The following is a 105,577-nucleotide window of genomic DNA, read 5'->3' on the forward strand; positions in this document are numbered from 1 at the left end:
ACTCGCCCTTAACAGGTAGCGGGTGGGGTTCTGATAGAGGATGATGGCGGCGTAGCGGGTGGCGAAGGTCGCAGATTCGCTCCTTGAGTCGGACGAAATCCGGGAGCCCGTTCAGTGGCGGTTTGGTTGGCAGCATCCACGCGCGCGACCAACGGCGGACATGCTGCCCACGATCAATTCGGGTCAGGTTTCAGATTCATCGCGGTGAGATCTTCGGCTTGCTTAGCCCGACCCGGGCTCAGACATGTCGTTGTCCATGAAGCGGGTCGGCGACCACTTTGCCGATTGGGGCGAGTCCGACGAAGATCGCGGCCTTGTCCGGTTCCTCAAAGTCAACCGTTCGCCCCGATGTGACAAGGTCTTCGAAGCCTTTCTTCATGGACCCCATGTCGTTTGCCATTATTGTCACCGCATACAGTCGCTCAGTCTCTGAAGTGTTGCGGATGTGATGTACGGATCCGCTTGGAAGTATTAGTACGTCTCCCGACTTGATGGAGACCGTGTGCTCGTCGCTTACGGCTTCGCCTTCACCGTTGAGGATGATGAAGATTTCAACGGAATCCGGATGGGAATTGGCCGGCTGCACGCCCCGTGGTTCCCAGATTTCAAAGAAGGCGCTTGTCGGAGAGCCGTCGGACGGCCCGGTTAGCGGTACGAGCTTGACGGTGTCGCCTGGAGAAATCGCGTGTGCGATCAGGTCGTTTAGGTGCTTGAGGATTGGCGCATCGGCCATGGGGTCCTCCTTCAGGTCATCGAGTGCGTTCTGCAAGCACCGCGTCGGGTTCGGTGGTTAAGCCAGAGCACTGCCCGCATGCGCAGATCGTGGCATTAAAGGCAGCGGGCGTTGATGTGGTAGCTGCTTCATCGACGAGCGATGCTCACTTCAACGGCGCAGTTGGTCCGCTGGCCGACGGCCGGAAGGTCACGGAAGAATTGATCATGCGTCGCCCCCGGCCGGCCGGAAACGAGAGATTTCATCCAGCGCCGCGGCGGCTTGGGCGACCGCTGCCTCGAAGAGGGCAGCGCCGTCGGCTGCGTTGGCCCACCTCGGATCCCCCACCACCCCACTGGGACCGAAGTCGTTCGAGAGCCAGCCAAAGCTGACGGGTTTGGAATGGAATCCAATGTAATCCGCTTCGGCTATGTGGGCGGGTACATTCCGCTCCGCGAGCGACGTGTCCACCAGGTCGGGGCGGATGTGCATGATGAGCGAGGTTTCGGAGTGGCCGCCGTGGATGCCGAGCCCGCACTCTTCCTCTGGCGGCTCCACGCCGTCGGCCGATGCCCGGACTCCCATTAGAAAGGTGTTGAGGCCGAAGCGGCGGCGGATCTCCCGCAAGGCCACCTGCAAGAGCGCTACATTGCCGCCGTGCCCGTTCAGGAACACCAGCGTCCTGGCCGGGGTGGAGGCCACGGACCGGCCGATGTCGATCACGGTCTTCATCATCGCGTCCCAGCTGAGCCACACGGTTCCCGGTGCCCAGGCGTGTTCGTCCGATTTGGTGTAGGCCAGGGTCGGCAATATCCAGACGTCGACGCCGGCGGCAGCCGCGCGCTCTACGGCAGCGTTGCCCACCGAGTCGGCCAGGAGATAATCGGTTATCAGGGGCAGGTGCGGGCCGTGGTGTTCGATCGCGCCCGTGGGCACCACGATCACTGACGATGGTGAGAGGATCGAAGCGGCGGCGGGGCCGGAAAGTTCTGCGAGATTGCGAGTCATCGCTGGGCCTCAACCGACATGAGGCCGTGCGGCTGTTCTTCGTCGTTGATGAGCTTCCCGGGGTTGAGGAGCCGGAAGGGGTCGGTCACGGCGGCGAGATCCTTGGTTCTCTGGACCTCGAAATCGACGAACCATTGGTGCGGGTTGTGGACGCGCACCCCCAGGTTCTTGAGCCGCTCCAGGCCGGCCTCCACTTCGGCCTTGCTTTCGTAGCGCCCGGCGAGCTGGCCGATCGGGTAGTCGCGTTGTGCCTCGATGTGGAGCATTCCGCCGGGGTACACGGCGTGGACCTCGTCGATGCGTTCAATCAGGGCATCGCCTGCCACTTCGACGTGGAAATAGGTGTCAGGGTGCGCCTTCTGTAACCACTCGATCGGATGATTGTAGGAGATCATGCTGAGTTTGATGACCGCCTGAGGGCCTTCCCGGACGTCTTCCACGTGCCCGCCCGCCTGTTCGACGAGGGCGGTGGCAGCGGGCAGGGCGGCCACGTCCAGGATGGCGCGCAGGCTGGCCCGGCCAGCCGGGATGGCCGCATCGACGGGCAGCGCGGCGGCGAGCATCGGCAGGTCCGCCGAGACGAGGCGCGGGGTCGGCGCGACCTGCCCGAGCTCGCGGATGATGGAAAGCGCCCCCTCGAAGGCCGGGAAGCTCGCGTAGAACGCGCGCCATTCGCGCAGCGGTTCGAGTTTTACGGTGGTGCGGACGATGATGCCGGCGGTGCCGTAGTTGTGAAGGTAGCTTTGGGCTTCTGGGCCCTCGACGTGGATTAGCTCGGGATTGGGGACGGCGTGAACGACGTCCAGCGCGATCACGAAGTCCCCCTGGGCTATGACACCATGCTCGATGGAGCCGGTGCCTCCGGACCCGCCGGAGAGGAAGCCGCCGATGGTGCTTTGGGCGGTGGACGGGTACATGAGCAATTCCTGGCCAGCGGCGCGGGCTGCTGTTTCCAGCTGGATCATGGTGGCCCCGGCGTCGGCCGTGACATAGCCGTCCCCGACGTCGAGAATGCCCTTCGCCCGCGACACGTCGAGGACGAGCCCGCCTGGCATCGGAATTGCCTGGCCGTAGTTTCCCGTGCCCTTGCCCCGCGGGGTAATTGAGACACCGTGGCGCACCGCCGCCCCCACTGCCTGGACGATCTCATCGGCAGTAGCCGGGAAGGCGACAAGGTCCGCGAGGCCGAGCGGAAGCTGCTCCATGATGACAGGTGAGAGCTTGGCTCCGTCGATCGAGGCCTTCTCACGCATCGCAAGGTCGGTGGTGACCCCGCGCTCGCCCAGAATGCCGCGCAGCTCCCCGGCCAGCGCGTCGATCGTTGTTTGAGGGTAGGTGTAGTTCATGATTGCCACTTTCGTTATGGAGAGACCGCAGCAGGCGCCGGCCGCGCTGTCGAAGGCACGGCCGGCTACTGGTCCCGCGTTGCTGTTTTCGGGGCTATTTCAGGCCGATTGAGGTGTCGATGTACTTGTTGGTGTAGATGTCTTCGGCCGTGAGGCCAGGTTTGGGGGTGCTTCCCGGCTTGGTGAAGAGCGGGACGGATTGGTCGAGGATCGTCTTCACCCGATCGGCGTCGAAATCGCCTAGCGTGGAGTTGTTGCCGTTGCCCACGATCTTCTGTTCGATCATGGTCTTCACGGAGTAGTCGGCGACGCCCTGGGAGTAAGCCCACCCGGTGTTGTACTCCTTGACCAGGTCAAGGATGAGGCTCTCAACGGGCTTGGGGTCCTTGAAGAAGTCCACCTCGGCCTGCTGGAGCACGGGCACAAGTTTGGCGAGGCATCCGCCCAGCTTGGATTCGTCGGCGGACCGGACGGAGACTGCGGCTTGGTAGATCTTCCATCCGGCGTCGTTGATGAGCTGGTAGGCTACAGGCTTCTTCCACGCCGACACTTCGTTTTGGTAGATGTATGGTTCGGCGCTGGCGAAGCCCTGCTGGGCGTCTTTGCCTCCTCCGGCGACGAAGTTGGCCGGTGTTCCGTCATAGCTTCCGTCAAGTACCTTCTCGGAGAGGATGCCCTTCGCCGTCATGTATTTCATCCAGCTGGCGCTGCCGAAGTAGCGCACGACGCCGCCGTTTGCAGCAAGTTCGGGGCCGAGTTCAGCAATTGTCTTGGCCTTGTATGTATTGGGGTCCCACATGATCATTTGGGGGTTGATATCCATTGGAGCGAACACCGCCTTTGTGGGCATCGTCGCGGAGAGCTGGACTGCTGCGTCGGTGTTGATGTAGCCGAGGGTGATGGCCGGGTCCTGGTACATCTGGGCCGCCACGCTTTGGAAGCCGATGGCGGGACCGCCGGAACGGATCTCCACATTGACGCCGGTGGGCTTGCCGCCGGCGTAGAGGGGGCCGGAGACGGACTTGTTGCCAGCGTCGATCGTGGGGTTGGGACCAAGCAGCTGGTAGAGGTGGCCATGTTCGCTCTCCGGGTTCCAGTCGGTCTGGATCACGACGTTGGCCGGGCAGCCGGCGGCCTTCAGGTCAACCGAGCCGATGGTCTGGTCTGCCGCGCTTGCAGCAGGTGCCGTGGCGTTCGAGGCGCCGCAGGCGCTGAGCGTGAGCGCTGTGAGCGCCGCGACGCCGGACAGGAAAATGGCGCGGGTTGAGGTGCGGGATGTTGGGCGTTGCATGTGTCTCCTCAAGTGGGAAAAGTCCTGAATGGGTAAGCACGGGACGTGCACGGTGAAACATTTGTGGGGTGGGCGGGCGCGGTCTTTAGCGGGCGTCGACGTCGTACCAGGCGCCGACCACGAACTTGGTGATCAAGCCGAACAGCCAAAAAATCACGACGCCGAACAGTGAGGCGGCGATGATCGCGGCGAACAGTTCGGCGGATTCGACGCGTGATTGGTAGTTGCTGATGAGGGAGCCGATGCCGGGGGTGCCGCGGCGGAAGAAGAAGTCTCCGACGATGGCGCCGACGACGGCGAGGCCTGCGGAAATGCGCATGCCGGCGAAGACCGCCGGCAGGGCAGCTGGCAGTTGGAGCTTGGTCAGGACCGTCCAGCGGCTGGCTTTCTGCAGCCGGAAGAGTTCAAGCTGGGAGCGGTCTGCCGATTGGAGCCCGAACAGGGTGTTCGAGACGACGGGGAAGAGCGCGATCATGACACACACCACGGTCCGGGAGAAGAAATCGAAGCCGAACCAGAACCCGATCAGGGGCACCAAGGCGAGGATGGGGATGCACTGCAGGATCACGGCGTAGGGAAACAGCGAGCGTTCGATCCATTTGGCCTGTGACATTGCGATGCCCCATGCCATACCGATGACGATCGCCGCAGCGAGACCGGCGAGGGCGACGGCAGCGGTCTGTCCCAGGCTTGCCAGGATCTCGCCAAGGACTTCCGGGGCCAGGAAGCCTTTTCTGACCACCTGGTCCGGAGGCGGCATGAGGAACCGTCGCTTCTCGTCCAGCACCAGGTAGCTGACTGCGTACCAGAGCCCCAGGAGCACGAGGGAGACAAGCACGGGTGGAACCCATGTGGCCGTCTTGGGCCTGCGAACCCGAACATCGGGCGTCGTTCGCTTGATGGGGGAAGGCCCGGAGGCCATGGCTTTGGGGGACTTCTCGGGGTTGATCGTGGCTGACATCAGTGGTGCCCCTCTCGGAGTGCGTGGGAGACGTCGCCGACCAGGGCGGCGAACTCGGGGGTGAAACGGATGTCAGGGTCACGAGGCACAGGGAACGGCACCTCAAACGTGCGCACAATCGCTCCGGGCCGGCCCGACATGACCACCACCTTTGTGGAAAGGTACACGGCCTCGGAGACGGAGTGGGTGATGAACAAGCCCGCAAAGCGGCGCTCGGCGAAGAGCCGAAGAAGTTCATCGTTGAGCCGCTCGCGCGTAATCTCATCAAGGGCTCCGAACGGTTCGTCGAAGAGGAACAGTTCCGGGTCCAGGGTGAGTGAACGGGCCAGGGAGGCCCGCATCTTCATGCCGCCGGAGAGCTGCCGCGGAAGGTGCTCTTCGAAGCCTTTGAGCCCGACCAGTTCGATGGCCTCCCGGGCTTTCTGCGAGCGGATAGCCCGGGGCTCCTTCCTTAACTCGGCCAGCAGTTCGACGTTGGATTGGACGTCGCGCCACGGTAGCAGGGTGGCATCCTGGAAGACGTAACCGATCCGGGACGTGGCAATGTTGACGGTTCCGTGGGAGGAGCTTTCCAGCCCGGAGGCGATGCGCAGCAGCGTGCTCTTGCCGCAGCCGGAAGGTCCGACAACGGTTACGAACTCACCCTGGCGGACCGTGAGGTCCACGCCCGAGAGGGCGACGGTCCCGTTGGGGAAGGTCATTTCGACATCCTGGAAATCGAGGAGCGTCGTCCCCTCGTTCCGGGTTTCCGACAGCGCAGCTGCCTGTGTTTCGGTCATGCGGAGTACCTCGGTTCCATGGGGGCTGAAAGTTGACGCAGACTTGCGGGGGTGGCGATGCGGCGCGATATTTCGCTGTGTGCCACGAGGCGCCCCGCGTGGATGACATATCGGTCAGGTGAGGCATTTGCGACCACATCGCCGATACTGGTGCCGCGGATGGCCACTAGCTCGGCGTCCGCGCCCTCCACCGGGCCGGCCGCGGGCATGCCCATGACGGAGCGGGCGCCGCCGGAAACTGCCTGATAGGCCTCGGCAGGCGTCAGATGCGCGGCGACAACGAGCAGCCCTGCCGTTTCGAAGGCGTCGCTTCGCCCTACAGGGTTGAAGGGGTCGCGGACGTTGTCGGCCCCGGCACCCAGCCGGGCCCCCCGGTCAAGGAGCGTTCGGACTGCAGTGAGGCCGCGCGGCGTCGATGCCGGGTGGTCCCAGCCTTGAAGGTAGAGGTTGGTGATGGGGAGGGTGACTATGCCGAGGTCGCTCGCGAGAATCTCGTCAATCACACCGTGGAGGCCCTCCGGTTCGAGGGTTCCCAGTCTGACGCAATGCCCGGCCGTCCTCATCCGCCCCGCTGGCCATTCGCGGACAAGTCGGGCGAACTCGACGATCGTGAGCTCGCCATCCAGGCTCTCGTCCGTGTGAAGGTCGACGCCGACGCCGCGGCGTTCGGCGAGTGTGATCAGTCGGCGCAGATCTGCAAAGGGGTCTGCGCTGAGATGTGGTGATCCGCCTACGAGGTCGACTCCGAGATCGAGGGCTGCTTCGATGTCGGCGTCCGGGACCTCGGAACCTGCAAGGGCCACTAGTTCGAGGTCCATGAGCCCTTCGAGCTCCTGGCGGACAGCAACAAGGGCTTCGACGCCGCGGAGGGGTGTGTCTCCGAGCAGGACGTCGACGTGGCACCGCACCGACGTGGTGCCGTTGGCGAGCAGCGTGAGCGCCGCTTCAAGGGCCCGGCCGCGGATGTCGTCGACGGTCATTGTGGAGGCGTGGCGGCGCCACGCCTCGATCGCGTCTCGCAGATTTCCCAGGGGAGGCCGGATGGCCTCCGCGGAAAATGCCTTGTCAAAGTGAGCGTGCGGTTCGGCGGGGGCCGGGAGGAGCATGAAGCCGCTGAGGTCTATCTCCGCTCCGGAGCCGGACGGCCGGCCCTGCCCGGCGGCCACGACGCGGCCAACCCGGTTTCCGTTGATCTCTACGTCCCGGACGGTTCCGTCGGGAAGCGTAGCTGAACGAAGGAGCGAGATATGGAAAGGCAGCTGGTGCATCCGGTCCTCCGATTTCATTGCTCTCGATGTGTGGCAAAATGTTGATACACTCAACATGTTGATAGCTTCAACATACGGTGGTTGTGTTTCGCCCACGTAACAAGTCGGTTTCCCGACGGTGAATCAGCCGGGGTCCTGCACCACGGCTGGTGAAATTACAGTTCCATAGTCCTGAAGGACCGAAAGGAGTCACGGTGAAAAACCCGGTAGACGTTGCGCGATCCGGCGGCGAAGGCACCGGCCGGGCCCCCGCCATTGACAGGCAGATCGCACTGATGGGACGGCGCGTCCGTGTGCTGCGCAAGGACAAGGGACTCACGCTGGTCCAGCTCGCCGGAGCAACAGATCTTTCGCATTCCTTCCTGAGTCAACTGGAAAGGGGTCTTGCCCGCCCGAGCATGTCGTCGCTGGATCGGATCTCCCACGCATTGGGCATCAGCCAGATCGAGCTGATGCTCGCGGCGGAGTCCCGCGGCGCGTCCTCGGACGACCACGGCAGCGTCCACGTGGTCCGGGCCGACGAAGGCGTCCGCGGGCCGACGCGCAAGGGCGAGGCCCGTACCCTGGCCCGAGGGAACCGGGGAGTCATGACCTTGGAATGGCGCGACTCCAGTGTCGAACCGGGCAGGTTCTTTGTGCATGACGAGGACGAGTTCCTGTTCATCATTTCCGGCAGCGTGCTGGTGGACCTGGACGACCGCGGGTGCGAGCTGCTGCATGCGGGGGACTCGATCCACTACCCGGGTGGCACCCGGCATCGCTGGAGCTCACCGGATGGCAGCGTCTACCGTGCCATCGTCGTCAAGGAAGACCGGTCGTTGACCGGCGGGACCGGCGACGTCCACTTCGAGCGCGCGGACGCCGATCTGGACAGGAAATCATGAGCGCCGAAAACGTCGAGGTGTTCGAGGTCAGCGTCGCGGCACGCCGAGAGCTTGCGGCGGGGGTCGTGGCCTTCGAGCTGGCAAGAGCAGACGGCTCGGCCCTTGCCCCGTGGACGCCCGGTTCACATCTCGATGTCCTGTTACCTGGCGGGATAGAACGGCAGTACTCCCTGTGCGGCGGCACGAGTACCGGCTCGCCCTGGCGGATCGGAGTATTGCGCAAGCCCGGCGGCCGGGGCGGCTCCATCCAGTTGCACGACTCCGCCACAGTTGGGACCAAACTGCGCGTTCGGGGCCCCCGCAACCACTTCCCGTTCGCACCCGAAGCGGGGGCCCGAATCATCTTTGTCGCCGGCGGAATCGGCATCACGCCCATCCTTCCCATGGTCCGCGAGGCAGCTGCACGGGGCCTCGACTGGACCCTGCTCTATGCCGGGCGCTCCCGGCAGACCATGGCGTTCGTGGACGAACTGCTCGCCCACCATCCGGAACGGGTCCGGATCCACGCCGCAGATGAAGGTCAGCGGCTGGAACTAAGCGTTCTTGCGGCCGACAGCCGTCCAGGACCCGGTGCCCGGCTTGCCGTCTACGGCTGCGGACCCGCCCGGCTCCTCAACGGCGTCGAGGACGCCTTCGCCGGCCATCACGGCGTAAGCGTGCATCTGGAGCGTTTCACCCCGAAGGAGAACGGCGCTCCGGTCCATAACGGACCGTTCGAGGTGGAACTCCAGCAGACAGGTGTGACCGTCACAGTGACCGAGGGCCGCACGATCCTGGAGGCCGTGGAAGAAGTCGGGGCTTTTGTTCTTTCCTCCTGCCGCGAAGGTACCTGCGGCACTTGTGAGACCTCCATCGTCTCCGGAACGGCTGATCATCGAGACTCCGTTCTGACAGCGGCGGAACAAGCCGAGAACCGCGTGATGATGGTCTGCGTCTCGCGCGCGGCGTGCAGCCGCCTCGTGCTCGATCTCTGACCCCAGCCGCCACTTTCACCCAAACGACCACTATCCAGGGAGTCCCCGTGCTCACTATCACCAACGCCGAACGGATCTTCATCGACGGCAATGAGGAACGCACCGGCCCGCTGCATATCAGTGAAGGTACCGTGGTGGGCGCCGACCCCGCCCAAGACGACGGGGAGGTCCTTGACGCCACCGGTTGTGTAGTCACCCCCGGCCTGGTGAATGCGCATCACCACCTCCTCCAATCCGCCTTCCGTACCCTCCCGGGCACCCGAGGCGCGGCGATGAGCGAATGGCTGCCCACCATGGCAACCGCCTATGATGCGGCCAGTGTCGACCCCGAACTCGCGAGTTTTGCGGCCTCAGTGGGTGCCGCCGAGGGCTTGCTGTGCGGGGTGACCACCGTGGCCGACCACCACCTGAGTTGGCCCCGGGGCGCCGACACCGTGTCCATCGCCCGGGCAAGCGCCGAGGCCGTCCGCCGGATTGGCGCGCGTCTTGCCTTCGTACGGGGAACCGCAGGCGATGATCCCCAGGCCGCTGCTGCCTCCGCGGAGGATATCGTTTCGGCCTTGCTGCCCGGCACCACCAGCGGGGTGAGCGGCGATGGCATGCTCCAGCTCGCCGTCGGGCCCGCCGGAGTCCACAGCGACGGCCCCGAAACGTACAAGCTGCTCGGCGAGGTGGCCCGCCGGCACGGGCTGCGTCGCAGGACCCAATCGAACGAGCAGGTGGACGTCGGAATTGCCCAGGAGCGCTACGGCCGCCGCCCTCTGGAGCTTCTGGAGGACTGGGGCTGGCTTGAGGACGATGTAACCCTGGCCCACCTGTGCGGCGTCACGCCCTGGGAGATCTCCCGGATTGCCACATCTGGCGCAACCGCGACCCATGCCCCTGGCTGCGACCTCCCCATGGGCTGGGGAATCTCACCGGTCGCCGCACTGCTCGACGCCGGCGTGAAAGTGGGCCTCGGCACGAGCGGTGGCGGCTCGAACGACGCCGGCCACCTCCTCGCAGATGCACGGCTGGCCATGCAGATTGCGCCCCTTGTGGGCCGGGCCGTTTCCGCCCGCGAGGCACTCAGCATCGCCACGGAAGGCTCGGCACAAGGCCTTGGCCGCCCCGAACTCGGCCATTTGCGGTCCGGGGCCGCAGGGGACTTATGCGCGTGGGATGTCGCAGGCATCGCCGACGCCGGCGTCGCGGATCCCGTTGCAGGGATCTTGTGGGCATCGCCCGGGCGCCGGCCACGCCATGTGGTGGTCGCGGGCAGAGTGGTCGTCCGCGACTTTCAGCTGGTCAACACGGACGAACACGAACTCGTCACGGCCCTGCGCCGACGCGTGGGCCGATAATCCTGGCCCTAGTAGCCAGGGTCGGCCGCTCGGCGATGAGGAGCTCTCACGGGTTTCTTTCGCGCCGGCGGGACTGGATCCGCCAAGGCCTGCCGGACGGTGTCCCTGCCGACCTGATACCGCTTTGCCAACCCGCCGATCGACATGCCCTCCACACGGGCGTCTCGGCGGATCTTGGCAAGTGGTCGTCGCATCGAGGAGTGGACCCCGTGCACGATCTTTGAAGATGCATCCAGCAGCGAATGATGTTCTTGGCTACTCGAACCTCACCGACTTGCTGACAAATTGCGGCGTGCGCGGCGCAAGGGGTTCTAAGCGTGGAGCCCAGGCAAGGCAATGTGAAGCCCGGAGGTAGTACCTGGTCGGCCAAGTCAGTCCCGGAATGACTTGGGCAGGATCCGGTGCTATCAGCAGGACTGATCCCGCCCAGATGGGTTCTTGCAGCGCTTCCAGCCATGCGGTTTGGACATGACCGAAACGGTCCCAGTTGATGGTGATCCACGAACCGGTAGGTTCTCGGGCGTCAACGCTGAGGACGGTGATTTCCGCCGTCGTGCCGTGCGTTCGTCTGATGTTCCCAGCGGCATTCCAGCAGGCGCGCCATCGCGTGCTGTCCACAGGCAATACTAACGCTTCAACTGAGGCGGAAACGAATGACCTACTCACCGCCCCGGACGCAACAACGTGGAGGGGGCGACGAGACAGGACACTTTTGCTGATTGCCGTTGTCACCGGTCTGCGGGTCGGCGAATTGATCAACCTCACCGCCGCCGACCTGCACCTGGACGCCGGCGCCTATCTCTCGTGCCAGGGGAAGGGCCGCAAGGAACGCATCACCCCTCTGGACAAGAACGCCCGGGCCCAGCTGAAGGCCTGGATGAAAGAACAGCGACCGCAGAGGCAGGACCCACTCTTTCCCGGCATCAACGGCCGGAAACTGACCCCCGATGGAGTCACGAAACTCATTGCCCGACGCGTCAAGACAGCCACCATAACTTGCCCGTCGCTGGCGACGAAGACCGCATCACCTCACACGCTCAGGCACACCTGCGCCATGCGACTCCTGCAATCCGGCGTTGATATCGCCATCATCGCCCTCTGGCTCGGACATGAACATATCCGCACCACCCAGATCTACCTCCACGCGGACCTCGCCCTCAAACAACGTGCGCTCGACAAAACAGCCCCGCCACACACCCAGGGCGGGCGCTACCGCCCGCCCGATGATCTCCTCGCCTTCCTGGAAGGACTGTGATTATGGAGAAAACGCCCCGGCCACACGTCCGCCAGGACGGTGATCCGCGGCCGCACTCTGCATAATCACAGGCTCTGCATAATGGCTGCAGTATGACTTTGGCGACGGGCCACGCGTCGGCGGGGTGAAGACCATCCTGTTCGTGGCCTGGCTGGCGTTCTCCCGGGATTCTGGTCCTGGTCCCGGGGAAGTGCTCATCGATGATGCGGGGCTGCCGGGCGTGGCCCGGCCGTGGCGTGCGGCCTCGATCGGACCGGACGGGCCGTGGTGGACGATGACGATCTGTTCGTCGGGCCCGGTGCCGTTGCAGCGGACGAACGGGGTGATCGACGGCAGGCTCATCAGTTCCTTCTTTCAGATGGCGAGCATGATCCCAAGCGAGACCGTGCGCCGTTGGACGAGCATCTCAGATGATTGCAATTCTGCACCGTTTGAATATAATCATGATCATAGACTAATCACGGAGGTTGAGATCATGACAACGGCGTTGAATCCACCCGGCAGGGATCCCATCGTGGACTGTGACGTGCATCCGATGGCACGCACCACCGAAGACTTCTATCCGTATTTGACCGCGCATTGGCGTCGACACTTCGAGGAGCGTGGCGTACGTACCTACGCCCGGGCACGCGACCGGTACAACCATCCGGCCGACACGCAGCGGCTGGACGCCTATCCCGCCGACGGGGGTCCCGCGGGGTCAGACCCGGAACTCGTCATTGAACGGCATCTGGACCCGTATGGCATCACCACGGCGCTCCTGCTCCCGCAACAGCCGTACGGCACCACCGCGTGGGGTGACATTGATGCCGCGAACGCCTTTGTCAACGCCACCAATGACTACTTCGTTGAGACCTGGGTCGACCGTGACCCCCGCTTCGGCCTCGCCATCACTGTTTCACCTCACGATCCTGCCCAGGCCGCGGCGGAAATCCGCCGCCACGCTGGCACGCCTGGCGTAGTCGCCGTGCAGCTGCTCGTCATGGAGCGGATGCTGGGGGATTCCTGGTACAACCCGATTTACGAAGCGGCTGTCGAGACCGGGCTGCCCATCGCAGTCCACCAGAGCGGGTCCGAAGGCTGCTACACGTTCTCCCAGGGACCTGCCGGCGGCGTACCGCGTTCATATGGTGAGCGTCACTCGGTGCTCACCCAGGTTGGTGCGGCCAACGTTGCCGACCTCATTGTCAACGGAACATTCGAGGCGTTTCCCAGCCTCAAGGTGGTCTTTGTGGAATGGGGCTTCAGCTGGCTGCCTTCTTTGATGAACCGCCTCGACCTTTTTTGGGAGCGTGACCCGGGCGGCGCGCTGCGGATCAAGAAGAAGCCGAGCGAATACATTCGCGAACACATCACCTTCACCACCCAGCCTCTTGATGAGGTTGAGACGCAGGCTGAGCTGGATGCCCTCTTCTCGCCTGCCGGGGTCTCGGACGTGTTGCTTTTCAGCTCCGACTATCCCCATTACGACACCGACGACCCCTTCTTCGTATTGCACAACAAAATCCCCGAAAGGTTGCGTCGCGCCGTGTGCTACGAAAACGCACTCGGTGTGTTCGGCGACAAGATCTTCCGTACCCCGGTCACGCTCTGAGCTATGACATTGCAGGAAAGACAGTCAACCATGATCATCGACACCGACAGGCATGTCGCCGTCACCGACTATCGCGACGTGCTCGCGTACTTGGACAAGTCCTGGCAAAAGCACTTCGAGCGCAAAGAGTTCCTTGGCTCCGTGACCGAGGCGAGCAATCACATACGCGTGTCAAGCAGGTTCGGCGACGAACCCGTCTCTGCCGCCGCACTTCCCGAGGCGGACAAGGTGCTCCTGATGCCGCACCAGGCGCTCACCGTGAACGGGTGGGCTGACGGAGTGGCCGCCACCGAATTCTTGTCCGGTTTCAACTCATTAGCCCGCGACAAATGGTCGTCAGGCAACAACGTACCGGTCATCGTGGTTCAGCCAGGGGATCCGGGGTGGTCTGCGGCGGAAATCCGGCGCCGCGCCGCCGAGCACGTATTTGGTGCCATCGCTCTCCCTCTCGGGGCAGGCCTGCTTGGAACGAGTCACTACGACCCGATCTACGAGGCGGCTGCCGAGACGGGACTCGCCATCATCGTGCATTTCAGCGGTGTCGAGGGCCTGTACGCCGGCGCCCAGCCGCTTGGAGGCGGCGTCCATTACAGCGCACTCAGCCGTCAGGTGCTCATGTCGCAGCTCGCTGAATCCAATATCACCAGCCTTGCCTTCGAGGGCACCCTCGAGAAGTTCCCCGCGGTCCGGTTCCTCTTCTCAGGTTTCGGTTTCAGCTGGCTGCCATCGCTCCTGTGGCGGATCGACCGCGAATGGCGCACGTTCCGATATGACGTTCCATGGGTGAAACATGCGCCCAGCAAATATGTACTCCAACAGGTGTGGCTGAACACCTGGCCCCTGAAAGAAGCAACCATCGACGGCGACTGGGCGCGCCACTTCACGACCGACGCGCTCCGGAGCCGCATCGTGTTTGGCTCGCATAGTCCCTTCGACGGCGATGCTCCCGGGGACGTCATCAAGCAACTGGGCCCGGACGACGGCGCCCTCATTCTCTCCAACGGTGCCGCTTTGCTTCCCCGCGTTGAAGCGGTTACGCCATGAGCGAATCCCAGCCCAGCACACTCGCCGCCTTGCGTCGAACGGACCCGGTCGCCGGCCCCTCGACAGAGGACTTCGAGTATGTGTGCGAGTACGACGACATGGTCCTGGATGAGTTCCGGAGCGTCGAGATCGGCGGCCGCGAGGTGTGCGTGGTGCGCACCCTCGCCGGGGTCTTCGCGATCGGTTCGAAGTGCCCGCACCAGGCCGCCAACATGTGTGATGGCGCCATCAAAGGCACGATGGAGCCGTCGGAGCGCAACGAGTATCACTTCGCACAAGAAGGCGAGATCGTCACCTGCCCCTGGCATGGATACGAGTTCAGCCTGCGAACGGGTGCCAGCGTGGGCGGTGCGCTCAAAGGCCGGCTGGGCGCCTACCAGATTGAAGTCCGCGACGGCGCAGTTTATTGCAGTCCCCGCCGTGTACGCCCGGAAAGGCCCGCGCGCGCGGAGCGTCCAGCCCGAAAGGCGGGGGAGTAGCTCATGCAAGAGGGTCTGTGCACGCTGCTGTTCGTCCCTGCCGACGACGCACGCAAGGTGAACAACGCGCTCGGGAGCGGCGCCGATGCTGTCATCCTCGACCTCGAAGACGCGATCTCCCCTCAAGGGAAAGACAACGCCCGTCGTCGTGCCCGCGGGATTCTGGACGCCCGCATCGAAGGCGGTCCGGCGATGATCGTCCGGATCAACGCCCCCGACACGGGCTGGGGAGTCTCCGACCTGGAGGTGCTCAGCGGCGCAGCCCCGGACTCCATCATGGTCCCGAAAGCGACTCCCCGCATGCTGGGCCTCCTGCCTCTGACGTGCCCGCCCGTGATCGCGCTGGTGGAGACTGCCCAAGGGGTTGAGGAGGCCGCCGGTGTCGCCGCTGACCCTCGCGTCGTACGCCTCATGCTCGGTTCAGCCGATCTTGCGGCCGATGTCGGGAGCGAGTTGCGCGCCGACGAACTCGACCTGCTCTACCCCCGGTCGCGGGTGGCGATGGCCTCGGCTGCCGCCGGGATCGAGGGACCGATCGACGTCGTGCATCTGGACATCACCGACGACGACGGCCTTGTTGCCGCCTCGGGGCGGTCACGCAGCCTGGGTTTCACCGCGAAAGCCTGCATCCACCCGCGGCAACTCGGCCCCGTCAAGGCCACCTTCACCCCGGGTGAGGATGACATTGTGCGCGCCCTGGCCGTCGTCGAGGCCTACGAGCAGGCCCAGATAAACGGCCACGGGGTCGCGACGGTGGGAACGAAACTTGTCGACCTGCCAGTGCTGCGCAGGGCTCAACGCACCCTGACCATCTCGGGCATCTCCGCCCGTCCACTTATTAAGGAGAACCTATGAGCACCGATACCGTCATGGCACCCAAACAGTGGCGCGGCCGCTTCTTCGAAGACATGGAGGTGGGAGACGTCTACCGGAGCCGTCTGGGGCGCACCATCGAGCAAACAGACAACACGTGGTTCACCCTGCTCACCATGAACACCAACCAGGTGCATTTCAACAGTGAGTTCGCCGCGAAGACGGAGTTCAAGGCCCCGCTCGTCAACTCGTGCCTGACCCTGTCGATCGTGGTGGGGCTCTCCGTGTCAGACACGAGCGAGAACGCCATGGCGAACCTCGCCTGGGACAAGATCTCCATGCCCAACCCTGTCTTCGCCGGTGACACCCTGTGGGCCGAAAGCGAAGTGACCTCCAAACGCGAATCGAAGTCGCGCCCGAATCAGGGCATCATCGGGATCCGCACCCGGGGCATCAACCAGCACGGCCAGACCGTCGTCGAATACCAGCGCACGTTCATGATGTATCGCAAACATGCCCCCCAGGCGGTCGAACAGTTTCCCGAACCGACCTCGGAATGGAACGTCTAGCCACAACACCAAGGCCGGCGCACCGACGCGTCGGCCACAAGCAACAAGGAGCAGCATTCACCATGTATCACATTGATAAGCGAGCGCTCAGCGGCCTGAAAGTCGTAGAGTTCGCCCACGTCATCGCCGGCCCCCTCGCCGGAACACTTCTCGCCGACCTGGGCGCGGACATCGTGCACGTCGAGGATCCGGGGCGCGGGGACCCGCAGCGCAACGCCGGACCAGCCAAAGACGGAGTGCATTTGTGGTGGAAGGTGGCTGCCCGCAACAAGCGCTCCGTCACCCTCAACCTGCGCACCGAGGAAGGCCGCGACCTCGCACGCAAACTTGCAGTATGGGCGGACGTCGTGATCTGCAACTTCCGCGTGGAAACCCTGGAGAAATGGGAGCTTGACTTCACCTCGCTTAACAAGATCAACCCCAAGTTGATCATGCTGCAGGTCACTGGCTTCGGAAACTCGTCTTCCAAGCGGAACTCGCCCGGCTTTGGCAAAGTGGGCGAGGCGATGAGCGGGGTGGTCAACATCACCGGATTCCCCGACGGACCACCAGTGCACACAGGCTTCTCCCACGGCGACTCGGTCACCGGGTTGATGGGCGCGTACGCGATTCTGGCGGCCGCCTACCGCAAGAACAATGACCCGGACTTCCAGGGTGAGTGGATCGATCTCGCGCTCTACGACGGACTCTTCCGCCTGGTCGAATGGCAGGTCATCTTCTACGACCAGCTGGGCGAGAATCCGACCCGGGCCGGCAACCAGCTCGCGGCCGCCCCCGCCGCCGTCATCAACACCTACATGACAAAGGACGACCGCTGGATTACGGTCACCTCGGGCACGCCCCGATCGGTGCAGAACGTGGCCACCTTGGTGGGCGAACCCCTGGAGGACTACGCCACACCGGCCATGCAGGTGCAGCACCGTGAGCGGCTCGATGAGCTGGTGCGCCAGTGGATCAAGGCGCACACCCTCGATGAGTGCGTTGCCGAAATGGACCGTCTCGAAGTCGTCGCCTCCCCGATCTACACGGTCGAGGACATCCTCAAAGACGAAACGTACCGGGAACGCGAGAACGTGATTGAGATCGAGGATCCCGACCTGGGCCCCGTGCGCATGCAGAATGTTTTCCCACGCCTCACCAACCACACGGGCAAGGTATGGCGGACCGCCCCCTCGCTGGGTGAGCACAACGACAGTTTCTATGCCGAGGACCTCGGCATCAGCCCGGACGGCATCGCAGAACTACGCGCCGCCGGCACCATCTAACAAAGCGACAACTTCTGCGCCGCAGGTGGCTGCCTCCCGGGGGCGCAGATGCTTGCCCTTCGTATTGAAGTGTTGAACTCAAAGGAGAGCCCGAATGAACACCACAGGCCAGACACCGAACAGCGATAGCCTCGAGATTCCCGAATTGCCGGAGGACCGGCGACTAGAGGGACGGACAGCGATCGTCACTGGAGCGGGCTCGGCCGGAACCATGGGCGGCACCGGGTCGGACATCGCTCTGTTGTTGGCGTCGCAGGGGGCGAACGTCGTTGTACTGGACGTCTCGGAAGACCGTGCACGACACACGCTCGAAGCCATCGAGCGAATCGGTGGGCGCGCCTACGTCCATACTGCAGACATCACCGTCAAGGCGAACTGCGAAGCGGTGGCGGCCCGTGCCCTCGACGAGTTCGGCGGAATCGACATCCTGGTCAACAATGCAGCCATTGCGCCCGGTGAGCAGGAGAACCTCGAGTCGATGTGGGATGCCATCATCGCCCTCAACCTGAAGGCCCCCAAGCTCATGTCGGACGCCGTGCTTCCGCACATGAAGGCGGCCGGCGGTGGCTCCATCATCCACATTTCGTCAATCGCCGGCTTTCGCGCCGGGGGCGGCATCGGCTACTCGGCGGCGAAAGGCGGCCTGATTGCCATGGCCAAGGCGCAGGCATTCGAGTACGGCCAAAGCGCGATACGGGTCAACACCGTCGCACCCGGGCATGTCGCGATTCCCATGGGCCTGGGGTTCAAAGGCTGGGATGGAGGAGGCACGGACCGCATGCGATCCCGACGCGCGAAGGCCACCATGCTTGGCACAGAAGGCACAGGCTGGGACGTCGCTTTCGCGGTTCTCTATCTGGCCAGCGACGAGTCGCGCTATGTGACGGGGCACACGATCCCAGTCGACGGCGGCACGACTGCGACGATGCCGATCATGTTGGCCGCGCAAATCGAGTCCGCGTAGGTCACCGACAGTCGAGGAAATCGTTGATGAGTGCCGCCGAGCAAAAGTCGCCCGTGTCACTGTGCCCGGTGAGCGCCATCGGCCTCGTTCCTGACACGGACTGAGCTTGGCCAGACGGTCATCGAGGGACGATATCGACCGTCCCCTGATGCCTCGGAGCAATACATTCGGAGCAATACATTCAGGGGCTAAATCGATGCCGGACATGGAAGGCCCCGGAAGGTTCAGACCTTCCGGGGCCTTTTTGACGCCCATGAGGGGTTCTGCTTTGCACTATTGCAGGGCCGCGCTCGTCATATGTTGGGTGACTATTCGCCCTTGCTATCCCTGGCCGGTTTGAACGCCGTCTCAGCCGCGCAACGCGTTTGTGATAACTGCGGCGTCTGGGACTGAAGAGATGGAGCGGATGTCGCACAGTACGCGTTCGGCCAACTCTGCGTTGAGAACCCTTCCGGCTCGTTCGAGGAAGAGTTCATCAATGCGGTCCGAGCCTGGCTGGAGGATTTCGGGGCGCCGGCCCGCGATTCGCAGCTCCCGCCCGTCGTCGAGCCGGGCTACGATTTCGACGGCGTCCGCTTCGTTTTGACGCAGGCTCACCAAGGCTGCCAGGTCGGCCGCCCGGGCATCCGCGCCTGCCTCGTTGAAGTAGCGGGGATCGGTAACCGGTCGGCCAAGCAGCGCTGCGGCGAGCGTGAAACGTGCGGACATCTGACGTTGCAGCATGGTTTCGAAGGGTCCTTCTGCGCCTACCCCGGCACTACCGGTGCCGTTGGCCGGGGTGTTGGGCCGGGAAACCACCAACTCGCTGATCGTCGCACCTGTTAGCGCCGGGGCCAATTCGCCGGCCAGTTCAAGGGTTTCCTGATTCTGCAAGCAGACGGCAAACTTTTTGCTGCCCAGACGCGTGATGGCCGGCTCCTCGGAGCGGAGGCCCAGACCCGCGACGTTTGGCTGTTCACCCGCATACACTGCGAAGAAGCCGTATGGACCCTCCAGCGCATTCGGACTTGCCGCGGCGCCGGCCATCGCGAGCTTAGCTGCAAGCAAGCCGTTTCTCGCACCAAGACCGGCATGGGCAAGGGGCTCAATGGTGCCGCTGACAAAGCCCTGATTGCTGCCGGCCGCGGAGTTGCTGGCGATGCTCAAAGCCGTGGCAAGCTGATTGGCGCCTGCGCCGAAAATGTACGCCGCGGCCGCCGCTGCACCGAATGGACCCATGATCCCGCTGGGACGGTACTTCCGGGCGCTCAAGCCGCCCGGAACGATCTCCCCGAGGATACCGACGGCCTCGTAGCCCGCGATCACGCCGCGAGCGAAGCGCTCACCGCTTACGCCAGCCGCATCAACGGCCGCCAAGGCAGCCGGAATGATGTAGGTGCCGGGGTGGCTTCCCTCTACGTAACCGCCGGGACCGCAATCTTCCTGCAAGCACGAGTGCGCGGCGATGGCGTTGACGAAGGCCGCTGCGGCGGGGGAGAGCCGGTTGCGCCGACCCAATACCGTGGAGGCGCCCGATTCGGAGGAGACGGCTCGTAAACCTGCAGCAAAGGCCTCGAACTCGGTCCCGGTCAGCGCCACCCCGATACCGTGCAAAAGCCGGTCACTGACGGCGGTGGACAGGGAGGTGGCGAGGGGGCTGTCCGCGACGTCGAGGACCGCCTCTGCGACTTGGCCCGACAGACCGGTACGGGTGAGAGAGTGGGGCATGGTCATATTCGGCTCCTATGCATTTGCCAGCCGGCATCGATGTCGAGAATTTGGAATCAAAACCGTCTAATGATGACTATGAATATAATCAAGGGTAGCAGTTTGGGTGGCTGATGCCTATATTGGGAGCAAAAGACCGGCATGGAGAGGCAGGATCAATGACCTTCGAGCACCCACACTGGGAACGAATCAGCATCACTCACGACAATGGGGTCACCGAAATGCGGTTTCACACAAACGGCGGATCCTTCGTCTGGGATGCCCAGGCCCACACTGAGCTCACCGAGGCTTTCGATTGGGTCGGCAAGAACCATGCCACGAAGGTGCTCATCCTGACGGGCACTGGCGATGTGTACTGCACTGAGCTGGATGTGACGAGTTTTACCCGCCACAGCTGGGACTACATCTGGTGGGAGGGGCGCCGGATGTTGCGGAACCTGAACGACGTCGAAATCCCGATCATCGGGGCCGTCAACGGCCCGGCCCTCATCCATTCCGAGATCCCCGTGATGGGCGACATCGTCCTCGCTGCCGAGCACGCCGAGTTTGCCGACAAGGCACACTTTCCCCTGCGTGACACCATCCCGGGCGACGGGGTGAACCTCGTGTGGGGTGAACTGCTCGGGCCCACCCGCGTCAAGTACTGGCTGCTCACCGGGTCCGTCATTGGCGCCGAGGAGGGAAAGCAGATCGGGTTCATCAACGAGGTACTGCCCGCAGAGAAGCTCATGGACCGCGCCTGGGAGATTGCCAGGGATCTGGCGCGCCGAGACGTGGCGATGCTGCGCTACGCCAAGGCCGCGGCATCCATCGGGTTCCGGCGCAATTTCAACGAGGGCCTCAGCCATGGTCTCGGCGTCGAGGGCAGCGGTCACTGGTATATGGGTGGGCTGAAGGCTGGCCAGCTGTCGGGTCACGAAACGCCCCGTCCGTGACTGGCGACCTCGGTGTCGGAATTGTCGGTGCCAGCATCAGCGGCGGATGGGCCCAGGAATCGCACATTCCAGCCGTTCTGGCGACGCCGGGAGTGGCGCTTCGCGCGGTGTCAACAACGCGACGCGCTACTGCCGACGCCTCGGCCGAACAATTTGGTGCACGACGCGCCCATACGAGTGCCACCGCTCTCGCCACTGATACCGACGTTGACCTCGTTACGGTCGCGGTGAAAGTCACAGAGCACTTTGAGTCCGTCACGGCCGCCGTGTCAGCCCGGAAAGACGTCTACTGCGAGTGGCCTCTCGGGGTGAATACCCAGCAAGCCAAGATCCTGCGGGATCACGCGGTGCTGGCCGGCGTCCGCCACATCATCGGCCTGCAGGCGCGGCAGCAACCCGCAGTTCAGCTACTTCGCGAGTTGGTCGACGGCGGCCGGATCGGCCGGGTGCTGGCAGTGCATGTCTTGTCAGCCGGCATGGGTCTTGGCGCGCCGGTGCTGGCACGCGGCAAGGAATGGGTTGCCGACGAGCGAAACGGTCTGTCAGCCCTGACCGTGCGTACCGCCCATACCCTTGATGCCGTGCAGTTCGCAGTCGGGCGGCTCGCCGGGATATCGGCAACGGTTGGCGTGGCCACCCCGAAGGTGGCAATCGAGGGCGAGAATCGTTGGATAACCAAGACCGCGGCCGACCAAGTGGCAATCGAAGGAGCGCTCGCAGGCGGGGCGACATTGTCGGGACTGTTTGTTCTGGGAGTGCATGCGACCGGGATGCCCCTGATGACGGTCTATGGCTCGGAGGGCACGCTGGAGATTGTGCCGGACCGCCCTGACGGCCAGATACAGATGGCACGGTTGAGCCTGGTCGAGACGCGCAGTTCGGGGGAGCGGTCGGTCCTGCCGTCCCCCAAGGAACCGCCCGGCGCTGACGGCGAGCCGCTGGCCGGGCCAGCTGCCAGCGTGCGGCGGATGTACCGGGCGATAGCGGCCGGGACCGCAGACGGTGACGTCCCCGACTTTGACGACGCAGTGCGTTTGCACGAGCTGCTTGATGTCGTCCGGCGTGCTGCCGCTTCGGGGTGTTGGCAGGGTGTGGTCTGAAGGGGTGACAAATATCCGATTCATACATATAGTTAGGATGGAATTGCTGGTCTGCCGGGCGTGTTGAGCCCGGACTAACTCAAAGAGGAGCACTGTGACTGCGCACGAGTATCAAGAAGGCCGGGCCAGGGTCAACGGCCTGGACATCCATTACCTGGAATGGGGCAAGCGCGGGAACCAGCCGCTGGTGATGGTGCATGGTTTGAGCGTCACCGCCCACACCTGGGATCCGATCGCGCGCCGTCTTGCGGAGAAGTACCACGTCATTGCCCCGGACCTGCGCGGTCATGGGGAGAGCAGCTGGTCCCCGCAGGGCTACGCGGTGCGGGCGTTCGCCGGTGATGTCACCGGGCTGCTCGGGCAGATGGGCATCGGACCCTATTACCTTGTCGGGCACTCCAACGGGGTGCGTGTCTCGATCGCGATCGCGGGGGAGAACCCCGGGCAGGTGCGGCGGATGGCGTTATCGGATGCGGGGCCGGCGACCAGCGTGGAGGGTGCGCGGTTCATGCGGGACTTCATCGCGCGCAACACGAACCTGCGCGGCTTCCGTGACGAGAACGAGGTGCGCGAGTTCTACCTGGCGCAGCACCCGGAGTGGGTCGAGGAGTTCATCGACCTGCACGTGAAGTACCAGGTGCGCCGGAACTGGGCGGGCAAGCTGGTGCCCAAGGCCGACCCGGACCTGCAGTGGATCACCGGCTCGGTGAGCCTGCCCGACGTCGAGTACCTGTGGGAGATGTCGGCGAAGGCGGCCATGCCGACCCTGTACATGATCGGGCGCACCAGCAACGTCCTGGACCAGCCCATCATCGACCGTCTTCAGCAGGTCATGCCCGACGTGCGGGTCGAATGGTTCGAGACCGGCCATTACATCCCCCGCGAGCAACCCAAACAATTCACCGACTCCCTCCTGGACTTCTTCGCGGAAGGCGAGCAACGATGAGCACAACCTCCACAGACCTGACCGCGCGCACACCGCGCCAGGAATATGCCAGCATGATCAGCCTCATCGAGGTCCCGGTGCTCAACGAGAAGTATTGGTCCAAGGTTCCGGAGGTCGCGGCCGACGGAATCATGCTCGACCTCGAAGACTCTGCTACCCCCGAAAACAAGGAGCGCGTACGCGAACGGGTCATCGAAGTGCTCGCAGACATCGACTACTTCGGCGGGCGCCGCATCATAGTCCGCAGCAACAACATCGGCTCGCCCTGGGGGCGGGCTGACCTGGAGGCACTCGCCGCCGTCGACCCGGATATCGTCATCTCCTACCCGAAGGTCGAAACGGTCGAGGAGCTCGACGAGGTCGTTGCGATCATGCGTGGCGCAGGCAGGGTTCACCCACTTCATGTGATGATCGAAACCGCCCGCGCGCTTATTGAGCTCGACCGCATCGCGGCGCACCCGGCCGTCGTCGGCCTGCACTTCGGATACGTCGACCTCGCCGCCGACATCGGCTCACGGCCCTTCGGCGCCGACGGCATGCTCTCGTCGCTGACCAGCGGGTACGCACGCGCGAAGATCGCCGCCGCAGCTGCCGCCTACGGGCTGTGGGCAACCGGAGGCTCGCTGATCCCCGAGTACAAGGACCTTGAGAAGGTCCGCGCATTTATCCAAACGTGGTCCGATCTCGGCTTCACCGCCTGCATTGCGGTCTCGCCCGCCCACCTGCCCATCATCAATGAAGTCATGCGCCCCTCGGCCGCCGAGGTGGATCGGGCGCGCCAGGTGTGCGATGTGTACGAAGAGACCGCGGCTAGGGGTGAGCCGGCTGCTGTGCTCAACGGCCGGGTCATCACGTTGCCCGATTACAGGGTAGCCAGGCTCGTCCTCGAACGCGCATAAGCGGGGCGCGAAGCATGACGGAGAACTTCCAGGGCCGCGTAGCCGTAGTCACGGGTGCCGGCCGCGGGCTTGGTGAGGCAGTGGTTGGTCGCCTGGTCGGAGCGGGTGCGCGGGTCGTCGTCGTGGATCGTGAAGGCGACGACGCCGCCGCGGTCGCCGAGCGGTATGGTCGCCAGGCAATCAGCGTGCAGGCGGATGTGTCCACAGAGGCGGGCGTCGAGCACTACATCTCAGCCGGCCTTGATGCCTTCCACCGCATCGACATGTATCACCTGAACGTGGGCATCGTCGGCAGCCCGGCGCGCCTCGTCGACCTCAGCCTGGACGATTTCCGTCACGTCATGGACGTGAATGTCATCAGCACCTTCCTCGGTATTCGCGCCGCACTTCGCCAGTTCGAGTCGCAGGGAGGCGGCGGAACAGTCCTCGCTACATGTTCGATCGCCGGGACGCACGGTAGCCATGACATCATCCCTTACCAAGCGTCCAAGGGCGCCGTACTGTCGCTGCTGCGCGGTTCGGCGATGTACGGAGCACCGATGGGCGTCCGGGTTAACGGGCTCGCCCCCGGTCTCATCGCCACACAGCAGGCATTTGACGGCGTCCTCATCGATGCGGTGCAGGAAAACCTGCTCCGCCGGGGCGGCACCGTGCCCCTTCGCCGCGCGGGCCGGCCCGGCGAAATCGCCGATGCCGCCGCATTCCTGCTCTCCGACCGGTCCAGCTATATCACGGGACAGCTTCTCTACGTCGACGGCGGAGCCTCCCAGGTTTGCAGCGTCCGGGGCGCGGGCGGCGCGGGAATGTGGGATACCGCGCCGATCGATGATTACGTTCGTGGTCGATGACCGATGGCGGGACGCGTTGCCCTGTATGCGGACCGGGGGCGGGTGCGAAAGCATCCGCCCCCGTTCCTTTCGGGACGAGCTGCAAGGCATCCTGGCGATTCGGGGCCGGGGACGAGTCGAGGCGGGACCGGATCCGGTGCAGCTTGGTGGGCTCCCTCGATGTCCTCTGTTGGGCTGGCGGGCGCCGCCGCATCACGCATTTCCCGGTCCCTGTATCTGCTCACAAAAGGCCCGTGACGCAGCTCATATAAAACCCGTGACGAAGATCATATTCATGTGTATAGTTGTCACAGTAGGTATGAATGCGATGGTCTCAGGAGGCCACCGCTACGCCCAATCAACCATAAGGTCAACCCCGCTGTTGACGCCCGAACGATGGAGTTCGTAATGGACAAGGAACTGAAACGCGCATCCGGCTTCCCAGCCGACACCCGGGGTAGAAACAGCCCCGTCCGCAAGCTCACGTTGGGCATTGCGGTGACCGTGTCGGCACTGCTTATGGCCGGATGTGCAACGGGTGGCGGCGCGCCGGATGCAAAGGGCGCCACCACCGCCGAACTGGCGGCAGTCAAAGCGGTCGCCGACGCACATGTCGCGGCGCCCACGACCCTGAGCCAGAGTATTCCGCTCAAGGGAACGTTGCCTGCGCACGGGAAGATCATCTACCTCAATAGCGGCCTTCCGGCGACGACTCTTATGGTTGACGCCGCACACAAGGCCGTCGATGGCATCGGCTGGACCTTCGAAGAGCTCGCCTACCAGGGCTCGAACCCCGCCACCCTCCGCTCCGCGTTGCTGACCGCCCTCGCGAAGGGCCCCAACGCGGTCCTGATTAGCGGCGATCCCGTCTCCGCGTATGGTGAAGACGTCATCCAGCAGTACAAGGACGCCGGCATCCCCCTTATTGTCGGCTCGGTGTGCCCGCTCCAGCCCGTTGGCAGCATCATTCAGGGAGCGCTCGGCTGTGATGCAGAAGCAGCCGCAGGGAAGACGCTGGCCGATTGGTTCATAGCTGACTCCAAGGGCCTCGGACAGGTGCTGTTCGAGAACATCCCCGCCATCCCTTCCCTTGAGGCCTTCGTGAAGTCCTTCAAGCAGGAGGTCACTGACAAGTGCGCAGCGTGCGGCGTGCAGATTCTGGAGTCCACGCTGACCCAGGTAAGCGCAAACCAGGTCGTCCCGACGGTCGTGAACACCCTCCGTTCCAAGCCCGACATCAACTACGTCTTCTTCGACAACGCACAGTTCTCCAAGGGGATCACGGCGGCGCTCAAAGCCGCGGGACTGAACGGACAGGTCAAGATCGGGGGCCGTTCAATGGATCAGGGCGCCCAGGGCGGACTTACGGATGGATCCCAGGTCGCCTGGACCGCCTTTTCCTACCCCGTTGCCGGGTACTCCCAGGTTGATGCCGCCCTGCGCGCCATCACCCACAGCGACGGTCTCGACAAGGTCTCCTTGCTGCCGTTCCAGCTTGTCACCCAAGAAAGCGTCAAAGGCACCAGCGTGCCCTACAACTACCCCACGGGTGCTCTGGAGCAATACCTCAAACTGTGGGGCGTCAAGTAGCACCCGGCGCGCAAGCCAAGCCCAGAACATTTGACCGAAGGAAAAGAAGGGACTCTCCATGACAGCGCCAACAGCGGTGATGGCTCCTGCGATCTCGATCGCGCATGTGTCAAAGACTTTCGGACCAAGGACGGTGCTCCACCCCCTCGAACTGAACCTGGTTCCCGGAGAGATCCACGCGCTGCTGGGCCAGAACGGGTCGGGAAAATCGACGCTCATCAAGGTCCTCGGTGGCTATCATGCCCCCGACCCGGGTCGCGGGGAGGTCTTGATCGCCGGAAAGCCCCTGGACTTCGGCTCCACGAAGAGTGCGCACGAACTCGGGCTCCGAATCGTCCACCAGGACCTCGGGCTCGTCTCTGAAAGCACTGTGCTTGACAATCTGGCCATCGGGGCGGGCTTTCCGACGAGGTTCGGCACGATTCGTCGTTCGCAGGCGCGTCGGGAAGCGGCCCAGGCGCTTGCAGCGGTCGGGCTGGACATCAGTCCGGCCAAGCGGGTTGCGGAGCTCTCTGCCGCTCAACGCACGGGGGTCGCCGTCGCTCGCGCACTGAGCCGGCACGGCGGAAAGGTGACCGTCCTCATTCTCGATGAACCCACGGCGACCCTCCCGGCACGCGAGGTGGCTCACCTGCATGAGATGGTGAAGACGGCGGCCTCACAAGGTGTGGCAATCCTTTATGTGACCCACCATCTCGATGAGGTCTTCCGTCTCGCCGATCGGGTGAGCGTGTTGCGAGACGGTCACATTGTGCTCACCAGGGACGTCGTGGATGCACCACGTGAGGACATCATCCACGCACTTGTCGGCGGAGCTGTCGAGCCGGTACGGCGCGAGATCACCGACGTTCCTTCGGAAAACAGCCGGCCGGTCCTGACGGTATCGGGGCTGCAAGGAGACGCACTCGAAGGGGTGGATTTCGAAGTGCGCCCGGGCGAGATCGTCGGCATTTACGGTTTGACCGGCTCGGGGAGGGAATCGCTTCTTGGCACCATCTTCGGGGCGAGGGAACGCGAAGGCGGTGATGTTCGCGTCGATGGGGCCCAGCTTGCCGGCCGGCCGGCGTCGGCCATCAACAAGGGAGTCGCCTATCTCGCTCCCGATCGCAAGCGCGGCGGTGGCCTGATGGAAATGACGGCGTGCGAGAACCTGACGCTACCGGCAATGAAGAAGTTTTTCCGGGGCGGTCATCTGCGGATCAGGGCCGAACTCACCGAATCCAGCCAGTGGATGGACCGGCTCGCGGTCCGGCCAACGGGAGCCGTGAAGGCTCCGCTGGCAAGCTTCAGCGGTGGTAACCAGCAGAAGATCCTGATCGGCAAGTGGATGCGCATTTCGCCGCGTGTCATGCTCCTGGACGAACCGACCCAGGGAGTGGATGTTGGTGCCAAGGCCCAACTGCACCGTTACATCATGGATGCCAGCGATGCCGGAGCCGCCGTTGTCATCAGTTCCACGGACGCAGAAGAGATTGCCACCGTGTGCGATCGCGTCCTCATTATCCGGTCAGGGGTGATCACCGAACAGCTCACCGGAAGTGACATTTCGGTGGCCGAACTCGATCGCAGAGTTCTCCGTTCCAATGAATCAAAGGTTGAAACCTCATGAAAGTGACAGGAAGAAAGTTCTCGCCCGGCTTGGACAGGTTCAGCGGCCTCTACCTTTGGGGTCTGTTCTTCGTGCTGTTCTCGTTCATGGCGCCTCGAACGTTCCCCACCATGAACACGGTCCATCTTCTGGCGTCCACGGAGGCCATCGCGGCCATCGTGGCGCTGGCGTTGCTAGTGCCAATGGTCACCGGCCAGTTCGATCTGTCCATCGGGGCCATTGCGAACTTCTCCGGCATCCTCGCCGTCATTGTGCAGACGAATGGTCTGCTCGACCCGGTGGGGGCAATCCTCCTCGGGACTGCGGTGGGAACCGTGATCGGCATGCTGAACGGTTTTATAGTGGTGAAGCTGAAGATCGATTCGTTCATTGCCACCTTGGCGATGGGATCGATTCTGGAGGCATTCCTGGTGATCGTGACCAACAACCGGGAGCCGCTGCCGGTTGACAATGAATTCTTTACCGGTCTGACTCAAACGAACATCTTCGGGTTCCAAGCGGTGTTCTTCTATATGATCGTCATCGCTCTCATCGTCTGGTGGCTCCTTGAGCGCACACCGGCGGGACGCTACATGCGTGCCACCGGCTTTGACCGTGAGGCAGCCCGGCTGTCGGGTGTACAGGTCGACAAGTGGTCATTCCTGTCGCTGACGATTTCAGGGACGATTTGCGGGTTCGCCGGCGTGCTTTTCGTGTCGCTGACCGGTCCCTCCCTCGGTTTCGGGCCTTCCCTGTTGCTCCCTGCCTTCGCGGCTGTGTTCCTCGGATCCACCCAGCTGGTACCGGGCCGGCACAACGTCTGGGGTACAGTGCTCGCCATCTTTGTGCTGGCCACCGGCGTGCAGGGCTTGCAGCTGGTTTCGGGAGCGCAGTGGGTCGCCTCGATGTTCAACGGTGTTGCACTGATCGCAGCCGTTGGCCTGGCTGTCGTCCGCCGCAAGAAGCTGTCACGGCCGAAAAAGGAGAAGTCGAAGGGCAAGAACCAAGGCGGCGGGTCCCTCTCGGCATCAACGCAAACACACGGCACGCAGGGCTCCTCGTCTGCCCACCACGCCGGGCAAGTCTCCGAGAAAAGGGTTGAGGTCTGAGACATGAAAACAATCGTCATAGCCGGATCGTCAGTTGCGGGCCTGAGCGCTGCTCGCGAGCTCCGTCAGGGAGGTTTCGGCGGGCGCCTCCTCACGGTTGACCGCGATCCCCAGGTGCCGTATCGCCGCCCCGAGGTCTCGAAGGGACTTCTCTCCGGGGCGCTGCCCGCCGGGAAGGTCGCCATGGGGTGGGCGGACGAACTGCGCGCCGAACGCATCAGCGGGGGGTTGGAGGGCCTCGACCTGGAGCGGCGAACAATTCGCGGGATACATGCCGACGGCCGGCCCTTCGCCGAGCAGTACGATGGCCTCGTGATTGCAACAGGCACAATGGCGCGCCCGTCACCGTTCGCCAAGCTCGGCGGTGTCCACTCCCTGCGCACCTGGGCGGACTCCCACAACATGCGCGGGGACCTGGCCGAGGCCCAGCGTGTCGTCATCGTGGGCGGCGGATTCATCGGACTTGAGGTTGCCTCCGTGGCCCGCAAGCTGGGGAAGGAGGTCACCGTCATTGAACCAATGCAGGCGCCACTTGTTCACATTCTTGGGCAGACCTTCAGCGCCGCGCTACAGGCGAAGCATGAGAATGAGGGCGTTCGTTTCGTTCTCGGACAGACCGTCCGCGAGCTGGAAGGGCACGAGTCGGGATCGATCCGGCGGGTTCACCTCTCAAACGGCGATTCACTGGACGCCGATGTTGTGCTCGTTGCCATCGGGTCTGTTCCCGCTGTTGACTGGCTTCTTGACAGCAGTCTCGACGTCGAGCGTGGTTTGGTTTGCGATACGACGTGCTCGGTAGCCGGCACGGAAGATGTCGTTGCCGCGGGTGATATCGCGCTATGGCATAACCCGCTCTACGAACGCCTCATGCGCGTCGAGCATTGGACGAACGCCGTCGAACAGGGCACCTATGCGGCCAAGCGGTTGCTTGGCACCCATGACGCTGGCGGTTTCGTCAGCGCACCCTACTTCTGGTCTGAACAGTACGGGAGCCGTATCCAGAGCATCGGATCAAACCTTGGGCATGACCAGGCCGTCGTCCTTGACGATGATCCAGAGCGCCTTTTCGTTGCGTATCTGAAGGAGGGCAGGCTTCTGAGCGTTGCGGGAATGGCTGCTGGAGCGTCGATATTCCAGTTCCGGAATCTCGTGCTTGCACGAGCGCCCATCCATGATGTGAGGGCTCATTTCGCTTCGCTCCGTCAACCGGCCTCATGACGATGGCGCTTCATCCTGCCCTCGAAGGCACCGTCGCGCTGGTCACCGGCGCAGCCCAAGGCATCGGCTTGAGCATTGCGGCCGGTCTGCGCGCACAAGGGGCGCGTGTTGCACTCATTGATATTCAAGAGGAGCTGTTGGCAGACGCCGTCGCGAGTCTTGGCGGGGAAAGCCAGGATGTACGCCCCTACGCCGTCGATCTGGGCGACCTGAAGCAGGCCGCAGGGGTGCCCGACAGGGTCGCTGCGGACTTCGGCTCGCTTGACATCGTCGTCAACAACGCCGGACGCAGGGGAGTGCACTCCTTCGAGGACTACCCGCTCGACGATTGGCAGCGCACGCTCGACCTCAACCTGACCGCCCCGTTTCTCATCGCCCAGGGAGCGGTGCGCGCCATGCTAAGCAGCGGTCGCGGCGGCTCCATCGTGAACGTCACCTCCGTGGCGGCCGACCTTGCCTTCAAGAACCGCTCGGCCTACAACGCATCCAAAGCGGGCCTCGTGATGCTCACGAAGTCGATCGCCGTCGAATTGGGGGGACGCGGCATCCGCTGCAACGGCGTCGCGCCGGGGATTGTCGAAACACCGATTAACGCCGAATACCTGCGCACCGGACCCGAATCTGCGGCGATCATCGCGGGAACGCCAACCGGAAGCTGGGGACAACCGGAGGACGTGGCAGCTGCGGTCGTCTTCCTCTGTACGCCCGCGGCCCGCTTCATCAATGGAACGATCATCAATGCCGACGGCGGCTGGACCGCAGGCAAGGGCTACTGACCCATTCACGAAAGGAGCCGTCATGGCATCAACGAACGAGACAGCGACGCTGCGGAAGTTCCCGTTCCAGAGGGACTGGCCGCTGAGCCAGCCCCCCGAAATGGCCGAAGTCCGCAAGATCGAGCCCATCAGCAAAGTGCAGCTTTGGGATGGTTCAACGGCTTGGCTCGCCACGCGATACGCCGACATCAAACAACTGCTCAATGACCGGGCACTGTCCTCGGACACCTTGCGCCCCGGATTTCCGCAATCGAGCGAAACGGCCGCCTCATTCCGAAAGGGCCAGCGCGTGTTCGCGCGCATGGACCCGCCCCAACACGACCAACACCGCCTCATGCTGACCGCGGACTTCATGATTCGCCGGGTACGGGAGTATCGCCCCTACCTCGACGCCATGATCGATCAAATATTCGACGAGATGGAGGAAACCGGCGGCCCGGTCGACCTGGTTCAGAGCTTGGCACTGCCGGTTCCGTCCCGAGTGATCACAAAGCTGCTTGATCTCCCGGCCGAAGACAGCGCCTTCTTCCTCGACCGCGTCCAGACAGCAATGAGCCTGGACAGCACCCCGGAAGAATCGCAGCAAGCCGGCGCCGACACGCTGGCCTACTTCGCCCGGGTCATCGAAGAACGCTGGGACAGTGAAGCCGATGACCTGATCAGCCGGCTGGTGCGCGGCAGGGTGCGAACGGGGGAACTCACTGCGGAGGAACTGCAACACATGTTGCACCTGATCCTCGTGGGCGGCTTCGACACCACCGCCAACATGATCGCGCTTGGCACTCTCGTCTTCCTGGAAAATCCGGACCAGATCCAGACGTTGCGGGAGAATCCCGATCTGGTTCCGGGTGCCGTGGAAGAACTGCTGCGCTACCTCAGCGTCGCCCACCACGTCGCGTATCGTCAGGCTGCCGCTGACACATCCATCGGCGGCGTCGACATCCGCGCCGGCGACGGGGTGATCGCCCCCATCATGGCGGCCAACCATGACCCGGAGGTCTTCGCGGACCCAGAAAAGTTCGACGTCACGCGTGACGCACGGCGTCACCTCGCCTTCGGTTACGGTGTGCACCAGTGTCTCGGTCAACCCCTGGCCCGCGTCGAGTTGCAAGCCGTCTTCGCCAAGATCTTCGAGCGGTTCCCCAACCTTCGACTAGTCGAAAAGATCGAAAACCTCGAATTCCACAACTCCATCATTTACGGCGTCGAGTCAGTCCTCGTGGACTGGTAACCGAGCCATACGGACATGCAGCACATCCAGAGAGGACACAAATCATGGCAAACAAGACAATTGAGGTGCTCCACGAGCGCTGCATGGGCGCAGGAAACTGCGTCGAAGTAGCGCCGGACTTCTTTGACCAAGACCCCATGGACGGTACGGTCATCCTGCTCCACCCACAGGTTGCGCCCGGCGACGAGGCGGTTGTCGAGAAGGCAGCTAACGTGTGCCCCGTTGCGGCAATCATCCTTCATTCTGCCGCAAGCTAACATGAACAACACTGCAGATGCGGGGACCGGCAAGCAGAAGGGGATGGTCCGCGCCCACCCCCTCGTGCCTGCATCTGCCGGCGAAATGCACTGGGGCGTCAAAGCCAGTTTCCTGAGTTACGTGAAGAACTCCGGTGGCAAGACCGCGATCGTCCTCCCGGCGAGTGTCACGGGTGAGGCATTCACGTTTCCTCGTCGCGCCGGCGAGTACCCGCCGGGTACGGTCCGGTTCTCGGGCGGGGTGGCTTTCAGCGCCCACGGCGGCATGATGACCGTCATCCTGGCTGAACCGGCGATCGAGACCAGTTCAGACGGATTGTGGCTGACGATAGCCGATACCGGCGACATAACGGACGAGTCCAGGCGTCGTCGGATCGCCCGGTTGGTACCGGCGAATTCCCACGGGAACATCCCTGCTTGCTCGTCCACGTTGACTCCCCTGCTCGCCTGGTCGGGCGTGGGGCTCTTCGGGGACGTGTATGCGGAAGGCACCGCTTTTGACCCTCTGGTCCTGATGGCCAAGGACCCCGTCAATGGCCCCTAATAAGAAACCACGGCCCCTGTGAAGTCGCGCGGCGATACATCATCCCTCGCCCGCATCGTTGGGCTCGCGTTCCTCACGGTCGGAATCGGTACCCAGCTCGCCACACCTTTGCTTCCGAGCTATGGACGGCAGCTCGGATTGGGGGTGGCCGATCTTTCGGCGGTATATAGCGTCTTCCTGATCGCCCTCGTTCCGGTGCTCCTGGTTATGACCTTTCACCGGATGCAGTCACATCCGGTACTGCTCTTGTTCCTTGGCCTGCTGGCCACGATGGCCGCCGACGTGGCCTATCTGACGGTAAGTCTTCCCGGGCTGCTTGTAGGACGCGCCTTGAGCGGAATCAGCCTCGGCTTCGGTGCCGGCGCCGCGGCCACCCTCACCTTGGCTCTTGTAGGTGAGCGCGGACGCACCATGGTCGCAACCGTCACTATTGTCGGAGCCCTGAGCGGCACCGGCGGTGCCGTCCTGGTAGCCGAGTTCGCCCCCGCCCCGCTAGTCACTGGCTTCGGCGTCCATCTCGTCCTCGCCGCCGCGGCCGTTGCGATGGTGGGCGTGGGCCTGAGGCCGTCCCGGACTCGATCCCTACCCGTGGATGCCGCCAGAGTGTCAGAGACCGCGGAAGCGCCCGGCCCACCACTGTGGATCGGTTACTTGCTCGGATCCATGGCCTTCACCGTTGGCGGCCTGGTCGTCGCACTAGTCCCACTCTCGGCCACGATCGCCTTTCAGTCGACATCGCTGGTTTTGGCGAACTCGGCCTCCATCAGCATGCTCGTTCTCGCGAACATCGGGCAGTACTCGTTGGCCCGAGCCTCCATGAGGTCGGCGACGGTCATCTCCGCGCTGTCGATCGCCGCAGGAGGCCTTATGACGGCGCTGGGACTCACCGTGGCGTCCCTCCCTCTGGTGATTGCGGGGTGTGGGATGGCGGGCATCGGACAGGGACTCGGCTATCGGACCGGGATGAGGATCGTGATGGGGGGATTGACCCCCAGACAGCAGGGGGTGGGGACATCCATGTACTCCTGCGTTGCGTATGCGGCGTGCGCCATTCTCGTGTTCGGGTCCGGACTTGTTGTGAGGTCGCTGGGAAATATCACCGGAATGTGGACGGTCCTGAGTGCCCTCGTCGTCCCAGCCGCAGCTCTGTGTTTTGGTGCGGGGCTGCAACGCATAAAGACCCAAACTCGGCGTGCCTCTTTGTACGCCGGGCAAATCGACTGAAAGGAACACCGCAGTGCTGGTCAATCACATAGGAATCACGGTCGGTGACATCGACGCCGGCGTCGAGTTCTACAGCGAACTGTTCAACCTGAGGTTGCTCGTTGCGCCCCACGAAGCGAGCATCCAAACGGCGGCAGCTGATCGTCGCAAGGACGTGTTCGGCGAAAAGTGGAAACACATGCGGCTCGCCCACTTAAGCGATGGATCCGGCGTCGGCATAGAGCTCTTCGAATTCGTTGAACCCGCCGTCGAATACCGGGACGAGCACTTTGAATACTGGAAAGCAGGAATCCACCACCTTGCCTTCACCGTGGAGGATCTCGACACTTCAGTCGAGAAACTCGTTGCACTGGGCGGCCGCACCCGAAGCCGGATACACATCACTGCTTCGGGCACCAGGGTACGGTACTGCGAAGACCCGTGGGGAACCCCGGTAGAACTCGTGAGCACCAGTTACCACGAACTCGTCTCCTGAGCGGCGAGATCGTGCGCGACCCATTGAGGATGCCCGGAAGCGGGGATAACCTGAGCCACGGACGTTCACTGCAAAGGAGACGGTCATGAAGGCTTGGCAGTTCGTTACCGAGATCCACCCACTGGAGCTGCATGATGTTCCGGCCCCGGTTCCCGGGCCGGGGGAGCTCGTCCTTGACGTCAAGGCCGCGGGCATATGCCACAGCGACGTCGGATTCCTCGACGGAACGTTGTCCGGGCTCCTGCCCAAGCGGCCGATCACGCTCGGACACGAAATTGCCGGCGTGGTCTCGGCGGTCGGATCCGACGTCACCGGGTTTGCGACGGGTCAGCGTGTCGCCATCCCTTGCGATATCCCCACGCCTGGAACCAGCTTGGATGGCGGATTCGCCGAGAAGGTCCTCACCCCGGCCAGGTTCGTCATCCCGGTGCCGGACGGGGTTCCCTTCGACCAGGCAGCCGCGGCGACCGACGCAGGAATGACGGCGTACCACGCCGCCATGACGGTCGGCGGCGTGAAGGCCGGCGACAAGGTCGGCATCATCGGGCTCGGCGGTCTTGGATCCCTCGCGGTGCAGGTCTGTATCGGTGCCGGCGCCGAGGTTTTCGCGGCCGAGGTCAACGAAAAGGTCTGGGACCTGGGCAGGGAACTCGGTGTGACCGCCGTCGCCAAAGACATCCGCGAATTCGCCGACAAGGACCTTGACGTCATCATCGACTATGCGGGATTCGGAACGACGACCGCAGGCGCCATCGAGACGGTCCGTCCCGACGGCAAGGTCGTCCAGGTCGGGCTGGGCCGCCCAGAGGGCACACTTAACCTGCAGCGCCTGACACTCTCCCGACTCACCCTCGTCGGGTCCCAGGCCGGAACCCAGGAGGACTGCGCCGCGGTGCTGAAGCTCATCAGCGACGGCAAGCTCAAGGCCAACATCACCACCATCTCGTTCGACGAGATCGGCGAAGGCGTGCAGAAACTCGAGCGCGGCGAGGTCGTCGGCCGTCTCGTGGCCGTCCGCGACTGACACGGCCCATGGAGAAGTGCGACTGCCGCGCCCCTTGGCTGGGGAGCGCGGCAGTCGCTCTGTGGTGCTCGAAATCGGTTAGGACGAGCGTGTTGCTGATGCCCCCGTTGTTGCCGCCCGGGTCAAGGGTAGTGCGGTCTCGATGATCGCACCTCGCAATCGACCGCGGCTGCCCTGTCAGAGTTCGAGGACGAGCCGCGGGCAGTCCCTCTTGGCGCGTGAGACGCAGATGAACATGCTCTCGCTGTCGGCGCGTTCGGCGGAGGTGAGGATGGAGTCCCGGTGGTCAACGTCGCCCTCGAGGAGATAGGTCTCGCAGGTCCCGCAGGTTCCTTCACGGCAGGAGGAGTCGATGGAAATGCCGTTAATCTCTGCGATCTCCAGGATGGACTTGCCGGCGGGGACGGTGGCGGTGACGCCGCTGAGCTCGAAAGTGACCTCGAAGGCCGCATCCGCGTGATGCTCGACAACCTTCGGGGCGAAGCGCTCCAGGTGCAGGGAACCTTCCGGCCAGTGTTCCGTCGCGCCCTCGACCACGCGCAGCAGTGGTTCGGGCCCGCACGCGTAAACGAGCGTGTCAGCCTGCACCTCGGCGAAGTACGATGCAAAATCGACGCGTCCGTCGATGTCTTCCGGCACGAACTGCACCCGGGCACCGTATGGGGCAAGTTCGTCGAGGAAGGCCATTGAGGAACGTGACCGGCCACCGTACACGAGGGTCCAGTCTGCGCCGTCCCGTGTTGCCTGCCGGAGCATGGGCAGAATCGGGGTGATGCCTATGCCACCTGCAACGAACCGGTAGCGCGGGGACGGGGCGAGCCCGAAGTTGTTGCGGGGCGTACCGATCTGAATCGTGCTGCCCGCATGTACCGTCTCGTGAAGGAGGCGCGAGCCGCCCCGCCCGTCGGCGACGTTCAGGACGCCCACCCGCCAACGGGTATTGTCGGCGGGGTCAGAACACAGCGAGTACTGCCTGACCGCATCTTGACCCACGTGGACGTCAATGTGTGCCCCTGGAGTCCACTCGGGCAGCGGCCGCCCATCGGGGTGCGCGAGTGTCAGCGCGATTACGCCGTCGGACTGGTTATGGCGCTCGAGAACCCTGAGCGTGAGGATCTCGTGGGCGGTGCTTCCCGCACCGCGGTCGCGGGACTCGGTATGCGTGGTGGTCATTGTGCGACTTCCTTGGTGTGAAGTGAGTGTCAGCCTTCGAGGAGGCGGCGGGCGATGACGAGTTGCTGGATCTCGTTGGTTCCCTCGCCAAGGATCAGGAGAGGTGCGTCGCGGTAGAGCCGCTCGACCATGAACTCTTGCGAGTAGCCGTAACCGCCATGGATACGCATCGCCTCAAGGGCGACCTCGGCTGCGGTCTCGGTCGCGAAGAACTTGGCCATGCCTGCTTCGAGGTCGGATCGGGCACCGGTGGTCTTGAGCCTTGCAGCCTCAAGCATCAGCAGTTCCGCAGCCTTGATTTTCGTGCCCATCTGGGCGATCTTCAACTGGATGGCTTGATGCTTTGCGATCGGCTTGCCGAACGTTTCGCGTTCGTTGGCGTACTTGATGGACTGTTCGAGGGCGCAGGTTGCCAGACCCACAGCCCGCGCGGCAACGTTGACGCGGCCCAGTTCGACAGCCGCCATGAACTGCTTGAAGCCCTTGCCTACCGCGGCTTCGCCGCCGAGAACGCTGCTGACCGGAGTGTGGAAGCCGTCGAAGACGATCTCGGTGGATTCTACCCCCTTGTACCCCAGTTTCTTGAGCTGCCCGGGTACCGTGATGCCCGGCTGTTCCTGCACACCAGGATCTTTCTCGATAATGAAAGCAGTCATCCCGCGGTGCCGCGGCTCGGCCGTGGGGTCGGTCACCGCGAGGATCATCACCATTCCGGCGCGCAATCCGTTCGTGGCCCACATCTTCTGGCCATCGATGATGTAGTCGTCCCCGGTGCGGCGTGCCCGGGTGCTTATCGCCTGGACATCGGAGCCTGCATGCGGTTCGGTCATCGAATAGGCGCTGCGCAACTCACCGGTGGCCATGCGCGGGAGATAGCGCCGCTTCTGCTCTTCGGTACCGAAGGTCTGAATCATCCATGCCGCCATGAAGTGGGTATTGATGACACCTGAAAGCGAGATCCATCCGCGGGAGAGCTCCTTGATGACCAAGGCATAGGTGAAGACATCAAGTCCCAGGCCGCCGTACTCTTCCGGGATCGTGATGCCGAACAGCCCCATTTCCTTCATGGCCTCAACGAGCTCTTCGGGGAACTCATCTTTGTGATCAAAGCCTGATGCCACCGGCAGGACCTGCTTGTCCACAAAGGTTCGGATGAGTCCGACGAGGTCTTCCTGCTCTTCAGTGAGTTCGGTCATGCCTTTGGCTCCTCGGGTTCGGGACATCTATGCCCCACGACTATTGATGCATATAATTATGATGAACATCATGAGATTGTGCAAGAGGAAGCGCACGGACGGGAGATTGTGGCAATGACGCGACACCAGGCACGTGAAGGCCGGGCTTATGTGAGGGCGGCAGCCGAGATCCTTGACGGCAAGGACCACTTGAACCTCGTATCAGCGATGTCCCCCCAACAGCCGACACGCCTGATCGCGACCTTGCTGAGTGAGGCGCGGCGCCGGGAAATCCGGGTCAGTCTCTACGTATCGGACTTGACCGCCCGCTTTGCCTTTCTTGACGACAACGCCGAGGACGACCTGCGATCTGGAAGACTGCGCATCACGATGCTCGCGGGTGGTGCGCCGCTGGCACTCGCCCACCTCGTCGACAGCCTGCCTGTGTCGCTATGGGAGACCGATCGCCTACTGTCCTCCGGAGTCATTCCCTGCGATGTTTACGCGGTTCGCGTCGCTCGGGGCGTCGGGGGCTTTGAACTCGGCAATGCCGTGGGCTTCACACCTACCCTCGCGGCTATGCGCGAGGTTCGCCTCGCCGTCGAGGTTGCACCCGCTGGGGAGTATATGGGGGGATTGTTCCCGACCCCCTCGGAGTGGTGGGCCGATGCTGTCACCGTCTCCGACGACAGCGCCGCAGTCAGCCCTGTCGTCGCGGCAGCCGCTGCGGAACCGGTGCGTGATCGGATTGCCGAACTTGTGGCGGGCTTGATCCCCGGCGATGCCACCCTCGAGGTGGGTTTGGGCGGTGTGGCCGACGCGCTGATCGGCGCCCTCGCCACCCGGCCCGGCATCGGCATCCACTCCGGAATTCTTCCCTGGTCGCTGCGCGAATACCTTGTAGAAGGGTCCTATACTGCCGTTTCGAAAACGGTTGATCCCGGGCTGAACGTCGCCACCGGTCTGGCGGTGGACGCTGGTGCCGCTGCCTGGCCGGAAACGATACGTTTGCACCCCGTGAGCTTGACGCATGACCCCTTCCGGCTCGCGCAACAACACAAGCTGTGGGGCGTGAACTCGGGGTTTAGTGTGGACCTCTCGGGGCAGGTCAATGCCGAATGGGTGGGCGGCGTCAAAGTGGCAGTGGGAGGGGGCCAGCATGATTTCACGAGAGCTTCCCACCAGAGTGTGGGCGGGGCATCCGTCATCGCGCTCCCGTCCCGGAGTGGGCGAGGACTTGGCCGCATCGTCAAGTCGCTCGCGGGGCTGACCCCGGTAACTACCTCGGCTAGCGACGTTGACTTCGTCGTCACCGAGTGGGGGATTGCGGAGTTAGGTGGGCAGAGCCTGGAGGAACGTGCCCGGGCACTGATCGCGATCGCGCACCCGGAGGATCGCGACGGATTGTGCGCATCAGTCGGCAACTGATGCCGTGAGTCGTCGGTGGGGTGCTTCACAACAGTGCCCGTCCCCTGTCCACACCTTCGCGGGAACTAACTGACACCGCCAATTGAGCGCGGTACACGGGGGATACCCGCTCGGCGACGAGGAAGAGGACTGAGCCGCTGGCGAGCATGCCCGCAAGCAGCAGCCAGATCAGGGCAAACGGGACGGTATGGTTGTCGGCGAGGCCGGGGATCAGTCCAGATATTGCGGCGCCGATCCCGACGGGCACGAGAAGTGCCCCGCTGATCTGCGCATAACGTTCCGGTGGGAAACAGGCCAGAGTGGCGATGGCGAAGAGGGCGCCGAAGACGGGCGTGCTGAATCCGAGCAGGAGGACGGCGATATACAACCACCACTCGTTGGAGGCGAAGACAGCGACAGCGAAGCCGGAGACTCCCAGCAGCCCTACGGGCACGACAGCCCACAGTTGGCGACCGAAAACACATCCGGCTCCCGGCATCACGAAGCGTCCAACCAGTCCGGCAGAGCCCATGATGGTGAACGCTATGGCGAGCTGTGTCGCGCTGAAGCCTTGGCCTGCTCCCCAGACAGGCAGGAGGATGGGTACGGCCGTCTGCACAAGCAGTGAAGTAAAGAATGCGGCGCACAGCAGCAGGAAGGACGCTTCGCGCCACGGAGCCGCCGCCCGAGCCCGTGTCGCGGTATTCACGCCGGGCACCAGTCCACGGCGGGGGTAGCGGGAGGGCAGGAGCCTTGCCGCGAGCAAGCTTGTGACCAGCACCGTTGCGCCAACGACGACGGCAGCCATCCTCCAGTCGGTGGCGTCGGTGACGAGTGCACTGATCGCTGGGTATGCGGCCGTGCCGACAGGGGCACCACAGGCCACCACGCCGAAGAGGCGGTCCCGCCGGCTCTGATCCGAGATCATGAGTACGGGATGGTTGGCGGCCATCTGTCCCAGGCCGTGCGTCCCCAAGCCAACCAGGATTCCGTATGTCAGGGTAGCTTCGATGGGAGACGTCACGAGAGGAACCGCTGCCATCCCCAGCCCGCACAACACCCCGCCGGCAATGAACATGAACCGGGTTCCATAGCGTGCAAACACCCGCCAGGCCAGTGGCGCCGTCAACGTGAACACCAGCCAGTGCACGGTGAAAGGCATCGCCAGCACAAGTACGGTCGAATTCAACTGATCGGACAGGCCGGGCAGAATCACGCCGTAGCTGAACCGGACGCCTGACACCGCCGCAAGCGCAATCACGCCCGCGGAGGCGGCCCGCACCTCACCGACAGTGACGCCGGCACGGCTGGTGGAGCGCGGCACCGCTACCTCAATCCCACAGCACGTCGCCACCGCTGCTCGGACTCTGATGTGGGCCCGGCCGCGCCGAAAGCGAGAAATGCGTCATGGGATTTCCTGTCGGTGATGCCTGATTCCAGGTTCGTGTCGGTCCGCCACGCGTTGGCGTGGAGCTGGCAAGGAGACAGCGCGCGGATCCGGAAACGACTAACTATGATTATAGATATCCTGATGCGCATCGATCAAGTATTTGGATACTCACCCGGGCACTAGAGAGTGTTCAATCTGTTCCCGGGGAACAGAGCGGTCAATCTGTTCCCGGGAGCGCTCGGCTGCGGGCGTGAGTAACGCGACGAGTCAGGCGGGTGCGAACGCGCTTGAGGCGCGCACCACGAGGGTAGGCTCGAGTTCGACGCGGATCGCAGGGCGGTCAGGGTCGTCGAGCCGGGCCAAGAGCAGCCGGGTTGCCTCCGCCGCCAATTGCGCCACGTCCTGCCGCACTGTTGTGAGGTTCAGCGACTGCCAGGACGCCTGTTGTATGTCGTCGTAGCCGATCACCCATAAGTCTTCGGGCACACGAATGCCGGCGGCCTTGGCTGTGTCGAGGGCGGCGAAGGCGAGGAGGTCGTTGCTGCACACGAGGGCGTTGATGTCCGGGTTCAGGCGGAGGAGCCGCGCGGCGGTGCGGCATCCACTTTCGTGCGTGTACGCGCCGTGAGCGACGAGTTCGTCGGGGAGGGGGTGACCGAGTCGGGCCAGACGGTCCGAGAAGCCTCCAAGGCGCTGCGCCGTGGTGCTGGCCAAGGGAGTTCCGCCGATGAATGCGGTCCGGGTGCGCCCGTGGGCGACCAGGTAGTCGGCGATCAGGCCGGCGCCTTGCCGGTTGGCGCTTGAGACTTGATCGCAATCGGCGCCCTCGACGGTGCGGTTGACCAGCACGAGGGGGCTTCGCTGTTCGAGCGCCCGTGCCAGTTCATGGGAGTGCTCGGTGACGGTGGTGAATATCACCCCGTCCACGGTCCCCTCCCGGATCGCGTCAAGGGCGGCCTGATTCTTGCCCCCGTCCGAGACCCATACGGTCATACGGTGGTCGGAGGCATCGAGGCTGCGGCTGAGCGCCTCAAGAAGCTGTGGGTAGAACGGGTTGCCAAGGTCGGCCACGACGACCCCGATGGTCCCGGTGCGACCGGTCTTCATGGTGCGCGCAGCACGATTCGGAACATAGCCGATGCGCGTCATGGCGTCCATGACACGGGCGCGCGTTTTTTCGCTCACGGGTGTCCCGGCGGTGAGCACGCGCGACACGGTCGCCTGCGAGACGCCGGCCTCGCGGGCCACGTCACGGCTTGTCGCTGCCATCGTTTCGATCGTCCTTTCGTGATCAACCTACGGTCTTGTCCTCATCAACTTACAGTCTTGCTGCACTGCCATTTCATGATGTATACGTATACATATTCAAACTCTCCGAACATGAACCGGTAAAGGACATCCATGAGCGCCCCATTCACATCAACCTCCCTAGACCTCAAGACCCGCGCCGCCGGGGAACGCGTGGCCGGCTCTGATCCGAAGGTAAAGAACACCGTCGAGGAGGTGATTGCCGATATCCGCGACCGCGGCGACGTCGCCGTACGCGAATACTCACAGAAGTTCGATGCGTGGGCACCGGAATCGTTCCTCCTTGGTGCTGAACAGATCGCAGACGTGATGGCCCGCGTGCCCGAACAGGTGCTCGCCGACATCCGCTTCGTGCAGACCCAGGTGCGCACCATGGCCGAGCATCAGCTTGCCTCGCTCCAAGAATTCGAGGTTGAAACGTTCCCCGGCGTCTTTCTGGGTCAGAAGAACGTGCCAGTCACCACCATCGGCGCATACGTTCCGGGCGGCCGCTACCCACTGCTCGCCTCGGCGCACATGACCGTGGTCACCGCCAAGGTCGCCGGCGTCGAACGCGTCGCCGCCGCTACGCCTCCCATCGACGGCGGCATCCCGGACGCCACTGTTGCCGCCCTGCACCTCGCCGGCGCCGACGAAATCTACATCCTTGGCGGCGTCCAGGCGATAGCGGCCCTGGCCGTGGGCACCGAAACCATCGACCCCGTGCACATGCTGGCAGGACCTGGCAACGCCTTTGTTGCCGAAGCGAAGCGCCAGCTATTCGGCGAGGTCGGCATCGACCTGTTCGCCGGGCCGACCGAAGTGCTCATCGTCGCCGATGAGCACGCGGATCCCTTCGTCGTCGCCGTCGACTTACTTTCGCAAGCCGAACATGGACCCGATTCCCCGGCCGTGCTCATCACCACCTCGGAGGATCTCGGCCGTGCCGTGATCGATCACGTTGATCGGCTCTTGCCCGGTATGCCCACTCGCGACTTCGCGGAAGCGGCGTGGCGGGACTACGGCGAGGTGCACGTCGTCGATACCCTCAACGAGGCGTACGCGCTGGCCGACGGCTACGCGTTCGAGCACGTGCAAATCATGACCGCACAGCCTCGGGAGGCGCTGGAGAAGATGCGCCACTACGGTGCCCTCTTCCTCGGCGAAGGGACGTGTGTGTCGTACGGTGACAAGACCATTGGCACGAACCATGTACTTCCCACCCGAGGTGCAGCCCGCTACACCGGCGGGCTCTGGGTCGGCAAGTTTCTTCGCACCGTCACTTACCAGGAGGTGCGCAACGAAGAATCCAGTGCCATGCTGGGGGAGATCACGGGCCGCGCCGCCCGCGTCGAGCGCTTTGAGGGTCACGCGCGCTCGGGTGACGTGCGGGTGGCCAAGTACCGGGGCGACGCGTTCGAATGGATGCCGCAGTCTGCCGCACGGAAAGGCTAAGTCCTTGGCGCCCACCCATGGATCGGAGGCTCCTATGTTCTCTTTTCGACTCGATGGCCGCGCCGTCCTCGTCACCGGGGCCGGCCGCGGGCTCGGTCGGGCGGTCGCCGACGGCTTGAACGAACTGGGAGCCACCGTCTATGGCACTTCCCGGGTACTTGCAGAGGCCGAGCAGATCGCTGAGCGCTACGGAACGTCGCCGGTGGTGCTGGATGTGACAGATATCGACGAGGCCGCCGCTGTCATCCAGCGGCTGCACGCCCAGGGCGCAGGAATTAGCCTCCTCGTCAACAACGCGGGGGTGAACGTGCCGCAGCCAGCCTTCGAGGTCACCCCTGAGGCATGGGACCAAGTTCATCAGCTGAACGCGAAAGGTCTGTTCTTTCTGTCGCAAACCATCGCGAAGCATTGGGCCGTCGAGGGAATCAAAGGGTCGATCGTAAACATTGGTTCCCAAGCGGGCATCGTCGCCATCGAAGATCGCGTTTCATACAGCTCCAGCAAGGCAGCCGTCATTCAGCTGACCAGAAGCATGGCATTCGAGTGGGGGCACCTGGGTATCCGCGTCAACACAGTGGCACCCACCTTCATTCGTACGGAGTTGACTGAATCGACGCTCTCCCGGCCGGACTTCGCCGCCATCCTGCTCGCCCGCATACCGCTGGGCCGCTTCGGTGAACCCGACGACGTCGTGGGAGCCGTCGCCTTCTTGCTCGGCGATGCCGCCGCTCTGATCACGGGCCAGACGATCCTCGTCGACGGCGGATATACCATCCACTGAGTTCCTACCGCACCCATCCGACCGGCCCGCCGTGGGTGTGTAACAACATACCGGGAGCGTCGCGTCCACCGCAGGACCGGCGGATGACACTTCGCCGACGAGGAAATGGTCAAGCAATCGTCGATCGGGAATATTATGGTAGGAATACCCCCTTATCGATAGGTTGAATCGCATGAAAACCTCAACGTCCAGCCTTTGGACTGCGGATGCATCGCCGACCGCTCTAGGTCGCCAGGTCAAGACGTCGGAACGCGTCGCTTCGGCGATCCTGGAACTAATCATCGAGCGGGAACTTCAGGCCGGGGACCGGTTGCCGAACGAGGCTGAGATGATCGAGCATTTCGATGTAGGGCGCGGCTCCCTGCGTGAGGCGCTGCGCATCCTCGAGACCTTTGGCTTGATCGTCCTGCGCTCGGGCCCCGGTGGCGGCCCCGTGCTTCTACGCGTCAACCCGCGCGATGTCAGCCGCAGTTTCTCCCTTTATCTCAATCTGGGCGGGGCGACGCTTGAAGAACTGGCCGAGGCGCGCCTCCTTCTCGAGCCGCTTGTCGCGCGCAAAGCCGCTGAATCACTCACGCCGGAATCCGCGGAGCAGATTCGCCGAGCGCTGGACCGTGAAGCAGGGGATGGTGCTGAGCCCAGCATCATCGTGGAGCGCGCCAATGACTTTCACTACACGCTTGCGCTGAGCACCGGAAACACTGTGCTGAATCTACTCGCCACGGCGCTGAAGGAGATGTACACGTCACGACTGGTCAATATCGGCCTCGCCGAGAAGACGACCGACAGCACGATTCGCCACGAACACGCCGCGATTGGCGAGGCGGTCATTGCCGGAGACGCCGACCTCGCCGAACGCCTCGCACGCGAACACTTCCGCACCCACTTCGAGCAGATAAAGGCCGCCTCCCCGGGCTTTGTCGCGTCGCGGATCACCTGGGCCTAGGTGTTATTCCCCCGGATCTGTTTCATTTGCCTGCTTTCCGGCGGTTTTGTTCAGTAAGTTTTCCGTGTCCGGCTAGCGGTGTCGGCGTTCAACAACTCAATTGAGATGGTGCAGCAGACTGCGGCGGGCTTTCCGAGTCAAAGTCCAGGAACGGGCTGAATTCCTCCCACTCATGGTTCCATGACCGAGTGACCGCCTGTAATTTCTCAAAGAGTTTCGCGAGATCCTCCAGGGTCGCCCCTTTCGGTGGCGCACGGCTTCACCATCAGCATGCATGCCCTTGATCCGATGCCTTAGGTGCAGGCCGGGCAGCGAAGCCTAAGACAGAAGCGCTGCTCGGCCGAGGACGGCGAGTGCCCCGGGTCGACGCAATTCCTCGGCGAACCCCAACGTGCGGTTCTAACGGCGCCTGCGCGAACGAGCGCAACAATTGCGAGGACGATTTCAATCACCTGGCCACACGGCACCTGGCAGACGCATCAGGGGTGGCTTACTCGCTTTAGTGGTTCCAAGGGTTCCATGCGCCATATCCAAAAACTACTTTCCCCCCGATCCCCGTTGTGCCGCGTCAGGCGGGAAACACCGTCTGATTTACAGGCCGGTTGAAGGGTTATGCGTGTTCGCCATGAGCTTCGGGGTGTTGGCAGGGTGTGGTCTGAAGGGGTGACAAATATCCGATTCATACATATAGTTAGGATGGAATTGCTGGTCTGCCGGGCGTGTTGAGCCCGGACCAACTCAAAGAGGAGCACTGTGACTGCGCACGAGTATCAAGAAGGCCGGGCCAGGGTCAACGGCCTGGACATCCATTACCTGGAATGGGGCAAGCGCGGGAACCAGCCGCTGGTGATGGTGCATGGTTTGAACGTCACCGCCCACACCTGGGATCCGATCGCGCGCCGTCTTGCGGAGAAGTACCACGTCATTGCCCCGGACCTGCGCGGTCATGGGGAGAGCAGCTGGTCCCCGCAGGGCTACGCGGTGCGGGCGTTCGCCGGTGATGTCACCGGGCTGCTCGGGCAGATGGGCATCGGACCCTACTACTTGGTCGGGCACTCCAACGGGGTGCGTGTCTCGATCGCGATCGCGGGGGAGAACCCCGGGCAGGTGCGGCGGATGGCGTTATCGGATGCGGGGCCGGCGACCAGCGTGGAGGGTGCGCGGTTCATGCGGGACTTCATCGCGCGCAACACGAACCTGCGCGGTTTCCGTGACGAGAACGAGGTGCGCGAGTTCTACGTGGCGCAGCACCCGGAGTGGGTCGAGGAGTTCATCGACCTGCACGTGAAGTACCAGGTGCGCCGGAACTGGGCGGGCAAGCTGGTGCCCAAGGCCGACCCGGACCTGCAGTGGATCACCGGCTCGGTGAGCCTGCCCGACGTCGAGTACCTGTGGGAGATGTCGGCGAAGGCGGCCATGCCGACCCTGTACATGATCGGGCGCACCAGCAACGTCCTGGACCAGCCGATCATCGACCGTCTTCAGCAGGTCATGCCCGACGTGCGGGTCGAATGGTTCGAGACCGGCCATTACATCCCCCGCGAGCAACCCAAACAATTCACCGACTCCCTCCTGGACTTCTTCGCGGAAGGCGAGCAACGATGAGTGAGCTCAGCCTCGTCGAGATGCTCACGTACATGGACTACTTTTGCGTGCCGGTGCCATCCGCACATCCACCATATTTGCAATGAGGGAAGGACCGAGGAGAACAACATGAAGATCGTTGTTTTGGCGAAGGAAGTTCCGGATACGGAAGAGGAGCGGGTATTGGACCTTCAGACGGGCCTGCTGGACCGGGTGGCTTCGGACCGGATACCGGACGAGATCAACGAGCGTGCCCTCGAGGTGGCCCTGCGGTTCAAAGATGAGAACAAGGATGCCGAGGTCGTCGTGCTCTGCGTCGGTCCGGCGCAGAGCACGAAGTCGCTGCGCAAACTGTTGTCGATGGGCGCGGACTCGGCGATCCATGTCGCAGACGACGGGTTGGCCGGGGCTGACGCGTCCGCGACTTCCGCGGCTTTGGCAGCGGCGTTGTCCTGGACCGGATATGACCTGGTGGTGGCCGGCAATGAGTCCACCGACGGGCGCGGCGGGGTCGTGCCGGCGATGGTTGCGGAGCGGCTGGGCTTGCCCCTGCTGCCCTCCTTGGGCACGGCGACGATCACGTCGAGTTCCGTGAGCGGCTTGGTCGGGGTCGAAGGCGGCACACTCTCGGTGAGCGCAGATTTGCCGGCGGTGATCTCGGTGACAGAGAGTGCTGCCGAGGCTAGGTTCCCGAATTTCAAGGGAATCCTGAAAGCGAAGAAAAAGCCGCTGCAAACCCTCGGGCTATCGGATCTCGGCGTAGGAAGCTTCAGTCCCACTCGCAGCGTCATGGTGTCCGCGAATGGGCGCCCGCCTCGGGCCATGGGCCGGAAAGTCGTCGACGAGGGCAATGCCGCCGCCGAACTAGCCGATTTCCTTGTTGCCGGCCGGCTCATCTGAACCTCTACAAGAACTCGAAGGGACATTTCCGATGGCCAATGTCATTGTTTTGATCGAAACCACGAACACGGGCGGGGCCAAATCCACCGCAGCCTCCTTGCTCGGTGCGGCCTCGTTGCTGGGCACCCCGGTGGCGGTTGCCGCCGTCGTGCACGGGGCGGGCGGCGATCTGGCCACCGAACTCGGTGCCCTGGGCGCGGCCAGCGTGCGTATCTATGAATCCGACAGGGCCGGCCAGTTGCTGGCTGCCCCGGACCTGGACGCGTTGTCGGATGCCGTACGTGTGCTTTCACCTGCAGCGGTGCTTGTGGCCAACACGGTCGAAAGCCGTGAGGTCGCCGCGCGCCTGGCAGTGCGAACGGGCGCGGGGCTGCTGATCGACGCAGTCGGCGTGCGCGCCGAGGGGGATCGCGTCATTGCCACGCACTCGGTGTTCGGCGGCGCGTACACCACCGAGTCGGCAGTCGACGGGGGACTGCCGATCATCACACTGCGCCTGGGGGCTATCGACGACCGAGCAGCGGCAGTGAATGCTGACGCCGTCAGCATGGCGGCGGAGAATGGTCCCGGTCGTTTCGCGACAATCGAGTCCTCAACTGCGACGACCGTGGATTCCGGACGCCCGGCCCTGCGGGGGGCAGCGGTAGTGGTTTCCGGTGGGCGCGGGCTTGGTTCGAAGGAGAACTTCGTCCTTGTCGAGCAGCTTGCAGATGCGCTAGGCGCGGCAGTGGGCGCTTCCCGCGCCGCGGTCGATGCCGGCTACGTACCGCAGTCGCACCAAGTGGGGCAGACGGGCGTCGCAGTATCCCCGCAACTGTATATCGCGCTGGGTATTTCCGGGGCGATCCAGCACCGGGCCGGGATGCAAACGTCCAAAACCATCGTGGCGATCAACAAGGACGAGGATGCCCCGATCTTCGACGTCGCCGACTTCGGCATTGTCGGCGACGTGTTCACCGTGGTTCCCCAGTTGATCGCGGCCGTTGAGGCCCGCCAGCTTTCCGCCAGCCGCTGACCGCTCAAACAAGGAAGCCACCGAAATGTCCTCGCCAACAAACATGCCCTCGACGTCCGCGCCGTCGTCGCCTAAGTCCGGGAAGCCAAGGAAGCCGGCCTGGCCCGGGTGGGTGCGGGCGGTGCTGGCGGGTGCGGCTGCCGTCGTAGTTTTGGCGCTGGTTGTGCTGCTGGCCAGGTGGCTGCGCACCCTCGGACCTATGCAGGATTTCCTGACGACGTATCCGGGGCAGGCCGAGCTGCCCGCGTCGACCCCGCTCGGCTTGCCGGCCTGGCTGGGGTGGCAGCACTTCCTCAACGCGTTCCTGATCCTGCTGATCGTCCGTTCCGGCTGGCTGGTGCGCACCACCGCCAGGCCCAAGGCGAACTGGACCCGGAACAACAAGGCCCTAATCAAAACGAAGAACCCGCCGAAAAAGATCAGCCTGGACCTCTGGTTCCACCTGAGCCTGGACGCATTGTGGGTTCTCAACGGGATTGTTTTCTTCATCATGCTCTTCGCCACGGGCCAATGGCTGCGGATTGTGCCGACAGGCTGGAACGTCATCCCGAACGCGCTGTCGGCGGCGTTGCAGTATGCGTCCCTGGACTGGCCGCTGGAGAGTGGCTGGAGTAACTACAACGCGCTGCAGTTGCTTTCATATTTCGCGGTCGTGTTCATCGCAGCGCCGTTGGCGATCGCCACCGGGCTGCGGATGTCCAACGTATGGCCCCAGCACACTGCCCGGCTGAACAGGGCGTACACGATCGAGATGGCCCGTGCCCTGCATTACCCGACGATGCTGTTCTTCGTGCTGTTCATCGTCATCCACGTGGTCCTGGTATTCACCACAGGGGCACTCCGAAACCTGAACCACATGTACGCTGCACGGGACGACGCCGGCTGGCTCGGCTTCTGGATGTTCGCCGGTTCGCTGGCCTTGATGAGCGCGTCCTGGTTCCTGGCACGCCCGCTCTTCCTGCGGCCCGTCGCGACCCTCACCGGCAAGGTGACGCGATAAACGCCGCATCGCTCGGGCCAAGAAACATTCGTTCTCGCGCTTTATAAGCGGCCCTTGTTCTAACCTGGAAGCGGGTTACGGGCAGCCGAATCGCGGGTAGGCATCGGACAACGAAGCAACGAGCAGCACACCGGGCTCTGTGAGCCAACTGGGATACGGGTCGGATCAGCTCCTCCCGGTCGAATCGGGCGACAAAATCGACGCGCATACGAGGAGAAAGACTGGATCCCTGAGCGGGGACGGTAACCTCCGCCACGAATAGAACTGCCGAATTGGACCAACTCGATGAGAGATCCGGGGTTCTATTGCATCTTCACCAACTGGCTGCTGCCACAACAAATCCACACGGGTTCCTAAAACGCCCCCGTTGGGGGTAGGCATCACTGGCGCCTGTGACCAGAGGGGCGATGCTGACCGCTGGGGTACTTAGCGGGTTTCGCTCCTGTAGTGGAGTCCAATCCAGGGTGCTGCGGTGAGTTCATCGTCCAGAGATTGTTGCGACGGCGACGCTACGTCTTCTGCCGTCGGATCCCGCAGGGGCTCTCCGTGACAGTCGGTACTTGTAGATTGCGAAATAGGCACTGGCATCTCCTGCTGGTTTGGGTGCGAACTATAGAGCGGCACGAACCGATTCAGTTCCCAGGACTTTGGACTGAGACGTACTCCTCGGGTCATCCCTGGCTGCGGATGGCAGCGTGTAGTGAGCGGCGGGGCGGCAGTTGTTGCGATAGGCGACGATCCGGGTGATCGTCTTTTGCAGCCCCGCCGCGGCTTGTGGATGGGCGATGCCCATAGAGGCCTTGGCGCCTAGGCTGGGTGGGCTTTTTCCGCTGCGGGATCGCTGCGGTTCTGGCGGATCCGGGAGTCGACGCGCCAGACGTCGATCCCGTCGCATTGATGAATCATCACCCGACCCATTCCCCCGCTCAGATAGATCCAAATAGTCAAGCCATCTGCGGTGATGTCGTCAACCCATCCGGTGGTCGATACGTTGAGACCGTTGCGTAGCTCGACGAATTCCTTGCGCCACAGGTACTTCCACCGCTTCACCAAGAGAGGCTGAGCCCGGCTAAGCGGCAGGCTGTGTCGGTGCTGCGGTTCGAGCTGACTGGAAAATCCAGCCTTCCGGCCTGCCGGTGGAGGTGTATTGAGTACCATGGATCCCTTTCGTCGTGACCCTCCACTGGTGCACGCGCTTTCAGCCGGCCGGGATAGGGTCAGTCCCGGTCATTCAGATCCAGCCCTTCGGTTGGGTGCGGAAAGTCATGTTGCATCTCGCATATAAACAATTAGTATCATATGCATGAATGGCAGGAAAGGGTCCGTTGGAACATTCCGCCCATAACCAATCGGCGGCCCGTGTCTCATGTCAGCTTGCCCTCCGGCACCGTGCGCCCAGCAGTATGAGTCAAACGGCAGCCGCAAAGCGGCAACTTTCGCGCGGGGGAGTCCGACGTATCAGTTGCTCGCCGAGGCGCGACCGGTCAGCCTCCGATAGATCTGCCAGCTCGGGGCCTCGGTGGAACCAGCACCCCCTCTATGCAATCCATTTACCGTCACGCGGGTACCCGAGGCGTCGGGTGTGACCCGCGCGTCGCCCACGGGCGCATTTGGGGAATGCGCCAGCGCTCGGGGATCAGACGTCGATGGTGCGCTGCCTGGCTTGGATGACGTCGTTGACTTCGATGGCCGTTGAGATGCGCGTGAGATCGGAAGCACGTGAAAGGTCAACTGCGAGCAGATCCTCGATCCGTCGGCGGGCTTCGATGACGAAGTCTTCTTTGATATGCAGCTGCTCGGCCGTCATACGAACATTGAGATCGTTGTGAATGAGGGCAGACAAGGTCGGCAGGAGCGACGGATCTTGGGCTAAGTCGTTGGCACGTAACGGGCCAAGCACGTCGTCGACATAGTGGCTCAGCGCGGATAAATCCGGGAGCTGAAGCAGAAGCCCGGTCAGTCCTAGATCGCTCAACACCAGGGTTCCGGGGGGACTCTCGCGCAGGGCTGCCAGCTCAATGGCTCCGCGGGCCGTTGCAAACGCTGCCGGATAGTCAGCGATGCTTGTGACCGGTCCCGTGATGGCAGCGTGTGTGCGATCCGTGCCTTGATTGCGTACTGAAGGAATCTGCCTGACCTGGTCGCCGATGCCTCGCACTTCGTTGATCGGCGTCGTTGGTCCCAGCGGCCAGAGAGCAACGATGTGTTCCTCGTGGGATCCGAGCAGCGGCTTTGGTGAGACTTGTCGTGCCATCCGTTCGAACGTGGCGGCAAGCCAGTATGGTCGAGCGCTTTCGATACGGGATTCGAATCGGACTGCGATGACTGCGTGGGGGAGTGACAGATCGTGGCCGAGCCGTGCGGCTTGGCTCAAGAACGTTGTGGAGCCGCGCCGTTTGCCTGACAGGAGTTCGGAGAGAATCTCGCCGGTGTCCCTCCACTCTGCCTGGGTCGCTGTCCGGGTGCGGAGGAGTTCCAGGGCTACGGGCGCCGCCGCGCGTTCCATCGCCTGGCGATCCAGCGGCCGCAGTTCGGAGAGCTTCCCGCTCGTCCAGATCCACGCGACGATCTTCTCCTTGATCATCACCGGAACCCGAACAACAGTCCCCGTCCCTGTTGGATCCGGAAGATGAACTTCGGACAGCAATCCGGTATTGCCTGCGGACGCGGCATCGGGGAGGGGGAGGCCGTCGGCATTCGCGAGGAGGGTGGCCGGGAGCGAAACGCCGTCGCGTTCGGTGTTGTAGAGGATGGTTCCGTTGGTCTCGCAGACAGCGACGGGACGATCCAGGATCTCTGCCAGGGCTCCGCCAAGTGCTCGAACTCCGCCACCTTCGAGCGTTAAGGCCGTCAAGCGCTCGTGGATCGCTTCGGCTTGTCTTTGCAGTTCGTACTGCTCCTCAAGCGACTCATTCAGCTCGTTGAGGACCGTGATCTTCTTCGCCTGTTCGGAGCGCAGACGACTGGTGGTGATGGCTATTGCCGCTTGGTCCGCCAGCATCAAGAGGCGCGATTCTTCTTCTTTAGTGAAGTGATGGGTTGATCGGGTGTAGCAGTTGAGGGTACCGAGTGTCTCATCGGCGGTGTTCAAAGGCACCGAGATCATGGAGTTATATCCTTGGTCTCTTGCGGCGGCTCTCCAAGTGAGCATCGTCGGATTACTTCCGAAGTCTTCGATCTGCACGGGAACGCCCATCGCGAACGCCTGACCGGCCGGCGTGGGGGTGTGAAGGCCGTGAAGTCGGACCGGGTGCGCTGCGTTTATGTCTCGGATGTAGTCGGCCGAGAGGCCGTAGGAGCCTTCGATCACCAGGACCTGCGATGCCGCGTCCGGGATGAAGATCGCACAGAAGTCGTACGACATCAATTTGCAGGCCGTCGCGGCGATCAGGTCCAACAGTTCGCTCAGCGAAACGCCACGATTGACTGCCGCGCCGATTTGGGCCAGCGCTTGCAGCCATCCTTGAATATGCTGGGCCATGCGATCAGGTCCCATTTTCACACTTAGAGTTTTTCACGGTTTCCCTTCACGAGCGAGAGACTACTCGCCTGACCAGGCAACCTGTTCCGGTACAGTCGAACAAAATGGCCGTGCCAGTGAGCGAATTCAAAAGTGGGAACCGAAGGTGTGTTGACAGTGTCAACACTTCGAGCCACGGACTGGGCCGTAAATCGGTCGGACTGGCCCGGATTCTCGATGTTTTCCGGACTCCCCAGTGTTTGCAGGGGTTGGAATGCGTTTCGAGTCCCACCTCGGGCACAGTGTTTTCGCAGTTCAGAGGCCTTTTGGCTTTTTAGTGTTGACAAAGCTTGACTTTTTGGAATTCTCTCTGGTGTATCGCGTTCTTCGCAACAGGCGTTGGATCGCGGAGTTCTCCGCACTGCCGGATCGGGTGTTTCCTTTGCAGTCGCCCGAATCACTTTGTGCGAGCTGGAGCATGCTGCGGGCTTCGAGGTCCGCAGCCGGTGGCACGCATTTGGCTCAATAAGGCTGCCGCTCCTTGCCGAGGCGCGTAGTTTCGGACCCCAGGTATGCGCCGTCAGCGTCGATCCCTCGTCCGCTGATGGCGGAGAACGAGCGGTTCACAGGCCACATCGGTCCCGAGCACGTCTGCCTGGCAATCAGGACCGACGGCGTATAGCTGAGCTGATGCAGGATCTGACGGACGAATACTTGGCGGGTCACAGCGTGTTGATGAACGGTTCTCGGGATGCTCGCCGTCATTGTTGACCTGTGACGACTGGACAAGACTTCTCGGACGAGATGGGGGCTGGGTTAGCGCCGCTGACGAGTGCGGAACGGGACCCATCTGACGAGTACATCGCAGAGCTGGCACAGTTACTGGGGCCGTCACGCCTCTTCACCCGCGAAGAAGTGCTCCAGCGATCCTCACCTGTACCCAGGGTGTCCGGCGTGTACGCGTGGTACTTCGATGAGGTGCCGCCGGGTGTTGACGTCCGCGACTGCCACGCAATCCCTGAAGGAGTGATGCTCTATGTCGGGATCGCGCCCAAAGAGCCGCCGCGCAATGGCGCGTCGCCGAGCACCCAGACGCTTTGGAACCGGATCCGATACCACTACCGCGGCAACGCCTACGGTTCCACACTACGGCTGACACTGGGCTGCCACCTGGCAGACAAGCTAGGCATCGCGCTCCGCAGAGTCGGCAGCGGAAACCGGCTGACCTTCACGCACCATGGCGAACATCAGATCAACGAGTGGATGAGCCGGCACGCCCGCGTGACCTGGGTCCAGACGGATACGCCCTGGCTGCCCGAAACGTACGCGATCGAGCAGCTGAATTTGCCGCTCAACCTCCAGGGCAACAGTCACCATCCCTACTACCCGACACTTAAGGCCCTCCGTGCTAAGCACAAGGCAATAGCGCGTGCGCTTCCTATCGCGTGAAGTCGGGCGGCTAATCATTGGTAGGACAGGAAACAGCACGGAGTCTGGACGCCCCAGCCTCAGGAGTTTTGCCATCAGTAGTATGTGCTTCGCGCAGCAGTGATGCGAAGTTCCCGCCAAAACCATCCGAAGCTGGCTTTCGAACCGCGCATCCATCGGGATACCGAACGGGGCTTACCCTGAGGGTTACGGGTTGAGATGATGTGGTGCAGGGCCGCGAGGTGACCTTCCGCGAGGTCGACGGCGTGGGTGTAGTCCAGCTGGCACGTCCCGTCCGGGGTGTCGTAGTCGCCGCCGAAGACCACCAGGTTTTCACGGCGCCCGACGGCGACCTGGGCGATGAACGGGACGAGGTTGTTCGGGATGCCCTGGGGCCCTCGCCGATGCGGCCGGAGGGGTGCGTGCCCACCGGGTTCAAGCCCTCCGCGCCCGCGGGAGTGGGTGCGATGCCGACGTCGATGCCCGTGTAAGGCTTACGTTGGTTACCATCCACGAGCTGCGGTCTTCGAGGCTGCTATGGCATCCCCCTATGTCGCTTGGCATGACTCGGCAGGTCGAGGCTCACCTTTGTCAAAGAGCCGAGGTGAACCGCCGGGTTGCGAGGAAGGTGGAAGCTTCGTCCATGCTTGTATCTGTACTGCCCCCGGCGGCGGGGGATTTGATCGTTTCTCCAGCATTTGTCTGTGCCTCCACATAATGTGAGGGCATGGAAGACCTTTGTGTGGGACCGACTTACGTGCCCTCGGAGCAGTGCGGACGGCCCGTGAAGGTTGTCGAGCCACAGCCAATGTGTCAGGCGCATTTTTCGCAGTGGGAGAACCGCGGCGAGATGCGGCCCATCCGGATTCCTATCGGGAATCGGCCGTGTAGCGCACCCGCGGACGAAGGCGGCGGTGTTTGTGCACGCAAGCCGGGACATAACAGTCCTGGGGGCCGCTCTGCGATTCGCACTTTGGCGGAAACACCGGACGCTCAAACCACTTCACCAACAGATCCGCGGCGTGCAGGATCACACCTGTGAAGCGCCGGGCATGACTAAAACCTACTGCGGCAGGGAAGCCAAGAGCCTCACCCCCATACGACTTTGTGGTACTCATTACGATCAGGTGCGGCGTGGGGTTGAGTTGTACGCCGTTAAGAGGTCGTACCCTTCCAGGGCGCGCGATGAGAACGGCAATAAGCGCTGCTGCATGTGTGAGCAGTGGCTGCCAGAGGACAGCTTTCCACCCAATTCCAATGCTCGGGACGGTCTCCGCAGTCAGTGTAAGCCGTGCGTTGCCGACGAACGCCGGGCACGAATATACGGGATCACCGGCCAGGCCTACAGGGCCCTTCTCGACTTGCAGAACGGCGTGTGTTACCTCTGCCGGGAAGTTCCAGAGGGCCGGCAGGGACTCATGGTTGATCATGACCATTCGTGCTGCTCCGATAGTCAAAAGACATGTGGGTTCTGTATACGGGGGCTGCTGTGTTGGAGTTGCAATGCGGCCATTGGGCATGCCAAGGACAGGGCAGAATTGCTGGAAAGAATGTCAATGTATTTGCGTGTGGGGGCCGATCACGTGGCGGCCTACTTAGCAGAGAAGAGAATCGCGGCAACTTAGCGGCATGTTGAATCGATCTGCCGAAAGTGGTTCGGCATACGCAAGCGACTATCTTTCGGTCGAGGCCACTTGCGGCGTTAATTGGCTGCGACATGCCCCGGCTGCACCAAGAATGTCAGTGGTGCCGAAGATACTGGCCTCATGTACAAGCTGTATGACTCAGAGTCGTTCGTCGCGGGAGCTTTCTTGCCCGCTCGGTGCCTGCCGTGGTTTTTTTCGGAGGTTCCGACCGGCAAGGCCAGTTGTCGGGAAGATCGCCTAACAAAGGGCGATCAACAATGCGAAGCACTTGGGCGGTGGTGGTGAGCCTGGCGACTGGCATCGAGGGTGACGTCGCCCGCATCGAGGCTGCTCTTAATACACCGACCCTGAAACTGCTGGACCGCAAGTCCGCGGTAGTCGCCATGCCTCTCTTCGCTGCCGTGTTCCCCGACGATGCGCAACCGATTCCGGTCGAGCAGTTCCACACCCGCATCGACGCCCTCCTCGATGAGCTGCGAGCAGTCGGGTACACGGTGCCCTCCGCGGGCGGCAAGGCCCTCGCCATGCAGTGGGTGCGTGAGCGGTGGCTGTACCGGGACCCGGGGCGCGGGCAGGAAACCTATCAGCTCACCGGCGACGCCAGGCAGGCCCTGGACTACGTGATCCGTGCGAGCCGATCCCAGCTCAACGTCTCCGTGTCGCGCATCGAAACCATGCGGCGGGTCATCTCGGATGCCGCACAGGCGGCCAATCCGGACCGCGAGGAGCGTAAGCGCAGGCTCGCCGAAGAGATTGCGATCCTGCAGGAAGAGTACGACCACCTGGCCGCCGGCGGAGAGCTGCGGGAATCCTCGGAAGCGGAGTTGTCCGAGCAGTTCTCCAACGTGCTCCGCGAGCTCGATGGCCTGCCGTCCGACTTCCGCCGGGTCGAGGAGGCCGTGCGGAAGATGCACCGGGGCATCACCAAGCGGTTCCGTGAGGAAGAACGAGCCGTCGGGGAAGTGGTCGACGATTACCTTGCGCAGGCAAGCAGCCTGCTGACCGGTACTGCGGAGGGCAGGGCCTTTGCCGGCGCTCTGGAGCTCCTACGCAAACCTGACTGGCTGACAAGGCTGCGCTCCGATCTGGAAGCCATCCTGGCCCACCCTGGGGCAAGCCGTCTCCTTGCCGATGAACAGCACCAGATGCGCACCGCGGTGGACATAATCCGCCGCGGCATCGCCGACGTCCTGGATCAGCGCCAGCGCCTCACCGCCACCCTCCGGGAACACATCGAGAACTACGACCACATCCGCAACCGCGAGCTCGACACGGTCCTGCGCGGAATCGACCGGGAAATGCGGACCTGGATGCAGTCGGCACGCGCCCGGGACCACGTCGGCGTCCAGTTGATCCCGCCGGGCCTGGACATAGCGGCGTTGCGGTTCAAGACCTACGATCCGGAGAGCCAGCGTCCGCCCGAACCGCTCGCGGACGTCTCTGACGAGGCGCCCGCGGCGCTGTCCCTGGAGGACATCCGTAGGCAGGGCGGCCCGTCACTGGACCAGCTGCGCCGCCGGATAGAGGAAAAAACCGCCAATGGTGAGCTTGAGTCCGCCGCGGCGCTGTTCAACTCGCTGCCCGGAGACCTTCGCCGCCCCGTCGAGATCCTCGGGCTCCTGCACCTTTTCACCGGACTCGGGGCCGTTGCCGATCCCAACCAGCGCGAGGCCGTGTACGCAGTGCGGCCCGACGGAAGCACGCGCACATTCCTGATGCCTGCCGCCACGATCCGGCCCGCCGGGGACACGCAGGACACCGATACCGAAGGAGCACGCCAATGACAGACGTCGCCGCGATCGACGAGGACTCCGTGGACCCTCTGGACTTCCTGTCGGATGAGCCCCCGGCCGGGGACGAGGACGGCACGGAGAGCTCGCTGTCCATGTTCGAGAGCGACGCCTCGATCCTGTTTCCTGACCAGCGCCGATGCCTGCATGCGCTCCTGAAGCATCGGTACCTCTCGGCGGAGCGTCACCCCGACCACTGGCAGGTTCTCCTGGCCAACGACGACGTGATCCGTGGCCGGCTCAACGAGCTGTTCTTCGAGCTCTTCATAGACCGGGACCACCAAATCGCGTTCAAACGGCAGGCAGTTTCGGAGACGGGCGATCCTCTTCCTTCACTGCTGCGGGACGTGTCCCACACGAAAGAGGAGACCATCATGATGGTCTACCTGCGGCAAAGGCTCTTCTCCCAGCGCCAGGAGGGTGAGGACGTCGTCTTTGTGGACCGTCAGACGCTGCTCGATGAGGTGGCCGACCAGCGCCCCGAGCATTCGACCCACCGCGCCATGGACCAGAAACGCGCGCTGAAGGCGGTTGACGGGCTGGCCACGGCCGGCCTGCTCCTGAAGACCGCCGATCCCGACAGGTTCCGGATCTCTCCCATCATCGAGATCCTCATGCCGGTCGAGAAGCTGCGCACTCTGTGGACGCGGCTCATGGAGCAGAACGGCACCGCGCAGGACGGTGACGGCGCCGGCGACGGCTCCGATACCGACGACGAAGAAGACGATGAACCAGACCTGCTGACCGTCCTGGGGAAGGACAACGCATGACCCTCGAACTGGAGATACCGGACCTGCCGGCAGCTCTGTCTGATCATGCCCAGTGGCGGGTGGAGACCCTGCAGCTGGTGAACTGGGGCGGCTTCCACGGCCGCACCGAGGTGCGGTTTTCGCCCGGATCCACGCTCTTGTCCGGGGCGAGCGGCACCGGGAAGTCAACGGTCCTGGATGCCTACATTGCCCTCATGATGCCCTCCAACACGCCGTTCAACGGCGCCTCCAACGACGCTGGCGGCCGGGCACGGTCTGCGGAGCAGCGGAACCTGCTCACCTACCTCCGCGGCAAGATGGACGCCAACCGCGTCGACGGCTCCGACGAGATGCTCGACCTGGTGCTCCGCGGTGCGGGCATGACGCCGGTCTGGGGCGCCCTGGCTGCAACCTTCGTCAACGACCGGGGCCGTCGCTACACGGCGCTGCGCATCTTTTTCGTCAAGGCCGGCGGGTCCGCCGCCGCCGACGTTACCACGACGTTCGCCGCTTACGAGGGCTACTTCGACACGTCCAAGCTCGCGCCCCTGGCCGCCAGCCGCTTCGACAAGCGCACCCTGAAAGCGGCCGTTCCCGGGCTGGCCACGTTTAACACCTTCTGGGAGTTCGAGGGGACCCTCCACACCCGACTCGGCATCGGCGGCGCGGACGGCGGCCGCAAGGCCATGCGCCTTCTGGCCCGGCTCCAGGCCGGGATGGAGGTCAAACGCGTTGACGGGCTGTACAAGACCATGGTGCTGGAGGAACCCGTCACGTACCAGGCTGCCGACCAGGCGCTTCTGCACTTCGCCAACCTGGAGGCGTCGTACTCGAAGATGCTGGACGAGGCGAACAAGGTCAAGGTCCTGCAGCGCCTGCCCACGCTCCAGACGGAGCTCGCAGACGCCGAAGCCAGGGAACTGATGATCCGCCACTTCGGGGCTGATGAGGAGGGACCCTCGTCGTTCCGCCTCTGGAAACTTCGCACCGAGCACGGTCTTCTGGACGATGCTGTGGACGAAAACCGCCGCGACCATGCCGCCGCCGGCCGTACCTTCGCCCAGGCCAAGGCGGACGAAGCAGAGTACGGGGCACGCCTTGAGAGGATTGCCCGGGACAAGGCCGCCAACGGCGGTAATGCGATCGAGGAACGCCGCCAGAAGATCGCGGCCCTTGAGAGCAGCCGTGACGGGGTCTACCAGGCAAATCTCAAGTTCCAGCTGAAGACCGAGGCAATCAACCTCGTCGTGCCCGAGACCGCCGGGCAGTTCGCCGAGGCGCAGTCCGCGGCCGCCGACTTCCTGTCCGTTTACGAGGTCCGCGAACGTGATTTGGACGAGCAGGAAGGGCGTGCCCGCGAGGACCTTGCCCCGCTCACGGCACGGAGGAAGGACCTCACGGAGGAGGCCGCGTCCCTCAAGGACAGGGCCGGAATGGTCCCGATGAGGTTGCACAACGCCCGGCTGCAGATGGCGGCGGCCGCTGGCCTCGATCCGATGCGTGATCTTCCGTTCGTCGCGGAGCTCATTGATGTCCTTCCGGGTGAGGAAACCTGGCGTAAGGCCATCGAAACGACCCTCGGCGGCTTGGCCCGCACTGTGCTGGTCGACCGCAACACCCGTGACCGGCTCTCTGCATCCATTGACGGCGTCACGATCAGGCCGCGCATCAACTACCGGGCAGTGACCCTGGCCGAACACGAGGACTGGCGCGGAGACTCCGCCCTGGTCTCGGGCAAGCTTGCATTCCTGGACTCGCCGTTCTCGCGCTGGGTTCAGGACCGGGTAGCCGGCAGCGGCGTCGACCACCTGTGTGTGGCCGACGCTGCCGGGCTCGCAGGCCCCGGGTCCCGGGTGACCAGGTCCGGACAGACCCGCTCGGGTGACCGGGGCGCCCACGGAGAATCAGGTGAGGGCAACATCATCGGGTTCTCCAACGAACGCCGACTCAGGGACATCGCGGAGTTGCTGGACGCGATGGAACCGGAGATCGCCGGGGCCAACGCCGCCCTCCGGGAGATCCAGGAGCGCCGCAACGACCTGCGGCGGCAGCGCGAAGCGCACCTGTTCGTCCAGGACAGCGCCTGGGCCGCGATCGACCACCTCGGGATCGACCGGCAGATCGCAGAGCTTCAAGACGCCATCCGCAGGCTGCGGACCACCAACGCGGTCCTCGACGAGCTTGAAGCCGAGGATGAGCGCATCAGACCCCTTCACGGGCAGGCGAACCGGGACAGGGTCCTGGCAGAAAGCGACCTGGGCAAGCTGAAGTCGCGTTGGGGCGACCTCGTGACTAGGCAGGACACCGTGCAGGCCGCGGTGGACGAGATTGTCGACCAGCAGACGGCAACGGTTACCGACGCCCAGCAGGAGTATCTGGACGGACTGTTCACCCGCAACTGGGAAGCCACCAGCCTGGAATCGTTCGAGCCGAACATCACCGCCCTGCGCAAGCGGCTCAGGGAGGAATCCGAGGCTGCCCGGCGCAACGCCAAGAGTGCCACCAATGCGATGGTGACCATGTTCGAGGCGTATAAGAACAACTGGACCGAGAACAATCTGGGCACCACCGCCGACTCGGCGGACGGTTACCGCGAGATCCTCGACCGGATCCAGTCCGAGGGGCTTTACGAACGCCGCAACAAGTGGCGGCGTGAACTGGCTGCGTGGTCCAGCGATGACCTGCTGCGGCTCAACGACGCCTTCGACACCGCCCTGGCCGACATCGAAGACCGTCTCCTGCCCATCAACAGGATTCTGGAAACGCTGCCGTTCGGGAACAAGGGTGGCGTGCTTCAAATCAGCCTCCGCCGGCTTCAGAGCGAAGACCTGGGCAGGTTCCGCCGCGGTCTGCGTGAGCTGTCCTCGGGACTGGCCCTGGAGCTCACCGAGGACCAGATCGAGGCGAGGTTCAAGAAGCTGAGTGAGTTCATGGCGCGCATCCGCATCCCGGAGGGCCACACCAAATCCTCGACGTCCCAGCGCGACCGCTACCTTGATGTGCGACAGCACGTCGTCATTACTGCAGCGTGCCTGGACAAGGACACCCGCCGCGAGATCGCAACCTACGACTGGCTGGTCGACAAGTCCGGCGGCGAAACGCAGGAACTGGTGGCCTTCGTCGTCGGGTCGGCACTGCGCTATCAGCTGGGGGATGAGACCCGCTCCCGGCCCACGTTCGCTCCGGTGTTCCTCGACGAAGGGTTCGTGAAAGCGGACAGTGAGTTCGCGGGCCGGTCCGTGCGGGCCTGGCAGAACCTGGGGTTCCAGCTCATCATCGGCGCCCCGCTGGACAAGGTCACGGCGCTGGAGCCGCACATGGACCTGCTCCTGACCGTCACCAAAAACGCGCGGGGCTACTCCTACATCAGCGACCTCCCCGACGACCCTGGTGCCGGGAGCGGAGCATGAAAACACCGCAGGCCGTCACCGAAGACATCCGCCGTCGACTGAGCGGGAAGTGGCATACCCACCTGACCGGGGACGAGGTCGCGTTTCCGCACGCTTTCGCCCTAGGCCGGCCGGCAACATCGGAGCTTCGTGCCGACTACTCCGCTGTGCACGCGCAGACCGTGCATTGGCAGGACTGGGCGAGGGCGCACGACGTGGTCCTCGACTACGAGAACCGCATAGCAAAGGGCGGGACAACGCAGTCACTACCCACCCATGCGCGGGTCGCGTCCATCGACCATGCCGCAGCCATTGCCAGCGGGGACTGGCCCGAGAGGCTCGCCCGGGCACGCCTGCGGCTCGGGGTCCTGCGCGATAGGTATCCGCACCTAGCTGACGTCGGGAAGACCCTGCGGATCCTCGACGCGTACGGGGACGTCGATTTCGGACTGCTCGTGTCCGTTGCGGACTGGTATCTGGCGGATCCTGCCCGCGCCCGCCTCGGTGTGACCCCGCGTCAGGTGCCCATCCCGGGCGTTCACGCGAAGTGGCTGCAATCCCATCGCCGCGGAGTCCAGGCGCTCACCGGGATCGACGATCTCGGCCTGCTGCCGGGCCACCCGCCCCGGATCCACTTCACTTATCTCGACCCCGCGCACCTCGCCGCCGGCCGCCGCGTCCATGACTCGGCGACAGCCGGCGACAGCTTCACGCCGGCCTATCTCCCGGAGGTCGTGGTCATCTCGGAGAACAAGGACACCGCAATCCACTTCCCGGCCCTGGCCGGCGGCATCTGCGTCGAGGGGGTCGGCAAGGGCGGGAAGACGCCGGCATCGTTCCCGTGGATCCGGGATGCCGCCGTGCTGGTCTACTGGGGTGACATGGACCGCGACGGCTATGAGATCCTCGATGGCTACCGTGCCGATTTCGGCCGCGACATCGACTCGATCCTCATGGGCCCGGATGCCTATGCGGTGTACGAGCCGTTCGGCACCGAACTGGACCAGACGGGCAGGATTCTCCAGCCAGGCACTCCGAGGCCCGCGGACAGGCTCCGCGAGGAGGAACGGGCCGTCTATCTGCGTCTTCTCGATCCGCAGCACACTGGCCACCGGCGCGTCGAGCAGGAACGGATCCCTCTCACCAAGGCACTTGAAGAAGTCGAGTTGGTCTGCCGGAGGATGGCCAGCCGCGACGATCAGTGACCCGCATGGGAATACTTGGGCCGTAGCAGCGAAGAGGAAGAGTGAACCATGAGCAAACCGAAATGCCCGTCGCGGTCAGAGCCACAGCGACCAGGAAGGAACGTCGCTGGTTGAAGACCCGGTACCGCAGCGTACGCCATGACGTTAGATCCGCTGACGGGCGCGAGGAGTACGGAATCCACTTTGACGCCGTCCTCCAGGGCGCCTGGTAGCCGGCTGGAGCTCAGCACATGGTGCTGACCGGGCTTGCCCGGAAGAAGGTGCCGGACCATGGGTGGACTATCCCTTCGGCCGGCCACCGGAGCCAGCTGAACTCCGGGATACGTGAAGCCCGAGTTCGGTGCACGATCTGCGGGATAGCATGGGCCACGCGGATCCGCAGCCCACGCGGCGGTACGACCGGGCGAGGGATATCCTGCAGAAGTCCGCCGGCTACGACGTCGCCCTGGCCCTGGGATAGGGACCGCCCACGCCCGGCACCAAGTAGCACGGAGTCGTGAACGATATGACCTCGGAGGAAACGACTCCCCCGGCGGCCGAGACCGTGACCGCGATCTACCAACTCCCCGTTCCGATTTGGATCTCTTCCAAGACTTTGACCGGACCTATCCCTCCAGTGTGGGCCGGGTGCGGTTCGACGGCGTGATACCGCGGGGCAACGGCGCCGCGGGTGGCCTCCCTGTCGACGACGGCGTTGTCGTGCCGGCCTCCGTGGAGGGCAAGCCGGTCGAGTGGACAACAGGAATGCAGCCACGATCGCCAAGGAGTTCCAGTCGGCGACCACCCTACGCCGAAGTGTCGTCACCGCGGTGGGGGCCCCGAGGATGCTATCAGGTCGTGGCGGGGCGCCGACCAGCGGCCTGGAGAGTACATCCAAATCTGGTTCGATCAGGTGCGCAATTGGGTAGAGATCCAGAAGGGGCAGGACCCCGATCTGAAATCCTTCGCAATCTGCGCCAGCGGCGCTTCCCCTTGCGGGCCACATCAATAACATCCTGGCGGAACTCCGCCCGATACGGCGTGGGCATGGTCAACATCCTTCCGCGAGCACAAGCTCGCTAGGTCAAGGAGTCAACAAATCCGGGGGCAGTCCCGACACTCTGACCGCCTTGCCCACACGAACCAAGCGTCCATCTACGTAGTCCTAATCTCTGATAATGCCTGACCCGCATGAGGATGAACCCGCAGTGTCACCGTGGAAAGGATACTTTGCAATACACCACGAGAGGAGAGTCACTCACATCGGCATCCTGCTCGTCGCTAATTCGCTTCATCGACCTGTAGTTTGCTGGGATCGCCCAGCGCGACACAGGACGCCTTAGCGCGCGTCAGTGCCACATAAAGCACACAGTGCTCGGGTTCCAACTTTTGAAGCCCACCCGCAAGGGTCTGCTCGTCCTTCTCCGACAAAACAACACCTACTCGTTGCCACTCTCGACCTTTGGCCTGGTGAACGGTCAGGCCGGGGATTAGATCGTCTCTTTGGAGCCGTCGACGCAAGGCTTCAACTTCGAGGTGTCGGATCGGTTCTCCTTGTCGGGGAAGTCGGGAAGGCCGCCGGTTCGCACCTAGGTCCAGGGCTGTGTCACGTAGGAGGTGGAGCACTTGAGCAGCACTAACGCCATTGAGCATTGCGTGTAGGACTGGTTCGAGGACTGTGGCTTGGATGGGGGCCAGCTCCGATGGGTCGATCCCGAGGATGACGCAGGCGGACTGCTTTCCGAACGAGTCACGCCCAAGTTTCCGGCGTGAGACTTCGTCCAAGAGGAGGTTCAGCATCCCGTCAGTTGCATTCCCGACCGAGCGGAAAGCAATGGGAAGAACGTTGTCACCGACATTCCACAGGTGTACCCACCTGCGGGCCAGGGCGACGTCCACGACGTCACTGGTGTGCCGGGGAATGGTCACCGGCGCGCTGGCCCGAAGCAACCGTGACAAGTCAGGCATTTGCTCACCTATAAACCGGAACGACTCGGGCTGCTCGTACTCATGAAATGGGAGGCTGTCGATCAGAGTCTGCACCTTATCCGGGGTTGCGCCGCGCCACTCATAAAGGGCCTGCCATGGGTCCCCAATGAGGGTGAGATGGGTGGAATCGGTTTCATTCGACCCCGCCGTCATTGCCATCCAGAGGTCGAGCTCATCGGCGTCGTAGATTTCGTCAATGATGATGTGCCTGAAGTTTGACGAAAACCAGCGTTGGATTGCGTCGACAACGCCATCGAGACGTATCGCCGAGCGCAATATCCAACGGACGTCTTCATGGCTAGCAAACCCCTCCGTTAGAACGGCACGGTGGTCAGCCACCCCACCGATACCGTACTCCGGTGCGCTTAGCTGAAGCCCGTGGCTCACGACCTGTCCAGACTGGTCGCATCTAGCGATGCGTTTCCAGTTGGTCGCGGAAAGGAATCGGAAGCCGCGCCTTCCACGGTATTCATCTAGTACCTCGACAACGGAGTGCCCTCCTGGCCAGCGAATAAGTCCCCGGTCGATCAGGTGGTGCAGGATGCGAACGTGCAGATCGTCGAAGGTCGTGACCATGTTCGGCAGTTGAATCGTGGGCTTCCCCCACCTCGCGGTGATGCGGGAGCTCAGTTCCGCGACGGCGGCCCTGTTGAAACTCAAGCCCAAAACCCCGCGTCGGTCTGAGGAGCGCTGGGAAGCGAGGTATCCAAACCGTTCCGCTGCCACGGTTGTCTTCCCGGACCCGGGTGCCGAAATGATGTTTATGAAGGGCCGTTCGGAGACGGCCGCGACCACCTGCCGATCGGTCAGTCGAAGTGCCATCAGATTTGGCCGCCAGGCCCGCTCTCGGCTCCGGACTCCTTTGTCATCTCGCCGTCGCCGTCGCCTCCATCCTCTACCGCGACGTGACCAGCCCAGAGCCAGTCAAACAATTCGACGAGTTGCTCCGGCACCTGCACAGTGGACGCGGTCTCATCTACAAGGGCAGCGAGTTCAAATGCGAATTCCCCCTTCGCTTTTTTCCCCGAGGAAGTCAGGAATAGGTCATCAATACTCTTCGAGGTCAAAGGCCCTATCACGGACTGGCCGAGCGAGGCCAAGGCCTTCTCTATCAGAAGGTCGTTTCCGTCCACTAAAGTTGGCTCGAGGGTCGGGCGAGACCAAAACACTTTGAACCGAGTCGAGTCAGCGAAGCCACTTTGCCATGCCGTTGGGCTTGGTTCCGGCAGGGGGTCGTCGCGTTTGTCAGTATCCGACAGCACGGCGACTTGACTAGCAAGTTCCCACCCAGGATGCGCCAGGAGACGGACCGGCCATTCACCGACCTTATTGCCGATTGGCACGATGGATAGCGCATCAATAAAAGCGAATTTGGCCCCATCAAGGCTAGCCCACGCTCGTCCGAACGCACGGACAAGGGCTGCCTCGGTAATGCCCTCGACCAACACAACTCGGTCTGCGAAGAGTGCACCCGAGCGGCTAGCGTCCAAATGGAGTGCTGTCATCCTGGTGATCTTTTTGCGATCTGCTTCCTTCCACGGAATGTTTGCCAAGGTGCGGGTGACCACGCGGCCATATTCCCTACGTACTACTACCATTTCTTCGGGCTTGCACGCAGCGACAATTTCGCTCGCGTGGGTCGACACGATTACTTGCAGGTCGGGGCGCGCGACGGTCACCTTGCGGAGATAGCGGATGAGCCCGTGTTGAAGCTGCGGGTGGAGGTGTGCCTCAGGTTCCTCTATGAGGACGGTGGCGTGGAACAGCTGCGGGAAGAACGAATCAAGCTGGTCTTCCGCCTCCTCGCTTCGCATTTCGAGTTTCCGTCGAGCATCCTCAGCGTTATCTGCCGGAGCGGGCTGATTGATATCTCCTAGGGATTGATTGACACCGACCGCACCATCGGCAGCGCCGGAACTGTCGGCCGGGGCGTTCTCAGAGGTCGTCTCCGGGGATTTTGACGGGTCGGGAATGCCGGCGAGAGTGACTGCGATGTGCAGAAGGTTTACGTAGCCGAGGCTCGAAGCCTCGAGACGCTGCGCTTGGTTCGCTTCGTTTGTCGTCGCAAGCATGAGTTCCAAGACACGGGCTAGGTATCCGTCATCCACCTTCTGGGTTCCGATGAACGGGAAATGCTCCTTCACCCCAGTGGTCAGAGTCTTCATATTCTCTGCAATGCGCCCCTGAACGTCGACTAGTAGTTGATGGGTCGTAAGGGAACCAAGCAACGACTCCGCCTGCCGGCGTACGTCACTGAGAGTTCCAGTGGAAGGATTCCGCAGTTGCTCCGCTCTCAGGAGTTCCAATAAGACCCTGGTTTCGCGCCGGGATAGTTCATCCACCGGGTTCCGAAGCGCAGGCAGGTAGATTAGTCGAAGCTGTTCCAGTTCATCTGGGGCCAGACCGACGGTCCGAGCCCTGACATGGCCAAGCGACCGCTCTAAGGACCTCATCCAAAACGGAGCACTGGTTCCGATCCTCTGGAGCGTCTGACCGAGCGCTCCCTCGGTACGGCCCGGTCCCTCGAATGCGTATTCCATGGCAATATTGCGCGGCGCAAGGCCCAGAACAGCTGCGTCGGACGGTGCGAGCCGCGGAAACCGATCAGGGTGCGCCAAATAGATGGCGTCATTGATCGTGGTCTTCCCGGCGCCGTTCGATCCGACCAAAAGGCTGAATCGGCCCGGGAGGTCAAGAGTGATGGGGTGCGGTACGGCAGCGCGGAACCCCTCGATCGTAATTCGCTTCAGGTACAAGACACTCCTCGGGTGCACTAATACTGGGTGGGGTGGCCGCGAGTGTCCGCAGCGATACACCTAACCCTTTCCCAATTCATCCTGCCACGGCCGAAACGCAAAATGAGACACCCTCGGGGGCCAGTCCGCGGGCACAATGGCCTGGCCTAAGGTGTGAGCGATTGAACTGCTCTCTTATTGTAATGTCTCAAATTGAACGACTCTGTGAGAGCCGATTTCCTACGTAGTTATCCTAATGACCGAGGCGTTCATGACGGTGTCCCCGATAGTGATCTTTCCCGTGTCCATGTATTCTTGGGAGAACTTTGGATAGATTCCCGATAGTTCTTGTTCGATCATCACCATCGTGAACGGGAATCCGAATGGATAACTACTTACGTGCTTCAGCTTTGGTAACTTCTTCGCCAGCTGATCCCTGTCTTCAATAATGTCAAACTCGCACCGGAAGTAGTCACCGTTGGCGTACGATACGAACAACTTCCGCCCATTCGGAGGGCACTCGAATGAAGCAGCACCTTTTGGATCTACTGTCCAAAAGTTGTCCACCAAGGCGGCCCTCAGTGGTTCACCAGGCAATGATGGAATGCGGAAGTTAACCATTTTCTCACCGTTTTTGTTGGTGCGAAACCACAGGACCGGTTCACCCCCCCCTTTTGTACGATGATGTCCTCTGGCGCATCCAAGAAGGCGTTGCCACCTACAACGGCAATCATCTCTTGCCGCATCCAATCGAAGCGGCCCGAAACGGATTTTCCCCGCCCCTTGCCTTCCTTTTTTAAAGTCCGCAGTTGATCATCGGTGTAGCTCCTATTATCCGCTTTGTCAGCGTGCTCGCGACAAAGGGCAATCATGCCCTCAGGGCGGTGGTGTTTCTTCACACGCCATGGAGGGTCGAAATGATGCCAAGTCAGATATGGGCTTCCGCAGATGTCCCCGTCCTTGTCCGCGGGACGGTGGTAACCGACTTCCTCTCTCAGAATATTAAGGACCTTAGGCGGAACTGTTCGCGTGACCATTCGAGAGATCAAGCGTGTAGATGCCAAATCAGCAAGTTCGGATCGCAACTGATCTTTCTTGCCTGATGTGTCTTCGTGGATGGTGGCTCGGAATCTGCCGTCCGGGCGTCCAAGAACGTCGACGTCGTCGCTGTTCCCACACAGGACCGAGAGTAATCCAGCCGGGCCACCATCCTCGATCACCGCTTCAGGCGTGCGGTTGAGGATGGCTTGCAGGCCGTACTCGACGACGGTCGCATGCTTTTTGCTTGTGGATTGTCCGTGGAAGGACTCCTTCGCCTTAGGGTGACTGTATCGGGCGCCACATCGAGGATTCGTTGGTCGCCACACCGAGTTGCTTGACAAAGTCCTGGCCCGATTCACCCTTTTCTTATGAACCAGTCGAGCGGTTATTTATGCGCAGACGACATGAAGGTGGGCTCACATCTTTTGTCAGCCGCGGAGGGTATGTTTTGGACGTGAACTTCCCTAAACCGAACCAGCACACGGGACCATTGGCAGGTCACGTCCGGAAAGGACGCGTTTACAAGTCCCCGCTTGCCGCGACAGGGATGTTGCGACCAAACGACTGGTTTAAGGATGACCTACCGGACTTGCTCTGGCCAGCGCTGGTTATAGCCGAGCAGGGCAACGAGAGCGTTCATCGCTTCATCAGCTGGCAGCAGGCAGTTCAAGAACAGCTTGCCCAGCATGGAGAGACTACCGTGATAGCGGAGTTGTTGGATGGGCGTCTGACACACCTAGCGGATCTTGCCGGGAAGTTCCCGGGCTCATCTGCAATCCTATTCGAGGAGGCAAGCCGTTATGGCCTGCTATCAGCGAGCATCCGTCGTGTACTTGGTTCGTATCCGTTCATCCCTGCACCCTGGCTTGCAGGCGAATCACAGCACACACCCCCCGAGCTTGCCGAACTGCAACTCATTCAAGACGCTCTGCTCGGTGTTCTGCAGGACGGACACCGTGAGGCACTCATCAAGTGCTTCCGCACTTGGAGCACAGTCCATGCCGGGACCTTTCGCTCGGATGCACGGACAATCCAGCTATTGAAGTCCTATCCTGGCGATACCGGCACGAGGTCCGCAGCAGATACCGTTGTGCGCGCCGGTTGGGGGGCGCATAAGGGCATGCTGCTTGTCAAAGATCCGAAGCACTTCGATCATGCGATCAAGTGGGCGCGGGTGTTCTGGGGGGCGAACTCGATGACTTCCCGGTGTATCCGCAAAAGTGAGACGGAGGACGACTACGTGGATGGCACCGATCAGGAGGAGCACGAAATCGAGGTGCGGACCTCGGACAGTCTGCCTGTCGAGCACGCCGCTCCGACCCCAGTTCCTGAAGACGGAGCGCATCTTCGCCGGTTCACAATGGATGTGTTGAGCAGTTTCATTGAGGCCATCGAGACAGCGCCTGCGCGCCTATATGAGAAGGAGCGACAGGAGGTCATCTCGGGACTCGTGGCCCGTGCAGGGCGGGACCTCATCGCTGTGCTTTCGGCTCCCGATCTTTGGTGCATGGAACATGGTGCGCACATCGCGCGCATGCTTGTAGAAACAAAGATCTACCTCCGTTGGATGGCTCTTCAGGATCCATCTATCTATCGCGAGTTTCAGGAGTATGGCGCGGGCAAAGCCAAGCTCTATGCCCGCATTTCGGATGAACTACCTGTAAAAGCACGTACTGACGGTTTTCGTGAGGCAGCCGAGGAATTGAAGCGACTGAGCCACAATAACGACGTCGTGGATGACCGGGTTGTTGACACCCGTGACACGTTTGCGGGTGGGAAATCCATTCGGGCAATGGCTGACGAGGCAGGCCTTCTGGATTTGTACCGACAGGCCTACTCGCTTGCCAGTGGAGTCACCCACTCGGAGTGGTGGTCCGTTGAGACACATGCCATGGAGCCCTGTCTGAACGTACTTCACGGGCTGCACCTAGTTCCCAGTTTCTCACTGAGCTTTGGGGGCAATGTCTCACTAGCCTCATCGTGGGTTGACCAGTTCTACATGCTGTCACGCACCGGGTTATCCATTTTGGAAACTGATGAAGATGCAGTCGCTTCTGCCTTTGCCTGGCTTGAAGAGCCGGATCAGGAACCGCCGGAGTCAGCTTAGAATCTAGTGTCTCGCGTATTTCGCACTAAGGAATGATGTTGACGTCCTATTAGCGGCACGGTTCCCGATGGCAGGCGTTCAAACGCAGGCTACGAACAGTCGCCAGGGGTGCAGGGCACAAACATGCGGCGGCGCGAACGGGGAGGCCTGCCGCGCAGCCTCACACCGCCGCTTCGGGAATGCCTAGAGCGTCTCCTGCCCCGAGGCACGACGAATTAGGTGTCAAGGCAAGAGAGACTTGCCCGGACCTACGGCCGGTAGCTGAGTGTAAAGCCAAAACAGGAGGTGTTGACAGCGTCAACACCTTTGGCGTTAGATCGGCTCGTACCTCCGTCGGACTGCCTCGGATTAGGCATGTTTTCGCGGGTTCCCAGTATTCACAGGGGTTGGAATGCGGTTCGAGTCCCACCTCGGGCACAGTGTTTCCACAGGTCAGGGGCCCTTTTGGGCCACTGAGTGTGTACAAATAGTATTTTTTCGGCATCCCCGCAGGGCGCGGTTTACCTGACTCCGGCTCCCTCCTTGCTCTGTTGGGGATCTGGTTGTGTTGGCTCCTGGTCTTTCATTGCGGCAGACAGTCCGGGCGACGTGACTTGTGAGCAACGAGCGCCGGATTTTGTTTCTGCGGATCGTGTCTTACGCATTGCCGTGTCCTTCCCGTCTGTGTTCGGCACCGGTTTTGCATCCTTATTGGTTCATGGGGATTACGACGCCGGGCGACATGACCTGACGATGATCGGTATTGAATTCTTGGCAGGTCATCAGAACAGCCCGGCAACGAAAATCGTCCGGGGATTTGACGCGGAACAGGCCATTTTGCCCCGTGTCCGATCAGGTGAGGGTTCGTAGTTCGAAGTTGTTGGGTACGTAGATGCTGCCCGGGGTTGGTCGGCCGGAACCGGGGTGGTTAACGAGGACGTTGCCGTGGCCGTCACCAGTGAGCCAGAAAGTCACCGCCGCTCCCGCCGGGGCGTTGACAAAGCCGGACAGGTCCTTGCGGGATCCGGACACGAAGAACGTGCGCTCCTTGCCGTCCGCGTCCACCGCTTCCAGCCTGGCGGAGACTGTGCCTTTGTAGAGGGATCGTGAGACGAACCGGGCTGTCAGTTCCTGCCACGGGCGGTCCCCGCCGGCCTTACGGGCCCGCCGGAAACGCACGACCGAGGTCAGCACAAAGGGAGAGAACCAGAGGGCGGGCAGCGCCAGGATAGTCGCGGCGAACCCGATATCGGCCCACGCCGGTCCGTCGTAACCGATGATGCGAAGCGAATCCGGGTGGTCGGGGTCGATAGCGACCGTGACCACCTGTCCGCGGGACGGCAGGTCACTGCAGGGTGCGTAGCCGGAGAACAGCACGGTGCGCGTCTGACCTGAGGAGGTGATACCGAGGTGCACCTGGCAATGGGCGCCTTTGGCGTAAAACTGGTCGGTGAGCTCCACGGTTGCCGCTGTGCGCGGCCAGTCTTCATGGAACGGCCTGGTCAGGTACCAGAAACCCGCCACCCAAAGGAGAATCGTCGTCGCGGTTATCACAATGGCCAGCCGGAGACGTCTCAGCAAGCGTCGACGCAGACCGGACTCGACCCAGGCCGGGCCGTTTCCCGCCGGACGGCCATTGGGCACAAGAGACAGATCCTCGGTCAGAACGAGGCCCTCGTGTTCACCACTCATGCCGTTCCCCTCACTGATGCGATCACCCCCACGTGAACGATGTCCTGAGTATCTACCGCTGGCGAAGTGGAGGCTTCGGCAAACTCGTACAGTGCGACATGTTGTGCTTAGCCTAGACCCTGCTCGATGCGCAAAACATGTCCTCAGCCGGTAAGGCGCCGGGGCGCGACGAGCGGGGTTGAGATGGTTGCCAGTTTGTACCACGGGCGTTCTCCCACCGCGAGGATCGCGGTCGGGCCATCGTCGGAGAGCAGGTTGAAGGTGAGCTCCTGGCCCGGGTTCGGCATCCGTGGCCAGGCAGTGAGCTTGATCTGGAAGGCGACCGGCTGGTCTTTGGTTCCTTCGCCATCAAGGATGAACACTTCGTGGAACATGCCCGATTTGTGCACCGTGACCGTGCCGGCCAGCTGCAACCACGGACGGACCTTGGGACCCAGGGAGCAAGCGCGGCGCCACGACCGCTCGCACCGGATGGCGAAGAGACCTGCGGCAAGGAAGGCGGCGCCGCTGGCCAGGCCAATGGGCAAGGGAAGGTTCGGATCGGAGGCCTCGTGCCCGACGATGACGACGTCCGTCGGATCCTCTGGATTGACCTTCAGGTCCACCCGGCTGCCTGCACCAGGCAGCACCCTACAGGTGGTGTTCACCTGGTAGCTGCCGGTCCGTGCCTGGCCGTCGAAGAGGAAGGCGAGCAGCATTTGGCAATCACTTTGGCGGCCTTTGCTCGTCGAGGCCGTGACCACGGCGGGAACCTGAGCGAAGGTGATCAACGAGCGTCGGATCGATTGCGTCAATCCCAAGACCGATACCGCAAGAACCGCGAAGCACAGCACCCATGCGGTGGCGCGGAGCAGGCGGAGCCGCTTACGCAAGGGGTTCTGGCGCCACGACGCGAACGAGGCACCCGGGGCCGGCTCTTGAGCTCGGAGGCGTGCTCCACCGGGCAGCAGGACCGAATCACGGTACACAGCTCCGAGCCTAAACCCCGACATCACCAGATACCCTGAGCGAAATGGGTGTCATCACCTTTCCAGCCCATCCCGAACGACCGGCAGAGCAGCCAGCTGCCAGCGGCGCAGATCATGCTCACCGTCGAGGAGTGGAATATCCGGTGGACTGGTTCCGCCGATGATGACATTCCGTTGGTCCAGCGTGTTTTCGCGACTCGGAGGCTTGCGAAACATAGAGCCGTCGTGGAGGCGAAGTTGGCGGCAGGGCTGAACGGGCAGGTCGCCGCGTACAAGCGGTGTACGAGTTGCTCGAGGAACGGATCGGCGATGCACCTGTCAGGGGTTGGCGGCTCTGCCATGTGGGTTGGAAAGGACCGTCCTCCGTCACCTGACCGGTGTTCCATTCTCGGATGTCCGAGGCTTAGAATCCCCTACGGGGGACAGGTGTTTCCTTGGGATTGCATATCTTTGGGGGTACGAGGTGGGGTTCCGTTACCGCAAGTCGAAGAGTTTCGGGCCTGTGAGGATCACGGCGTCGAAGCGTGGGGCGAGTGCGAGCATCGGGGCGGGCCCGTTCCGGGTTACGAAGTCCACGACAGGCCGCACAACGAGCAGTGTGAGGATTCCTGGAACGGGCGTGTCGTATGTGGCCACGAGCTCGGGCCGCCGCTCGACACGGAGGCCTGTGGCCGGGAGGTCCCGATCGGCCCGCCCGCAGGTTGCGCGCCAGGTCATCAGCGACGAGACCTGGCGGCAGCTCCTCGCACCTGATGGGACTGTTCCGGCGTCGAAGTTCCAGCGCGACTTTGTGCGAGCGGCTGTCGCACGTGCGACGGGCAGGCGCCCGAGTCTGATGCACCTGAGCCTGGGACAGGCGGCGCGGGTCCTGGAATGTGTCGGTCAGAGCCCGGCGAAGCTGACCTCCGGCGGCCGCGGTGTGCCAAGGCTGGAGAAGGCCGGGACGGTTGCCCAGTGGAGCCTGTTCGGGCTGTTGGTGCTGATTGTAACGCTGTCCTCGCCTGCTGGCTTTGTTCTGGCCGCGGGGATCGTAGGGGTGATGTTCCTGGTGCGGAAGCGGCGCCGGAACCGGCAGGTGTGGGAGGACTCGACCTGGGCGGGAAGTCCGGTCAGCACCGCGCAAGGAATCGCAGTTCCCGGTTTCCCGATGGAGGCACCGGCGGGCCACGGCGCGCCACTGCGGCTCGCTTTTGAGGGGCTGGCACCAATTTCGGCAGTTACTCGGCCCAGGAGTCTGGGGGAGTATCGAGTGTCGCTGGGCCGGTCGGAATGGCCGAACGTTGAAGTCGTGGGCGAGCACGCTTATAGCCACGCGATCAAGGCCGCGCTCCGCGGAAGTGGGGCGCCGGTCGCTGTACGGAGTGACAGTGAAGTTGAAGGCGTTCAGGTGGAACTCGTGGCCGAGCCGGATAACCCCTATGACGTCAACGCCATTAGCGTTCGTTGGCGGAATCAGGTCCTGGGCTATCTCAGTCGTGAAGATGCGATCCGCTATGGGCAACCTATCAGGCGAATTATTGCGAGCGGGCTTGCTGTGACGACGACGGCCCGTATTTGGGCGTACGACGCCGGTGATCGCCTTCAAGCCCGGGTCACCGTCGCCCTGCCTGAGCCGGGGCTGATCGTGCCGCTGAACGATGCCCCGACGGGCGTCACCACTCTTGTACCGTGGGGATCGGCGATTCAGGTCCTGAAGGAAGAGGACCATTTCGACGTCCTTTTCAAACATGTGCCTCCGGACGGGGTCGGTCTCCTGCTGGTCAGCCTCCACAAGGCGATCCACACTCTCAAGAACGGTACGGAGCGTCCCTTTGTCGAAGTCCGGCTCAATGGCGAACGCGTCGGTGAGCTTAGCAACGTCACCTCCGCACATCTGTTGCCGCTTCTGGAGCACACCGAGACCGTCGGGGAAACCGCCCTCGCCTACGCTCAAATCATCGGTTCCGCCCTCGCCGCCCAGCTCGTTCTGCACGCCGCGAAGGCCACCGAGATCAGCAACGACTGGCTATCCGCCGGGCCGCACCCCGCACCAACGCTTCTCCCATGGACCGCCGCATATGACGTTCCGCCCGCTTACAACCCATAGGAGACACTCCGGGCAGGCATGCCCCGGGCTTGCGGTGGCGTGTCGTTGTCGTGAAATCAGCGAGCTGGGGCGATCCGGTCGCCCGAATATCCCCTCTGACGGTAAGGAATGGATCATGCAGACATGCAGATCCGGCCGGGGCGCCGTGATCCCTGAACCGAGCGCCATATTCTCGGTCAAGATCAGGGTGTCCTGTTTCCAGGCGGTGCGAAAGCCGAATGCCGGCAGGATCCTGCCGGGGATCTGGTCCCTGTCCTCATGAAGCAGATGAGGCTCCGATACGCCGGGGTATGTCGATTGTGCGGCGCCTCTCTTGCGCCCGGCACCGAGGCGGTCTACGAAACCGAAACGAAGACGGTCCGTTGCTTGACTTGTGTCTCCGAGGGGAGGTCACCGGCTCCCGAACCACTAGGCGAGGATTCATCTCCGGCGGAGTCCGGAATTGCCCGGGCGTCGGCGCGACGTGAGTACGAGCGCCGCAAGGCCAAAGATGAGGAGAAACTCCGCGGGAAATGGGGTCGGTTGGGCGGCCTTGCCGTTGCGCTCAGTGACGAGCGGCAAAGCACCAAAGCGTGGGAGCGGGGTGCGGTCGGAGAGGAACGTCTCGGGGCCAGGCTTGACTCCGCGGCCCACGGTCGTCTCGCGGTTCTTCATGACCGCCGGGGTTCGAAGGCGAATATCGACCATATCGCCATAACCCGCAAGGGGATCTGGGTGATCGACGCGAAGCGGTACTCGGGCCGACCCGAGCTGAAGATCGAGGGCGGTATCTTGCGGCCACGCGTCGAGAAGCTCCTCGTGGGCGGGCGCGACTGTACGAAGCTGGTCGATGGCGTGCTCAAACAGGTCGGGCGCGTATGCGACGCTGTCGGGGATGTGCCGGTCACTGGGGCGCTGTGCTTCGTCGAAGCTGACTGGCCCTTGATCGGGGGCCCATTCGCGACTCGCAGTATTCACGTCCTTTGGCCGAAACGACTAGCCAAAATACTTGCAGAGGAAACAGAGGGCGACGTTGATGTCGCCGCTATCCGCGAAAAGGTAGCCGCACGGTTCAGATCGTCGTGAAGTAACGGGATCACGGTCGTCGCCTGACTGGGGAAACCCACGCTGACATTCTGGTGTGGAGTGCGGCTGGCGCCGCGTTCAGAACCACGGTCCTGCTCGGTTCTTCGTGGCTCCAGCGTCTCCCTTTCGCTTATTGCGCTTGTTCTGTTTATTTCGTTTGAAGAGTAGGGTAAATATATACAGACAAGGAGAGGATGCGACGATGGCGACTCAAACACCAACCCCGGCCTACCCTCACGGGAATGATTCTGAACTGGCGCGGGAGGCGTTGAAGACGCTGCGTCGTGCGGTTGAGGCGCACTCGGATCCGCAACAGCCGGTGGAAATGAAGGTGACCGACGGGGGAGAGCTGGAGATGCCGCGGGCTGCGGCGGATCTGATGATAAGAATTCTTGGGAAGATGGCAGCGGGCCAAGGGGTCACGGTGGTTCCGATGAATGCCGAACTGACCACGCAGCAGGCAGCGGACATTCTGAATGTATCGCGCCCGCACCTGGTGGGGCTCCTTGAGGCCCGTGAAATCCAGTATCGAAGAGTCGGTACCCACCGGCGGGTCCTCGCCGAATCGCTCTACGCTTACAAGCGCCGCACGTCCGTGGCTCAGAAGGACGCCGCTGATGAGCTCTCGGCACTGGGTCAGGACATGGGGCTTATCTAGAGTGGTTTTTACGGTCATTTACGATGCCAACGTCTTGTATCCAAGCATGCTCCGTGACCTGCTGATCCGGGTTGCTCAGGCCGGGTTGGTTCGGGCCCGGTGGACCGAAGCCATCCTCGATGAGACCTTCCGGAATCTCAAGCAGAACCGGCCGGACCTGGACCCGGCGAAGCTTGACCGGACCCGGGAGTTGATGTGCGCTGCGGTGCCGGATTGCATCGTCGATGACTACCAGCCTCTGGAACAGGTCTTCATGGGCCTCCCGGACCCGGGGGATGCCCATGTGATGGCGGCGGCGTTGAAGGTGCAAGCGCAAGTAATCGTGACGAACAATCTGAAGCATTTTCCGGCGGAAGTGCTTGGTCGTTGGGGTGTTGAGGCCAAACATCCCGATGATTTCCTCATGGACCAGTTCTACTTGGACGCGGTGGAACTCCACGTTGCCGTGCGCAACATGTCCGAGGCCTACCGGAATCCACCGCTGGGCGTTGACGATGTCCTGGATCGTCTCGAGTCCGAGGGAATGCCTCAAATCGCGTCAGCCCTTCGCAGGTAAGACGCACACCATTCTCGTCCAGCGCCCCGACCAGCGTTTCCTCGTGGAGGCGACTCGGTCATGGACGACCGCAGTCGTTTCCGGACCGGGCCAAGGTAAGGGCCACCAACCGCATGGACGTTGCGTGACTCTCTCCGCTATTGGGCTGTGACCAGGCTGGCTGCCGGTCATGCAGTGGTTCGTTGTTGGAACCATGAATGCTCGAAGGAGGTGACCACTGATGAGATGTGACCGGACCGTTGCACCTGCCGGGCTGCGTGGGATTCGCGCGGGACTGAATGCTGGGACCTGCGTGATGGACTGCTTGGGGCTCACCGGCGGATGCGTGGGGACAGAAAAAGGGTGTGCACAATGTGCACACCCTGGCCGTCGGACTCGGCCGTACCGCGGCCGGACTGGCTCGTACTCGGCATGTTTTCGGGAGTTCCCAGTGATTCCGAGGCCCGGAACCCGGTTCGAGTCCCACCTCGGGCACAGTGTTTCCCCTCGTCAGAGGGGTTTTTGCTTTAACGTGTGTACAAAGCTTGACAAGGGCCTCTGACGCTTGGTTGGCGGGCCGGTGGCTGGCTGCCGCGGTGGCCTATGAAGGTGTTTGGGGTGGCGGGTTCAGGGTCCCGGCTGGACCCCAAACACCCATTCTCGGGATGGATTGAGAGGTCCGGATGTAGTGCTTCCCCGATGAACGCTTGCCCGTTTGGTGCAGCACATTTGTTCTGTCGCTTCCGTCCGGCTGACGATGGAGAGTTCCACAGATCCGCGCGCTCTGTGATGTCCCGCCAGACGAGGCCATCCGGTTGAAGCCGGACGGAGGACGCGGGCGCCGGTGTCACGCCGAGACCGCACTTGACCATCGCGAGTTGGGAATTGATCGAGTTGGCATAGTGCTGCGCGTTGGGGCTGAAGCCCGCCTGTCTGCATGCCGCAACGAGTTCGACGTGATATTCCGGCGAGATCGACCGGGGGAGCCAGACCCAGGAGTCTCCCCGGAAATCGGACAGACCGCCTTTTCTTCGGCAAGCGGGTGGTTCTTGGGGGATGGCAATGGCCAACGTGGTCCCGGACCACGATGCTTATGCCTTGAGGCTTTTCTCCACGATGGGCAGGCACTCATTGCGGCTGTGTTCGACATGCGCGAAGGCGAGGGCTGCGGCGAGCTCGGAGTGTCCTTCGGTGATCGCCTGCACGATGGCGCTGTGCTCGTGGTGTTGCACGAGTTGGTCGCGGTCGGAGGCCACATGGAAGAGTCGGCGGACCTGGCCGTTCACTGGCGACATGAGCCTTCTGAGGAGATGGCTGCCGCTGAGCTCAAGGATCTCCTCATGGATCTTCGAGTTGATATCCGCGATAAGGTTCTCGTTGTTCTCCTGCAGGACAGCCTCCGCAGCGCCCAAGAGGTCCCTCAGCCGGCTTGCGTCGGTGCCGCCCGCGCAGGCCTGGGCCGCGAGCCGGGTGCCGAGGACTTCGAGACTTGACCGCACGTCGAACAGCTCGGTGACGGCCTGGACGGTCAGGTGGGTCACGACCGCCCCACGCCGGGGCAGGGTCTCGATGTAGCCTTCGCTCTCGAGCTGGGGGAGTGCCTCGCGTACGGGCACTCGCGATACCTGGAGTTCGAGCGCCACATCCCGCTCGCGGATCCGCTGTCCCGGAGGGAAGGTGCCGTCGATGATCCGCTCGCGGATCCACTCGTACACGTTGCCGGCGCGCGACGTCGAGACCGCCACGTTCGTTGCCTCTGCTGTCACAAGATTCCCCTCTGGTTGGCCACAACGGCTTAAGCATGCACGGAACTTTCTTGGCATGCCAATCATCTCCTAAGAGTCTTGGTTATTGCAATAATTTTCACACTTTGCACTATTTGGCATACCAAAAGTGATCTATGGTGATTAGCAACACACCTGGAAGGAGTCCCCGTGACCCTCATTCTCAGCGCCTCGGACCTCGCCGCCTCGGCAGATATGGGCGCAACTATCCGAGCGATAGAGGCCAGCCTGGCAGACCAGGCGCGCGGCGCGGCCGACCAGCCCGGCCCGCTATCCATGCGGCTACCGGATACCGACGCGCGGTATCTCGTCATGGCGGCCGCATCGGCTCCGCAAGGCCTGGTCGCTTCAAAGCTGCTCTGTGACATCCCGTCTAACGCACGGGCCGGTCTCCCTAGCCAGCGTTCGTCGATCGTTCTGACCGACCGGGCCACGGGGGAGACCCTCGCGCTTCTCGACGGCCGCGTGCCAACGCGGATCCGCACGGCGGCCATGACTGCGGTCGCTTCGCGCCACCTCGCCCGGCCCGAGAGTCGCATCCTGGGCCTCGTCGGGGCCGGGGCTCTCGCCTTAGCGCATGTGGAGGCGATTATGTCCGTCCTTCCGATTGACACCGTTATCGTTTGGTCGCGCACTGCCGAGACTTTGGACAGGTTCCGTCGGGCGGTCGAACCCGGCGGAACCGAGGTTATCAGGGCTGAAGGTGTTCGCGAGGTCGTGGAAATGAGCGACGTCGTCTGTACGCTCACTCCCTCGGAGTCCCCTATTGTCCTTGGGCGGTGGTTCCGGGACGGGCTGCACGTCAATGCCGTCGGGGCGCGTCCGCGCCCCGACCACCGCGAGCTCGACGCCGAGGCGATGTCCCGCTCGCGGGTCGTTGTTGACAGCCTTGAGACCGTCCTGGCCAAGTCGGGGGATCTTCTGCTGGCAGTCGACGAGGGGGCGTTGGCCCTCACCGACCTCGCTGGCGAACTCGGGCAGGTGATCATCGGTTCGATTGCGGGACGGGAGGGCCCGGATCAGATGACGCTCTTCAACTCCGTTGGCATGGGGCTGCAGGACCTTGCTATCGGGAGGCTCCTCTACGACGCGGCGCTCGAGCGGGGCCTGGGCGTACATGTCAATCTCTCCGACTGAGTCCCAGGTAGCGTTTGGCATGCCAAAACGGAAAAACTCCACGAAATTTGATGACAAGGATCACATTTGGTGGAACCATGTATACCAAATCTCCTTAAGTACCACTTCTCCCAAACAAACAGAAAGGTACAGTGATGGCATCTACGCAATCACTACTGGAGCGGATGGACGGCATGCGGGTCGGCAGGCCTCATATCCAGCTCGCGTTAATCGGAGGCCTTGGGCTGCTCTTTGATGGCATGGACGGTTCACTCGTCTCCTACATCCTGCCGATCATCAAGCCGCTCTGGCATTTGGATGGCGCCCAGTCCGGACTCATCGGCAGTGCGCTGCTCATCGGCATCTTCATCGGTTCGATCGGCGCCGGAGTCCTCGGCGACCGGATCGGCCGCCGGCGCATCATGATGTACGCCCTCGCGCTCTACGCGGCGGCGACAATCGCGGCCGCATTCTCCCCGAGCTGGGAGCTCTTCTTCATTTTGCGGATCATTGCGGGCATCGGCATCGGCGCCGAATCGGCCATCATCCCGACCTTCATCGCGGAGTTCATCCCCAAGCACCGCCGCGGCTTCTTTGTCGGAGCCGTCGCCGGGTTCTTTGCCCTTGGCTACGTGAGTGCTGCCCTGATCGGCACCACGGTCGTCGCGGGACTTCCCGAAGGCTGGCGAATCGGCCAGCTCATCTCCGCCGCGCCCATCGTGATGCTGCTCTGGTGGCGGCGCGTGCTGCCCGAGTCCCCTCGGTGGCTGCTGACCCGCGGCCGTTACACCGAAGCGGAAGAAGTGGTGCTCGGCTTGGAGGAAGGACGACTCGTCCGGGCATGGCACGGGCCCCAGACCACCGCCGGAACCACGGCACCGAAAGCCCCACCCCTGTTCCAGCACGTTGATCTGTGGCGGCACGGGAACGCTCGCCGCACCGCGGTGGTCTGGCTGCTCTGGATCGCCGTCACTTTCTCCTTCTATGGGTTCTTCGTCTGGATTCCCTCGCTCCTCGTGACCAAGGGAATGACGATCACTGGCAGCTTTACCTATTCCCTCATCATCACCATCGCGCAGATCCCGGGCTACTACAGCGCCGCGTTCCTCAACGAAAGGCTCAGTCGGCGCGTCACGATCGCGCTCTATCTCCTAGGCGGAGCCGGCGCGGCGTTCCTCCTCTCCCAAGCGTCGAACGAAGGCGCCATCCTCCTCACGGGCTCACTCCTCTCGTTCTTCATGAATGGCTGCTACGCAGGCCTTTACGCCTACACACCGGAGGTCTACGGGACCAAACTGCGGGCAACCGGCATGGGCAGTGCCTCCGCGTTCGGACGGGTCGGCGGCATCACCGCACCGATCCTCATCGGTGCCGCCTTCCCGGCGCTGGGCTTCGGGGGCGTGTTCACGATGATCATGGCCGTCCTGGGCGGCGCCGCGCTGGTCGTCCTCGTCTTCGGACTCTCGACGAGCGGACGCTCTCTTGAGGAGATCGAGGGCGGGTCAGCGGATGAACCGGGGGAAGAAGTGGGGCCCGACGGCGGCAGCCCGACCTCCGTCGCGGGCGTACCCCGGACCGTGCGCACCAGTGAAGGAGGTGGCCATGGCAGTTCGCTCTGACCCTGGACGCTCCCGCGCCGCAACGATCGTCCTTCGTCGGGCGCACATCCTCGACGTCGCGAGCGGGGAGCTCAGCCCGCCGCGGACCATTGTTTCCCGGGACGGCATCATCACCGAGATCTCGGACTCGACCCGCACGGTGGCGGATGCCGTCGAAATTGACGTGGCTGGCCAGACTGTCCTCCCGGGCCTCATCGACGCCCACGCCCACGTCACGCAGGCATCGGGGGACTTCAACGAGATCCTGTCCTGGTCGCCGCAGTACCACGCGGCCCGCACAGCCCGGGTCCTGCACGAGATGCTGCTGCGTGGCTTCACCCTTGTCCGGGACATGGGCGGGGCGGACACCGGACTGGCCCGCGCCGTCGACGAGCGGCTCGTGACCGGCCCCCGCCTCAAGGCGGGTGGCCCGATCTTCGCCCCGACCGGAGGGCACGTCCTCACGAAGGTCTGCGACGGCGAAGTCGAGCTTCGCCGGGCACTGCGGGCCGAGTTTCGCGATGGTGCCGACCACGCCAAGCTCACTCTCTCGGGCGGCGTCGTGTCGAAGATGCGCCTCGAGGCACTCGGCTTTTCTGACGCGGAGGTCCTCGCCGCCGTCGATGAGGCCCGTCTCGCCCACCGGTACATCGCCGCGCACGTGTATACGGCCGAGGCCGTGGCACGCGCGCTGCGTCTCGGCGTCCGCACGATCGAACACGGCAACCTGCTCGACGACGAGTGCATCCGGCTCTTCCTTGAGCGGGACGCCTTCTACGTCCCGACGCTCGCCACCTACTGGGCGATCCTCTCCGGGGTGACGGGCCACGGGCTCGACGCCGCCAAGAGGGCGGCAGTGGAGGACATCTTCGAGCGCGGGCTCGAATCGCTCGCCAAGGCCTCGGTCGCGGGGGTCCGAATCGGGTATGGGACGGATCTCCATGGTGAGGGTCTGCCGCTGCAGCTTGAGGAGTTCCGGTTACGCGCGAGGGTACAGGAACCGCTTGAGGTGCTTCGCTCGGCCACCATCGTCGGTGCCGAGATCGTCGGGGAGGCCGGCCGCGCCGGCGTCGTGGGCGAGGGAGGGTACGCCGACCTGATTGTGGTCGACGGAGATCCCCTCTCAGACATCGGCGTCCTTGCCGACGGGCGCTCGCTTCGGCTCGCACTTGTTGACGGCGACCCTGTGCGCCCGGAGTAATCTATCGGCAGTGCCTGTATCGGGACTCCCGCCGCGACGTCCTGGGCGAATGAATCTGATTGGACCATTGTGGGACCAAGAACCGTAAGCAAAGTCGCGATCTTGCGTCTTGTTTGGGCCCTAGCCAACCTCCCATCGTGAGTGGTGGGATCCCTCCCGGCGAGGCCGACAACAGCCGGATGCTGAAGTACCGTTTCCGGGCCGGCCGCGAACTGGCTTGTGCTCGACCATCCCCGGGCGTCCGGCAGAATCCCGACCGGAAGCGATGCGGTCCGCCGCTTCTTGGGCAAAGATGGACGGTTAGCTGAGTCAGCGATCCGTTACAGCAAACTGGCTATGTTTCCGGTCCAGCTTGGCCTTGTTGTTGCTTATCGTGGGGACCGAATCCCCGAACGTGTATGCCGCCGACGAGGATCCACCAGTAGGAGTCATCCGCCTCCAGACGTCGGATGAGGGTCTGTCGCCCCAAGTCCTCGGCGGGATTGGGGAGGCCAACCAGGCTGGATCGCAACCTCCCGTACCGCCGGACGACCGGCTGCAACCACTTCAAAACAAGCAACAGGACTCCTTCGGGACAGGACATGCTTGGGAGGGGCTTCCGGAATCATGAGTATGAGGCCCCCGGAGCGGCTAATTCTCCCGACGGCCGTCCACGAGGCGCGGCACGCCGAGGGGGTTCTCCTCGCGCAGGGCCTCGGGCAGCAGATGCTGCGGGAAGCCCTGGTAAGCGACGGGCCGCAGGAAACGTTCGATCGCGGCCGTGCCCACTGAGGTGCTGCCGGCCGCCGTCGTCGCCGGGTAGGGGCCGCCGTGCTGCTGGGCATACGTGACCGAGACGCCAGTAGACCACTGGTTCCAGAGCACTCGCCCGGCCTTGCGTGCGAGGATCTCCACGAGCCCGTCCACCCGGCAGGAATCCGTTCCGTGGATTGTCGCGGTCAGTTGGCCCTCGAAGGTTTCAGCGATCAGCGGAAGCTGGGACTCGTCGTCGTACGCCACGACCACAGCAGTGGGGCCGAAGCACTCGGCCTGGAGCGCGTGCGGTTCGGCAAGCATGTCCGTGGCTGTGGTCAGCAGGAGGGTGGGGCTCGGCGGGTCCGCCAGGGGATCGGTGCCCTGGGCCAGGACGTTCAGCCGGGGGTTGGACTGCAAGCCCTGCAGCCCTTCGACGTAGCCGGACTGGATCCGATCGTTGAGGAGAGGCATGGCCGGAGGTAGGACGGCGTCGCGCAATGCATCCATCAGGCCGGAATCCGCCGGGACGAAGAGCGTGCCGGGCTTGGTGCAGAACTGTCCCGCCCCAAGCGTGAAGGAACCGACGAAGGCCTCGGCAATCTCCGGGCCGCGCTTTGCGGCCGCAGCCTCGGTGACGAAGACGGGGTTGTTGCTGCCCAGTTCGCCGAAGAAGGGGATGGGTTCCGGACGTGAGCTCGCGATGTCGAAGAGTGCGCGTCCACCCGGAATGGAACCTGTGAAGGCACCGGCCTTAATCCGGGGATCGCGCAGGGCGGCGCCTCCGGCGGCGGTTCCGGTGATGAGCGCGAAAGTGCCCTCGGGAGCGCCGGCCGCGGCAAGGGCCGAGGCGACAACCTTGGCGGTGAGCAAGGAAAGCCCGGGATGGCCGGAGTGGGCCTTGAGCAGCACGGGGCTTCCGGCAGCAAGCGCCGAGGCAGTGTCTCCACCGGCCACCGAGAACGCGAAGGGGAAGTTGCTTGCCGCGAACACGACCACCGGCCCCGACGGCGCCAGTACACGGCGAATATCCGGCCGTGGAGCGCCCATAGGCCATTCGGCGTCGGCGTGGTCGATCCGGGCGTCAAGGTAACCGCCGTCGCGCAGCAGCTCCCCGAAAAGGCGCAGTTGGAAAGTGGTGCGCTTGAGCTCACCGCGGAGGCGGACCTCGGCCAGGCGGGTCTCGCGCTGTGCCACGGGGACCAACTGGCCGGCGGCGGCGTCGAGGGCGTCGGCGACGGCGTCGAGCAGCTTCGCGCGTTCGGCAGGCCGCAAGGCGGCGAGGGGCGCCGCGGCGGACTGGGCAGCAGCCAGGAGGGATTCCAGCTCGGCGTCAGTAGTGGGCGTTACGGCGCCGGCGTTGGATTGCTTGCCGGGCGTGTTTTGGGCGACGGTGGTCATGCTCGGTCTCCTTTCGGGAGGGGTTGGACTGAAGAGTCAGTGGTCGTCAGCGTCCAGGGCGGCGAGTTCGCCGATGCCCACGGGCGCCGCGAGGGGCCGTTTGGCGATGCCGGAGAGGGACTCGGCGGTTGGCGAAACGCCCGGGCCTGCGCCAAGGCAGGCCGAGGCGAAGCCGCACACGCGGCTTTGGCACCAGCCCATTCCGGCGCGGATGAAGGACTTGAGGGTCCTGGCATCGTGGGCGCCCAGGCTTTCCCGGGCTTCCATGATCTGGCCGGCGGTGACTTCTTCGCAGCGGCATACGGTGGTTTCCGGAGAAAGCCAGTCCTGCCAAGCAGCGGGTACCGGATGCGCCCCGTGCATTGCCTCTGCGAAACGGCGATGCCGCGCAGCGGTTTTCTCCGGCACAACTGCGCCGCCCGCTGCGGCCGTGCCCGCGGCGGTGCCCTCAAGGACGGCTAATGTTGCCCCGCCGACGCCGGTGACCTCACCGGCCAGATACAGGCCCGGGACGCTGGACTCCTGCCGCTCATCGACGACTCCGACCAGCGAGCCGTCGGCGTCGATCCGGGTTTCAATGCCGAAAGACAGGGGCAGCTCCATCTGGGGCGTGAAGCCCCAGCCGAAGCCCACCACGTCCACGTCTTCGTATATGCGTTCCGTGCCGGGCCTGGCGCTGCCCTCAACATCGACCTTGGCCGTACGCACGCCGGACACGCGATCCATACCGAGGATCCGGGATCCGAGGACTTCGGTGACGATGCTGCGTGTGCGGTACGGAATCCGGTGCCGGGCGAAGACTGCCGCGTATTGCGCGCCCTCGAGTGCCTTTTCCGGCACTCCTGCGGCAGCTCGCAGATGCGGCAGCCAGGCGGTGGGGGAGGAGGACTCGAGCACGGCGAGGACCTTGCCGCCAGCCTCGGCGATATTCGCAGCGACCGGGAGCAGGAAAGGGCCGGTCCCTGCGATCACGAAGCGCTTCCCGGGCAGAATTCCGTTGGCCTTGATGAAGGCCTGGATGCCGCCGGCGGCCATCACGCCGGGGAGATCCCAGCCGGGAACCGGAAGCTGGCGGTCGTACCCGCCGGGGCAGAGGACAAGGCGGCGCGCGACGATGGCTTGGGCACCGACGCCCGCCCCTGAAGCAGCCACCGCGACGGTGGGCGTCGTGCGCAAGGTGAAGCCGGCGTCGTCCGCTTGAGTTGGCTGGTTTTGCTGTGCCATCCAGACCTGGAGGCCGGGAAGGTAGGTGATCAGCCCTTGGTGGCGGGCGGCGTCGAACCTCGCGCGGAGGTCAAGGTAGCTCTTCCACCCGTGGTGTCCACGGCCATCGGGCTCCGGAACCACGGTTTCGGGCCGGTGCCGCCAGAACTGGCCGCCCGGCTGGGCGCCCGCGTCCACGAGCACGACGGCGGCTCCGGTTTCGGCGGCCGAAACGGCCGCGGCAAGCCCGGCTGGGCCCGCGCCTAAGACCGCGACATCTGTGCTGACGATGGGTTTCATGCTCGGCCTCCGGGTTCTTCCGAGGGAACCTCCGGGCATGAGCCTTCAATTTCCATGCCCTCGCGAACCTCAACGAGGCACGCGCGCTGGTTGGCGGCGCCGTCGACCGTCAACAGGCAGTCGAAACACACGCCGATGCCGCAGAACAGCCCCCGCGGCCTCTCCCCTTTGCGTGTGGCGCGCCAGGCCGTGATGCTTTGGGCGGTCAAAGCGGCGCCGACACTCTGGCCCGGAGCTACTTCGAGTGGGCGCCCATCAAAGCTCACGCGGACGACGGCGGCGCTTGGGGTCGCCTCTGCCGTGCCTCGTGTCGGGGTACTCATGCGCTGGCCTCCTCGCGGGGTTCCGCGGACTGGTGTTCTGCGGACTGGGGTGAAGCGGGGTGATGTGAACTGGAGTGACGCGCCGGCTCGCCGGTAGAGAGTTCGCCGAAGCGGGCCGGAGCGAAGGGTGAAAGGTCGAGGTCCGGGGCTTGGCCAACCAGTGCCTGGGCCAGGAGCTTGCCGGTGCCTGCGGACAGGCCGATTCCGGCGCCTTCGTGGCCAGCAGCATGCCAAAGCCCAGGGGCGCGCTCGTCGTGCCCGATCACGGGCAGGTGGTCTGGGCAGTACGGGCGGAAGCCGTGATAGTGCCGGATAGCTTTGACATGCTCCAAGAAGGGGAACAGCGCGGTAGCGTTGCGGGCCAGCAGGCTCAATGCGTTGGTGCTCACGGTGCGGTCGAAGCCCACCCGCTCACGCGTTGAGCCAATCAGAATGGTGCCGCTGGGAGTGCCCTCAACCACGGGCGAGGCCTGCAGGCCGCCGTCGGAGCTGCCTACATTGTCGATGTACTCCGCGGCGTAGACCTTGTGGTGGACCATGGGCGGGAGCGGCTCAGTGACCACGACGAAGCCGCGACGGGGGAGCACCGGCACGCTGACACCGGCTAACGCGGCGAGCTCGCCCGCCCAGGTGCCCGTACAGTTCACCACTGCGTCTGCGGAGAAGTCTCCGCGAGGAGTCTTGACGCCGGTGACGCGGTTGCTGCTACGCAGGAAGCCGGTCACGGGAGTGTCCGCCAGGAATCGTGCTCCGGCCTCGGTTGCAAGCCGGACAAGGTGGGCCGCGACGAGCATTGGCTGGACTTGGCAGTCCTCGGAATAGCTTGCGCCGCCCAGGGCCTCGTGGGAAATATGCGGTTCGGCTTCCCGCAACGCATCTTGGTCCAACTCCTCAACCGCTACGCCGTAACCGGTCTGCACGGCCATGACGCGGTTCAAAGAAGCGAGGCTGCTCTCGCGCGAGGCCACGATGATTCCGCCCTTGGATTCAAACTCCCAGAGCCTCTTGTGATCGCCAAGGTCTCCGTGCCAGACTCCCAGGGAGTAGCGCGTGAGCTCGAGTTCGGGACCGAGTTCCTTGTCCGAGACGAGGATGTTCCCCTCGCACGCGGATGATGTGCCGCTGGCAGGCAGGCCCTTGTCGATGACCGTGACCGAGAGGCCCTGCCGCGCGGCGAAGTAGGCGGTGGCCGCCCCGATGACCCCGGCACCGATGACGAGGACGTCGCTGCCTTGGTTCATGTCTGTTGCTCCTCGGGTGGTGCCTCGTTCTCGCCGGTGGCCCAGAGGCCCCGGGCGTGGCCGATGTGGCGGCGCATGAATTCCTGTGCGGCGGCCCCTTCGCCGGCTTCGATGAGGTCAAGCAGTTCATGGTGTTCCTGGGCCGAGTCGGCCAGGCGGTTGCTCTCGCTCAAAGTCTTGAGTCCGTACATGCGGGTTCGCGTGCGCAAGCTGGTGGCGAGTTCAACGAGCTGGTTGTTGCCGGAATAACGCAGCAACTCGGCGTGGAAATCTCGGTCGGCGGCGAGGTAACCGGCCAGGTCTCCCTCGCGCGCCGACTCGACGATGTTCTCAGCCAGTGAGCGCAGTACGGCTATGCCAGACGGCGGGACCGTTCCGGCGACGTCCGCCATGACCGGCGGCTCAATCATCAATCGGATCTGGGTGATTTCGTCGAGTTCACGATCGCTCATGCTGGTGACGCGGAAGCCCTTGTTCTTTACTGTTTCGACCAGGCCTTCGCGCGTGAGGTCCATCATCGCCTCGCGCACTGGAGTGGCCGAGACGCCGAAGGCCGCGCCGAGAGCCGGCGCCGAATACATGGTGCCTTCCTCGAGGGTGCCGGCGATGATTGCCGCGCGAAGCGATTCGGTGACGGACTCGCGGAGGCTTCGCTGGCGGCCCAGGGGCGCGATGGGAAGCTTGTTGTTGGCTGGCACGGTGGGCACTCCTTGTGCAGGTGTCATGGTCTAGTGCCTCCTTCATACACCAAGGCCGCCGTCACGAGATCCTCCCATGCCATGCCCACGCCCGCATACAGGCAGGGCCGGCCTGGAGTCCGCTCGAACTCGCCTTTGACCAGCTCCCGCAGGTTGGCCGGACGGATCGTCTTCCATTCCTCGACGCTTCGGGCCGGAATAAGGTCTCCGGCTTCTCGCCACGCCGAGGCCCGCCCCTCCACCACGACGTCGCTGCGCAGCACGAGGGATGTATCCACCTCACGTGCGTCCAGCCCGTGCTGGCCCACCGCGGCGACGACGGTACCTGGAGCCACCAGACCGCCGTCGAACACCGGAGTAAGCGACGATGTCGTGCAAAGCACCACATCGGCACCGGATACCCCTGCCGCGCTCGCCGGACGGACCTCGATTCCCTCGGACGCAAGCTTCTCGACGAGAACCTTCACGCGCTCGGGGCGCTGGCCGACGACGGCGAAGCTCGCCTCCGGGAACACGGCGCTCGCCGCCCGGAGGTGATTGAGTGCCTGGATCCCCGCGCCGAAAACGAGCACGCGCGGCTTCTCCGGGGCGCCCCCGGGGGCCGTGGCGAGAATATGCTTCGCGGCGAGGAGGGTGGTGGCAGGGGTGCGGATGGCTGTTAGCTCGTTGCCATCCATCACGGCGATGGGAGCCAGGGTGTCCGAGTCAATCAGCATGTAGATGCCTTGGATCTTCTCAAGCCCCCGCGCCGGGTTTCCAGGGGCAACAGTGAGGGCCTTGACCCCGCTGTAGTGTTGGCCCATTGCGGGCATGAGCAGGAACTCCCCGCCCGGAGCGGGACTGAAGATCCTGGGGCTGTCCTCCTCCGGGTCCACGCCATTCAGGAGCGCCCGCTCGAGGGCGGCGATCGCCGTCGTCCACGGTGCCGCCTCCCGCACCGCCGCAGCGTCAAAGTAAGGGAGGGTCACAGCAGGAACCCTTCCGGGAAGGGATCGGTGGGATCGAGGAAGTACTGGGCCGTTCCGGTCAGCCAAGCCCGTCCAGTCACGGTGGGGACCACCGCGGAGCGCCCTGCTACCTGGGTCTCTTCCACCAGCCGACCGATGAAGCGCGAACCAATATAGGACTCGTTGATGAAGTCTGTGTCCAAGGCGAGTTCGCCGCGCGCGTGCAGCTGCGCCATCCGCGCGCTGGTGCCGGTGCCGCAAGGGGAGCGGTCGAACCAGCCGGGGTAGATGGCCATGGCATGACGGGAATGCTCAGCCGTGGAACCGGGGGCCTTGAGGTAGACGTGGTGGCAACCGCGGATGTCCTCGCGCTCAGGGTGGACAGGCTCGTCGTGGGCATTGATGGCGTCCATGATGGCGAGACCGGCCTTGAGGAGATTGTCTTTTCGGGCGCGCTCGAAAGGCAATCCGAGGCTGTCCAGGTCCACGATCGCGTAGAAGTTGCCGCCAAAAGCCAGATCGTAAGCAATGGTGCCGTAGCCAGGGACGTCAACCGCCGCATCGAGGCGGTCCACGAAGGAAGGCACGTTGCGGATGGTCACGGACTCGGCATGCCCGTCCTTCACCGCCACCTCGGCGACCACCAGGCCGGCCGGGGTGTCGAGCCGGACGGTGGTGACCGGCTCGACTACCTCGACCATTCCAGTTTCCACCAGCACTGTTGCGACGCCGATGGTGCCGTGGCCGCACATTGGCAGGAGCCCGGAGACCTCGATGAAAAGGACGCCGAAGTCCGCATCCGCTCGCGTCGGAGGCTGAAGGATTGCCCCGCTCATGGACGCGTGGCCTCGCGGCTCGGTCATGAGGAGGGTGCGGATCCAATCGCTGTTCTCCATGAACCACAGCCGGCGCTCGGCCATCGTGGCGCCGGGAATCGTACCGATGCCACCCGTAATGACGCGCGTGGGCATGCCCTCGGTGTGTGAGTCCACGGCGTGGAATATGCGGTTGGTTCTCATCGAGTGCTCCTTCTGGTTGGTCTAGGTTCCCGTGGCTGCTTCGCCGGGCAACGGCCCCTGTGCGTCTCCTGCCAAACGCTCGCTCACGTTTGGCAGGTTTTGCGGGGACGCTCGCTCACGTTTGTTGCTTATTTGTAGCCCTTGGCGAGGGCTGCTTCGGTGTCGCGGATGACGGCGTCGCGCACTGCGGGGGCGAGCGGTCCCCGGGGTGGGCGGCAGACGCCTCCGCGGAGTCCAACGATATCCATGGACAGTTTGATGGACTGGACGAACTCTGTCTTGCTGTCCCAACGCAGCAGGGAATGCAGGTCGCGATAGATCTCGCGGGCGCGACCCAGGTCGGACAGGTCGCCTGAGGTTGAGAGCCGGTACAGCTCCAATGTGGATTCCGGAATCGCGTTGGGGTAGCCCGCCACCCAGCCGACCGCACCGGCCAGGCCCATCTCGACGACGGTGTCGTCGGTGCCGATGAGAAGGTCCACTTCTGGGGCGAGTTCCTTGATTTCGTAGGCGCGGCGCACGTCACCGGTGAATTCCTTGACGCCGACAATGAGGCCTTCGCCGTGGAGACGGGCAATGAGCTGCGGAGTCAGGTCCACTTTGGTGTCTATGGGGTTGTTGTAGGCCACAATCGGCAGCCCGACGGCGGCGGCGCGGCGGTAGTGGTCCACCACCTCGTCGTCGTTGGCGCGGTAGGCATTCGGAGGCAGCAACATGAGCGCCTTGGCGCCGGCTTCGGCGGCCTGCTCGGCCCACCTCTGCGTCTGCAGCCCGCCGTATGCGCCGATGCCGGACATCACGGTGAAGCCCTCGGGTGCGGCCTCGACCGCAGTCGTGATGACGCGGGCACGCTCTTCGTCGCTCAGCGTTTGGTACTCGCCCAATGATCCGTTGGGGGCTACGCCGTCGCAGCCTGCGTTGGCCAGGAAGCGGACATGCTCAGCGTAGGCGTCGTAGTCGATGCCGAGATCGTCCTTGAACGGCAGTGCCGTTGCGACGAGTACGCCGTGCCAGGGCTTGCGGGTTTCAGTCATGGTTGGTCCTTTCGGTGGGGCACACGCGGCGCCGTCATTGTGCTGCCGTGAGATACCTCACAGCCTAATCTACCATGTGACATTGCACAGGTGGTCCAAATGGGTGCCGGGCCTAAACCCGGCACCCGGGTTTGCTGAGTTGCGTCAGCTGGAAGGAGCTAGCTCGCGGGAACGACGTATTGCTTCTCGGCGACCTTTCCGAGGCCTTCGGACAGGCCGGCGTCGGTCAGTAGCTTGGTGATGGTGCCGTCCGCGCGCTGTGCGGTGATGCCGGCGTTGAGTGCGTCCTGCAGGCTCTTGTTGCCCTTGGTCATGGGGAATGCAGCCTCGGGTGCGTGGGCGATTGCCCCGACGCGTGTGTCCGGCTTCTCGTTCGCGAGGGCGACCTTGACGCCGGCGGCGCCCTTGAACTGAAGCACCTGCACGCCGTAAGCGTCAACGTCGGCGTCCAGGCGGCCGGCGTCGAAATCCGCCTTGAGTTCGACGCTGCTGGGGTAGGTGACAAGCTTGTCGCCCAGGATCTTCTTGAGGTCCTCGACCCAGAGGTATCCGTCGATCGTGCCGACCTTGTTCATCTTCTCTAGGTCCGAGACGGTCGTGGCTCCCGACTTGGAAACGATGCCCATGCCGTCGAGGTAGGTGGATGCGGAGAAGTCGACGGCCTTGAGGCGTTTCTCGGTTGCGTCGATGGTGCCCACTGCGAGGTCGATATTGCCGCCGGAAATGGATTGCACGGCATCTGCGTAAGTGGCCTGCTGGTAGGCGGGTTCAAGGCACTCGTCCTTGGCTATCTTGCTGACAATCGCGATGTCGATGCCATTGGGCTTGCCGCTGTTGTAGCTGCTGAACGGCGGGATGTCGATGACACCGACCGTCAGCTTCCCCGGTGCGACGGTCTGGATGCCCTGGTGCTTTGGCGTGCACGAAGCCGTGCTTGCGCCCGAGGAACCGCCGCAGGCGGTTAGGCCGAGGCTGAGGGCGATCGCGCTGGCAGTCAGGATGCCGGCGCCTTTGAGGCGGTGGGTATTCATGAGTCCTCCTGTTGGTGTTGGGGGTGCTGCAGGATGTCGGTGGAGCGTTAGTTGCGGGGGATTATCACGCGTGGCGGGCCATGCGCTTCTCAAAGAAGACGGTGATCCACGTGGCCGGCATGGAGATGGCGGCGTAGCAGAGGCCCGCGAGGGTAAAGATCTGGAGGTAGTTGAAGTCTTGGCTGCCGATGTTGTACGCGGACTTCATGAGTTCCGGGACCGCGATCGCGTACGCCAGAGACGTACCTTGGAACATCTGGATCGCGACGCCCATCAGCCCGGGGATTGCCGAGCGCATCCCTTGCGGCATGATGACCCGGAAGAAAGTGTCACGCTGCGACAATCCAAGGGCGTTGGAAGCCTCAAGCTGTCCACGGGCCACCGACTGGAGGCCTGCCCGCATGATCTCGCTTGAGTACGCCGCCGAGTTCCATGTCAGGGCGAGGCAAGCTGCAGTGATGCTTTCGAACGCGATCCCGAATTTCGGCAAGCCGTAGTAGAAGAGGTAGAGGATCACCAGGGCCGGCGCGCCTCGGCCGATTTCGACGACGGCGAGTCCCAAGGTTCGGACGGCGAGGTTCTTGGCGGTCACCATAAGGCTGAGTGCCAGTCCCAATGGATAGCCGAAGAAGATCGAGATGCCGGCGATCAGGAGACTGGCGCCGAGGCCCGACATCATTTGCGGGAGGTAGCCCGCCCATTCCGTTAGCCAGGTCATGCGTAGACGGCCTTCCTCATGCGGGAATCGAGTCGGCGGGACAAGTAGGCGACCGGCAGGCTCAGCACGATATAGAGAATGCCCACGATGATGTAGGGCAGGATCCCTTCCACGCTGGGGTGCTGCCGGGCGAAGGCCTGGGACTGAAAGACCATTTCAGTGACGATGATCGTCGAGGCGATCGAGGAGTCCTTCAGCAGGCCCGTCAGGTAAGTCGCGATCGAGGGGGATACGATTCGGAAGGCCTGGGGGACCATCACGCGGTAGAAGGTGGTCCCGCGGGTCAAGCCGAGGGCATTCGCTGCCTCGCCCTGGCCGCGTGGCACGCCCTGTAACCCGCCTCGGTAGATCTCGGCAAGGTAGGCAATGGAGACGACGCCGAGGCCAACCACCGCTGCGGCCACCGGGTTGAACTTGAAAGTGCCGATCTGGATGCCGAACTTGAGCAGGAACAGCCACACGATGATCGGCACGCCGCGGACGAGGTCCACGAAGAGCCGCGTCGCCAGGCGAACCAGAATGTTCGACGACGACAAGCCCACCGCGAGTGGAACGGCGCCGACGATGCCAATCGCGAACGCAGACAGCGTCAGCATGATCGTCATGGGAAGCCCCTGAAGGACCGCGGAAAGTGCGTCTATGTCAGCGCTCCAGCACTGCGCGCAGGAAGCGTCGGGTGCGGGCCTCCTGCGGATCGCTCATGATGGCCCGGGGATCACCCTGCTCGATGATTTTGCAATCGGCCATGACCACGAGCGTGTCGGAGACGTCGCGGGCGAACTGCATCTCGTGGGTCACCACGATCATCGTCATGCCATCGGCGGCGAGCTCGCGCATGACGGCCAGGACTTCGAGCCCCACCTCCGGATCGAGCGCCGACGTCGGTTCATCGAAGAGCATGATGCCCGGATCCAAGGCCAGGGCGCGGGCAATGGCGATGCGCTGCTGCTGGCCGCCGGAGCATCGCCCCGGGTGCTGCGAGGCCTTCTCTTTGAGGCCCACGCGCTCAAGCAACTGCATCGAGCGCTCGTCGGCTTCTTCCTTGCTGCGTCCGAGGACCTTCTGCTGCGGGAAGCTGATGTTCTTCAGCGCGGACATGTGCGGGAAGAGATTGAATGACTGGAACACCATGCCCACCGTGCGCCGAAGTGCCGCGAGATCCCGGCTGCTGACGTCCTTGCCCGGCTCGATGGTGTGCTGGGCCACCTGAATGGTGCCGGAATCGGGCCGCTCCAGGAGGTTGATACACCGCAAGAAGGTGCTCTTGCCTGCGCCAGAAGGGCCGATAAGGGCAGTGACAGTCCCCGGCTGGACGTGCAGGGAAACATCATCAAGGACGACGTGGTCGCCATAGTGCTTCGAAATGTTGTCTAGCTTGATGCCGAAACGGGGAGCGATCCTGCCGTCCGCAATTTCTGAAAGGGGCATAGTGATCTTCCATGTGGTGAGCAAGTGAAACATCGACGATGTGGTCCATGTCACGTGATATGTGCAATGGTACATGACACTGCGGAATAAAAGGAAGGGCTGTTTTTGGCGCCTTCGACGGATTCTCCGGAGACCCGTCTGGCCCGAACCCGCCGCCACGCGGGAGTCCGCGCAGGACCACATCAACACGCAAGTCAGCAGAGGATGACGCCGCGCCCTCCCGGGGCAATGACGCCGATGACTGCGACCCGTACCTCAGGCACCTGTTTCTCGAAGAAATCAAGGACGACGCCGGCGTGCGAAGGAATTCTGTGGTCTGGAACGAGCTCCGGGCCTGCTCCGAACCTGAATTGGCGGAACCACTGTCCAGGACAACAGCGGAATGGAACCGCGCAATCGCCCAGGCCATCGCGGCCGCCGCGGAAGGCGCCGCCATTAGCAGCAGTTATCGTATCCGCATGTCCGCGGCTCGGACATACGCCGGGATCGTTCGAATCTTCACGCTGGTGGAGGGGGTCACGAATATCGACGAACGCGACGCATGCGACCTGTCGATCTGGTCCACGTTCGCCACACGTTTACCCCACGGAGACGATGGAAAACGCTGATATGTCACGGACCGTATGTCGCACGGAAAGCGGCTGGATTCCGCGGATTTTCAAGCCAACACTAGCCGCTGACAACCAACAAAATGTGCCGTCCCCTGGGAAGAGGTCAGGAGTTCGAATCTCTTTAGTTCCACAGTGAAGGCCCCCCGACCTGCGGAAACGCTGGGTTGGAGGGCCTTCGTCTTGCTTTTTTGGGGCTAGCCCGAGGTTCGAGACTAAAACCGACGGCAGTCGCCTTTGAACGTTGCTTTGGCGACGCTGATCGGCTTAGCCTCGGCCCTTGTTCCCGTTGCCGCCTTGTTGGTGTGAATCGGACCGTGGCCGCTGGAGCGTGAAGGATTCGAAGGATGCGAGCTGTCCTTGGGGACCGGTTACGTTGTAGTACGTGACCTCCATCTTCGTTGTCCCTCCGGGTTCGGTGCCGGGGTCGACGCTGAAGGCCGCGAAACCATAGGAGTTCGCGGCATCGCGCTTTGCCGACCACGGAGCGTCTTCCTGGACGTAGACCGGTGGCCGCTTATTTGTTGTGGGGTCGGGTACGCCAACGCTCGTGATGACACGGCATGAGGGAGGGTTGTAGAACAACTGGTTCGATGGCACGGACGTTCCGCCCCCGCCCAGGACCATGTGCACCGTCCCTTTGGTGGTATCGATGACGTCGGTGTGCGTGTCCGCCGGAATCGGAGTCAGCGTTGCGTTGGCTTGTTGGCCGTGGATCGGGTGGGAGCGTTCGTAGTGGTGCTCGTGCCCGCAGACAACCAGATCCACGCCGTACTTGTCGAACAGCGGCACCCATTCCTGCCGGATGCCCAGGTCGGCTCCGTTGAAGGATCCTGCCGTGCTGATGACAACCTGGTGCATGCAGACGACCACCCAGTCGATGTCCCTATCCGACCTTGCCGCGCTGAGTTCATTTTCGAGCCAGGTTTTCTGGGCGCCCTTCGAGTAGCCCCTGACGTAGCTGTTGCCGCCGTCCTGGTAGCAGACATCGTCGTTGGCGAGGCTGATGACCCGTACTGAACCTGCGGTGAAGGAGTACCAGAGGCCGCGGGTGAGGTCGGTCTGCCCCGGCTGCGGCGGGACGGAGAAGTACGTCTGGTAGGCGGCATACCCGATCGGACCGTTGCCCAGTTCGTTCTCGTGGTTTCCTGCGGCGGGCATCCAAGGCCGGTGACGGGCGCTGCGTGAGTTGTTGTCCCAGAAGTCGGTCCAGGTCCGCACCCGGTTCTCCGAGATATTGGCGTAGCAGAGATCGCCATTGAACAGGTGGAACAGAGGCTGGACGCGTTCGACGCCGGCCGGCATGTCACCGGCAGCAGGGGAACCGAGGTTGTCGTTGACCCATTGCTGCGTTCCTGACCCGGAGCTGGACTTCTTTCCGAGCGTGGGGGTGCCTTGATCGCCGAAGCTTGTGAAGGTGAATTCTCCGCGTCCGCGCGGACCCGTACGGAAAGAACCAAACTCTGGCTGCGCGCCGTCGTGAATGGCTGCATACACATAGTCATGGGATGGATCGAGCTCGGTGAGTTTCGCGTGATAGGCATATACCTTCTGGCCGGATTTGGCGTCGACGTAGCTGGTTTCTACCGCGTCCTGGCTCCGTCCGTAACTTCCGTCGGTTTCGCCGAGCATCGCCCGGGCCTGCTTTACGGGCTGCAAGGTGTGCCACGACACCACAACTTCGCTGGATGCATCGGTACCGAACTGCAGATGCAGTCCGTTCACCACCGGGGTGGTCAGCGGGTCGCCGACGGCAGAGGGCAACATCGCCTTGTTGTCAGCAGCTGACGCCGGGGTTGCGCCTGCCAAAACGGCGACGGCGCTGGCGGCTCCGGCAGCCGTGAAGAAGCCGCGGCGCGAGAGTCCAGTTCTAAAGAGTTCCTTGTCATCAGTCATGGATTCAGCTTGGTGCGGCGCCGAGGCGAGACAGTGAAAACTGTCCAAGCGGCGAGTCACCGACAAATTAATTCTTGGTTACCCCGTTCACCCACCGGCGGTCAAGACACAGGACGGGCGCCGCCGCGAGATCAGTGAGGGCCTGGATTTCGTGATGAGGCATGACGCGGAGCTGCTCAAGCGCCTTGAGGATGCATGAGTTCGTACCTCGAGATCGAGGATGCCCTGCAGGTGATAGAGCGGTACGGTTTCCACATCCGTGACGTCGAGCTGCTCGCCTCGACTTTGGCGCGCCCGGCAACGACGGTCATGGGCACTGACGCCTATCCTCACTTGCCATGAATGCGGCAGCGCTGCTGCTCGAGTCCGTGGCGAGGTTTCATTCGCTCATCGACGGCAACAAACGCACCGCCTGGACGCTCATGGTCCTGCTGTTGTGGATCAATGGCTACCGGCACGACTTCAACCCCGACGAGGGTTTCGACCTGGTATTGGGCGTGGCCGCCGGCGACATCGATTGCAGCGCAACGCCGTTCTGATCGAGAAACATCTGATTCGACGGTAGATGCTGCGAAGCCGTTTCCGAGACTACGCGTCCGACATCATCTTTTGACCAGGCGTGGCTGGCCCTTCGGGTCCTAGGATCAGCTGGCCCCCTTCCATGGGGACGGGGCTGTTGTGCCGTGGCTATAGTCGAAGGATGAAGCAGCGAGTATTGGGCAAGACGGGGCGGTCCGTCTCCGTTGTGGGGCTGGGCACATGGCAGCTCGGTGCCGACTGGGGCAACGTGGATCCGAAGGAAGCCAACGCCATCCTGGAAGCCGCAGTGGATTCGGGGGTGACCTTCTTCGATACCGCCGACGTCTACGGCGACGGGCGGAGCGAGCAAACCATCGGGAAGTACCTCGCAGCGAACCCCGGACTGGACATAACCGTCGCTACCAAAATCGGGCGGCGCCTGGAACAGATACCGGAGAACTACACACTGGCCAACTTCCGGCAGTGGGTTGACCGTTCCCGGCGGAACCTCCGGACGGAGTGCCTGGACCTGGTGCAGCTGCACTGCCCGCCGACCCCGGTTTATAGCCGCCCGGAAGTCTACGATGCGCTGGAGACGCTCGTCGGTGAAGGCGCAATCAAGGACTACGGCGTCAGCGTTGAGCGGACCGATGAAGCACTCGAAGCCATCAAACACGGCACGGTCACCGTCCAGATCATTCTGAACGCGTTCAGACACAAACCCTTGGACGAGGTCCTGCCGGCGGCGAAGAATGCCGGAGTCGGCATCATCGCCAGGGTCCCTCTGGCCTCCGGCCTGCTCTCGGGCAAGTATTCCAAGGACACAGTCTTTGCCGAAAATGACCACCGGAAATACAACCGGAACGGCGCAGTATTCGACGTCGGAGAGACCTTCTCCGGAGTTGACTTTGAACAAGGCCTCAAAGCGGTGGAAGAATTCAAAAAGCTTGTCCCCACCGGAGCAACGACAGCCCAAGCGGCCATCGCCTGGATCGCGGCACAAGGCGGGGTCAGCACCGTCATACCAGGTGCCCGAAGCCCCGAACAAGCCCGCTCCAACGCTGCCTCCATCCAAATACTGGACCACCTGGGCCCCGACTTCGAGAACAGCGTGAGGGAAATCTACGACGCGTACTTCCGCGAGATGATCCATTCACGCTGGTAGCCCCGGAAAGCCATGTCCTTTCGGTCCACCCCGAAGGGCCACCCCCGAAGGGCCGTGACCGTCGACGCCGGTTCTCAACCGATCGCTATCCCTGCCGCATTCGGCCGGCTATTCGTTCAACCGCTACTCCGCATGTACTGGCAGTTAGGGACGGCGATAGGGTTGGTGCATGAGCGCACCGGATACTACACACGACTGGCGGCCCCTGTGGGCACGGCTCAACGAGGGCGAGGAAACATTTCCCGTCGGCGTCCTGATGACCGCGCCGCCGGGCGAGGTCAACAGCGCGCCACCGCTCGAGTCCGAGTACGGCGTGTTCGAGGCACCCTTGGAGGATTACGACGTCGTGGAGCTGACCCGCTTCGACCGCCCCTTGGCGCGGGGCCGGGTGGTGTTCGGCGATGGTTTCGCTGTGGTGGGCCCGGTGCGCCCAGTGGACGGCGACGCGGTGGCGCTCGATCACGAGGCCGTGGTTCTGGCCCGCCTGGCGGAGGAAGCCTTCGTCGAAGGCGCGGATGTCGTCTATGCGCCTGTCGACGCCGGGGCGGCGGAACGGTACGAGGCCCTCGGCTGGACTCGGGCGGGCGAACTGGCCCCCTAGGAGCAATGCCGCTTGCTCAGAGCTCGCTTGTGCCAAATTTTCGGCATGGCGCGTAGCGGCTGAATTGACTGCAGTGGCGCAAAAATGAGGGTGCCACAATGTGCACACACCCGGGGTTGCACTGGGCTGTACTGGGCATATTTTCTGTAGTTTCGTGTGTTTTCAGCGGTCGGAAGACGGAGCCGTCCGAAGAGATGACGGATCCGTCTTCCGCTGGTGGTAAAGCGGTCCAGGAATGCCTGCACCGGTCGCAGCGCTAGTGCCCGGCGAGTCGTGGGTGCCTTGGTTCACGCTGTCCCGGGCCTGAGCATAGGGATCTGACATGCCAGCGGCGAACGCTTCCAGTGAGGTCTAGCAGCTGGAAGCGGTTAGGCATCGATCACCAAGTCGGTTCGTGCCGTGGAGCAGCAGGGCAGGAACTTGCCCGCATCGATTTCGCGTGCCCGGATCCCGCCCTGGTGGTTCATCTCGACCTCCCCGGAAAGCTTGACGACCTTGCAGGAGCCGCACATGCCTTCCTTGCAGTTGGCGCCGATCCTGACGCCCGCGCGCTGGGCCGCCCCGAGGATGTGTTCGGTGGGGTCGATCCGCACATTGATGCCAGTGCGCATGAAGGACAGGGTGAGGCTTCCCGTTCCCACCGTGTCGAAGCTCGAGGCATCCGGTGCGTCGACCTCCGGCGCCGTCCCGGAGCCGTCTTCGGGAGCTTCGGAACCGGGTCCGTCGGGGTCGGCGGTTTCCAGCGGCAGGCCCGTGGCCTGCAGGGTTCCATCGGCGTCGTAGCCTGGCTCGTAGAGCCCGAACGCGGTGGGCTGGCTTTCGTAGTAGTCCTCGGCGGAATCGGCGATTTCTTCGGCGATTTCCTCCGCAATGTCCACTGCAAACGCGAGCTCCGCCTGGTATTCAAGGAGCGTCTGGCGATCTCCCGAGAAGAATTCCATATAGATGGAGGTGTCGTCGACGCCGACCTTCTTGAGGAGCTCGGTCGCGGTGTTCAGGTAACCCTCGGGGCCGCAGGCATAGACCTGGCGGCCGTTGGCGTCGGGGGCCACCTCGTCGAGCATGACCGCCGTCAGCCTTCCGGTGAGCCCTTCCCATCCCTCGGGTTTGCTGCGGTCGCCCAGGGAGTAGAAGACCTTGACGCGCGAATCCACGGAGGCGATGTAGGCCAGCTCCTGGTGGAAGGCAAAGCCTCCGGCCTCCGCTCCGTGATAGAGCACCACAACATCGGCCTGTCCGGGCAGTGAGTGGATGGTCCGCACCATGGACATGATGGGGGTGATGCCTGCGCCGGCGGCCAGCAAGAGATACCGCGCCCGCCGGTCGGCATCCGGCAAGTGGAATGCGCCGACCGGTCCGAGCATCTCGAGCACAGTGCCGGGTTTGACGTTCTCGTGCACCCACGGTGAGACGAGTCCCGCGGGGTCGCGTTTGACGCTGATGCTGAAGGTCCAAGGCTGAGTGGGGGAACTGGACAGCGAGTAGCTGCGGTCCACCGGATCCTGGTCCTCGCCGTTCACCGGAAAAGCGATATTTACATACTGGCCCGCACGGAACGCCAGGGGCGCACCGTCGCAGCGGCGGAACACGAAGGTCATCAAGCCGCCCGCCTCGGGAACGGTCTCGACACATTCGGCCATGAACTCCTGTGGATGCCAGGGGCCCAGCGCACGGGCAGCACGGGCGGGTGCCTCGGTGCTGCCCATGACCCTGTTCCACGGCATCTCAAGACCGCGAATGCGCTGTGGTTCCTGGATGGCCGTCTCAGTGAGGAGTTCAATCATGCCAAGTGCTCCTGCACGCGCTGCACGTACCAGTTGATGAACGCCTCCACCTGGTACTCGCTCTTCATGTACGGGCCGGGCTCATAGGCCGGGCTGCCGGCACCCTGCTGGCACAACTCCACGAACGCCTTGTCCTGCAGGTTTGTCTGCTTCCAGGTGTAGGTGAGCTTCTCAAGGTCGTAGTCGACTCCTTCCTCGGCATCGTCGGCCACCAGCCAGGTGGTGCGTACCAGGGTCTGGTGTTCGTTGATGGGGAAGACGCCGAACGTGATGACGTGGTCGCTCTGGAAGTGGAACCAGCTGTTGGGCTGCAGGTGCATCGAGCAGCGACCAAGGCGGAAGTCCGGCAAGTCCCCGAGCAGCTTCTTGGAGAGCCTGCGCCCGTCGGCCGAGAACGATTCGCCCTCTCCGTCGAGCGATTCACGTGAGATACGGATTCCCGCGATGCGCGTGTCGAGCTCCTCGACCACCTCGTAGGGAAGGCCATAGCGGCGGCAACGCTCCTCGAGCGAAGACTGGGCTTCCTTGTTGCGGTCCCATACTTCTTCGAGATGGGCCGGGATCAGGCCCTCCGTCAGGCCCCAGGTGGGAAAGAGGGAACAGGCAAGCTCGGGGTGTCCGTCGCAGTGGTAGCACTCACGGTTGTTCTCCATGACGAGCTTCCAGTTGCCCTCCTCGATGATGTTCTGCTGGTAGGCGACTTTCGTCTTCGACAGATCGTGGGGCGCGAGGTATGGCTCGAAGATCTTCGAGGTTTCGTCGAAGTCGGATGGCGGTTCGTCGGCAATGCAGACGAAGATGAGTCCGGCGACCATGCGGCTGTGGGCGCGCTTGAGGCCGAAGCAGCCCTTGTCGAACTTGGTTTCCCCCGGCGCCGAGGCATGGATCAAATTACCTTCGGGAGAGTAGGTCCAGGAGTGATAGCCGCACACCAGGTTTCCCGTTGACCCTGCGGGTTCGGTCAGGACGCGGGCGCCGCGGTGGCGGCACACGTTGTGCAGGACGTTCACGCCGCCGTCGTCGTTGCGCAGCACGATCAGGGAGTAGGGCCCGTAGTCGACGGTGACGTAGTCGCCCGGCTCCGGCAGTTCGGCGATGCTGGCGGCATAGATCCAGTGCTGGCCAAAAATGGCCTCCATGTCGATCTTGAAAATCGTCGGATCGGTGTAGAAGGGGGCATTGAGCGAATACCCCACGCGCCGCAACTCGAACAACTCGGTGATTTCCGCCAGCTGCTCGGCAGGCAATGATGAAGCGAGTTTTCGGCGTGCATTGAGGGGCGCGTTCACTGGAGCAGACATGTGTTTCCTCCCGGGAGGGCTGGGTAAGGGGCGATCCATCGAGACCTGGGTTGGTGGGTGCAATCGCCGTTGTCTAACGTTTTATTCATGAGATTAGGGCCGATCGATCTGCAACAAAAGCGCAAGATTTAGTAGATAACAGTGCACAATGGTTGCATGATCGATCCACGGCTCATAACACTTCGGGTGTTTGCCCGGTGCGGGACCATTGGCGCAACCGCGGAGCTCACCGGCTATTCTCCTTCCGCCGTCTCAGCTCAACTGCGGGAGCTCCAGCGCGTGCTTGGAATGCAGCTGCTGACGAAGGACGGCCGGGGTGTGCGCCTGACCGCCACGGGCCGTTTTCTCGTGGCGGGCTCGGACACGCTCATGGCCGAATGGGAGAGCCTGCGCGCTGCGGCCATGCAGGCCGGCGACCAGATGCCCTCCCGATTTGGCCTCGGCGGATTCTCCACCGCGGCCGCCCAGTTGCTCGCGCCTCTGGCCGCCACTCTGCGCTCAACCCACCCGTTGCTGGAGGTGCAGGTACTCGAGGCCAACCCGGCCCGCTGCTTCGACTTGTTGGTTGCCGAGCGAATCGACCTCGCCGTCATTGTCGCCATGCAGTCCGACACCTATGTTGAGGACGATCAGCGTTTCGAGCAGACCGTTCTGCTCGACGATCCCCTGGACGTGATCATTCCCGCCAACCATCCGTTGGCATCGCGGGAAAAAGTGACGCTCGAAGAGCTGGCGTCGGAACCCTGGATCACCGAGGCTGCCGGATCCACCTACCATTCCCTGTTCACGGCGGCGTTCACGGCAGTCGGGGTGACGCCGCGGATTGCCCATGAGGCCGTGGAATGGGAAACCCAGATCGCCTTCGTTGGAGCGGGGCTGGGCGTGGGCCTGCTGCCGCGATTGGCGCCCCTGCATAGTGCCGAAAACGTGGTTCGACTGCGCATTACCGGCAAGGGGAAGCCCTCGCGGCGCATTGTCGCTGCGGTGCGCAGTGGCAGCATTGCATCGCCCTTGATCCAGGAGTCGCTCGGCATCCTGCGGGCCAGCGCCAATCGGATCCTCACCGCCCGACCCGAAGACGACCCCTGAAATCCGTTGTTTTGTACCCGGATAGCACCATTGCTATCCTCCGATGGCGCTCATGCTGCGGTCCGGTTGGATGAAGTCGGGTGCGCCGAGGCCGGTGTGGTCCATGCCGTGGGCTTTGGGTTTGATCCACATGGCGTCTTGCCAGCGTTGGGCGAGTTCCTCGTCGTCCGCTCCGGAGCGAAGGAGTCCCAACAGGTCGAATTCCTGGCGGGAGAACAGGCAGCTCA

93 protein-coding genes and 4 pseudogenes are annotated in these 105,577 nt (G+C 63.3%); 56 read left to right on the plus strand and 41 right to left on the minus strand.

Annotated elements, in window-relative coordinates; genetic code table 11:
• Window positions 1–238: 238 nt before the first annotated feature.
• The 7 genes from QRN52_RS07565 to QRN52_RS07595 all read right to left on the minus strand — a co-directional run bounded on the left by QRN52_RS07565 (window position 239) and on the right by QRN52_RS07595 (window position 7,383).
• Window positions 239–733: a cupin domain-containing protein gene (locus QRN52_RS07565; RefSeq protein WP_234750503.1), complete on the minus strand. Its 495-nt coding sequence runs from the start codon at window positions 731–733 to the stop codon at window positions 239–241.
• Window positions 734–937: 204 nt separating this feature from the next.
• Window positions 938–1,720 carry a creatininase family protein gene (locus QRN52_RS07570; RefSeq protein ID WP_284752117.1) on the minus strand — a complete coding sequence of 261 codons (783 nt, stop codon included), beginning with the start codon at window positions 1,718–1,720 and terminating at the stop codon, window positions 938–940.
• The gene (locus QRN52_RS07575) at window positions 1,717–3,066 is read right to left on the minus strand and encodes an FAD-binding oxidoreductase (protein WP_284752118.1); all 1,350 of its coding nucleotides are present in this window, start codon (window positions 3,064–3,066) and stop codon (window positions 1,717–1,719) included. The genes QRN52_RS07570 and QRN52_RS07575 overlap by 4 nt, the downstream gene beginning before the upstream one ends.
• 94 nt (window positions 3,067–3,160) lie before the next feature.
• Window positions 3,161–4,357, minus strand: coding sequence for an ABC transporter substrate-binding protein (locus tag QRN52_RS07580; RefSeq protein ID WP_284752119.1), 1,197 nt, complete (start codon window positions 4,355–4,357; stop codon window positions 3,161–3,163).
• A gap of 85 nt (window positions 4,358–4,442) precedes the next feature.
• Window positions 4,443–5,318, minus strand: a complete 876-nt coding sequence (locus tag QRN52_RS07585) for an ABC transporter permease (RefSeq protein ID WP_284752120.1) — start codon at window positions 5,316–5,318, stop codon at window positions 4,443–4,445.
• Entirely contained in the window at window positions 5,318–6,097 is a 780-nt protein-coding gene (locus QRN52_RS07590) for an ABC transporter ATP-binding protein (RefSeq protein ID WP_284752121.1), read from the minus strand. Before QRN52_RS07590 ends, QRN52_RS07585 begins: the two co-directional genes overlap by 1 nt.
• Window positions 6,094–7,383 (minus strand): amidohydrolase family protein, encoded by a 1,290-nt coding sequence (locus QRN52_RS07595; RefSeq protein WP_284752122.1) that lies wholly within the window; start codon window positions 7,381–7,383, stop codon window positions 6,094–6,096. Before QRN52_RS07595 ends, QRN52_RS07590 begins: the two co-directional genes overlap by 4 nt.
• Before the next feature lie 176 nt (window positions 7,384–7,559).
• Here QRN52_RS07595 and QRN52_RS07600 point away from each other — a divergent pair, with 176 nt between their 5' ends.
• From QRN52_RS07600 to QRN52_RS07650, 11 genes are all read left to right on the plus strand, one after another.
• A complete protein-coding gene (locus QRN52_RS07600; RefSeq protein WP_284752123.1) occupies window positions 7,560–8,249 on the plus strand; it encodes a helix-turn-helix domain-containing protein in 690 nt (229 codons plus the stop codon).
• Window positions 8,246–9,223: a PDR/VanB family oxidoreductase gene (locus QRN52_RS07605; RefSeq protein WP_284752124.1), complete on the plus strand. Its 978-nt coding sequence runs from the start codon at window positions 8,246–8,248 to the stop codon at window positions 9,221–9,223. The genes QRN52_RS07600 and QRN52_RS07605 overlap by 4 nt, the downstream gene beginning before the upstream one ends.
• Window positions 9,224–9,270: 47 nt before the next feature.
• Complete coding sequence (locus QRN52_RS07610) at window positions 9,271–10,566, plus strand: amidohydrolase family protein (RefSeq protein WP_284752125.1); 1,296 nt, start codon at window positions 9,271–9,273, stop codon at window positions 10,564–10,566.
• A 571-nt stretch (window positions 10,567–11,137) separates the two neighbouring features.
• Window positions 11,138–11,821 (plus strand): tyrosine-type recombinase/integrase, encoded by a 684-nt coding sequence (locus QRN52_RS07615; protein WP_284752126.1) that lies wholly within the window; start codon window positions 11,138–11,140, stop codon window positions 11,819–11,821.
• A gap of 475 nt (window positions 11,822–12,296) precedes the next feature.
• On the plus strand, window positions 12,297–13,415 hold the full coding sequence (locus QRN52_RS07620) for an amidohydrolase family protein (RefSeq protein WP_284752208.1): 1,119 nt from the start codon (window positions 12,297–12,299) through the stop codon (window positions 13,413–13,415).
• 30 nt (window positions 13,416–13,445) lie between these two features.
• Window positions 13,446–14,459 (plus strand): amidohydrolase family protein, encoded by a 1,014-nt coding sequence (locus tag QRN52_RS07625; RefSeq protein ID WP_284752127.1) that lies wholly within the window; start codon window positions 13,446–13,448, stop codon window positions 14,457–14,459.
• Complete coding sequence (locus tag QRN52_RS07630) at window positions 14,456–14,938, plus strand: Rieske (2Fe-2S) protein (protein WP_284752128.1); 483 nt, start codon at window positions 14,456–14,458, stop codon at window positions 14,936–14,938. Before QRN52_RS07625 ends, QRN52_RS07630 begins: the two co-directional genes overlap by 4 nt.
• Before the next feature lie 3 nt (window positions 14,939–14,941).
• Complete coding sequence (locus QRN52_RS07635; RefSeq protein ID WP_284752129.1) at window positions 14,942–15,793, plus strand: HpcH/HpaI aldolase/citrate lyase family protein; 852 nt, start codon at window positions 14,942–14,944, stop codon at window positions 15,791–15,793.
• Entirely contained in the window at window positions 15,790–16,320 is a 531-nt protein-coding gene (locus QRN52_RS07640; RefSeq protein WP_234754838.1) for a MaoC family dehydratase, read from the plus strand. The genes QRN52_RS07635 and QRN52_RS07640 overlap by 4 nt, the downstream gene beginning before the upstream one ends.
• A gap of 62 nt (window positions 16,321–16,382) precedes the next feature.
• Window positions 16,383–17,585 (plus strand): CaiB/BaiF CoA transferase family protein, encoded by a 1,203-nt coding sequence (locus QRN52_RS07645; RefSeq protein ID WP_284752130.1) that lies wholly within the window; start codon window positions 16,383–16,385, stop codon window positions 17,583–17,585.
• Between the two features lie 94 nt (window positions 17,586–17,679).
• On the plus strand, window positions 17,680–18,549 hold the full coding sequence (locus QRN52_RS07650; protein ID WP_284752131.1) for an SDR family NAD(P)-dependent oxidoreductase: 870 nt from the start codon (window positions 17,680–17,682) through the stop codon (window positions 18,547–18,549).
• Window positions 18,550–18,897: 348 nt separating this feature from the next.
• Here the strand turns inward: QRN52_RS07650 and QRN52_RS07655 are convergent, their stop codons facing one another.
• On the minus strand, window positions 18,898–20,262 hold the full coding sequence (locus QRN52_RS07655; protein ID WP_284752132.1) for an MmgE/PrpD family protein: 1,365 nt from the start codon (window positions 20,260–20,262) through the stop codon (window positions 18,898–18,900).
• Window positions 20,263–20,414: 152 nt separating this feature from the next.
• Here QRN52_RS07655 and QRN52_RS07660 point away from each other — a divergent pair, with 152 nt between their 5' ends.
• The 16 genes from QRN52_RS07660 (at window position 20,415) to QRN52_RS07735 (ending at window position 35,999) form a co-directional block, all read left to right on the plus strand.
• Complete coding sequence (locus tag QRN52_RS07660; protein WP_268022272.1) at window positions 20,415–21,191, plus strand: enoyl-CoA hydratase/isomerase family protein; 777 nt, start codon at window positions 20,415–20,417, stop codon at window positions 21,189–21,191.
• Window positions 21,188–22,291 carry a Gfo/Idh/MocA family protein gene (locus QRN52_RS07665; RefSeq protein ID WP_284752133.1) on the plus strand — a complete coding sequence of 368 codons (1,104 nt, stop codon included), beginning with the start codon at window positions 21,188–21,190 and terminating at the stop codon, window positions 22,289–22,291. The genes QRN52_RS07660 and QRN52_RS07665 overlap by 4 nt, the downstream gene beginning before the upstream one ends.
• 94 nt (window positions 22,292–22,385) lie before the next feature.
• Window positions 22,386–23,237 (plus strand): alpha/beta fold hydrolase, encoded by an 852-nt coding sequence (locus QRN52_RS07670; protein ID WP_284752134.1) that lies wholly within the window; start codon window positions 22,386–22,388, stop codon window positions 23,235–23,237.
• Window positions 23,234–24,136: an HpcH/HpaI aldolase/citrate lyase family protein gene (locus tag QRN52_RS07675; protein ID WP_284752135.1), complete on the plus strand. Its 903-nt coding sequence runs from the start codon at window positions 23,234–23,236 to the stop codon at window positions 24,134–24,136. Before QRN52_RS07670 ends, QRN52_RS07675 begins: the two co-directional genes overlap by 4 nt.
• 14 nt (window positions 24,137–24,150) lie before the next feature.
• Window positions 24,151–24,984: an SDR family NAD(P)-dependent oxidoreductase gene (locus QRN52_RS07680; RefSeq protein WP_284752136.1), complete on the plus strand. Its 834-nt coding sequence runs from the start codon at window positions 24,151–24,153 to the stop codon at window positions 24,982–24,984.
• Window positions 24,985–25,371: 387 nt separating this feature from the next.
• Window positions 25,372–26,553, plus strand: a complete 1,182-nt coding sequence (locus tag QRN52_RS07685) for a sugar ABC transporter substrate-binding protein (RefSeq protein WP_284752137.1) — start codon at window positions 25,372–25,374, stop codon at window positions 26,551–26,553.
• A gap of 58 nt (window positions 26,554–26,611) precedes the next feature.
• The gene (locus tag QRN52_RS07690) at window positions 26,612–28,162 is read left to right on the plus strand and encodes a sugar ABC transporter ATP-binding protein (RefSeq protein WP_284752138.1); all 1,551 of its coding nucleotides are present in this window, start codon (window positions 26,612–26,614) and stop codon (window positions 28,160–28,162) included.
• Window positions 28,163–28,164: 2 nt separating this feature from the next.
• Window positions 28,165–29,250, plus strand: a complete 1,086-nt coding sequence (locus QRN52_RS07695; RefSeq protein ID WP_284752139.1) for an ABC transporter permease — start codon at window positions 28,165–28,167, stop codon at window positions 29,248–29,250.
• Between the two features lie 3 nt (window positions 29,251–29,253).
• Window positions 29,254–30,468 (plus strand): NAD(P)/FAD-dependent oxidoreductase, encoded by a 1,215-nt coding sequence (locus QRN52_RS07700; protein ID WP_284752140.1) that lies wholly within the window; start codon window positions 29,254–29,256, stop codon window positions 30,466–30,468.
• On the plus strand, window positions 30,465–31,244 hold the full coding sequence (locus QRN52_RS07705; protein ID WP_284752141.1) for an SDR family NAD(P)-dependent oxidoreductase: 780 nt from the start codon (window positions 30,465–30,467) through the stop codon (window positions 31,242–31,244). The genes QRN52_RS07700 and QRN52_RS07705 overlap by 4 nt, the downstream gene beginning before the upstream one ends.
• A gap of 22 nt (window positions 31,245–31,266) precedes the next feature.
• Window positions 31,267–32,475 carry a cytochrome P450 gene (locus QRN52_RS07710; protein ID WP_284752142.1) on the plus strand — a complete coding sequence of 403 codons (1,209 nt, stop codon included), beginning with the start codon at window positions 31,267–31,269 and terminating at the stop codon, window positions 32,473–32,475.
• Between the two features lie 44 nt (window positions 32,476–32,519).
• Window positions 32,520–32,732, plus strand: coding sequence for a ferredoxin (locus tag QRN52_RS07715; protein WP_234754914.1), 213 nt, complete (start codon window positions 32,520–32,522; stop codon window positions 32,730–32,732).
• Window position 32,733: 1 nt separating this feature from the next.
• Complete coding sequence (locus QRN52_RS07720; protein WP_284752143.1) at window positions 32,734–33,276, plus strand: HtaA domain-containing protein; 543 nt, start codon at window positions 32,734–32,736, stop codon at window positions 33,274–33,276.
• 18 nt (window positions 33,277–33,294) lie between these two features.
• Window positions 33,295–34,500 carry an MFS transporter gene (locus tag QRN52_RS07725; protein ID WP_284752144.1) on the plus strand — a complete coding sequence of 402 codons (1,206 nt, stop codon included), beginning with the start codon at window positions 33,295–33,297 and terminating at the stop codon, window positions 34,498–34,500.
• A gap of 13 nt (window positions 34,501–34,513) precedes the next feature.
• Window positions 34,514–34,975, plus strand: a complete 462-nt coding sequence (locus tag QRN52_RS07730; RefSeq protein ID WP_284752145.1) for a VOC family protein — start codon at window positions 34,514–34,516, stop codon at window positions 34,973–34,975.
• An 85-nt stretch (window positions 34,976–35,060) separates the two neighbouring features.
• Window positions 35,061–35,999 (plus strand): zinc-binding dehydrogenase, encoded by a 939-nt coding sequence (locus QRN52_RS07735; RefSeq protein WP_284752146.1) that lies wholly within the window; start codon window positions 35,061–35,063, stop codon window positions 35,997–35,999.
• A 177-nt stretch (window positions 36,000–36,176) separates the two neighbouring features.
• On the opposite strand, the gene QRN52_RS07740 is transcribed toward QRN52_RS07735, so the two are convergent.
• Together QRN52_RS07740 and QRN52_RS07745 are read right to left on the minus strand one after the other, a co-directional pair.
• Window positions 36,177–37,172: a PDR/VanB family oxidoreductase gene (locus QRN52_RS07740; RefSeq protein WP_284752147.1), complete on the minus strand. Its 996-nt coding sequence runs from the start codon at window positions 37,170–37,172 to the stop codon at window positions 36,177–36,179.
• Between the two features lie 29 nt (window positions 37,173–37,201).
• Window positions 37,202–38,368: an acyl-CoA dehydrogenase family protein gene (locus QRN52_RS07745; RefSeq protein WP_284752148.1), complete on the minus strand. Its 1,167-nt coding sequence runs from the start codon at window positions 38,366–38,368 to the stop codon at window positions 37,202–37,204.
• 114 nt (window positions 38,369–38,482) lie between these two features.
• On the opposite strand from QRN52_RS07745, the gene QRN52_RS07750 reads away from it, so the two are divergent.
• A complete protein-coding gene (locus QRN52_RS07750) occupies window positions 38,483–39,775 on the plus strand; it encodes an acetyl-CoA hydrolase/transferase C-terminal domain-containing protein (protein ID WP_284752149.1) in 1,293 nt (430 codons plus the stop codon).
• Between the two features lie 25 nt (window positions 39,776–39,800).
• Here QRN52_RS07750 and QRN52_RS07755 read toward each other — a convergent pair whose 3' ends face one another.
• Window positions 39,801–41,078: an MFS transporter gene (locus QRN52_RS07755; RefSeq protein ID WP_284752150.1), complete on the minus strand. Its 1,278-nt coding sequence runs from the start codon at window positions 41,076–41,078 to the stop codon at window positions 39,801–39,803.
• A gap of 333 nt (window positions 41,079–41,411) precedes the next feature.
• The gene (locus QRN52_RS07760) at window positions 41,412–42,413 is read right to left on the minus strand and encodes a LacI family DNA-binding transcriptional regulator (RefSeq protein WP_284752151.1); all 1,002 of its coding nucleotides are present in this window, start codon (window positions 42,411–42,413) and stop codon (window positions 41,412–41,414) included.
• 132 nt (window positions 42,414–42,545) lie between these two features.
• Here QRN52_RS07760 and hisD point away from each other — a divergent pair, with 132 nt between their 5' ends.
• The 7 genes from hisD (at window position 42,546) to QRN52_RS07795 (ending at window position 50,112) form a co-directional block, all read left to right on the plus strand.
• Window positions 42,546–43,886 carry a histidinol dehydrogenase gene (hisD, locus tag QRN52_RS07765; protein WP_284752152.1) on the plus strand — a complete coding sequence of 447 codons (1,341 nt, stop codon included), beginning with the start codon at window positions 42,546–42,548 and terminating at the stop codon, window positions 43,884–43,886.
• 34 nt (window positions 43,887–43,920) lie between these two features.
• Window positions 43,921–44,667 carry an SDR family NAD(P)-dependent oxidoreductase gene (locus QRN52_RS07770; protein WP_284752153.1) on the plus strand — a complete coding sequence of 249 codons (747 nt, stop codon included), beginning with the start codon at window positions 43,921–43,923 and terminating at the stop codon, window positions 44,665–44,667.
• A gap of 172 nt (window positions 44,668–44,839) precedes the next feature.
• Window positions 44,840–45,613, plus strand: coding sequence for a FadR/GntR family transcriptional regulator (locus tag QRN52_RS07775; RefSeq protein WP_234754926.1), 774 nt, complete (start codon window positions 44,840–44,842; stop codon window positions 45,611–45,613).
• Between the two features lie 753 nt (window positions 45,614–46,366).
• Window positions 46,367–47,218 (plus strand): alpha/beta fold hydrolase, encoded by an 852-nt coding sequence (locus tag QRN52_RS07780; protein WP_284752154.1) that lies wholly within the window; start codon window positions 46,367–46,369, stop codon window positions 47,216–47,218.
• Between the two features lie 108 nt (window positions 47,219–47,326).
• Window positions 47,327–48,097, plus strand: a complete 771-nt coding sequence (locus tag QRN52_RS07785) for an electron transfer flavoprotein subunit beta/FixA family protein (RefSeq protein WP_284752155.1) — start codon at window positions 47,327–47,329, stop codon at window positions 48,095–48,097.
• Window positions 48,098–48,128: 31 nt separating this feature from the next.
• Window positions 48,129–49,112: an electron transfer flavoprotein subunit alpha/FixB family protein gene (locus QRN52_RS07790; protein WP_284752156.1), complete on the plus strand. Its 984-nt coding sequence runs from the start codon at window positions 48,129–48,131 to the stop codon at window positions 49,110–49,112.
• Window positions 49,113–49,137: 25 nt separating this feature from the next.
• On the plus strand, window positions 49,138–50,112 hold the full coding sequence (locus QRN52_RS07795; RefSeq protein WP_284752157.1) for a cytochrome b/b6 domain-containing protein: 975 nt from the start codon (window positions 49,138–49,140) through the stop codon (window positions 50,110–50,112).
• A gap of 807 nt (window positions 50,113–50,919) precedes the next feature.
• Here QRN52_RS07795 and QRN52_RS07800 read toward each other — a convergent pair.
• From QRN52_RS07800 to QRN52_RS07810, 3 genes are all read right to left on the minus strand, one after another.
• Window positions 50,920–51,162 (minus strand): hypothetical protein, encoded by a 243-nt coding sequence (locus QRN52_RS07800; RefSeq protein ID WP_284752158.1) that lies wholly within the window; start codon window positions 51,160–51,162, stop codon window positions 50,920–50,922.
• Between the two features lie 586 nt (window positions 51,163–51,748).
• On the minus strand, window positions 51,749–53,593 hold the full coding sequence (locus tag QRN52_RS07805; RefSeq protein WP_284752159.1) for a helix-turn-helix domain-containing protein: 1,845 nt from the start codon (window positions 53,591–53,593) through the stop codon (window positions 51,749–51,751).
• Between the two features lie 501 nt (window positions 53,594–54,094).
• Entirely contained in the window at window positions 54,095–54,298 is a 204-nt protein-coding gene (locus tag QRN52_RS07810; RefSeq protein ID WP_284752160.1) for a hypothetical protein, read from the minus strand.
• A 48-nt stretch (window positions 54,299–54,346) separates the two neighbouring features.
• On the opposite strand from QRN52_RS07810, the gene QRN52_RS07815 reads away from it, so the two are divergent.
• Entirely contained in the window at window positions 54,347–55,021 is a 675-nt protein-coding gene (locus QRN52_RS07815) for a GIY-YIG nuclease family protein (protein ID WP_284752161.1), read from the plus strand.
• Window positions 55,022–55,161: 140 nt separating this feature from the next.
• Here the strand turns inward: QRN52_RS07815 and QRN52_RS07820 are convergent.
• Window positions 55,162–55,436 (minus strand): annotated as a pseudogene (locus QRN52_RS07820) (NAD-dependent epimerase/dehydratase family protein); the annotation flags it as partial.
• A gap of 775 nt (window positions 55,437–56,211) precedes the next feature.
• Here QRN52_RS07820 and QRN52_RS23925 point away from each other — a divergent pair.
• From QRN52_RS23925 to QRN52_RS07840, 5 genes are all read left to right on the plus strand, one after another.
• Entirely contained in the window at window positions 56,212–56,625 is a 414-nt protein-coding gene (locus tag QRN52_RS23925) for an endonuclease VII domain-containing protein (protein WP_350225135.1), read from the plus strand.
• Window positions 56,626–56,903: 278 nt separating this feature from the next.
• On the plus strand, window positions 56,904–58,430 hold the full coding sequence (locus QRN52_RS07825) for a DUF3375 family protein (RefSeq protein ID WP_284752162.1): 1,527 nt from the start codon (window positions 56,904–56,906) through the stop codon (window positions 58,428–58,430).
• Complete coding sequence (locus QRN52_RS07830) at window positions 58,427–59,206, plus strand: DUF4194 domain-containing protein (RefSeq protein WP_284752163.1); 780 nt, start codon at window positions 58,427–58,429, stop codon at window positions 59,204–59,206. Before QRN52_RS07825 ends, QRN52_RS07830 begins: the two co-directional genes overlap by 4 nt.
• Window positions 59,203–62,595, plus strand: a complete 3,393-nt coding sequence (locus QRN52_RS07835; RefSeq protein WP_284752164.1) for an ATP-binding protein — start codon at window positions 59,203–59,205, stop codon at window positions 62,593–62,595. Before QRN52_RS07830 ends, QRN52_RS07835 begins: the two co-directional genes overlap by 4 nt.
• Complete coding sequence (locus tag QRN52_RS07840) at window positions 62,592–63,779, plus strand: Wadjet anti-phage system protein JetD domain-containing protein (protein ID WP_284752165.1); 1,188 nt, start codon at window positions 62,592–62,594, stop codon at window positions 63,777–63,779. Before QRN52_RS07835 ends, QRN52_RS07840 begins: the two co-directional genes overlap by 4 nt.
• A 1,260-nt stretch (window positions 63,780–65,039) precedes the next feature.
• On the opposite strand, the gene QRN52_RS07845 is transcribed toward QRN52_RS07840, so the two are convergent.
• The 5 genes and pseudogenes from QRN52_RS07845 to QRN52_RS07860 all read right to left on the minus strand — a co-directional run bounded on the left by QRN52_RS07845 (window position 65,040) and on the right by QRN52_RS07860 (window position 69,864).
• Window positions 65,040–66,569, minus strand: coding sequence for a UvrD-helicase domain-containing protein (locus QRN52_RS07845; protein WP_284752166.1), 1,530 nt, complete (start codon window positions 66,567–66,569; stop codon window positions 65,040–65,042).
• Complete coding sequence (locus QRN52_RS07850) at window positions 66,569–67,912, minus strand: ATP-dependent nuclease (protein ID WP_284752167.1); 1,344 nt, start codon at window positions 67,910–67,912, stop codon at window positions 66,569–66,571. The genes QRN52_RS07845 and QRN52_RS07850 overlap by 1 nt, the downstream gene beginning before the upstream one ends.
• A 435-nt stretch (window positions 67,913–68,347) precedes the next feature.
• A pseudogene (locus tag QRN52_RS23930) lies at window positions 68,348–68,563 on the minus strand (AAA family ATPase); the annotation flags it as partial.
• A gap of 159 nt (window positions 68,564–68,722) precedes the next feature.
• The gene (locus QRN52_RS07855; protein WP_284752168.1) at window positions 68,723–69,103 is read right to left on the minus strand and encodes a hypothetical protein; all 381 of its coding nucleotides are present in this window, start codon (window positions 69,101–69,103) and stop codon (window positions 68,723–68,725) included.
• The gene (locus tag QRN52_RS07860; protein WP_284752169.1) at window positions 69,061–69,864 is read right to left on the minus strand and encodes a hypothetical protein; all 804 of its coding nucleotides are present in this window, start codon (window positions 69,862–69,864) and stop codon (window positions 69,061–69,063) included. The genes QRN52_RS07855 and QRN52_RS07860 overlap by 43 nt, the downstream gene beginning before the upstream one ends.
• Before the next feature lie 113 nt (window positions 69,865–69,977).
• Here QRN52_RS07860 and QRN52_RS07865 point away from each other — a divergent pair, with 113 nt between their 5' ends.
• Window positions 69,978–71,630 (plus strand): DUF5677 domain-containing protein, encoded by a 1,653-nt coding sequence (locus QRN52_RS07865; protein WP_284752170.1) that lies wholly within the window; start codon window positions 69,978–69,980, stop codon window positions 71,628–71,630.
• A gap of 831 nt (window positions 71,631–72,461) precedes the next feature.
• On the opposite strand, the gene QRN52_RS07870 is transcribed toward QRN52_RS07865, so the two are convergent.
• Together QRN52_RS07870 and QRN52_RS07875 are read right to left on the minus strand one after the other, a co-directional pair.
• Entirely contained in the window at window positions 72,462–73,301 is an 840-nt protein-coding gene (locus QRN52_RS07870) for a DUF3592 domain-containing protein (RefSeq protein WP_284752171.1), read from the minus strand.
• Window positions 73,302–73,444: 143 nt separating this feature from the next.
• On the minus strand, window positions 73,445–74,269 hold the full coding sequence (locus QRN52_RS07875) for a DUF3592 domain-containing protein (protein ID WP_284752172.1): 825 nt from the start codon (window positions 74,267–74,269) through the stop codon (window positions 73,445–73,447).
• Window positions 74,270–74,771: 502 nt separating this feature from the next.
• On the opposite strand from QRN52_RS07875, the pseudogene QRN52_RS23935 reads away from it, so the two are divergent.
• From QRN52_RS23935 to QRN52_RS07900, 5 genes and pseudogenes are all read left to right on the plus strand, one after another.
• Window positions 74,772–74,837 (plus strand): annotated as a pseudogene (locus tag QRN52_RS23935) (hypothetical protein); the annotation flags it as partial.
• 267 nt (window positions 74,838–75,104) lie between these two features.
• Window positions 75,105–76,355, plus strand: coding sequence for an HIRAN domain-containing protein (locus QRN52_RS07885; RefSeq protein ID WP_284752174.1), 1,251 nt, complete (start codon window positions 75,105–75,107; stop codon window positions 76,353–76,355).
• A gap of 267 nt (window positions 76,356–76,622) precedes the next feature.
• Complete coding sequence (locus tag QRN52_RS07890) at window positions 76,623–77,420, plus strand: nuclease-related domain-containing protein (RefSeq protein WP_284752209.1); 798 nt, start codon at window positions 76,623–76,625, stop codon at window positions 77,418–77,420.
• 202 nt (window positions 77,421–77,622) lie between these two features.
• A complete protein-coding gene (locus QRN52_RS07895; RefSeq protein WP_234759736.1) occupies window positions 77,623–78,078 on the plus strand; it encodes a helix-turn-helix domain-containing protein in 456 nt (151 codons plus the stop codon).
• On the plus strand, window positions 78,038–78,634 hold the full coding sequence (locus QRN52_RS07900; protein ID WP_284752175.1) for a PIN domain-containing protein: 597 nt from the start codon (window positions 78,038–78,040) through the stop codon (window positions 78,632–78,634). The genes QRN52_RS07895 and QRN52_RS07900 overlap by 41 nt, the downstream gene beginning before the upstream one ends.
• A 506-nt stretch (window positions 78,635–79,140) precedes the next feature.
• Here the strand turns inward: QRN52_RS07900 and QRN52_RS07905 are convergent.
• Together QRN52_RS07905 and QRN52_RS07910 are read right to left on the minus strand one after the other, a co-directional pair.
• Complete coding sequence (locus QRN52_RS07905) at window positions 79,141–79,683, minus strand: LysR family substrate-binding domain-containing protein (RefSeq protein ID WP_284752176.1); 543 nt, start codon at window positions 79,681–79,683, stop codon at window positions 79,141–79,143.
• A gap of 21 nt (window positions 79,684–79,704) precedes the next feature.
• On the minus strand, window positions 79,705–80,379 hold the full coding sequence (locus QRN52_RS07910; RefSeq protein WP_284752177.1) for a GntR family transcriptional regulator: 675 nt from the start codon (window positions 80,377–80,379) through the stop codon (window positions 79,705–79,707).
• Between the two features lie 168 nt (window positions 80,380–80,547).
• On the opposite strand from QRN52_RS07910, the gene QRN52_RS07915 reads away from it, so the two are divergent.
• The 3 genes from QRN52_RS07915 (at window position 80,548) to QRN52_RS07925 (ending at window position 84,312) form a co-directional block, all read left to right on the plus strand.
• A complete protein-coding gene (locus QRN52_RS07915) occupies window positions 80,548–81,534 on the plus strand; it encodes an ornithine cyclodeaminase family protein (protein WP_284752178.1) in 987 nt (328 codons plus the stop codon).
• A 134-nt stretch (window positions 81,535–81,668) separates the two neighbouring features.
• On the plus strand, window positions 81,669–83,132 hold the full coding sequence (locus QRN52_RS07920) for an MFS transporter (RefSeq protein ID WP_284752179.1): 1,464 nt from the start codon (window positions 81,669–81,671) through the stop codon (window positions 83,130–83,132).
• Complete coding sequence (locus QRN52_RS07925; RefSeq protein ID WP_284752180.1) at window positions 83,116–84,312, plus strand: metal-dependent hydrolase family protein; 1,197 nt, start codon at window positions 83,116–83,118, stop codon at window positions 84,310–84,312. The genes QRN52_RS07920 and QRN52_RS07925 overlap by 17 nt, the downstream gene beginning before the upstream one ends.
• 630 nt (window positions 84,313–84,942) lie before the next feature.
• Here the strand turns inward: QRN52_RS07925 and QRN52_RS07930 are convergent.
• From QRN52_RS07930 to QRN52_RS07985, 12 genes are all read right to left on the minus strand, one after another.
• Window positions 84,943–86,445, minus strand: a complete 1,503-nt coding sequence (locus QRN52_RS07930) for an aldehyde dehydrogenase (NADP(+)) (protein ID WP_284752181.1) — start codon at window positions 86,443–86,445, stop codon at window positions 84,943–84,945.
• Between the two features lie 36 nt (window positions 86,446–86,481).
• Window positions 86,482–87,948 carry an FAD-dependent oxidoreductase gene (locus QRN52_RS07935; protein ID WP_284752182.1) on the minus strand — a complete coding sequence of 489 codons (1,467 nt, stop codon included), beginning with the start codon at window positions 87,946–87,948 and terminating at the stop codon, window positions 86,482–86,484.
• A complete protein-coding gene (locus QRN52_RS07940; protein WP_284752183.1) occupies window positions 87,945–88,271 on the minus strand; it encodes a (2Fe-2S)-binding protein in 327 nt (108 codons plus the stop codon). The genes QRN52_RS07935 and QRN52_RS07940 overlap by 4 nt, the downstream gene beginning before the upstream one ends.
• Window positions 88,268–89,512 carry an NAD(P)/FAD-dependent oxidoreductase gene (locus QRN52_RS07945; RefSeq protein ID WP_284752184.1) on the minus strand — a complete coding sequence of 415 codons (1,245 nt, stop codon included), beginning with the start codon at window positions 89,510–89,512 and terminating at the stop codon, window positions 88,268–88,270. Before QRN52_RS07945 ends, QRN52_RS07940 begins: the two co-directional genes overlap by 4 nt.
• On the minus strand, window positions 89,509–90,237 hold the full coding sequence (locus QRN52_RS07950; RefSeq protein ID WP_284752185.1) for a GntR family transcriptional regulator: 729 nt from the start codon (window positions 90,235–90,237) through the stop codon (window positions 89,509–89,511). Before QRN52_RS07950 ends, QRN52_RS07945 begins: the two co-directional genes overlap by 4 nt.
• Window positions 90,234–91,178, minus strand: a complete 945-nt coding sequence (locus tag QRN52_RS07955) for an ornithine cyclodeaminase family protein (protein WP_284752186.1) — start codon at window positions 91,176–91,178, stop codon at window positions 90,234–90,236. The genes QRN52_RS07950 and QRN52_RS07955 overlap by 4 nt, the downstream gene beginning before the upstream one ends.
• Window positions 91,175–92,176, minus strand: a complete 1,002-nt coding sequence (locus tag QRN52_RS07960) for a proline racemase family protein (protein ID WP_284752187.1) — start codon at window positions 92,174–92,176, stop codon at window positions 91,175–91,177. The genes QRN52_RS07955 and QRN52_RS07960 overlap by 4 nt, the downstream gene beginning before the upstream one ends.
• A 128-nt stretch (window positions 92,177–92,304) precedes the next feature.
• Window positions 92,305–93,210: a dihydrodipicolinate synthase family protein gene (locus QRN52_RS07965; RefSeq protein ID WP_284752188.1), complete on the minus strand. Its 906-nt coding sequence runs from the start codon at window positions 93,208–93,210 to the stop codon at window positions 92,305–92,307.
• Between the two features lie 158 nt (window positions 93,211–93,368).
• Window positions 93,369–94,241 carry a substrate-binding periplasmic protein gene (locus QRN52_RS07970; protein WP_284752189.1) on the minus strand — a complete coding sequence of 291 codons (873 nt, stop codon included), beginning with the start codon at window positions 94,239–94,241 and terminating at the stop codon, window positions 93,369–93,371.
• Window positions 94,242–94,305: 64 nt separating this feature from the next.
• A complete protein-coding gene (locus QRN52_RS07975; protein ID WP_284752190.1) occupies window positions 94,306–94,959 on the minus strand; it encodes an amino acid ABC transporter permease in 654 nt (217 codons plus the stop codon).
• The gene (locus tag QRN52_RS07980; RefSeq protein ID WP_350225136.1) at window positions 94,956–95,654 is read right to left on the minus strand and encodes an amino acid ABC transporter permease; all 699 of its coding nucleotides are present in this window, start codon (window positions 95,652–95,654) and stop codon (window positions 94,956–94,958) included. The genes QRN52_RS07975 and QRN52_RS07980 overlap by 4 nt, the downstream gene beginning before the upstream one ends.
• Window positions 95,602–96,387, minus strand: a complete 786-nt coding sequence (locus QRN52_RS07985) for an amino acid ABC transporter ATP-binding protein (protein ID WP_284752191.1) — start codon at window positions 96,385–96,387, stop codon at window positions 95,602–95,604. Before QRN52_RS07985 ends, QRN52_RS07980 begins: the two co-directional genes overlap by 53 nt.
• Before the next feature lie 296 nt (window positions 96,388–96,683).
• Between QRN52_RS07985 and QRN52_RS07990 the strand changes: the two genes are divergently transcribed.
• Entirely contained in the window at window positions 96,684–96,995 is a 312-nt protein-coding gene (locus QRN52_RS07990; protein WP_284752192.1) for a hypothetical protein, read from the plus strand.
• Between the two features lie 267 nt (window positions 96,996–97,262).
• On the opposite strand, the gene QRN52_RS07995 is transcribed toward QRN52_RS07990, so the two are convergent.
• A complete protein-coding gene (locus QRN52_RS07995) occupies window positions 97,263–98,891 on the minus strand; it encodes a fibronectin type III domain-containing protein (protein WP_284752193.1) in 1,629 nt (542 codons plus the stop codon).
• 195 nt (window positions 98,892–99,086) lie between these two features.
• Between QRN52_RS07995 and QRN52_RS08000 the strand changes: the two genes are divergently transcribed.
• The 4 genes from QRN52_RS08000 (at window position 99,087) to QRN52_RS08015 (ending at window position 101,176) form a co-directional block, all read left to right on the plus strand.
• A complete protein-coding gene (locus QRN52_RS08000; RefSeq protein WP_284752194.1) occupies window positions 99,087–99,233 on the plus strand; it encodes a hypothetical protein in 147 nt (48 codons plus the stop codon).
• Window positions 99,230–99,430, plus strand: coding sequence for a type II toxin-antitoxin system death-on-curing family toxin (locus QRN52_RS08005; protein WP_284752195.1), 201 nt, complete (start codon window positions 99,230–99,232; stop codon window positions 99,428–99,430). Before QRN52_RS08000 ends, QRN52_RS08005 begins: the two co-directional genes overlap by 4 nt.
• A gap of 161 nt (window positions 99,431–99,591) precedes the next feature.
• Entirely contained in the window at window positions 99,592–100,575 is a 984-nt protein-coding gene (locus tag QRN52_RS08010; protein ID WP_284752196.1) for an aldo/keto reductase, read from the plus strand.
• A gap of 169 nt (window positions 100,576–100,744) precedes the next feature.
• Window positions 100,745–101,176 carry a hypothetical protein gene (locus tag QRN52_RS08015; protein ID WP_284752197.1) on the plus strand — a complete coding sequence of 144 codons (432 nt, stop codon included), beginning with the start codon at window positions 100,745–100,747 and terminating at the stop codon, window positions 101,174–101,176.
• A 368-nt stretch (window positions 101,177–101,544) separates the two neighbouring features.
• Here the strand turns inward: QRN52_RS08015 and QRN52_RS08020 are convergent, their stop codons facing one another.
• Complete coding sequence (locus QRN52_RS08020; RefSeq protein WP_284752198.1) at window positions 101,545–102,960, minus strand: ferredoxin reductase; 1,416 nt, start codon at window positions 102,958–102,960, stop codon at window positions 101,545–101,547.
• Window positions 102,957–104,261: an aromatic ring-hydroxylating oxygenase subunit alpha gene (locus QRN52_RS08025; RefSeq protein WP_284752199.1), complete on the minus strand. Its 1,305-nt coding sequence runs from the start codon at window positions 104,259–104,261 to the stop codon at window positions 102,957–102,959. The genes QRN52_RS08020 and QRN52_RS08025 overlap by 4 nt, the downstream gene beginning before the upstream one ends.
• A gap of 156 nt (window positions 104,262–104,417) precedes the next feature.
• Here QRN52_RS08025 and QRN52_RS08030 point away from each other — a divergent pair, with 156 nt between their 5' ends.
• Entirely contained in the window at window positions 104,418–105,350 is a 933-nt protein-coding gene (locus tag QRN52_RS08030) for a LysR family transcriptional regulator (RefSeq protein WP_284752200.1), read from the plus strand.
• A gap of 33 nt (window positions 105,351–105,383) precedes the next feature.
• Here the strand turns inward: QRN52_RS08030 and QRN52_RS08035 are convergent.
• A pseudogene (locus QRN52_RS08035) lies at window positions 105,384–105,577 on the minus strand (GTP 3',8-cyclase MoaA); the annotation flags it as partial.

It is taken from the genome of Arthrobacter sp. efr-133-R2A-120 (assembly GCF_030209835.1).
In the GTDB taxonomy this organism is placed as follows: Bacteria; Actinomycetota; Actinomycetes; order Actinomycetales; family Micrococcaceae; genus Arthrobacter.

Bases quoted from the DNA above. Each gene is read 5' to 3' on its own strand.
- QRN52_RS07825 (WP_284752162.1), top strand. From the start codon at position 56,904: ATGCGAAGCACTTGGGCGGTGGTGGTGAGCCTGGCGACTGGCATCGAG.
- QRN52_RS07965 (WP_284752188.1), bottom strand. From the start codon at position 93,210: ATGACTGAAACCCGCAAGCCCTGGCACGGCGTACTCGTCGCAACGGCA.
- QRN52_RS07890 (WP_284752209.1), top strand. From the start codon at position 76,623: ATGAGGCTCCGATACGCCGGGGTATGTCGATTGTGCGGCGCCTCTCTT.
- QRN52_RS07735 (WP_284752146.1), top strand. From the start codon at position 35,061: ATGAAGGCTTGGCAGTTCGTTACCGAGATCCACCCACTGGAGCTGCAT.
- QRN52_RS07615 (WP_284752126.1), top strand. From the start codon at position 11,138: ATGTTCCCAGCGGCATTCCAGCAGGCGCGCCATCGCGTGCTGTCCACA.
- QRN52_RS07715 (WP_234754914.1), top strand. From the start codon at position 32,520: ATGGCAAACAAGACAATTGAGGTGCTCCACGAGCGCTGCATGGGCGCA.
- QRN52_RS07690 (WP_284752138.1), top strand. From the start codon at position 26,612: ATGACAGCGCCAACAGCGGTGATGGCTCCTGCGATCTCGATCGCGCAT.
- QRN52_RS07850 (WP_284752167.1), bottom strand. From the start codon at position 67,912: ATGAAGACTCTGACCACTGGGGTGAAGGAGCATTTCCCGTTCATCGGA.
- QRN52_RS07705 (WP_284752141.1), top strand. From the start codon at position 30,465: ATGACGATGGCGCTTCATCCTGCCCTCGAAGGCACCGTCGCGCTGGTC.
- QRN52_RS07950 (WP_284752185.1), bottom strand. From the start codon at position 90,237: ATGACACCTGCACAAGGAGTGCCCACCGTGCCAGCCAACAACAAGCTT.
- QRN52_RS07835 (WP_284752164.1), top strand. From the start codon at position 59,203: ATGACCCTCGAACTGGAGATACCGGACCTGCCGGCAGCTCTGTCTGAT.
- QRN52_RS07935 (WP_284752182.1), bottom strand. From the start codon at position 87,948: ATGAAACCCATCGTCAGCACAGATGTCGCGGTCTTAGGCGCGGGCCCA.
- QRN52_RS07900 (WP_284752175.1), top strand. From the start codon at position 78,038: ATGAGCTCTCGGCACTGGGTCAGGACATGGGGCTTATCTAGAGTGGTT.
- hisD (WP_284752152.1), top strand. From the start codon at position 42,546: ATGAGCGCCCCATTCACATCAACCTCCCTAGACCTCAAGACCCGCGCC.
- QRN52_RS07720 (WP_284752143.1), top strand. From the start codon at position 32,734: ATGAACAACACTGCAGATGCGGGGACCGGCAAGCAGAAGGGGATGGTC.
- QRN52_RS07635 (WP_284752129.1), top strand. From the start codon at position 14,942: ATGCAAGAGGGTCTGTGCACGCTGCTGTTCGTCCCTGCCGACGACGCA.
- QRN52_RS07960 (WP_284752187.1), bottom strand. From the start codon at position 92,176: ATGAGAACCAACCGCATATTCCACGCCGTGGACTCACACACCGAGGGC.
- QRN52_RS08025 (WP_284752199.1), bottom strand. From the start codon at position 104,261: ATGTCTGCTCCAGTGAACGCGCCCCTCAATGCACGCCGAAAACTCGCT.
- QRN52_RS07590 (WP_284752121.1), bottom strand. From the start codon at position 6,097: ATGACCGAAACACAGGCAGCTGCGCTGTCGGAAACCCGGAACGAGGGG.
- QRN52_RS07675 (WP_284752135.1), top strand. From the start codon at position 23,234: ATGAGCACAACCTCCACAGACCTGACCGCGCGCACACCGCGCCAGGAA.
- QRN52_RS07740 (WP_284752147.1), bottom strand. From the start codon at position 37,172: ATGACCACCACGCATACCGAGTCCCGCGACCGCGGTGCGGGAAGCACC.
- QRN52_RS07770 (WP_284752153.1), top strand. From the start codon at position 43,921: ATGTTCTCTTTTCGACTCGATGGCCGCGCCGTCCTCGTCACCGGGGCC.
- QRN52_RS07625 (WP_284752127.1), top strand. From the start codon at position 13,446: ATGATCATCGACACCGACAGGCATGTCGCCGTCACCGACTATCGCGAC.
- QRN52_RS07795 (WP_284752157.1), top strand. From the start codon at position 49,138: ATGTCCTCGCCAACAAACATGCCCTCGACGTCCGCGCCGTCGTCGCCT.
- QRN52_RS07605 (WP_284752124.1), top strand. From the start codon at position 8,246: ATGAGCGCCGAAAACGTCGAGGTGTTCGAGGTCAGCGTCGCGGCACGC.
- QRN52_RS07700 (WP_284752140.1), top strand. From the start codon at position 29,254: ATGAAAACAATCGTCATAGCCGGATCGTCAGTTGCGGGCCTGAGCGCT.
- QRN52_RS07870 (WP_284752171.1), bottom strand. From the start codon at position 73,301: ATGAGTGGTGAACACGAGGGCCTCGTTCTGACCGAGGATCTGTCTCTT.
- QRN52_RS07775 (WP_234754926.1), top strand. From the start codon at position 44,840: ATGAAAACCTCAACGTCCAGCCTTTGGACTGCGGATGCATCGCCGACC.
- QRN52_RS07760 (WP_284752151.1), bottom strand. From the start codon at position 42,413: ATGGCAGCGACAAGCCGTGACGTGGCCCGCGAGGCCGGCGTCTCGCAG.
- QRN52_RS07685 (WP_284752137.1), top strand. From the start codon at position 25,372: ATGGACAAGGAACTGAAACGCGCATCCGGCTTCCCAGCCGACACCCGG.
- QRN52_RS07970 (WP_284752189.1), bottom strand. From the start codon at position 94,241: ATGAATACCCACCGCCTCAAAGGCGCCGGCATCCTGACTGCCAGCGCG.
- QRN52_RS07585 (WP_284752120.1), bottom strand. From the start codon at position 5,318: ATGTCAGCCACGATCAACCCCGAGAAGTCCCCCAAAGCCATGGCCTCC.
- QRN52_RS07975 (WP_284752190.1), bottom strand. From the start codon at position 94,959: ATGACCTGGCTAACGGAATGGGCGGGCTACCTCCCGCAAATGATGTCG.
- QRN52_RS07745 (WP_284752148.1), bottom strand. From the start codon at position 38,368: ATGACCGAACTCACTGAAGAGCAGGAAGACCTCGTCGGACTCATCCGA.
- QRN52_RS23925 (WP_350225135.1), top strand. From the start codon at position 56,212: ATGTGTGAGCAGTGGCTGCCAGAGGACAGCTTTCCACCCAATTCCAAT.
- QRN52_RS07645 (WP_284752130.1), top strand. From the start codon at position 16,383: ATGTATCACATTGATAAGCGAGCGCTCAGCGGCCTGAAAGTCGTAGAG.
- QRN52_RS07830 (WP_284752163.1), top strand. From the start codon at position 58,427: ATGACAGACGTCGCCGCGATCGACGAGGACTCCGTGGACCCTCTGGAC.
- QRN52_RS07790 (WP_284752156.1), top strand. From the start codon at position 48,129: ATGGCCAATGTCATTGTTTTGATCGAAACCACGAACACGGGCGGGGCC.
- QRN52_RS07940 (WP_284752183.1), bottom strand. From the start codon at position 88,271: ATGAGTACCCCGACACGAGGCACGGCAGAGGCGACCCCAAGCGCCGCC.
- QRN52_RS07640 (WP_234754838.1), top strand. From the start codon at position 15,790: ATGAGCACCGATACCGTCATGGCACCCAAACAGTGGCGCGGCCGCTTC.
- QRN52_RS07650 (WP_284752131.1), top strand. From the start codon at position 17,680: ATGAACACCACAGGCCAGACACCGAACAGCGATAGCCTCGAGATTCCC.
- QRN52_RS07895 (WP_234759736.1), top strand. From the start codon at position 77,623: ATGGCGACTCAAACACCAACCCCGGCCTACCCTCACGGGAATGATTCT.
- QRN52_RS07660 (WP_268022272.1), top strand. From the start codon at position 20,415: ATGACCTTCGAGCACCCACACTGGGAACGAATCAGCATCACTCACGAC.
- QRN52_RS07630 (WP_284752128.1), top strand. From the start codon at position 14,456: ATGAGCGAATCCCAGCCCAGCACACTCGCCGCCTTGCGTCGAACGGAC.
- QRN52_RS08010 (WP_284752196.1), top strand. From the start codon at position 99,592: ATGAAGCAGCGAGTATTGGGCAAGACGGGGCGGTCCGTCTCCGTTGTG.
- QRN52_RS07925 (WP_284752180.1), top strand. From the start codon at position 83,116: ATGGCAGTTCGCTCTGACCCTGGACGCTCCCGCGCCGCAACGATCGTC.
- QRN52_RS07930 (WP_284752181.1), bottom strand. From the start codon at position 86,445: ATGACCACCGTCGCCCAAAACACGCCCGGCAAGCAATCCAACGCCGGC.
- QRN52_RS07985 (WP_284752191.1), bottom strand. From the start codon at position 96,387: ATGCCCCTTTCAGAAATTGCGGACGGCAGGATCGCTCCCCGTTTCGGC.
- QRN52_RS07845 (WP_284752166.1), bottom strand. From the start codon at position 66,569: ATGGCACTTCGACTGACCGATCGGCAGGTGGTCGCGGCCGTCTCCGAA.
- QRN52_RS08005 (WP_284752195.1), top strand. From the start codon at position 99,230: ATGAATGCGGCAGCGCTGCTGCTCGAGTCCGTGGCGAGGTTTCATTCG.
- QRN52_RS08030 (WP_284752200.1), top strand. From the start codon at position 104,418: ATGATCGATCCACGGCTCATAACACTTCGGGTGTTTGCCCGGTGCGGG.
- QRN52_RS08020 (WP_284752198.1), bottom strand. From the start codon at position 102,960: ATGATTGAACTCCTCACTGAGACGGCCATCCAGGAACCACAGCGCATT.
- QRN52_RS07580 (WP_284752119.1), bottom strand. From the start codon at position 4,357: ATGCAACGCCCAACATCCCGCACCTCAACCCGCGCCATTTTCCTGTCC.
- QRN52_RS07945 (WP_284752184.1), bottom strand. From the start codon at position 89,512: ATGAACCAAGGCAGCGACGTCCTCGTCATCGGTGCCGGGGTCATCGGG.
- QRN52_RS07710 (WP_284752142.1), top strand. From the start codon at position 31,267: ATGGCATCAACGAACGAGACAGCGACGCTGCGGAAGTTCCCGTTCCAG.
- QRN52_RS07570 (WP_284752117.1), bottom strand. From the start codon at position 1,720: ATGACTCGCAATCTCGCAGAACTTTCCGGCCCCGCCGCCGCTTCGATC.
- QRN52_RS07995 (WP_284752193.1), bottom strand. From the start codon at position 98,891: ATGACTGATGACAAGGAACTCTTTAGAACTGGACTCTCGCGCCGCGGC.
- QRN52_RS07595 (WP_284752122.1), bottom strand. From the start codon at position 7,383: ATGAAATCGGAGGACCGGATGCACCAGCTGCCTTTCCATATCTCGCTC.
- QRN52_RS07805 (WP_284752159.1), bottom strand. From the start codon at position 53,593: ATGGCCCAGCATATTCAAGGATGGCTGCAAGCGCTGGCCCAAATCGGC.
- QRN52_RS07750 (WP_284752149.1), top strand. From the start codon at position 38,483: ATGACGCGACACCAGGCACGTGAAGGCCGGGCTTATGTGAGGGCGGCA.
- QRN52_RS07785 (WP_284752155.1), top strand. From the start codon at position 47,327: ATGAAGATCGTTGTTTTGGCGAAGGAAGTTCCGGATACGGAAGAGGAG.
- QRN52_RS08000 (WP_284752194.1), top strand. From the start codon at position 99,087: ATGAGTTCGTACCTCGAGATCGAGGATGCCCTGCAGGTGATAGAGCGG.
- QRN52_RS07885 (WP_284752174.1), top strand. From the start codon at position 75,105: ATGCACCTGAGCCTGGGACAGGCGGCGCGGGTCCTGGAATGTGTCGGT.
- QRN52_RS07840 (WP_284752165.1), top strand. From the start codon at position 62,592: ATGAAAACACCGCAGGCCGTCACCGAAGACATCCGCCGTCGACTGAGC.
- QRN52_RS07655 (WP_284752132.1), bottom strand. From the start codon at position 20,262: ATGACCATGCCCCACTCTCTCACCCGTACCGGTCTGTCGGGCCAAGTC.
- QRN52_RS08015 (WP_284752197.1), top strand. From the start codon at position 100,745: ATGAGCGCACCGGATACTACACACGACTGGCGGCCCCTGTGGGCACGG.
- QRN52_RS07920 (WP_284752179.1), top strand. From the start codon at position 81,669: ATGGCATCTACGCAATCACTACTGGAGCGGATGGACGGCATGCGGGTC.
- QRN52_RS07620 (WP_284752208.1), top strand. From the start codon at position 12,297: ATGACAACGGCGTTGAATCCACCCGGCAGGGATCCCATCGTGGACTGT.
- QRN52_RS07575 (WP_284752118.1), bottom strand. From the start codon at position 3,066: ATGAACTACACCTACCCTCAAACAACGATCGACGCGCTGGCCGGGGAG.
- QRN52_RS07855 (WP_284752168.1), bottom strand. From the start codon at position 69,103: ATGGTTAACTTCCGCATTCCATCATTGCCTGGTGAACCACTGAGGGCC.
- QRN52_RS07680 (WP_284752136.1), top strand. From the start codon at position 24,151: ATGACGGAGAACTTCCAGGGCCGCGTAGCCGTAGTCACGGGTGCCGGC.
- QRN52_RS07565 (WP_234750503.1), bottom strand. From the start codon at position 733: ATGGCCGATGCGCCAATCCTCAAGCACCTAAACGACCTGATCGCACAC.